This is a genomic window from Peribacillus sp. Aquil_B1 (assembly GCF_022603275.1).
In the GTDB taxonomy this organism is placed as follows: Bacteria; Bacillota; Bacilli; order Bacillales; family DSM-1321; genus Peribacillus.
Genome location: NZ_JAKXEE010000006.1, coordinates 1 through 115,343 on the forward strand (window position 1 = coordinate 1; position 115,343 = coordinate 115,343).

A 115,343-nucleotide genomic window follows, 5' to 3' on the forward strand; every position below is an offset into this window, starting at 1 on the left:
AGTTTACAGTCTTTACCGTCAATGAAAATAACTAAAGCCGAATTTCCCTTAGCGTAGGGAAATTCGGCTTTTATGTTCCAAATATTGTCTTAGCGTATGTTTTCGTTAAAATGTTGGCAGTACCCCTAAATAACCTTCCCCTAACTTTAGAATAATCACTCTTTTGAGTGTAATCTATTGATTAGAGGATGAAAACAATACTTTGCGGTCTAGAGCAGCTACCCTGTCACTAGGCCTATGAAAGAGGATCATTGGGAAACTCTACTCCGTGCCAGAGCCATTGAAAATACTGTGTTCGTTTGTGCTTCTAACCAAGCCGGCAATATCTTTTCTGGACGGAGTATGATTGTCGATCCAATGGGAGTTATAGCAACTAGTGGAGGCGAAGAAGAAACTTTGATTATGTCTGATATTGACCTTGATCGTGTACATCGTGTGAGAGAAAAACTCCCTAGTGTAGTTAACCGTAAACCTGAATTTTATGTTACAACTTGATATTCCTAGAGTAGTTCTTTACTGACATCTTGCAATTAATCTTCCCAACTTGAACATTTTGAAATTCAGTAGACAATGAGTTTATAATAGGTGTATCAAATAGTCCTGTTGCGTCAGGGCTAAAAATTTAACTTAGTGGTCGCACACTAGGTTATAGAAGAAGTCATTTCCGTTAGTGCCTGAGAAACACTAACATATGGAAATGGCTTTTTTGTTTATCCGTTCGTTTTTAAGTTACTGATAATTTTAACTCTATCAAACTGGTAAAGCAACCATAATTAACAAGGTTCTGATAGTTTCCGCCATACCGTAAAAAGTAAAAAAGCCCAGCCCATTACAGGCTAAGCAGGTTTCCGTTTTGATGTCTGTACCCCAATTTCAGCTTAGAGTGGTGGGACTGGTGGGGGTGGTGGGATTGGAAGCTGTGGAGGACGCTGATTGTAGCTTTTGTTATACCATCCCATATATACAACACTCCTTTTTAATGGGGTGAAAAAATACATGCTTGTCCAAATTACCTAAGTTCAGTGCTTTTATCTTATCGAGTCTTCTATTGAAAAAATCCCTCTCAAAAATTCGTTCCAATAGAGTACACCCTATTGAGAAGGTAGCGATTTATTGATTTTCAAGGCTTTAAAGCGTCTCAAATACACTTATCAAAATTGTTTTAATGGTATTTACTCCCATAGTGGCCCCTCACTCTTCGAATCATTTCCGTACCCCTATTGGGGCAGCGTCAGGAAAATGCGGATATACAACGTTAAGGGGTACCACCAACAATTTTAAATCAAAAAATCGATTTCCTGTACATTAAGAAATAGATTTTTTATTTGTCTTAATAAACTAACGGGTGCGTTCGTATTATAAGGTTAGCCAGTTTTTACTGGTTGACCTTTTTTAATAGAATCTATTATATCAGTAGCCAGGGTAGGACGTACGGGTGCGTGGGACTTGATCCCGTGAACTAAACTGTCCGCCCCCTACTTGTAGAAACATGTTTGAGGCTGGTTGGGACACAGATCTCGTATAACAAGCGAAGCTATGACACTACATGGAGGGCTAGGGGTACTGGTTAGTAAGTAGAGGAGGAAAAACAACGAATCCAGTTGTCGGTCTGGATGTGGCAAAAGGAGAGAGCCAAGTTCAGGCATTCTTAGATCAATCTAAACCGTATGGGAAGAGCTTTTCAATGAAGCATATCAAAGAGGAGTTAGATCATTTTTTAGAATTTCTAAAAGAAATTGAAGAGGTGACAAGGCAGATGCCTATGGTCATTTTAGAATCTACAGGGCATTACCATTCTCCTGTTATTCAATACCTGGAGGATCAAGGGATTCTATATATCTTACTAAATCCGATTATTTCTTATCAGGCAAAGAAGTCCAGTTTACGGAAAGTAAAAACAGACGCTATCGATGCGTACCAGTTGTGTGTGCTGTATTACAAAGAGGATTTAGAACTTCATAAAATTAGAGGAATTCAGCTATTAGACCTTCGGAATTTGTCCAGACAACAGGAAATCGTAACGAATATGTATGTGGAAGCTAAACTTCAGTTTCACACCATTTTAGATCAAGTGTTTCCTGAATACCGGAAGGTTTTTGGGGATCTATATTCGAAGGTTTCTTTATTGATGTTAAAGGAATATCCTACTTCAGAGGCGGTATTAAAAGCCGGAGAAAGTAAACTAGCAGAGAGTGTAATGGAGTTCTGCCCTAGCCGATCTGGTCAATGGGCATGGGGAAAAGCCAAAAAAATAATGGACTCCCATCTCGAAAACCATTTCAGAAAAACGGGTTCTGGTGCAAAATTAATGCAATAGAAACATAGAATGGTAATATCCTGTTAACTTTGAGATTAAGCAGCTACTCCGAACAACTTATGAATGAATTCAACCTCATTTTGGGCAGACTATGCCCGTTGATGAGGGTGATCTTTTTTAACCATATGCATAGCTTCGATACCACTCAAAATATAGGTGGCTGTTCGAAACGATTTCAATCCCAACATGGAACGGACCCGTTTTTTTATAAAACGATGATCTTGTTCCACAATGTTGTTCAGGTACCGTATTTGTCGTACTCGTATGCCTTCTGGCATACTTTTTTCTTCTTTTAACTCTTGAATCGCTACAGGATAAACTGGGTTCTTATCAACCGTAATCACACGTGGAGTTGTAGAAAGGCAAGTAGCCAAGGCTTTCTTAAAAAAGCTCTTGGCTCCCTTGTTTATCTCTTAATTCACTTAGATAGAAATCAATCGTATTCCCTTCTGAATCGACTGCACGATACAAATACATCCATTGTCCTTTTACTTTTATGTATGTTTCATCTACTCTCCACGAGTCATTGGTCTGCTTAAGATGACGACGAATTCTCTTATCTAAATCAGGGCCATATTGATGTACCCAACGCATAATTGTTGTATGAGCCATTGATAGACCACGTTCCTCCATCATTTCTACAAGATTACGAAAACTAAGGTTGTACCGTAGGTACCATCTGACAGTGAGAAGAATAATTTCTGGTTGATAATGTTTCTATTTAAATAAATTTTCCTTAGACATACTGATCACACACCTTTTTTAGAGTAATAGTATCAGTATGTCCAAGATTTAGAGATTAATTTCAATTGTCTTGAAGTTTTTGCACCAGAACCTTTGATTGGAAATCTAACATTATTGCCAGGAGGTCTAAAGTGTTTTCCTTCTTTACGTTAAATCACAAAAAGTGATGTGAATCATTATTTTATCACCATCCAATAAAAGAACATTCTCAATCTTCGCATTGATAGGAAGTTTAGATTTAGAATATCCTTCAGTGTATCCTCAAATTCTACTACTTCAAAATTTCCTTAAAAGAGTGACCAAAAGAAAGGCTGGCCCTTCAAAAGTCACTTTTCAGTGACATTTTGGGACAGCCTCTTTTGAGTTCGAATAAAAAATGAAGGTTTGTTAAAGTCTGAAACGCTATATTTAAAACTTCTACTTTTCAACTTTTTGCAGTAGTCGTGCTGGAGCAAATGAATGAACAGGAAAGCTTATCTCTTGGTTGAGAGCAATCTCACCTGCTATTTTCCCAACTACAGGTCCCATTTTAAATCCATGTCCAGAGAATCCACCTGCAACTGTTATAAACTCAGATCCAGGGAGCTTGCCGATAACGGAATGATCATCAGATGAATAGGCATCCATATAAGCAGCAACTCGGATGGGATCTGGATGAAGCCCTTGAAGATACGTTCGGACAATTTCCAAGGTATCCTTTAATTCCTCAATTTCAACCGTACGGTTTAGCAGGTTTGGATCTGGTACTTCGCATACTGGAAGGCTGGTGCCGACTTTTACCATACTGTGGTCTATAGAAGGTGTTCCAAAAAATTTGTGCGTATTGTTCCTTCTTGTAAAGACTGGGAAACAATCTGGTTCAAACTTGCCAATGTCTTCTGCTGCAAACCATGAGAGAATAATCTTTTTTGCCTTCACTTCACGCTTAAATTGCGGCAATAAATCTGTCAGCCATGGGCCTGCAGTAACAATCAACTGACCTACTTTGAATGTTCCATTTTCGGTTCGAATCTCTACTCCGTCTGAAACTTCTTTAATATCTAGCACTTTAGTATATGAATGAACGGACGAACCAAGCGCTTCAGCTCTTTTCGCTGCAGCCAGGACCGCGTGTTCTGGCTTTAGGACGCCTGCTTCTTTATCAAATATTATTATTTCATCTTCCAATAAAATATGTTGAGGATATTTCTCAGTTGCAGTTTTATGATCAAGAATCTCATGATCTATGTCAAAATCGTTGACACTTTTTAATACATTTTGCATAAATTCTGCATCAGGGTGCCCAATTGTTAATCCTCCATTAAGTAAAAGCAGCTGTTTGTTTGTTTCTTTTTCCAGTTCTATCCATAATTTTTTTGATTCCTTAAGCATTGGCACGTATTGTGGTCCTTCCTTGTATGCAGTGCGAAACAAGCGGGACTCCCCACCTGCCGCAGAACGATCGTGTCCGATTCCATACTGTTCAAATCCAACAACCGACACACCTTGACGGGCTAGCTGCCATAAAGTCATGCTTCCTATAACTCCCAGTCCAATTACGCCTACTTCATAATTCAAGGGTATTCCTCCTCAATATCATTTTAATTGTTCTAAATTTATTTCATTTCTTTCTCTGATGTATTTCCAATTTCAGGGATTTTTCTATTAGATAAAGGTTGAACAGTCCATTTGTTTAATCGGGCAATGCCGTACACTATTAGTCCAAATCCTAGTGTGGCTAATATGTATGCCCATGAATAGCCTGAAACAATAATTAGTGGAGTAAATGTAACTATCGCGATTTCAATTGGAGCGATGGGAATGTATGCCAGCCCGAAATCATCGAGCGTCTTAGTTTCCATTTCTGGATCAGCTATGCGAAGGAGGGCAATCCCTGTTGCAACGCTTCCAGTCAGCCAACCCCAAGTGAACAACCCTTTTTCAAACCAATTTTCCTTAAAATAGTGGCGAGATAAGTATGTGCAGCAAAGATACGAATAAACAATGCCGAATATCATTAAAATGATGAGCGGCACAAGATAATTCGCAACAACAGATATGCTAATTGATGAAATCCCAAATACCACAAGCAAGTCAGTTGCACTTCCACTTATCTTTGAAATTAATTCCTTACTTACATATTCATCACTTTTCGTAGATTCTAGCAGTTTTTTTACAAAATTCCCTAAAATAAAGGCCAAAGAAAAGGCTGGCAATGCCACCATTGGAAGTAAAGCAGCTCCCCATTGGCTCAAATAGTAACCGCCCATACCAATAAGAATTACAATGGCTACATGAAAAATCAACGGATCTATAGAGATACTTGAAACAGTATCAATAACGACGTTTTTTCTTGATTTAGCGGGAATTAAGCCTTTTACCAAAGAAGTAGAAAGGTTCATATTGGTCAGTGGAGTGAAAAAGCCTTTACGTGAAGCTACTTTTATAAAAATCATTCCACCAATGATTCCACTTAAAATGCCAATCGTGGCTGATGTCATGCCAATTGATGTAGCGTCAGCCCACCCATGTGACTCAAATGAAGCTCCAATTGCAGCAGCTGTTCCGTGTCCTCCAGCAAAACCAGCTGCTAAAAGAACACCGAATCCTTGATGCAAATCTCCCCAAAAATTGTTGAGAAGTAAGAGAGAAAAGAGCAAGCCTCCTCCCCACAGGCAGATCATGACAACTTGGGAAAATGACCACAATCCTCCGATTCTTTTTGCAACTTCTTTCCATTTTACTTTTTCAGAAGAAAGAGGAAGTGCACCAAAAATAACAGCAATTAGGATGGCTGGATAAACACCAATTTGATTGGAGAAAGGGAGAATATTTAATCCATTAGGTCCAAGCAGAAGTCCAATCATACCTGCAGTAATGCTTGCAGGCAAGAACAATTTTTGAAACAAGGAAACTTTAGCTCTTAGGATCATTCCTATTAGCAAGAGAAGTGAAGCAAAACCTATATCTATAAACATACTCCATGCTGTGATCTCCATATCTGACCTCTTTTCTGAAATTTGTATTTTAATCTAAATGAGGGTGGATATTTTGCCTCACTTACAATCGCTAGCCAAAATATTCAGGTAATACTTATCGTACAGTTACTATCAAAACAAACCACATATCAGGGAGAAAGTAACCAAATGAATGATCAATTGCGTGTCATATTGGTCCACCATGCATCAGTTACAAAACACTTCCACCGGAAATCTTAATGGATTCCCCAATGATATTTCCCGTAGCATCCGTTAATAAAAACGCGATTGTATTGGCCACTTCAATCGTTGTAGATATTTTTCCAGACGGAATGCTGGCTTCAATTTCAGCTATTTTACTTTCAATTAATATCCCCGATTGTTTTGCTTTTTTTTCGATAAGATCTCTTGCCATATTCGTATCAACATACCCAGGACAAACAGCGTTCACTCGTATATTTGCTTGTATCGCTTCCAATGCCAAGGACTGGGTAAAGCCTATTAAAGCAAATTTGCTAGAACAATAAGCTGAGTTGCTAAAGGTTCCTCTTAATCCTGAAAGAGAAGAAACGTTAACAATCGCTCCTTCCCGTTTTTTGAGCATCTTTTGATAAACCAGTTGTGTTAGCATAATGGTTGAGGTGTGATTAATGTTCATCATATTGTTCAAATAATCTTCTGTAAGGTTGTCAACTGTTAAATTTCCTGCAATAGCTGCAGCATTGACCAAACCTGTAATCGTGCCAAGCTTTTTTTCGCACTCTTTCACAAGCTGTACTCGATCTTCAGTCTGAGTGATGTCAGCAATCGTTACAGAAAGATTTGATTCTTCTGTCACGTTAGTCAGTTCCGTGTATAGCTGTGTAAGCTTTTCCTGATTTCTTCCTGTTATCGAAACGGAGGCACCCATTCCCGCCACTATTTTGGCCGTTTCATAACCAATTCCTCCAGTTGCACCTGTAATTAAAATGTGTTTGCCCTTTAAAGCCTCTTCAGAAAAAATGCTCAAGCAATTCCCTCCTTCTATTTACTTTTCTTTCACATGATGATTGCCGTCATGGTAGTTATGGTCATCATAGAGGCATCTCTTTGCCCTCACCCATAATCGTTACTACTCCATGTCTTCCATCCCCCTATATCCGAGTGTCTCTCAATCATTCCTAAACTTTTGACTTGCTCAATCCTCTTACCCTAGGTAGGGAACAGAATGAGGGAAGGGAAGCTAAACTAAACCTCCTCCCCTTGTATTCAATTAATTGCAAGATGTGTGCCAACTTTTTCCCTTTAAATTCCCCTGTTTTTTTGGAAAAATGGAGTTTATATTCTCATATTGAGAAAAATGATTCTCATAATAAGAAAAATTCTCATTTTTAATATTTATATTTGATATTTTTTAATCTTCCTATAGAGGGTTGCAACACTAATATTTAGCTTTTGTGCTATAAGTCTTTTTGATTTTGTAGACCAACCATAGTTCCTTAAATAACTGCGAATCATTTCATTTTCCATATCTTCTAGACTCATACTTGTACTTTCTGTAATCATAGAGACCGACCGGTCTTCAGAAACAGCTTTGTAAAAATAGGCAGGGAAATTTTCGGAGCTAATGGTTATATTATTGGGAGGGACATCATTCATAGCATATTCAATAATGTTTTCAAGCTCTCTTACATTACCAGGCCATGGATAGGAATCCAGTAATTTTTCAGCCTCCGTCGTCAAATGAGTGCCACTTTTGCAAAGAGACTTTTTGAATTTCTTGATAAATCCTCTGGCTAATAGTAAGATGTCTTCTTTTCTTTCTCTTAAAGGTGGTAAATGGAGCGGAATAACATGAAGACGATAGTAAAGATCTTTTCTGAAAGTCCCCTGATTCACCAATTCTTGTAAACTTTCATTTGTGGCTGCAATGATTCTAATATCAATTTTTCTTGATTCTTTTCCTCCTATGCGGTCAACTTGCCTATTCTGTATGACTCTTAACAGCTTTGCTTGCAGATACAGAGGCATTGTGCCAATTTCATCGAGAAATATTGTTCCTTTGTTTGCTAATTCAAATTTTCCGATTTTCCCCATGTTGTTTGCCCCTGTAAAAGCCCCTTTTTCATATCCAAAAAGCTCACTTTCTATCAAATTTTCCGGGATTGCAGCACAATTTATCGCTATGAACGGTTCGGAGTTTCTGGAGCTTTCGTTGTGAATGGCTTGTGCAAATAAATCTTTTCCCGTTCCATTCTCTCCTGTTAAAAGAATTGTAGAAGAATGTTTGGCAAACTTTAAAGCTTGAAGCTTAATTTCTTGAAAAGCCTTACTACTACCTTGAATATCATTCATTTGAATCTTATCTTCAGGTAGGCTTAGTGTATTGTAATGACTAAGATATTGAAAGGAAAACATCACACCTGTTACCCTATGGTCGTTCATGATTTGTTTATATTCACCTAGAATCATGGTGCCACTTACTTTCAGTTTAAGGGAAATTTCCCCTTGCTGTAGTTGATTTCCTATTAAGTAAATCTCTTCAGGAAAGTTTTGGAACAAGTCAAAAATATTTTTTCCGTATATTTCATGTTGGTCTTCCTCCAGCAATGAAAAGGAAAGGTTATTGCCATATTTAATAACACCTATATTATCAGTCATTAATAAACCATTGGGATTAAAATTAGCAACTTCCTCAATTTCTTTCAAGAGTTCTAACTTTTTTTGTATGAATTCTTTTTCCATAATTTTCGATTCAATAAGTTCTGCCATCTTTTCAATAAAATCGAGAATTCCTTGTCTGGCATCATAAATGTTTTCCATATTTACTTCTTCATAAGCGACAATATTAATAGTGCCTATGACTTTCCCTCTTAAATAAACTGGAGTAACGATTCCTCCTACATATGTACATTTGCCTAACCCTGGACAGATTTTACAAATCTTGTGTTGCGTAGCATGGCGAATTATAATAGGTCGTCCTTTTGCTAAAACTTCCCGGCAAGCAGTCCCAAAAAGCATATTTTGACCTACCTTTTTCCGGGCAAATCCGGTTGCAGCAACCCTCTTCAGTTGATGATCTATAATCTCAACATCTATGTTAAAAGCTGCTCTAATCGCTTCTGCAATGTCTTGTGTAAGTTTTTGTATCATTTGTAAACTCATTGAGTCTCCTCCTTAATCTTTTTATTAGTCATATTATATCTGAAATTTCAGATAATACTATATTCAGCTTGACGAAGTATAGACTCTGATTGGGACTTTACTAACAAAAAGCATATCAAGATATAGTTATGTTAAGAGAAACTGTTTTGTAAGTGAAACGAAAGACTTGACTTAATTTTCCGAATATTATGATTTTTATATTGTGTAAATCACTGACTACTGGTATTATATTTACAATAGAGAGTGAACGTTCACTTCTATGTGTTAAGAAATGATAATTGAGAAAAAAGGGTAATTCGTAAGAACGTAGGAAACTACTGCCAGAATGAGAGGAGTCAAAGGAAGGATTTCACTTGATTATGCCTGAATCAGCCAAAAGAGTTTATGTTAAACCAACTGTATAAAGGGGGAGTAGTCCCGTCGATGACTATGAATGTTTTCCAAATCATGTTGTGAGAAGGTGTAGTAAGTAGCAAGTTCTCTTTCACCATTGGGAGGTACCATCCATTCTAAACGTTGGTCTGTTGTAAGAAGTTCTTTTCCTCGCAAGGGAGTTGCCCCTTTCTTTGATCTTCATACTCTTTTACACGTCGATAAAAGGTATTTGGCTTTAAATCAAGACGCTTCATTCCTTCTGTCGCAGTAATTAATCCAGATTTCCACTCATCATATACCCCAATGAAATCAGAATTGATCTCGTACTTACGACGCCCGAATTTCACTCCCTTATTCTTTGCTACTTCAATTCCTTCAGCCTGCCGTTGTCTATTCTTTTTACGTTCTTGCTCAGCTACATAAGAAAGCAAACTTAAAAATTGGTCCTCCATTAACTTCCCAATATCACCCATTCCTCGGAATTTCCGGCTATCAAAAAGCGTCTCATTCTCTAATACAACAATATCTGCGTTTAGCTGCCGTGTAATATACTTCCATTCTCGAATAATCCCATCATAATCCCGACCTAATCGGTCTAATGCATCCAGGTAAATCAAATCCCCTTCTCGAATGATTAGGAGCAACGCCTGATACTGTGGACGATTAAAATCTTTTCCACTTTGTTTATCAATGAAGATATAACGTTCTTCAATTTTAAGTTCACGAAATTTCTTAAGCTGTCGTTCTGGATTTTGATCCTTAGCTGAAACACGAACGTACCCCAATTTCAAAAATAGCAACTCCCTCCAAAAACTATTAATCTATGTCAAAAAGTATATCAACAATTTGAAATGTTTCAAAATGAAAAAAAACACTTAATGACACGTGGAATAATACCTGTTTCCAACGTGTCATTAAGTATGCTTTTTGACAGTAACCACAACATGAACAGTACCTAATATTTCTGTTATTAAATGACAATAAAGATGTTTAATCTGGTAAACAAATTCATTTTTTACTGTTGTTTAATAAAGTTAATCATGTTTTTCAAAGGGCGGGATTGTTAAAGATCAGGGATTTTTTGTGGTGAATTCCAATTAGAAAGTATACTAGTTTATTCAGGTAACTGGTAAATTAGTGAAAGTGAAACTTTTGGAAGAAAAGATGTGATCACTACTGCACCTGTTTATTACTTTTGGGTCATCAAATCATAAAGCATTTTAAGAAGACGACCTAACTTATTTTCTTTAATTCAAACAGTAAATTACATATATTATATGATAGTTGATAAAGCACCTCCATCGATTTTCCAATTCAATCCATTCAAACTATTGTTGCTTGAATAAATAAACATTATAGTATCTAATACAGTTTCTAATGGTATGAGAGAATCGTATGTTGAATATGGGAAATTTTTTTGCAAGAAGTTACTTGTAAATTCTCTAACATCTACATTAAGATTATCTGCAGCTTTCTGATACTCATTTAAATAATACGGAGTCGCTAAAGAACTAAATAAAATTGAATTAGAAGTTATATTATGACCTCTTAGAGCTTGTGCTATAGCTCTATTAAGACTTAATAATGCCACTTTACTACTTGAATACGAAGCTAATCCTTCTCTTACTTGTAGAGAAGATTCAGTATTTATCATAATGATTCTCCCGAAATCATCCTTTTTCATCTCTTGAATTATTTGAGATGTGAATAATAAGGGAGAGAAAGTATTTACATTAAAGTGATCAAGCAAATGGTTATAGTTTATCGATAAAGTGCCTTCAGATTCAAGATGACATGCATTATTAATTAACAAATCAACCCCATTGTAAACATTGATTGTACGATCAACTAAATCACTTATATTATTAGGATCTCTTAAATCATATTTAATATATTCAATCTTATCTTTAATGCAATATAAAGGTGTCTCAGAAATATCTCTTTTACCAATAGCAACAATTTTCGCATCGTGTGTATTGATAAATTCTTTAGTTAAATAAAGTCCAAGACCATCTGTAGCACCCGTAATTACAATTCTTATCCCACTTATATCTATCATTACACAACTCTCCTTAAAAACTACTTTTTTAATCCTTTAAAAATGCTAAGTAAATATTCTTCTCTATTTAGTGGACTTATTCTTACAAATTTTTTTCTTGGATATACATTCGGTGCTAATACTCTAAATGAGTGTGGTTCTGTAATGAAAATCCCTTCTCCTTCAGTCCAATCCTTCAATTTATGCCTAAATAAATCTATTTCTGTTACCTTTATAAATCCACTAATAAAACATGTATCCTCTTTTGTTATTTGATTATTCACTTCAGCTCCAGATTGTAATAAATTTGAAATAGATTTTTTAAGAAATCTGGATGGTATATGAAGATTAAAAACATTTATTGGTTCAAATACTCTTACTCCAGATATTTTTATAGCTTCCATTAATACTAATGGTGTAAGATTTCTAAAGTCACTAGCAGTACTTATTGGACTTTTATAAGCAGCATGAGTAATTGTGACTCTAATACCATCAATTTCCCAACCATATATACCTTGTTTTAGTGTGTTCCTAACTGTTTCTTCTATTGCTTTATAAAAGGCGTGCGGTAGAGCACCCCATTCGGAATTCACAACATATTCGAGACCACTACCAGTATTATTTGGTTCCACGGTTATTCCAACTGTAGCACAGAACGGGTTATTACTATCACCTATTTCATATAAAGCAAAGCCTTTACTTAAAGGTTTCTCAATGTAAATAACGCTCGTTTCAGAAAACTTTACTGAAAGGTTATATTTCTGTTGGAGTATCGCTTTTATGACTTCTTTTTGTACCTCACCAAAAAATCGGACGTTAATGTTATTACTTATTTCATCCTTTGTTATTTGTACTAATGGGTCCTCTTCACTTATTTGCAAAAGGGCATTATATAACTTGAATATGTCTTTCTCGTTTACTGGAATAATAGACGTTTCTATATTAGGGGAAGTATATTTAAGGTGTTTAATCAACTCTGATTTATAACCAAGTACGTCTCCAATCTGAGGAATAGAATCATAAATAACACCAATATCTCCTGTTTGAATAAACTGACTCTGAATTATTTTCCCTGAGTCTAACTTGCATAGTTTTTTTACTTTGATAGAGTTTTCATCATTATATTTATTAATGATATTAATGGAATCTCTTACTTTAATAGTTCCAGAAAAAACTCTAAAAAAACACTTTTTAGATCCTGTGTCACTTATCTCTACTTTAAAAACCAATGCACATAATTTATCTTCATTTATACAGTTATTATGTGAAGCAAACATAACAATAAATTTAAGCAGATCTGTTACTCCCTTACCTTGAATTGCCGAGCCCAGAAAAACTGGATGAGTTAGGCCAGCTCTAATCTGTCTAATGAGATCATTTTGAATCTCAGAATCGTTAATTTTATTGTTAATAAACATTTCTACAATCCTGTCATTTTCTAGCGAAAGAATGTCAAGAATATTTGTTTTATTCATTTCGAAAGATACACTACAATTTTTCTTACCTTCATTTTGAATAGTGCAAAGTTTCAATAACCTTTTTTCAGTTAGAACTTTGAAATCATAAAGTACTTTTTCATAATCTGCGCCAGATCTGTCAACTTTATTTATGAAAATAAATGTGGGTATATTAAGTTTGGTTAACTCGTTAAAAATAAATTTTGTTTGTGCTTGTATGCCTTCAACCGCAGAAATTACTAGAATTGCACAATCTAGAACTGATAGAGATCTTTCTACTTCAGAAATAAAATCAGAATGCCCTGGTGTATCAATAATATTAATTTTTATGTTTTTATAATGAAATGATATTGGAGTTGATTTTATAGTGATGCCTCTTGCTTTTTCCAACTCGTGAGAATCAGTAGATGTATTACCTTTATCAACATAACCAAGTTCTTTTTTTATTCCAGTTTCGTAGAGTAAGTATTCAGTTAAAGATGTTTTGCCTGCGTCTACATGTGCAAGTATTCCAATATTAATAATACTCAATATTATCAACCTCTTACTTTGTATTATTATTTAACAAGTATAAAAATTATTTCTTCTAAATAATTTACCATTTATTCATTTTATTTCAACTAAATTACATTTTATCACAAAAAATCCCAAAAACCGATTTGACTTTCCAGAAAATTCAATATATTATTTAAGAGGAAGTTCCTAAATTATCCATAAGAGGTGAAAATATGAAAAAGAAAATGAGAAGTATTAATGTAGAGTTACCAAAGCCATCATTATTTCCATCACCAACTACTTAATAGCTTGATATTTAAAAAGATAATAAGTGAACACGTTAAATATGTACGGATTCACTTATAAAAAACTCCCTAGGGAGGTGAGAATATGAAAAAGAAAATGAAAAGCATTAACATAGAATTACCGAAACCATCATTATTCCCATCACCAACTACTTAATAGTTATCATTTAAACTAAGAATAGAATGAGTAATAGACTCATTCTATTCTTAGTTTATTTATAGCAGTATTATAGCTAAAATTATATGTACTACGTCTATAGGAGACTCCAAATTATGATTGACTTTATTATTTTTGATGACAAAGTGAATAAACTTGAATTAGATTATAGATCTATAGGTTGTATGATAACTAATAAGAACAATTTATATACTATAGTTGAATACCCCGGTTCAACTAATAAAGTAATTATCAGTAGCATAGGCCTAGAAGAACTAAGAAAGTTGCACAACATTAGTAATGAACATTTCGTAATTAAAAATTTAAATCAAACGATTTACTTCAATATAAATGAAAAGTCCCCTAATTTAATTAATTCTAAGTTTCGTAATGTGGTTGATAATGAATTAATTAGAAAAGATGAGTATATAAACTCTTTCGGATATAATCATCAAATAATTGAAAGAAAAATTATCTCAAATCAAGATTTATACCAAATATATGTAGAGTCATATGATAGAGTTAAAAACCTTCTAAATTTAAACTATGAAGTAAATATTCATACTAGAGAATACATTGCTGAATGGTTAAACCATCTACTAGAATTTGAAATGAACTCAATAAGCAGTATGAAGACGTGTATTGCTGAGAACGGAAAGAAATTAAAGTTAAACATACATGATGCGGATGTCTGGAAAGAGAAATTGGAATATTCAAAAATGTCAATACCATTGAGTATTAAATTATTTTTAACAATGCGGGAATATAATTCGCATTTTTTAGAAATAGATAAGTTTAATAATCATTATTTTGCCGGAGATAAAAAGGTTTATTTAAGAGACATAATTTTAAATGTGACGAGTCATACATTAGAGCATATTACAGACTTAGAAAATAAACTGGAGGAACTTACATGATATTTTCATTAAAATCAGATTTTCTTTCTACCGTTATGCATTTACAACATGATTTAAATAATGTTACGAATTGGTCGAAAAGTGTTGTAAGGACATTTGAAACACATAGTTTTGACGATGTACCGTATTATCAAAGCCAGTTAATTGATGAAACTGTGAATTTTGAGATAGCACGATCTATGAATCTTAACTTGGAAGACGTAAGGAATTTAAATTACGAAAGTCAATCACCAAATTTAAAGATTATCAAGTGGTTAATAAGTAATTTATCATATGTAACGCCCGTACAAAAATTAAACCTTAGTTTTGTATTATCTTCGATGGGAAAATACCATCTAGCTGACAACATTTTAAAGAATGTGGAATTTAGTAAACTCTTGCCAAAAGAACAAGCTTACTATTATCTTCAATCATTCCTATTAGGAAACAGACTTGGAACAAGAAACTTCTTTGACGAAGAGTTTTCTAAAATTAAGAACATATTAGAAAATAACAAATTGAGTCCTAGTGCTGAAATGGTGTTTGTAACGCAGGTAATAGCATGGTATGTAAAGAACAAATCCTTCTCAGTAGATATTTATAAATGGTTTCTAGATAGAGGCAAATTAAATGAAAAGAAAATTAAAAACAGTAAAGACTTTCATAACTTATTAGCAGCTTCTAATTATTATAGAGCGTCGGCTATGGTATTTATGAGTTTTAACAACAAAGAAGATATGAGAAAAACAATGGAACTGTCTTATAAAACAGCAGATTTATTGGAAGCTAGTTCTGAATTGGGCTTCATTAAAAAGACAGAAGCTTTAAAAACCTATTATGAATCTTCATCTAAAGAATTCGCATACTATCATAAAGATTTAGAAACTAGTATAAAGTATTTAGATTCCATGGAAGAAATAGATTCGAATTGGAATATTACATATCAGGAAAAAGGAGATATATACTCTCATTTCGAGCATAAAGAAATGGCCATACAAGAATATACTAAAGCATTAAATCTAGATGGACCAAACTATATATATACACTATTCAAAAGAAGTCTACTACATGAAGAACTTCGGAATTATGAAAAGGCTTTAGAAGGTTATAAAGAAATTATGTTGCTAGATGATTTAAACTTAAGTTCAGCTATTAATGGATTCAATATAAGTATTAAATTAGGTAAAGATGAAAAGGAATATTTTGAAAGTATAATTGATGAGTTCATAATCAAAGGACTTATAAATGAGAGTATAAAGGAGGAAGTTATACAGCATGATTAAGGAAAGTATTATAGAAGTAGATTTAATAGATCATATCCAATTGGATGTTGCAAATTTGGAAGAAAGTATTAGTTTCTATTCTAAAGTATTTGGGTTTGAACTGATTGAGATTGGAGTTCGTGCTACTACTAGATGGGCAATAGTGGGAAATAAGGCAAATATATTCTTATGTATGCATGAGTTTGCAGAAGGGAGAGATATAGAGAACCAAGGATTAGAAATTACACATTTCGGATTAATAGTTAGAGATTTTGATAATACATTAGAAAAATTGAAATCTCATAATGTTGAGTTATTTTATGATCATCTAATTGAATACCATTCTTCAAGATCCATATACTTTCGAGATCCTAATGGATATAAACTAGAGATTTCAGAACGAATAGGAGGAGGAATTCAGTGACTTTTCACTGTAGAAAGTAACTATGATTAAGAATTCTACTATTTCTTTTAAAGAATTTGTACTTATAGGTTTTCCTATTTTTCTTTACAATATAATAAGTTTTCTTTTTACAATTGTTGATAGTATCATGATTGCCCCCCTAGGTGAGAAATATTTAGGGGCAATTGGTCAAGCTGGTATCTTTTTTACAGTGTCTCTTATGTTTTTTCAAGGGGTGCTTTCAATGTTTATACCCTTGGTCTCAAAATTTAATACTGAAAATGATAATTTGATATTAAGAGGGTATTTTTTTAACACATTAATCCTCTCTTTATTTATGACAATCCCTATTATTATAATAAATGCATACGCAGGATATTTTTTTACTATGTTTAATCAACCAGTAGAGGTTGTATTTTTAATTGAAAAATACCTTTCTGTGTTAAAGTGGTCAGCTTTATGGGCACTAGTTTATACGTGTTTTGTTCATTTGTTAAATATCACTAATATGTCTAAGTATATAGTTTGGACAGTAATATTTAGTAATGTTGTTAATATAATCTTTAACTGGATATTTATTTACGGTAATCTTGGTGCCCCTGCTATGGGGATTGAAGGAAGTGCTCTAGCAACTAATATAGCAAGAATATCCGTAATTCTATTTTTTTTGGTTATATCAAATAAAATATTTCCATTTAAAATTTTTTCGAAAGAGAAAATCGTCTTTCATAGTGATTTCTTAAAAGAATTTTTAGTTAAGGGAGTACCAAAAGGAATATCGTACGTTAATGAATGGTTCTCATCTTTTGTTTTAGTTTTGTTTGTAGGACTTGGCGGTATAATTAATATAGCGAGTAATCAAATCGGTGATTTAATTTCAAGTCTAATGTATATGATTCCTCAAGCAGTTTCAACCGTAGTGGTCATTGTTCTATCAAAAGTGATAAAAAATAAGAATAATTTATTTAGAAGTACCATAAAAAAATTATTCTTATATGGAATGTCCATAAATATTTTAATAGCTCTAATAACATGTGTTAGTCTTCCCAACCTAATACCATTATTCTCAATTGAAATTGGTTCAGATACATATGAGTTAGCTAAAAATATACTAATTGTACATATAATTTTCTTTCCATTTTATTGTCTACAATACATGAATCTATCAATATTAGATTCTCTACTAGATACAAAATGGCCTAGTATTATGTCGCTTTTGACAACATATATATTTGTACTACCAATATCTTTTTTAGTAGCTTATTATACTAAAAATCCAATCTATATTTGGATAATCGATGGCATAGGAAATGTTATTTTAGCAACTGCCTATTATATAAGATATTTACGTATAACAAAAAAGTCTATTACGTATGGAGGCTATAATGAACAGGTATTGGAGTAAAAATTCGGTTGAATTCGAATATGATAATCACATTGTTGATAATTTCCATAAGGTTCCTACTCTTGAAAATTTCATAGAAGTAAACGATAGAGTCTGGAGTAAGCCATTAGTTTATTCAACAAATTCAGTTATTGTAGGATTGTGGAATGGTGATATCTTATCAATATCATTTGATAAGACAAAAAACGACATTAATTGGAAAATAGGCACAGAAGGACCCAATTACAGCTCTCCAATAAAAGTTGACGATAATTATTTTATATTTGCCAATGATGCTGGAGTAATGAGAAAAATATCATTAGACGGTGAAGTAGTCTGGGTTTGTAGAGTAAACGGTGCTTTTCATGCTAACCCTATTTTATTTAATGGTTATGTATATGCTGCTTCATACGATCATAACTTATATGTGATTGATAAAGATACAGGGGAAATAATTAATAAAAGAACATTTAACCCAGATATTTCTGAAGATATATATAGCAGCCCATGTGTACTTCCTAGTAGCGAAATTATTTTTGGTACAGGTAATGATTTAGTTTGTATTAATAATTCTAATCTTGGTGAAATTTGGAGGTTAACTACAGGAGGAATTATTGATGCAACTGTAGCTGTTGATAATCAGGAAAATAGAGCTTATGTTGGTTCTGAAGATAATTTCTTCTATTGTATTGATATTTTAACATCTGAAATAGTTTGGAAAGTTGAAGCAAATAATAAAATAAATTCTAGTGCAGCTTTAAACGATAATTTCGTTTTCTTTGGAACAATTGATGGCGTGATACATTGTATTAATAAATTTACTGGCGAAAAAGTTTGGACTGAAAAATTCTCTAAAAACTTATACTATACATCTCTAACTCTAATTACTGGAAATGTTTTATGCTTTGTTACAAACCAAAATATTTTTGCAGTTTCAACAAAAGACGCTTCAATATTATGGACTTTAGATGGAGAAGGATATGGTTTGCACTCGCCATTTACTTTATTTGATAAGAAGAATTTATATATAGGTTCTGATAAAGGTGTTGTGTTTAAATATACTTTTAACCAAGATAATTTTGATATACAAGAATCCTCTTAATATATCCACCTAAAATTAAGAAGAACTCTACTTAAAAAGAGAAGCTGATCTCTTAACGTTTACTGTACTGGACTACAATTTAATAAAAGAGACCCTATGTAACTAATAAATAACCTCTGCACAACAAAATACCGGGGTCACTTTATTAAATGCAAGGTTCGAATGACTTGTGATTCAATCGTCTTTAAATTGGCAAAAAAATCAAGTCTAATGCATTGTCTCAATAGTTTCCCTTTCTAGCGTTAAAGCCGATGTGTAATACACAATATAGGTTATATAAGAATCCCAATTAAAATAGTAGCATAGGTTTGAGAGGAGATATGGTCCTATTTTAATTGGGGTCTTTTTTGGAATATCTATGCAACGTGGAAACTCCACGGCAATCTTCAATTAAAGAGCGCAATTGTTGAATAATTAAATCCCAATTTCTCATTTATATCACTGAGAGATTGGGATTTTTCAATACTAGAATACCCTTAACGTTGTAAATCCGCGTTTTGCTGGCGGTACCCCTATATTAAGAAAGGCAAAAGAATGATAAAAAACTGAAGAATTATATGGTTTTGTTATAAATCCATATTTATCAAATCTAATTATCTTTACTGGATCGGTATTAACATTTCTTATATTTATCTCCATTTATTCTTCCATCAAATCAGCTAACAAATTTTCTAATCTAGTTACCGAATTATTCATTTGCTCCATAGCTTCGATGTTTTTTGAAATAATCATTTCGAGACGGGCTTCTTTTTCATCTATATCTTTTTCGTATGCGTTTTTTTCTAATAATGATTTTAAAAATTCTTGTCTTGAAATTGATTTTTTCTTTGCCATTTCATCAAATTTTTTTACTACAATAGGGTCTATATTTCTTAAGAATATATCCATGATTTATCTCTCCTTTTTAATTAAACTATAATCAAGCTTTCCACTGTTTAAAAAGAAAAGAGCATAAGGAAAAACTGATATCACCAAGGGTGATATCCTAGGCAAAGCCTAGTGTTTTATATGATATCATTGATTTCTTCCAGGTGGGCTGACATGGGTCTACTGATTGGTATAGGTGGGCTGACGTGGGATACATGAACTTTATCAGGTGGGCTGATGTGGGTCTTAAATGATAATTTAAAAACAGTTATTTAGTGATATCACTAAAATTTAATCAATGTCCCTTTTATGTCCCCCTATTTTCGACCAATGTCCCCTTTGTGTCCCCTTCAGAAAACTACAATGTCCCCTTCACGTCCCCCTATTTTATTTATTGTTATTAAAAAAAGAGAAGGAAACCTTCTCTTTAATTTCACTTTTTATTGGCCTTTTCGACGAAACTTAGCGATGTTTTCCCTTAAAGATTCGCCTGTATTTTGTCCAATTTGGTACGTTCGTTTTACTGTTTTTACAGATTGACTGTTCCGCACATTATCTGAAATTATGCTTCCAATATGACGAGTTTCTCGATCAGTTCTTTTTTCTTGTAGTGGCATTATGTTATTAGATTCTTGTTGCATTTCAGATGAAACCGACGAATTATTTGACTGCGAAAATGAAACTGGTGAATTACTTGCTTCGTTAAATCCACTTGAGATTTCCTCACTTCTTTGGAAATCACCATTGTTCACTTGTGATGGTAATTCGGAAGAAACCGAATTTGAATCTAGTTGCATTTCTTCCGAAATCGATGGATAATTTGATTGTGCAGGCGACGAACTACTAAGAGGGTGGATGTCACCTGTCTCATTTTTTTGAAGATCGCTATTTCCTACTTTGGTTAGCGATCCAGACGAAATGGAGTGTGGACTGTTGTTGGCAGCTGCACTCCGTTTTTTATTACTGGAAACACTATTCAAATCCATTTGATGATGCAACCCTACCACTTTTCCTTTTCCTGTTTGTCCTTCTTGTTGCTGTTGTTGTGCCATTTCTTGTTCAATTGAGGAAGCAACTTCTTGTGTTCCAGTTTCAATTTCCCCAGAACCCTCCGAACCATTTAGACTTTGCTTTTCTTGATTTTGATCTTGTACCTTGAAATCTGCAGAATGACCATTTTCCGAACCATTCGAAGTCTCTTCTTTGGATTGGTCCTGTCCTTTTGCTCTAAGACCTTGCGCTATTCCTGCAACTCCTGCGATACCACTTACACCCTTCAATGCCGCGGATTTACCTTCACTTGATAATCCTTTCAGAGTGTTTGCCGTACCTTTTGTTGCACCGGCTGCGCCTTTTGCAAGAGCATAACCACCTGCTATTGCCCCCCAACCTGACTTCAATCCTGCATCAATGCCGAATAACCGTTCAACAATGTTAGGACCATCTATGACCGCAAGAGAAAAAGCGAATAGAGCAATGAGATATGCGACACCGTCTAATTTAGCATCTATAAAGTCCGTACCGAGAATGTAAATTTTCATGCTTAAGAACACCATAATTGTTACAAGAAAGGTATTTAAAATGCTTTGAATCACTTGTTTTGTTTTTTGGCCTGAATGAATGTCAGCTGGGGCTATGATTGTTGCTAAAACATAGTTAAAGGTCATTTCAAAGAATAATTTTGCAAGTTTAATGGCGATTGTCAGCAGTGTGAACCCCGTTATTGCTAAAGTGACAATGACTGTAACCCAACTCACATGGTATTGATAATATTTTTCGTCATATTTGAACCATCCACCATCTAGTTCTGCTATTTTTGGATTCCCTGTATCCCCATAAGCTATCTTACTGCCTAGAACTTCTTTTCCTTCATCGGATAATTCTTTCCCACTATCAAATTTAAAATCTTTATCAATCGATTGTGTGATATCAATCTTTAAAATACTACTAGTTGGTATCCGATTCGGATGTTCGGGCTCAGTTGTTTTCCATCCTGTTCCATCAAATTGAGCCACATCCGTTATATTATCTTTAACAATCTTTTCAGCCGTGGAGCCGTCTGATTGTTCTTCCAATACACTTACAGCATCATCCGTAAATTGATTTGCTTTGTCCATGCCTTCGCCAAGTAAAGCCAGAACAACAAATACCATGAACATATTGACAATAATTCCTTCACGATCCACTTTCTTTTGAAAAATAATTTGATATCCTGTATACAGGAAGGACAGACCCATTAAAGTTCCGCAGAGAGGCAACAACATATCGACAAGTCCCTCAACATCTGTGTAATTATAAAAATCTTTTATTAGAAGAATACTGTCTGTTACATTTTCAAGACTATCAACAAGCCATGCCAATCCTTTTATAATTACCCAACCAATCCAACGCAGCATGTAAGAGATCGGATTGGTTATTTCGAGAAAATCAGAAAATTTCTCAAGTATATGCGTTGCTATTTCATCCATAGTATCTACTCCTAATTATCGATGTAATCGGACTTAACCTTTTGGACAAACTTCTCAATTTTGCTATAAAGTTCTTCCTCATCAGTATACATAAAGTCCATTTCCTCCATCATTTCACCATCTTCATAGTAGGCTAATGTTCCGTTCTTCTGATCGAGTATCTTTACCGGTTCTTTACCTTCTTCCCATTTTTCTGCAGTTAATTGGGGAAAGTCCTTACCATTAGCAACATAGAAATCAATTTCCTCAGCTTCAGCAACACGTTTTATTTCTTTAAATTGATTTTTATCGTCCTCTTCCTCAGATTCAAGTGAATCTCTTACGTAAACGAATCCTGTTTCTTTATTAGGTTGAAACTCCTTAGCTTCATCGAGAGTAAGTTCTGTGACTTTACCACTTCCACCACTAACACCACTCCCACAAGCTGATACAACCCATACAAGCAATAAAACAAGACCTCCACTAAAAACCTTTTTTAAATTCATTTACAAAACCCCTTTGTATTTATTGATCTATATAAAAACCGCACCTTTCACAGTTTTATTCGGAGACACAAATGTGTATAAAATCATGCCTGGGTCACCATCGAACGTGAAAGCTTCAGTTAAAGCACCATCATTTTCTTCATGCTATGTACGTGTTTCTTTAAAAACTCCATTTGTAATTGATTTAAAGGCTTTTTCATGATAATCTCTCCATGAAATTCAGTTTTTAAAAATTGGGCGAAAAGCCCACAACAAAGGTGTATTCTGTGCCAGCAGAATGCGCCTTTTTCTATTGCTGTTACTAATAGTTCTTTTTATAAAGCTCTCTTTCTAAAAGACTCATAATAAATTCCTTTTTACTCACTCCTTCATCAATACATTTTTTAGCAAAGTCTTTATATAGCCTTTCTGGTATATCAGCGCTAAGACGCTTATGCCCTTCGGGTGCTTTAGACAACTAGCCACCTCCTAGTCGTGTGTTTGTGTGTCCGTGTGTATAAAATAACAAAATACCGCATTGGAAAACAATGGTCCTTCCTCACTAAATTTGGGAGCCTTCATAGCGATACAAAAAAGACCGTATCATTTTGATACGATCTATAATCTTTATAATAAATCACATTCCACATTCTAAGGGCACCTGAAGATATGCCATGTAAACCAATACCTGTGGTGTATTCTCGCCAACCCATTTCGCTGTTCTTACCTTCCACTGTTTGCTATTGATGGATAGTGGGAGGGAGATAAATTATATATTCTAACGAGGTTTATTTTAAAATAAATCAAATATTTATTGTGGTTTTAACGACAACATATCGGGTAACTTCAATTTTTTACTTAAATGGATAAATCTTTTTAAAATCAATTTTTTTAGTCATATAATATGTTAATATGCTCTCATCCTAATGGTCAAAAATAATAATAACCCCTTATCATGAATGAAAAACCAAAATTAGATTAATTAAAATGAACACGATCATAGATTGGTTCGCTTCAAAAAAAAGCAAACACATATTAGCCATGACTAATATGAGTTTGCTTTTTTACATCGATTTTAGGTGAATAATTCTTGAGAAGAATATACAGCTCTCCTTGAAACTTTTATTCTCTTTGTCTTTTAATATCTTCTGGTTTTCAGAACGTTCTATGGTGCGATAGCCAAAAAATGTGACTAAATGAAGCAGTTTTAGGGTTAACCTTACAGGTAGTGGTTATCAATCGATATTAATGCCTAGGCACACGTACTTTTGCTTTAAAAAGGGGATTCCTTCTTGCTATTCAATATCTAGGCATGTCTTTACTTTACTCTGTTTCGGGTAGGACATGCCCCCTCTTACCTTCTTAATCTAACGGCGTAGTAGTAAAACAAACAGACAAATTTTCTTTTTTTTAAACTATCCCTCTTTATTGGAAGTTCCATGGATTCAAATAACAAAATAAACTAAATCACCACAAACTAGTCTAACTTAGATTAGACTAGTTTGTTTTTTTTAAAAATCCAGACCAGACTAATCTAGCTTAATTATTCCTTGATCAACCTCAGAATTTTTGCACTAAACCATAATTGACCAAATGGCATTTTAACCAGCAGACGTCCATATACTATTTAAAAAGGAGGAAGGAAAATGGTGTATAGACCTACCGTAAGATACCCGGACGTTTATAAAAATTATATAGAGAATGTGTATAAAGCGACCAATCTAGACCGTAATCAAATCATCCGTTTGGCCTTATTTGTTGCCGCACATTCAAACGAGTATAAAAGTATCCTTCAAAAACATAAAATTGCTGACGTCCCTCTCCCCTGCCCAGATTGGGGGCGGGATGAAGATGGTTACTGGACGGGTCAAAACTATATTACAAAACAGAATCAAGCCCCATACAAACTCACTGAACAGGGTGGAATCAAGATTATATTAGGCTAATTATTTCTTTTTAGATTCATTTGTGCTCTTTACGTAATGTAGTGTGGATGCCTTATTAGCAAGCTTTTCAGCCAGTTCTTTTGAAATATCTTTACTCATTTCGTATCACCTCACTTAAAAAAAGCATTGCCACAATCCCTAGTAAATATACCTCCCTCCACTCTTGGCAGAGCGTAACGATGTAACCAACCGACCAACCAACCCAAAGAAAAAGACGATTCTGAAAGGGGAAAACCAAATGGGAAAGGTTAAACATTTAAATCCGGTTCTCTCTTCTTCTAATAAAAAAACGATTGAACCACAAAAAAGAAAAGTTCGTTCTGATAAGCTTCATGACATAAAAATCCCCGTGGACGAACCCATGGACATGATTTTAAGGCGGGAATCCCGACGATACTGGAATGGCTCCAAAACAGCATTTGGCACGGAAATACTGTTGTTTGGTCTTGAACATGTGCTCGTATACCCTGACGTCACCTATACAGACCAGCCTTACACGGTTCATTGCAAAGTAGATCATGAAACGTATCAAAAGATAGGTGATTATGCGGCCGGTTGGAAATGCAGCGTTCGAAAAGCAGCTCATCGGATATTTATAGAAGCATACAAAAAAAGGCAACTAGGGGGCGTAACAGATGGGGAAATATAGCCAAGCCAATCTTATAGATGAAGAACTATCTTTAATTGGATCAACAAACTTTATCGGAAAGCTACTCCATAAAGTAAATAAATCTTCAACCATCTTACTGAGTATAGACGTCCCCTTAAATCTATTTCTAAGAGCAGAAGTTTTCTGTGAAGATATTCAAGACCTATCAGACCTGCATTTCGAACAAAACGACTTAATGAATCTTTTATATAATGACTTTTTACTGTTTGCGAAAAAGAATCCAGACTCAAATGCCATATTCCGATTGCTCACCTCATTGGATAAGTATGCTGGTAAAGATTCAAGGCTTGAAAAGTATGGGGAATCTGCTTTTAAATTAATCCATAAAGAAAAGAACCAAGAAATAAAAACGTTGGATTTACGCATGAGAAGGAAATATGCTTTACGTGGAGAAATTTTGCTTGCCGATATGGAGGAAGTACAGCCAGAACATGGTTACACACTAGAAAGGGTATTTGAGCTTCTTTATATAGATTTTATTGATAAATTTCGAAAAGGTGATCATGCGGGTGTCATAGAAAATATCCTGCGCCTTCTTGATGATGAAAACGAATAGAATATACGAAAGGCTAAGGAACATATTTGAAGGGGAAAGTCCATAAATCCTCAGACTAAATTTCAAAATATGAACCTATGCATTCACAATGCAATTTTCATAGGTAATGAACTTGTATAAGTTTCTCCAAGCTCATTACCTATACTTTTCGGTGTTCAGCACAAGCCCCCTTCGTTAACCAATAACTTCTCTCCTATTTCATATCAACGGACTATGATCCAACAATATTTGCATCAATACTCACCCCAAATTTATCGGATATTGAATTGGCTTACTGGCTTACACAGGGAGACAAGTCCAATCTATTGTTAGTATTTGTAGCAACATATGACTGGCCGATGGATAGTTACTTTTTCGTCTTAAACTTTTCACAGTTTGTTGCTGATATGTAACATTAGCCCTTTGAGGGAATAGTATATTTCGAGCAAGGCAACTTAGTCACCAATAGCACTTTCACCAGCGATCCTTGCTCTCTGCTTCAATCACAAAAAATTATAATGGCCTCAATCTTTATTACTTGTTCAATAAATAATAAACGTTCTTTTGTTTGTTGTATAAAAGCATTTAAAATCTCATGGAACACACATTCCAACACCAACATTTTTTACCACTCTGTTCCATGCGAAAAATAACTAATCGATCATACCCCCTTCATGATTTATGTCGGTGCAAATTAAGATGATTTATCTTTATTTATTGAGATGATGCTCCGATGATATGTTAGAAAAATCTTCAAAAAAATAAGCACCGTTTAGATGCTTATTTTGCATTTAACCACTCTTTCATCTTTTCTAAGCTGACTGTATACGGGCGTTTAATTAGATTCCTTTCATACCTGGACAAAGTACTATGGGAGATTCCCATTTCCTTAGCTGCCTCTAAAATGCTTAATCCCCGATCCGTTCTTTCCTTATTTATCGTCTCAGGAGAAACCTGCTTTTCTTCAACCATCTCCTTGGTTGCACCATCCTCCCTGTCCGTCATCCCCTTCAACATCGTTAGAAAATTCTCTGTGTCATAGTCCTGATCCTCAATCAATAATAAGTCCTGGTCATCTCCCATTCCCGTGATTTCTGTAGGTGGGATGATTTGGACACGTGCCTTCAACCAGGTGTTTGCGAACCAATTTCTCTCCTGCTCAATTTGCTTCTCAAGGGTTGTTTCCTTATAACTCCACCCTTTAATGATCCCATCCTGCTGCAGGGTGTCCAATATTTCCTCAAATTGTTCCCTGATTCTTGAACCATATCGCGGATTCACGTCCAAATCCATGACTTTTAAAAGCCCTTTGTCTCCCCCAATATGATAAGCCCTGAGATAGTCTGCACTCTTCTGGCGAATCCTCCACTGCCAGGACAGATACCTGGATAACCGTTTATGGTACTTTTGCTTAATTGGATGGTATTCTAGAGTCTTTAATGCAAGCAGCCCACTGCTCCTTTGGGAACCGTATAAGAAGTTTGCGAGCAATTCCCCTGGACGAATACTGCATTCATAAATACCAATAGGGTTATCCCCCCGATAGGCTACCGTCACGCTATCCACCAAAAACAAGGGATTAAACTGGACTTGTCCAATTTCCTCAAAATCTCCCTGATCCTCATTGATGAACCTCAAATTCTCTTTTTCAATTCTTATCCATATCGTTGTGAGAGCGGCCAACCTTTTCATGATATCATCACGTTCTTTTTTTCGATAAGACATTTGATAGCCGTCTAAATCTTCTTTCCGACCTTGCAATCTCCTAAGATTCAAAGCATCATCCGTATGGAAATGAATCATTTGGTCCTTATGAGTAGCCTGTTGCATCCAAAGAATCGAGACAATATCAAAAATATCTGCGGTTAAGTCATCCATCGACGTGATGGCTTGAGAGGTGAGATTTTTCCATTGTTCGATGGCTACATTGGATTTCATCATCAGATAATCATTTTCTGCCCTCACTTGAGCCGTCGCTTCTAAAGCCCTCTCTGCAATCCTTGCAGTAGGAATCTCGGTCGCAATGTCGAATTCATTTTTACTGATGGTCTCCCTTAATTTATGAAATAATAAGGCCGAACCGGACTCGGCAAAATTTTGATTCAACAAGGCATTTATCACTTCCCTGTTGTTAGACTTTGGGGAAGGTGCTGAATTCTCTTCTCCTATAATCTGTATGTATGGAAGGACAAAATTTCTAATTTCTTCTATGTAATCATCAACCCATTGTTCCATATCCTCGAATTTCAATTCATAATCTTTCACCAAGCTATCCAAAATCACAAAAAATGCTTTTAATGTTTGGCTAGGCTGGTAATCATCTTGACCTGACATAAGATGGTTGATATCCATATTCCAATCGACAAAGAGTTGAGGATAATCTGGAAAAATCGTTTTCATGACATTCAAAAATTTCGTTTGCAGGGGTTGTAACATTATTCTTTAACCCGCCCTTCTTTTGTCGACTCTATGTCCTCAAATGAGTACTGTTGGATGTAATCTTGAAAAACAACGGTTTCCAAAATACCCAAATCGTGCAGAAAGCTAACGGACTCAAAAGAAAGGAACTGAACGATCGGATTTTTTTCTAAGATGGCATCTTTCAACTGTTGTATGTCCTTTTCCTGATAGAGGATATAATTTCCTTTCTGTTCTTTGATGTCGTTAGGAGAATAGATAGTATCTTTGAGAGGTTGATTATGCATACATTCATAAACCATCTCATCTTTTATATAATAAGTCCTGACACCAAAATCTTTCCCAACCTTATAAAATTCGATTTGTTTTCGAAACCATATGGGACCACTGTATAATTGGACCACAGGTTTAGGAAGCACCCCACGCAGCTGATAGGTGGAAACCTTTCTCCGATCCCATCCGAGAATTTCCCCCACCTCTTTAACTCCTACTAAAAAATCCATATGTGTTCCCCTTCTAATCTAGTAATATGGTAATTATGAATGAGTATTGTTGCTTTTGTCAACACACATTTTAACGTGCAACTTTTTTTATTTTGACGTTTGCTTTCACAATGTGCACATAACACTTCTTCTCTGTTCACTTGCGATATTTTCCCTTTTAACTCACGAAGCGCACCTTTTCCACATAGGGGCATGATTTCTTCTCCCCTTTTGCAAGTTCGGTACCCCTTTGACTTATTGGCTGCCTCCTTGGCTTCCTGCAGAATTGGAGGTTAGAAGGCTTGCGCTGTCTTACGCTTAGGGAGGCAAATGGGGAAAATAAATCAAAAAAGCAGCCGGATGGCTACTCTCCATAAAATTGCAACTTATCTTGTATTTGACGCTTCCACTCACAATGTGCACAAGCCTTTTAATAATCTTCCTTTAAAATATAGGTTCTTTACCAAAATCCTTTCATAAAGTCATCTCCTTCTGGTCAAATAAAATGGGAAATGACGTTTACTTGCACACGTATTGTGCAACTTTTACGCTTTTAGTTCGATTATAAACGGGTTTTTTCATTAGAACGTTGATATACCAGTGGTTGTCTCAACTCTCTTAATGATTAAAGGATGACCGTTCCTTTCACAACATGCACACCATTATATGGGATTGCAACTATTCCTTCATTGGACGTTTGCTCTCACAATGTGCACAAAGAAAAGGGTATGCAAGTTTATCTTCCATTAACAACATCCCATAAGCTCGACGCCTTCTTGTACATCTCACTCATAAGCTGTGCAACTTTTTCTTGTTTGACGTTTGCTTTCACAATGTGCACAATTCCCTGTTTTTACTCTGTGATTTTTTAAAACATTTTATCAACCAATCTTTTACACCTCTACATCACCAGCAAAAATTAGAATTCCACACAAAACAGTGCCTAAATTTATCTCTTTTTGTTCTAAAATGAAGAAAAATGACGTTTGCTCTCACACAAACTTGCACACATTTCTGTGCAAGTTTTTTTATTCTAGCCCATTTATGGATGGACTATTTTATGAAAACATTGATATATCAACCTTTATCCTAATTTGCTTATCCATCAATTCATGACGGTTCCTTTCACAATATGCACAAACCGTGTGAAAAGATGACGTTTCCTTTCACACAAAAATTTTTAGAGTTTTTTTCAATCCCTTGCCCCCCAAGGGATGAGCACACGTTGTGCAACTTTGAAAATCCCTTAATAAAGGACACCATTTCCTGTTTTTCCATTCTGCTATAATTCAAACTAGAAAAATAGACGAGAGGAGGGCCCAAAAATGAAAGAATCCAGAATAAGAATCGATGGTTTTAGAATGCATCACGCCATCTTAAAAGAATTCCATTTTCTTCGTGATCAGTCATTTGAGCGCCCTCCTGCCTCTTCCTATGTCGTATATATGACCATGTTAAACCAATTACAAGTAGAACAAAACCAACGTGGCATGCTTAAGGAATATAATCTTTCTTACTGGGCAAAGAAACTTGGAATCTCTTATTCTACCCTTTGGGGAGGAAAAAAGTTTTTAGAAGATCATCATTTTGTAAAAGAGGAAATCCACGAAGGGTTACCTGTTATCAGGTTAAAAGATGTTGATAAGTATAATACACCTGAAATTAAAGGTGTATCTCTTAACTACCTAATCATACCGCACGCCCTTTTTGAAACGAATATTTTAGCAGAATTCGTACGTACCTCGAACCCAGAAGGGATCGAACTTCTCTTATCCTTACTTAACCAGTTCCGGACTGGTCTGTCTTTTAGCAAGACAGGTGAAATGGAGAAAATAAAACAAGAACGGACAATGAAGACACTTAAACTTCAACTAAACAAAAATGCAAAAGGGGTTCGTAAAACTTTAAGCGTTTTAGAAGCTCTTTTTTCCATCGAATTCACAGGGATAGAGATTCGTGGCAAGCAAATATGGATAAAGAAAGCCTCCTTTTCCTTGAAGCCGGAATGTGTCGAAGAAAACACGGATGAATTCAATGTCAACTCACTCATGGCGAAACTATCAAAAGAGCTCACCTACTTCTTTGATGGACATCAAATTAAATTTAAGCCAAGAGACCAAATCGATGTCATGATTTCCTTTAAGCAGGAAGTAATGAATAAACTGAACTATCTTATGGATGAGGACTATGAAAGCTTCACCATACGTGATCGATTCATGAAAACCTTCTTTTTACAAACAATGGATCAGATAGGAATTCATATACATACAGAAAAACAACGAAAAGGTTCTTTCCATTTCTACTCGATCGGCGCCTTTTTCAGAATGGCCTTTAGAAAGTATCTCCCTGGGGCCTTAAAAAAGATTCCTTATGAATTAATCCATGAAGCCAAAATTAGAGAGTACACCAAAACCGGCCAAGCACCAGAGCTACATGGTGTAATTTAATAGCTTAACCCAGCCTTGTGAAAAAATAAGACATTCACAGGGCTATTCGAATATACGCAAAAAAAATATAGAAGTATTCCCTTAAAACAAAAGTCTTTCCTTCCCTCTTCTGTCACGAATTTTGGCAGAATTCTCGAGAAGGATTATTTTTTTACGCTTAACTTATTCCGAATGTAGCCTTGTGAAATAGTGGATATTTAAAATTCCCTTCTGTGAATATGTAAATAGTTAAAAAAAGGCCCTGTGTATATGTGACTTCATTTACATTTTATATGTGGGAAAGTGGAAACTCTGTTAAAACGACTCTTAGAAATGGCTAAAACCCTTGCCCCTCAAGGGATATACCTAACAATAGATAAATGCCTATTAATTCTGTTTCTTTTATTAAATCTGTTTTCTCTTATTAAATCTGCCTTTTTATTAAATTTGTTTATTTACGAAATAAATTAAACATAATTTAAATATTAGATGCTTAAGAAAATTTACTCGCCGTAAAACAATGTGCCTTTCAAAATTCACCTATTGAAAAACTAATGAGAAAGCTAATGAGAAAGCTAATAGGTCATTTATTATAAATTTTAAACAATTAAAAGAAGAAACCTCCAATTAGTTGGGTAAGCATAAAACGACAACTATGATATTCAGCACAAATAAATGAGCAGCATCCTATAACACCTTTCAGGAAATCACTTTTAGCCAAAAATTCCGCAAGTAATACCTTAAAAAAAGAAAATACTTTGTAAAAAAATTAGGCCACCCAAGACGGTGGCCTAAACTTATATCTTTTTCCTGCATTCAACGTATTTAATTAAGGGGCAAGGCCCCTTTCCCCTTCTACTTGCATTAAGGCGCTAGATAGCTCATAAAGAAACTATAGACCTTCATTGATCTTCATAAAGCCAAAGGACACTCTAATTCCAATTTGAATATACAAAATGAAACGTTAACTACCCATCTTCTAGAAAATGAACTACATATAAAAATTTGGGAAGTTCTAATTTCCCGCCTTATCCCATAGACCAAAAACAAACGAAAAGAACCATTAATCTTCCATAGTTTGTTCTAATACTTCCCTTTCATTTGTTAGAAGTGCTGTTTCAGATTTTAACCTTTTATCTAAAGCAAGTGATTCTTCTTCCATTTGACTAATCTTCTGCCTTATTGCATTAATTTCTTCAATGAGTTCCACTTCTATATGATCAGCTTTGATATCCCTTTCATCCACTAGTATGTCAGATTCTATATTCAGAGTATCTTCTGTACTTTTTTTTGTAAAGAAAGAGAAAAAGCCTGTATTTTTCTTTTGCTCCAAACTTTTTCGTAACACATTGGCTGCTTGTCGATCCATTTTTCGATTTAACCGATGATTTTTAATCTTTTCTTCTATAACTTCAATTTGTCTCTGTCTATCAGCTATTCCCGTTCTCCTTCTTAGCAACTCCACTTCAATTAGATTGATTGTGTTTTGTAGCGTGAAGGTTCTCATCATTACATTCTGCCTTCTATCAAATTCCGAGAATAATTGATCTAAGGTATCCTCATTATATTTACTCCCTTTTGCTTTTCCGCCATTTTGTTGAGGTATCGATTTTAGCGATAATTTAACTTGAATATCGGAAATCGTTTCTCCCCTCTCAATTGCCAGTAAAGTCATATGGATTTTAAATACAGTGAGAAATGGCAAACGTTTCTTTCTACCTTCTACATAAATCTCTAAGTATCCCTCTAGCATCCTAACGTAATACCTTAGCGTTGAATTAGCGATATTAAAAATCTTATCGGAACAATCGGTAGTTGAATACATGGCATTCGGATCCAACTCTAGTATATTTTCTTTGAATAGTTTGGCACTGTATTCCTTATCAAGCACCAACGAAGTGAATAAAGCATCGTCACGAAGTGCTTCTATAATGAACTCCTTATTAGCCTGGACTCTATTTGTCACGATAACCCTCCTCTTAACGCTAGTTTAACTATAGCTTATTTTTATCTACCTATCGCTAAGCGTCAATTTATCATTATCTATAGTTTACCTACTAGATAAAGACTAATCAACTAAGTTTGTTTGCTTTAATAGAAATAATGAATGAATTTGTTCCATTATAATCTAGTCTAGATCAATCTTTAAGTACAGTAGTAACTAAACTAATCTAATCTAGTTTAAGTTTTCAAGGGGTTCTTTCTACATTAGGTGCATTAAATGACCGATAACATTAATTTAGCGGTAGAATGCAACAATATGGAATCATTAGCGTTAATTTTGGGATGATTTTCTCATTACTAAACTAATCTAATCTAGTTTAACATGTATTATGTAAAGTGGATTATCTTACAACCACCAATGTTAAATGACCGATAACGTTAATCTGGCGATAAGCAGCCAGGACGCTGGGTGGATTAGCGGTAAATTGCGATTGAATCACTTGTGATTAATGGCGTTAAACGACCGATAACGCCAAATTATCGTCAAATATATAGTTAAAACGGTCCAACTAATCACAAAAGTGTTTGTTAAGCGGTGAGATATCGTTAATTTACCGATTTTAAATCAGCGCTAAAATGTCGTTAACGTCAATTTAGCGCTAGTTTCCCATTGACTTTAACGGAGATTCTCTATATATTGGATAGTAATTAGACTAAACTAGATTAGTCCGAAGGAGGAAGACCATGACAAAACTTGATTTTTTATTTAAAGAGGATTATTTAATTGCAGGAGTGGATAGTGGGAACATTTCTAATAAAATTACATATATCGATCAAAAAGGAAATGTTGTTTCATTAAATATCGCAAGTATTATCGGGGAAAATGCGGAAACGACTGCCGAAGATATGCCAGATGAAAGCGCAGATAAATCTTTTCCTGATGATATGATCCTTCATTTACATATTAAAAGCAAAGCCTTACCAAAGAATCGGACAAATGCTTATTATACAGTAGGGGAATATGCTCAAATTTCAACGAATGACAAAAATAATTTAAGAGAAACCAGCAGTGATGCTAGAGATAAATTGGGGAATGAAATCCATGTTGTCACAACTTTAGCGGGATTAGCCTTAGCTGCTTGGAAATCGGGTAAGAACAATAAGGTAGACGTTCCATTGAGTTTTGGGCTTCCAATAGAAGAGGCCAAACAGGCGTCTTCGGAAAAAATCAACTTGTATATGGGTGAGCATGAAATTACAGCAATAAAAGGTCCTTATAAAGGCAAAACCATAACCATTAACATTACGGATGTTCAGCTTAATGTGGAAGGCGTAACGAGCTACTTAGCATTGGCCTTTGATTTAGTGGATGGGGAAGTGGTGGAAACTGAATTTTCAACACAAATCCATGATGAGTTTGCCATAGCTGATCTGGGAGCTGGAACATTGGATTTGGCTCTTTATGATGAAAATGGTTTAAACTCAACTAAATCTACAAACCATCTGATAGGTACAAATAAATATATTGATTTAATCATGAAAGAGGCAGCTGAACTAAAGGAATTCGACAGCATAAGGGCTCGTTTTGAAAGGGTGAATAAAACTCCTAAGATCTCGTTTACACGTGAAGAATTCATGAGGAAGTTCATCAAGCCGGAAATCGATAAAATGGTTAAAAAACCTAAATATTCTCCTGTCTTTAAAGCGACATGGCAGTCCAAAACAGCAGATATCACCAAGATTGTAGAAAAATATACAAAACAATATGCCGAAGAAGTGAAAGATAAAGTAATCCGGTATTTTGTTGATACAAACGTTGGGCAAATGATTATCGTCGGGGGAGGGCTTCTCTTCGCTTATCAATACCTAGCGGAACTTAAAGATGAAGATTGCTTATTTCCTCCGAATATCGATCAAGCGAGTTTCTTTACAAGTAAGGCATATCTCTTGAAAAATATTATAGCTGAAATTGAGAAGCAATCAATTGAAGCATAAAAATTCAAGAGTAGGAGCAGCATCTTCTTTTAGTTGTGATACAAGGTGGTGTTAACGTTGTCCAATAGAAAAATCACTCCAGGTAGGGGAATTCAATATACCCCAAAAACCTCCATAAAATGGGCTAATGAATTTAATGAGTTGGTAGACAGCTTTAAAAGCAGAAATGAACTTATTAGCGCGCTTATTGAAGATGGATTAAAGGTTCGGAATGGATCTTATAAAGAACAAGGTATTTACCTTCCACTAGACACCTTTGCGAATGATCAATTAGCACTTTTGAAAACGGAGGAAGGGCAAAGGATTCTTTATAATATCGTTTCTTTAATTGTAGGGAATCCAGAAGGGGCAGCGCTTGCCCAGCAAATGGTGCAGCCAGTATCCCAGAAAAGTAAGCCAGCTTCCTCATCAATCGTTCCATCTGAAGCACCTGTGAATCATGAAGAATATGCTAAGGAAGGAAAGGGTCAATCAAACGAAGCCCTTTCTAAACTTTTGAAGTTAGGGAAGATGACTAATTTAAAGGGATAAAACTAGAGTTCAGATATTTGTAAGAGGCTGATTCAAAAAGGTCGTTGAATAGCGACTAATTTAAATCAGTCTCTTTTTTGTTAATTTTACACCCAAATCAAATGGAAAGAGCCCTTTTTAACTGGAAATTTTATATATAGGGGGTTCCATCGAGCGGCTGGATCTTTATACAAAGTTCTCAAAGCAGGACGTACATTTTATATTCAAAGATTTTGTAAAAATTTGTATTTAAGTAATATTGGTAAGTGTAAGCGTTTTCTTTTATAATAAAAACAGGCGATGTTATCTTGGTGTAGGCAGGGCCAATACAACATTTATAAAAATGATGATTCATTTAAAAATTATTATTTCTAAACAGAAAATGTAATGAATTTCAAATTGGTGTGCTTAAGGTTCTGAATGATATTAAGGATAAAGTAAAGGGGAGGAAAAGATGGAAGAAGAAAATAAAACCCCATTTGTCAATTTTATTCAGGAAGATCGATTTGAACTTAACTCCTACCTTAATTATTTATTTAACCAATTTAATGATTATGTTCCAAAGCATATGGAAGACGCTAAAATAATGAAACAATAACGATAATATAACAACAAAAATACGCGGCTGCATTATTCCTTGAGAATAATACAGCCGCGTATTTTTGTTTTCTTTCTTCTTAAAAGAAGGTTTTTACCGTTATGGACTTAAAAAACTTAATTGAAATCAGAATCTAGCGGTTGATCTAGCCAGAAAAGATCAAGGATAAGTAAAAAGAATAATAACAAGACTAAAGTCTCTAGAATACTAACCAGAAAAGTTAGGGTTATATGACTACGAATCCCATCAACAGGTTCATTTTTTGTATTTTTTTGGCTGATTTAATCAATAAAAGGAATATCACTGGTAAAATACAAGCAAGAGAGACGTCAAAGGTAATGCAATAGCATCCTTTTTAGTGGAGAGGGAAAATTGGTTTGTGTATGAGATACAGATGAACTCTAAGTTGTTTCATTCTGTAAAATCATTTCGATTCAGTAAGGAGATGATCTTGTTATGAGAAATGATTCGATTGAAAGATCGGTCAACGATTCCATGCTTACGATTGCTGAGTCTATTCTACAAATAATTGAACAGTCTAAACAAAAAAGTTTAGATAAGACAAGTCTCATGAATAAGGAAAAGAACGTTGGAAACAAGATTCCACTTCTTGGTCAAGCGAAGAGAAGACAGAGGCTGAGTATGAGCTATATTACGCCATGATAAAGGAACGTCACCCTCAGTTATTCGAAATAAAAGGGAATTATATTGAAGCATTCCCAGTCGATAAGGAAAAAAGTGTTTTTTTCATCCTGAAAGATAAAGATGCGTACTTCGGGGTGTATAAACAAGAATCTAAGGAAGCGCACATCGTCACACCAGTATTTCCAACCAAAGAGGCTTTGCTTCAAAAAACACTCGGAACCTCCCATTTTGAAAAGTTTAGAATGCACTCATTCTTCATTGAAGATGATGGAAAAGCATTCTCCCTCCATGACAATAAACAACTTCGGCTAAATTTAGCAAAATCTTATAAAATCCTAACAACTTATGAAAATATCGAACAAGCACGCACCTTTGTTGTAAAAGAGGAATTGAAAAATGATCCTAAACTTAGAAAACAATCTCTTCGTAGGGCTTTAGAAGAGCATTTTATTCCTTCAGATCTTTTAGGAAAGACCGTTACAATCCAAAATATTTCAAATAATGGTCAAGGGACAAGGCTATCACTAGAACCGTCCAATTCAGAAGGCATGAACAGCTATTACAATGACTCTATTAAAAATAAAGAGGCTGAACTATTAAAAACAAGAGATCCAGCCACCCGCATCAGGTTGCAATCCGAACTGGAAAGCGCAAAATTTCAACTAAATCAGGTACTATCCAATCGTTCTACCTTTATGTATCTGTATACATACATCTTCATTCAAGCTACATCCTTAGAAGAGCTGAAGACCTTTGAAGACGATGTCCAGAGGATTTTAACGAAACTAAGAATGAAAGCTCTAAACCCTCATTACGCAACACCGATGGCATAATTCTGGTCGGCTATGCCTTTAGGGGATGATCAATTAAAGGATTATACCTATCAGATGTGCAACAGTGAAGCGGCATCTTCTTTCTTTCCGTTCGATGATTAAGAGATTTGCTGTTTATCCCCGACGGCTCAGGTGGAAGGGATTAATAAGACAACCAATTCGTTGGTGGCGATAGATTATTTGGATACACAACGTACATTAAATCAAAATATGGTTGTCATTGGGACATCAGGTGTTGGAAAATCTACCTTTATGGTTCAAAAGATTCTTCGCTGCTACGCCATGGGGATCAAGATATATATCATTGACCCAGAAAATGAGTACTCGCATATAGTGAAAACCCTTGGAGGTGAGGTTGTTCATCTCAGTAGTAACAGTTCAACGAAAATCAACCATTTGGAGATATTCTCCACAGAAGTTACGGACACCGAAGACTTTAATGATGATGCAGAATTCATTAGGGACCTTGTGAAACAGAAGGTTCAACGTCTAAAGGCCTTTTTCAAAGTTTTGAAAGCTGACTTATCCCAAGTTGAATCTAGTATTTTAGATAGACACTGATCAACCTTCATAATCGTTTCTCCATTAAGATGTGAATCAATTTGTTTGATTTTAAAGAAAAGATTGTAGAAGCTATTCAGGGGATGCTAGAGGAATTTATTGAATGGGCACTTTTAATGTGTAATGATCTTTTACTAAAGCAAAATGCTGAAGTAGAGTTCTTTTCATCCGTCAATAATCTCTTGCTTGCCCTAACCTCAACGATATCTGTAACGAACATTTAATATAAGATTATAGAGGTTATGTCAAGAAACGCAGCAGGAGATGCCATTGCATACGGACCTGTGATTGTAAATACGTTAAAAAGCGCCCGACTGATTCCAGCGATGCCTTTTGTTCAGAAAATCTTATTAGAAGAAGTTGCTTATAATATGGGAAACTGGATTATTGGAGAAGGAAGTAGGGTTAGTAAGGAAAAAATAGCAGTTATGTTAGAACCCAGCCACTTTGAAACACTTCATTTCCAAGTGGCTGCTCTTCTTATATTGTTAGCTGTCTTTGCAATAGCGTTTATAGCATTCTTATTTTCAGTAGCCATTTTCCACGCGGACGTGATGTTCCTATATTTATTAAGCCCTTTGGCTTGTGTGTCGGTTATTGCGGATGATATTGAATATTTAGGAGTTTGGTGGCGTGAATTACTAAGTCTGATCGTTACGATTCTTTCCAAAATCTTTTTATTTGTAATAGCTTTAAGTATATTAATCAATGAAAACCTTACATTTCTTAATTTCCCATTACTCATGGGATGCTGTATTCTTCTGATAAAGAGAGTCCTTCGGTTCTTAGAAACTTGTGGTATTCATCTGGTTCTGGAAGGGGAATGATGGGTGCTATGGGAGGTACAACAAAACTAGCAGCTAGAAGATTTTTATTAAAAAGATAGAGAAAAGGCGACTTAATTGTCGTTTTTATTTTGCACTCAGAATAAAGGTGTTGAAGTACATATTCTCTTATTCAACATTGCATCGTCCTAGTTCTGGAATACATAAGTAAGTTGAACCAAAAAACTACTCGATAGGAGCGTTAAAAAGAACAATCATCATAGATTCCAGGAGAAAAAATTATCTTGTTGATCTCGTGAGGTTTGCTTATGAATTATTTTAGTAATAACCTCGATAGAATATATATTTCGATCTAATATGCAAGTATACAAGGTAATCCAAAATAAATGTTTCAAAGTGATTGGATTATGTTTCGAATTGTATACAGGATGAATTGAAGGAAGTATGGTGATGAATACAGAATAAGTCAATAAGATGATTTAGGAGGGAATTGCATGACATACTTGGAACAATTTGCACGTAATCGGAGAAGAAGAGAAAAGACCGAGGTATTAACCGCACGCATTCCAGAAAGCTTGTACGGTGATTTCAAAGGTTACTGTGACGAACTGAATTTGTCTATCAGTGAAGCGGTTTGTCTCCTGGTAGAACGTGAAATGGCAGGGAATGAAAGGGTTTTTGGAGAACTAGCATTCACGGACGAATACAAAATGAATGATGATGTAGTCAATGTGAATACAGAGGTGGTCAATAAGGTTGCGAAAAGAAGTCATTCAAATACAAATAGATTCGTGACGACACAATGGCAAGTAGACGCACAGCTTCCATGTCCATATTGTGGTCAGTGGTTGGCAGCGACTAACTTCGCCAGACATGCCAAGCGACACCTAACAACCACACAGGATATTTTTACGAATGAGAAATTTAGAGAGAAAATCAAAGAAATGATCCAGGCGAAAAAAGCTGAAAAATGAACTAAATGAAGAGGTGATTTTGGATTAACAATAGTATATAAGAGTGAAGAGAGTTTATTCCTTGAAAGAGCAATCAAATAATAAAACACAGCTTCTATAAGTGAAAACAGCATAGGCTGGTGGAAAGCAATTATAGAGTCAATCAATGACGGTGTTCTAATGATTGATCATAGTGGGTATGAACGAATGATCAATATTGAATATACACGTATTACTGGTTTACCAACAGATATTATAGGGAAGCCACTGGAAAAATATCGGCCCGAGCGTAACCTGAACTTTCCGCAGATTCATTGAGACCATTAAAACTTTCTAAACGTTGTAAATCCACATTTGATTATGCTACCCCAATTATGTTTTTACTTTCTAAAAAATCTTTCAATCTACACTATTTTATTGGATGATCTTATTAGGAGGTGATTTATGGTGAACGAAAAATGTTCCCTTTACGATAAATTACCGATAGATTTATTAGCTGGGTTTTATTTTGAAATAAATAAGAACATTGAAAAGGGAATCTTGTCTGATGCCATGTATCATGAAATTAGATTAATGGAACAATCAGCATTAAGAAGGGGGATCTCACTTGAATACATACATGATAAGGGTCCCCGTATAATTGAAGCTGAGAAACTACTAAGAGGAACAACCAAGTAAAACTAAAGCGTAGAGTAAGAATTCTAAAATGTTTTCTAGTAGTCATTAGAAATGTAAGCGTTTCCTATTATAATAAAAATGGGTTGGATGGCATGTGTGGCTGTCATAGTATCTGGCGTAGGCGGGGCCGATACCGGAAGAGGACTTAGAGAACATATCCTTTTTTAGCTGAATAAAATCATACATAAACAATAAAAGTGAAAAACGATAGACCCTTTGGCTCCCAAAGGGTCTATTTTGGTGTAACTTCCTCTAATGGAGATGTGATTTTTAATTTAATCGATTAGAGAGAACTGCTCCTAGAGCGTTTGGCATCTCTTTTTTGTATGAAAACACATTAGTGAAAGACCATACTAAAATAAGCCCATCATAATTCTAGTTTTTTGAAGGACTAAGTGTACTATGTCGATATTTTGATTGGTTATGCAGTTTGTTGTTCAGATGGAGCGATTGTATAGCCTTTCTTTTTTAGGTATTCGATCATTTTTAATTCTTTGTTAATTTGTTTTTCTTCAAGGTAATTTGAGCCTAGTTCATGATAAGGTTCTCCTGTTTTTAAGATGTTGTAAGCAATTGTTACTAGTAAATGGGCAGAAGCGATTCGTCCTTTCATTTTTCCTTGCCGTTTGGTCATCCTTTTTCGATGTGAAGCTATTCGATTATTTTGCCTTGATGTCGCTAATACACATTCTACGGCCATCGTTTTTAAAGCTTTATTTCCTTGTGTGGTTTTACTCGTTTTTTTTTACCGGCACTTTCGTAATTTCCAGGACTCACACCAGCCCAAGAGGCAAGATGTTTAGCTGACTTAAATACGGACATATTTACACCCATCTCCGCAATAAAAGTAGCAGCGGCAGCTTTATTCACACCAGGTATACCATCCAATAATTCTACTTCCTTACGATAAGGGGACAGGAGTTGATCGATTTATTTTTCCAATTCTTCTATGGTTTGATCTAAATAACCCATATGCGGTTTTGGTGCAAAGATTGCATTTATTGAAAGAGGTATAGATTCCTAATGGAATCTGTTCTTATACAGTAATTCCAAATAGTTGATGAATGAACTTCACTTGATTTTGGACAGACTTGTCCCGTAAAGCAAGTTGTCCTTTTTTAATGATATGCATCGCTTCTATTCCCGAAAGAATAGATTTAGCTGTACGAAAAGATTTCAATCCTAACATCGAACGAACTCTCTTTTTAATAAAACGATGATCTTGTTCAACGATGTTATTAAGATATTTTATCTGCCTTATTTGGATGCCTACGGGCATCTTTTTCTCTTTCTTCAATTCTTCAATCGCAATAGGATAGGCTGGGTTCTTGTCTACTATGATAACACGGGGCTTTGAAACATAAAAAGACCGCAAAGCTTTCTTGAAAAAGCGCTTTGCAGCCTTATGATCTCTTGTTTTGCTTAAATAAAAATCAATCGTATTTCCTTCTGAATCAACGGCACGATATAGGTACATCCATTGACCTTTGACTTTCACATACGTCTCATCGACTCGCCAAGAATCATTGGTTGGCTTAAGATGACGCCGTACTTGCTCATCTAATTCAGGACCATACTGGTGAACCCAGCACATGATGGTTGTTTGAGCAATAGATAGTCCGCGTTCTTCCATCATTTCAACTAAATCACGAAAACTGAGGTTGTACCGTAGGTACCATCTTACGGTTAATAAAATAATATCAGGTTGATAATGTTTCCACTTGAATAGATTTTGCTTTTCCATACTGATCACGTCCTTTTTTTTAGAGTACTAGTATCAGTATGTCCAAGTTTGGGAGATTACTTGCAGATATTTTGAAGTTTTTGCACCAGAACCCTTTTTAGTACCAACATTAGAAATGGATTTTGTACATACACGTTTATCACTAATGAAAAAACTGCAAAATGATTAAAGTTCAGCAGTTTTTTTGTGTTATTATTGCATCACTATTGTAAAAATGCATCAAAAAATAGATAAGAAAGTGTTTTAATAGTGTTTTATCAATAGAAAAAAGTTGGCACGGATTTTGCATTATGTATAATTTAGAAAACGAATGAAGAGGAGGGTGAAAATGAATAAAGGTAAGATAGTTGGATTTATTCATAGTGGTATCACTGTAAAAAACTTAGAAAATGCTCTTGATTTTTATGTGGACACATTAGGCTTGGAACTTTTATCAACTCAAGTTGCGAATAGTGACTATATATTTGATATTGTTGAAACTCCTGGATTAAAAGAGATCAAGATTGCTTTCGTTAAAATTCCCGGAGGCCAGGTCATAGAAATTTTAGAATATGTGGGCATCGATACTTATTCAGGCAGTGCACGACCGTGTGATTATGGAACAGGGCATATTTGTTTACGTGTTGAAAATTTGGAAGAGATGTTTGAAGAATTGAAAGCTATAGGGGTTAAATTCAAATCTAAAAAGGTGGCTACGATTACAGCCGGTGCAAATAAAGGCTCAAAGGCTGTTTATATGTTTGATCCAGATGGCTATATCATTGAGTTAATGGAAAAATGCAACTGAGATGTTAGTTCTTATTTGTAAGCGAATACATAAGGGAGGCGAAAGCAATGAAAGGGTTGAACAATAGAAAGGCCATTGTAACGGGCGCAGCACAAGGTTTAGGTTTAGCGATAGCTGAAGGGCTATGTGAATATGGAGTAAAAGTATGTATTTTAGATATTTCACCGAATTTGAATCAAGTGGTAGAAGAGTTGAGACAGAAGGGCTATCAAGTAGAAGGGTTACATGTGGATTTATCTCAGCAAAATCAAATTCTTGATGTATTTAATAAGGCTATTGAAAGGTTAGATGGTGAATTAGATATTTTAGTCAATAATGCCGGTATTCATAAACCAATGCCAGCAGTCGATTTATTGGTTGAAGATTTTCAGCGGGTGATGGACGTCAACGTAACGTCTGTCTTCCAACTATGCAAACTTTCAGGTCAGATCATGAAAAAGAAAGGAAAAGGGAAAATCATCAATATAGCATCTGTACTAGCAACACAAGGAGGTTTTAATGCATCTGCTTATTCCACTAGTAAAGGAGCGGTCGCACAATTGACTAAATCCTTATCAAATGAGTGGGCAAAAGAGGGGATTAATGTGAATGCCATTGCACCGGGCTATTACAATACAGAATTAAATAAGTTCATTCTTGAAGATGAAGAAAGACTTGCATCATTAGTAAGTCGTATTCCCGCAGGCCGATTTGGCAACCCAGAAGAACTTGCCGGAACCGTACAATTTCTAGCTTCAAGTAAATCAGATTATATTAACGGTGTTATCATTCCGGTTGATGGTGGATTTTTAGGTAGATAAAGGAGGTAGTTGTGATGAATTTGAAGGTGAAATCAATCTTTCTATCGTTGGTTGCCATTATTTTGATTCTTTCAGGATGTAACGCCCAGGCAGTAGATGGGACAGTCGGTTCTGACGGCGAAAAAGTAGTGATCAGAATGGCGAATTTAGTAGCAGCCGAAAATTTTTTGAATATTGGCTATGAAAAATTTAAAGAGGTTGCTGAATCAGAAAGTAATGGGCAAATTGAAGTTCAAATTTATAACAGTGGCACTTTAACGACTTCAGAAGATATTGAATATGAAATGCTTCAAACGGGTGTATTGGATATTGTAACAAATGCAGCGTTCGTAGTAGCAAGCAATGCACAAATACCTGCCTATAATATTTTTGATGTACCGTTCTTATTTTCTAATGAAGATGAAATGTATACGTTAGTAGATGGTAAGTATGGGGATATTTTAAAAAACAGTTTGGAAGAGAATTCAAATGCTTATTATCTGGGTGCTTTTAGTATCGGTTCATTTGCTATCGCAAATGACAACCATAAGGTTCGTAAACCTTCAGATTTAAAGGGATTAAAAATCAGAAGTACAACAACACCGCTTCAATCAGGAACAATAGCGGCAATGGGAGCGAACCCTACACCCATTTCTTATGGTGAAATCTTCACTTCTTTGCAGCAAGGAACGATTGATGGTGTGCAGACTACCACACCTTTAATTTACGGTGATAAGTTTTATGAAGTGGCGAATCATTTGACTCTAACAAGACATTTCCCATTGCCACATATCATGATGATGAATAAGAAGTTTTACGATGGCTTAACTGATGAAATGAAGGCGGTTATCAATAAAGCGGCAGAAGAGCAAATTAAATATGCGAGAGAACTGGCTGTGGAAGCTGAAAAGAAAGCGATTATCGGGATGCAAGAAGACGGTGTTGAAGTCGTGGAGTTGACACCAAAAGAGCTGGAAGCATTCAAAGAAGCTGTTCAGCCAGCTATCGATAATAATATTGATAAAGTCGGGATTGAAAACTATGAAATGGCTCGAAATATTTTGGAAAAAAATTAGTTATCTACTATTAGTAGAACTCAATAATAGAAATTTGAGGTGAGATTATGAATGAAGAGAAAGTGGATTATTCGTTAGAGGGATTATTTTGCGTGTTATTACTGGTCATTATGACGGTACTTATGTTTACTGAAGTTGTGGCAAGATACATTTTTGGTTCATCATTTATCTGGATAGAAGAATTAACGAGATATTTATTTATTTGGCTAACATTTATTAGTGCAGCCTATGTAACGGCTACCCAATCTCATATTAAGGTTGAGGTGGCATTATCCATATTTCCTAAAAAGGCACAACCAACGATTAAAAAAATCGGATTACTTATTTGGTTAATATTCTCGATTGTGATTACCTATGTTGGTTTTAACTATTCCTTCACGATGTTGGATGTTGGCGGAAATTCACCTTCATTGGGATTGGCGAAAGGCATTGTCTATTTAGGTATTCCAATAGGATATTTACTCATGAGTCTAAGGTTAATAATTCAATTATTTAAAGAGATTACTAATCCAGAGGTTCAAGATATTGAACAGTAGAAAGGGGTGAGTTCGATGGGTACAGTAACATTAATGCTATTTGGCATATTGGTTATTCTTGTTTTATTTAATGTGCCAATTGCGATCGCATTAGCAGCTGCAAGTCTATTGGTCGTATTAATTGAAGGGTCTGTTCCATTATCATTATTTATTCAGACTTCGTTTAGTTCCATGGATTCATTTCCGTTAATCGCCATCCCATTTTTCATTCTAGCGGGTGATATTATGAGCAGGGGAGGCATGGCAAGAAGGTTAGTAGACTTCATTCAAAGTATTGTTGGATCATTAACGGGGAGCTTAGGCATTATTACAATAATCGCTAGTTTTATATTTGCGGCTATTTCTGGATCAGGAGCGGCTACTGTAGCAAGTATCGGTGCCATTCTTATACCTTATATGTTAAAAAGCGGATACGCACCTGGTTATGCAGCTTCTATTTCTGCTAGTGCAGGCGCATTGGGTCCAATTGTGCCACCTAGTATTGTCTTCATTCTCTATGCAGTCATGTCGAATACTTCAATAAGCGATCTATTTATTTCAGGTATTATTCCTGGTATTTTAGTTGCGATTGCATTATTAATAGTTAACTATTTTATTTGTAAAAAAGAAGGTTTCGGTTCTTTAAAAGTTGCTTTAGAGGAAAAAGAAAAGGTAGGATTTTGGAAAGCATTGAATGAAGCGAAGTGGGCCCTGCTAGCACCTATTTTAATATTGGGTGGCATTTACGGGGGGATTGTAACGCCTACTGAAGCAGCGGTTGTGGCCGTTGTCTATAGTTTGATTATCTGTATTTTCTTCTATAAAGAAATAAATTTCAATGATTTTATAGGGATATTTTTGAAATCAGCTCATACATCGGGTTCCGTTTTAATCTTTGTAAGTGCAGCATCATTTTTTGGCCAAATATTATCGATTGAGAGAATACCGCAATTTTTAGCTGATACATTAGCAAGTTGGACGACAAATCCATTAATCATTTTACTATTGATTAATATTTTCTTACTTATTGTTGGTATGTTTATGGAAACAGTAGCAGCGGTATTAATTTTTGTGCCATTATTACTTCCAATTGTCATTCCTTTAGGTATTGATCCGATTCATTTTGGTATGATTGTTTGTTTGAATTTAAGTTTAGGATTAATTACACCGCCATTAGGAATTAATTTGTTCATAGGAAGTAATATCGCTAATGTTCCATTTGAAAGAACGTTTAAATATGTAGCACCCATTTTTGGGGCCTTACTCATTGTCTTGCTAATCATTACTTACGTACCTTCCATTACGTTATTTCTTCCGAATTTATTAGGAGGCTAAAAAAAACGAGAATCGTCTTAATGACGGTTCTCGTTTTTTTAAGTGATCAATGAAGAGGGAAGCAAACTATTCGGTTTTATCAATCTTATATTTTTGCATTTTTCTTACTAGCGTTGATTGGTCAACTTTTAATGCGGTTGCGGCTTTTCGGATACTTGGGAAACGGTCGATGGCGTTTCTGATAATCTCTGTTTCATATGATTCTACGCGATTCTTTAATGAATCCAGATCTTGGCTGTCAGAAGACGAATCGGAAGACGATGTATTCACGTTGAATTGGAAACCATCATTAAATTGTAATTCCTTTTGTAAATCATCAATATTTATTTCGGGATTTAAACTCATTAAGGCAATTCTCTCGATTAAATTTTGTAATTCACGTACATTTCCTGGCCAGTCATAATTTATGAATGCATTTAAAGTATCGTTTGAGAATTTGCGATTAATGCCATACTTATGATTAATGGTATTTAAGAAATGATAAATTAGTGGGATAATATCTGCTTTTCTTTCTTTCAAAGAAGGTATTTTAATAGGGATGACGTTTAACCGATAATATAAATCTTCTCTAAATTGGCCATTAGTTATCATTTTGGATAGATCACGATGTGTTGCCGCAATAATTCGAATATCTACAGGGATTGGTTTTGTTCCGCCCACGCGTGTAATTTCATGTTCTTGTAAAACTCGTAATAATTTCACCTGTAATAGGAGCGGCATTTCACCTATCTCATCCAAAAAGATCGTGCCGTGATTAGCTGCTTCAAATAATCCCGCTTTTCCTTTTTGATTGGCACCTGTGAAAGAACCAGATTCATAGCCGAACAACTCCGACTCTAATAATGCTTCTGGTATCGCTCCACAATTAATTTTGATTAGAGGATAATCTTTTCTAAAACTATGGCGGTGGATTAATTCAACGACCTTCTCCTTACCTACCCCTGAAGCTCCTTGAATTAGGACCCCGGAATCGATATGAGCAACTCTTAATGCTCGATCTAATACGTCTTTCATGATATCTGATTGAGCAATAATAGAAAGTTTCGGATCATTTTGTTCTTTTAATAGCTCTAATTCTTCGTGAATTTGCTGGTTTTGTTGTTCTAATTGCTGAATTTCAGATTCAAGTGCATTTAAATGGGTTAGGTCTCTTACATTATTGACGACTTTTTCGATTTCACCTTTATTATTTCGAATCGGCGCCGCCGACACCAGAACGGTAGCTCCTGTGCTTATTTTCTGAATAATGGTGACCTCTTTATTATCTCTTAAAGCTTTTAAAGAAGCAGAAACATCTATGATTCCTTCATCTTCAAGTTCTTTTAAACTTCTGCCAATACAATTTTTTGCAGATAAACCTGTAATTTGTTCGTAAGATGGATTTTGATGAATGATGATCCCGTCTTTATCGCAAATGACTATCCCGTCAAAAGAGGAATTAATAACCTCGTTTAATTCCTTTCTTAAAGCTTGTAAGGATTCTTTTTCTTTTTTTAATCTCACTAACTCATTCATGGGATTAATTAAAACAACAAGTTGTTTGTTGTTTATAAAAGTTGTAATTTCCGCTGGGTAATTAATCAAGCTGAAAGATTCAGCACCTTTCAAAGTTGACTCGACAATCGTATCGAAATAGTAGTTGTATTTTTTGGCTATTGAATTTGAAAATAATACTTCGCCTTGTTTATTTAATATAAGGACACCAATGATGTTGACTTTAGACAGGATGTTCTCCATAAACTTACCTCCTTGCATCGTTTGCAACTAAAATGATGACATATTGCATCAATTTAATCGATTATACATCATTTTATAATAGAAAAATAGAAATAATATGAAAAAGAAAGCGTTTTAAAGTTGGCACGTAACTTGCATTAAAAATAGTGAGAGTACTTTCTTAAAAATCTAGGAGGTAAGTATATGTCTAAATTAATAGAGAAAACTTCTTTTTCATCCGTTCAGTTACAAACGATGTTATACGACATGATGGTAATAAGAAGTTTTGAAGAAACCGTTGAAAAATTATTTCAACAAGGGGAAATTCATGGAACGATGCATTTATGTATTGGACAAGAAGCGACAGCGGTGGGTGCATGTGTACCGTTGACAGACGAAGATAAAATTACAAGTACTCACCGTGGTCATGGGCATAGCATTGCAAAAGGAACAAAAGTCAAAGGGATGATGGCTGAATTACTTGGAAAAGAAACAGGCTATTGTAAAGGGAAGGGAGGGTCCATGCACATTGCAGATTTAGATGTGGGTAATTTAGGTGCGAATGGTATTGTTGCAGCGGGTTTACCTTTAGCAACAGGTGCAGCCTTAACCTCAAAAATGAAAGATTTAGGATATGTGGTGGTGTGTTTCTTTGGAGATGGTTCGACCAATGAAGGAGCGTTCCATGAATCACTTAACTTAGCATCCATTTGGAACTTGCCTGTTATTTTTTTCTGTGAAAATAATTTATACGGTATGTCAGGATCGATTAAAGAAATGACGAATATTGATAATATTGCAGACAGAGGGACAGCATACGGTATTCCAAGCGAGACGATTAATGGAAACGATGTATTAGAAGTTGTGAAAGCAACAGAAAAAGCAGTTGAAAGAGCAAGAAAGGGCGAAGGTCCGACGTTAATTGAGGCCCACACTTATAGATGGAGAGGACATTCACGAAGTGATGCAAGGAAATATAGAACAAGGGAAGAAGAAAAAGAATGGAAAAAAATGAGAGATCCCATCGCATTATTTAAAAAGCAATTAATTGACGAAAACGTAATAACAGAAGAAGAATTTATGGAGTTGGATAAAAAAGTTCAAGCTGAAATAGATGAAGCGGTTGAATTTGCTGAGAATAGTAAGTCGCCAGGCTTAGATACGTTAGAAACTGACATTTATGCATAATAGAAAGGTGATGAATAGTGTGAGAGAAATTACTTATTTAGAAGCGATTCGAGAATCAATGAGTCAAGAAATGCGCAAAAATGATGATGTTTTCATTATGGGAGAAGATATCGGGATTTATGGAGGAGCTTTCGGATTAACTAATGGGATGATTGAAGAATTTGGTCCGGAGCGTGTAAGAAATACCCCAATTTCTGAGGCAGCTATAAGTGGATGTGCAGTTGGTGCAGCCATGACGGGTATGAGACCTATTTTAGAACTTCAGTTTTCAGATTTCATTATGATAGCTACCGATAATATTGTTAACCAGGCTGCAAAGACGCGATATATGTTTGGGGGAAAAGCCAAAGTTCCTGTAGTTATTAGGCTCCCAGGGGGATCGGGTGCAGGATTTGCTGCACAGCATTCACAAAGTTTAGAAGCTTGGATGACACATGTACCAGGCCTGAAGGTTGTTCAGCCTTCAAATGCTTTTGATGCAAAAGGTTTAATGAAGGCAGCGATTAAAGATGATAATCCCGTTTTATTTTATGAGCATAAACTTCTTTACAATACTAAAGGAGACGTGCCAGAAGAAGATTATGAAATTCCATTGGGTCAGGCGGATATCAAAAAAGAAGGTGCGGATATCACAATCGTAGCGACAGCAATCATGGTTAATCGAGCACTCGAAGCAGCAGAAGAACTTGAAAAAGAGGGGATTAACATAGAAGTGATTGATCCTCGTACTTTAGTGCCGTTAGATATAGAAACTATTATAAATTCCGTAAAGAAAACAAGTCGCGTCTTAGTTGTATATGAAGCGGTAAAAAGAGGAGGATACGGTGCGGAAATCGCGAGTATGATTGCGGAAAGTGATGCATTTGATTTCTTAGATGCTCCAATTAGACGCTTAGGTGGAGTTGCGACACCAATACCCTATAATCCAGAATTAGAAAAAGCAGCAGTTCCACAGGTAAATGACATTGTTCAAGAGTGCAGAAAATTAATGAATAAGTAAGGAGGTGTCATGATGGTATCAGAAGTAGTCATGCCTAAACTGGGCGCAACAATGGAAGAAGGAACAATAGTCTCTTGGTTAGTCCAAATTGGTGAAATGATCGAAGAAGGAGATCCCATTGCTGAGATTCAAACGGATAAAATAGTGATGGAGATTGAAGCAGAGACGACGGGTGTTTTATTGAAAATTTTATACGATGCTGGCTCTGTCGTAAAAGTACATGAAATCATTTCATATATAGGTGAAGAAGGCGAAAGTGTAGAAGGATTAGAAAAACAATCGCCACACGCTTCTCATGAACCTATAGAAGAGAAGCAAACCCCGCCTGAAAAAGAAATGAGTAAAGTAGGACAGCCAAACCATGATAACAAAATCAGAAGAACACCTGCTGCAAGAAAGCTTGCTATAGATAATCAAATAAATTTAAAGGAAATTGTTGGATCAGGTCAGCTTGGGCGTATTCATAAAATGGACGTTGAAAGATTCTTAGAGGAGCATCCTAAGAAAATCACACCATTAGCGAAGAAAATCGCTCATGATCATGGGATTAATTATACCGATATGACTGGATCAGGTTTACATGGGAAAATTCTCAAAAATGATCTTGTTTCTTCAAATGGGGCAAGTGCAAAAGTTGAGAATTCAAATACAAATCAAGTCGATAAACGAGTGCCATTTAAAGGCATGCGTAAAGTCATAGCGGATAGAATTTCTGAAAGTGCCTATACAAATCCACATGTAACCCTCTTATCAGAAATTGATATGAGTAATAGTGTATCACTTCGTCAAGACTTATTGCCAGTTATTGAAAAAGCGGAAGGTTTAAGAATATCTTTCAATGAAATTTTGATTAAAGCAACAGCATTTGCTCTAAAACAAAACCCAAGTATCAATATTTCCTTAGAGGAAAAAGAGATTGTCTACCATTCACGTATAAATATCGGCATGGCTGTTGCAGTTTCGGATGGTTTAGTAGTTCCCGTTCTAAGAGATGTTGATAAAAAAGGATTGGCCACTCTTACAAAAGAAGCTAAAAGTATTGGTAAGCAAGCCCGGGAGGGACAACTTTCTCTTGATGATATGCAGGGAAGCACTTTTACCATCAGTAATTTAGGTATGTATGCCGTTGATGGATTCACACCGATCATTAATAGTCCCAATGCAGCTATTCTAGGCGTAGGGCGCATTCAGAAAAAGCCGGTCATCGTGAATGAGGAAATAGCCATTCGATCAATGATGAGCCTAAGCTTATCTTTTGACCACCGAATTATTGATGGCGCTCCTGCAGCAGCATTCTTGACAGATTTAAAAGATGTACTAGAAAATCCATTCAAATTAATGATATAAGGTGGTGTCAGAATGACTTCTTACGATGTAGTAATTGTTGGCGGTGGTCCAGGCGGATACGTTGCCGCAATTAGAGCTGCCAAAAAAGGTAAGCGGACAGCACTTGTGGAAGCAGGTCATTTAGGTGGTACGTGTTTGAATAGAGGCTGTATTCCTTCAAAAACTTTATTAAAACATGCACAAATTATAGAAGAAATTGAAAAAGCAAAAAACTGGGGAATTAAAACGGAAAATGTAAGCTTTTCATTGAAAGAAATGTTTGCGCGTAAAGATCAGGTTATTACAAAACTGCGAAGTGGAATCGAACATTTATTAAGTATGGGGAAAATCGATGTCTATAACGGATATGGAACCATTCACGCTGAAAAAAAAGTAACGATTCAAACAGAAAATGAAACGAAACAAATTACTGGTGAAAAAATCATCATTGCGACAGGAAGCCACCCTTTCGTACCGCCAATTGATGGCCTTCATTCAGTTGATTTTCAAACAACCGATACTATTTTTGATATCACGGAGATCCCCCAATCCATTGTGATTGTGGGCGGAGGCGTCATAGGGGTTGAGTTTGCTAATATATTTGCTAGTTTGAAAGCGAAGGTCACGATTGTTGAACTAGGTGAAAGAATCATATCAACAGAAGATGAAGATGCTGCGAAAACTTTACATAAAAGTTTAAAGAAGAAAGGCATTAAAGTTTTAACGAAATATCAAGTGACATCCATAAAAGAAAGTAATAATCAAAAGACAATATCCATTGCCTCGCAACAAGGTAAAACAGAGACCCTCATAGCAGATGAAATACTTCTGGCAGTTGGCCGAAAACCTAATCTCTCTAGTGTTTCTGAACTGAATCTTACTATGAATGGTGGACATATAGCAGTCAATGATTATCTGGAAACGAGCAAAAAAGGTTATTTTGCTGTAGGTGATGTTATTGGGGGACTGCAATTAGCGCATGTTGCGAGTGCAGAAGGGATAGTAGCTGTCGAAAATTTAGATGAAGAAAAAGAAAAGATGAATGATAAAGTGATGCCTCGTTGTATCTATACAAACCCACAAGTCGCTAGTGTTGGGATGAGTGAAGTGGAACTTAAAGAAAAAAATATCCCGTATAAGATAAATAAATATTCCTTTTCGGGAAATGGGAAAGCTCTGGCATTGGGTGAAACAGAAGGGTTTTCTAAAGTGATGATTGATGAGAAATATGGGGAAATATTAGGCGTCGTTATGGTAGGTGCTAATGTCACTGAATTGATTAGCCAATCATCGGCTTTTATGTATCTTGAAGGAACGGTGGATGAACTTGCACAAATGGTACAACCTCATCCCTCTCTCTCTGAGGTATTAATGGAATCTGCAAATATACTAATTGGAAAGGGAATTCATTCTTAATGGGAGGTAAGGATATGTTTGATTTAAAAGGTAAAAAGGCCATTATAACTGGTGGAGCTCAGGGATTAGGATATTCAATGGTAGAAGCATTTCACAATGCGGGTGTAGAAATTGCAGTGATAGATATTTCGGATGAGCTATCTCTTATTTCTAGCAAATTAGAAGCCACTGAAGGTCAAATCCATGCTATTAAAGGGAATTTATTAGATGTGGAAAGTTTAAGAGAGTCGTTTAACGAAGCTTTAGAGAAATTGGGCGGAACTGTTGATATTTTAATTAACAGTGCGGGGTTAATTGAAAGAAAACCAGCTCTTGAGTTTTCGCTCGAAAGTTGGAATAGAATTTTAGGACTGAATGTAACGGCCGTTTTTGAATTATCTAGATTAGCTGCAGTAGAAATGCAGAAGCAGGGGGCGGGAAAAATCATTAATATGGGATCCATACTATCTGTATTAGGTGGTTTTAATGCGGCTGCATATTCTACTAGCAAGGGTGCCGTTTTACAATTAACAAAGTCTTTGTCTAACGAGTGGGCTGAGTATGGTATTCAAGTGAATGCCATCGCACCAGGCTATATGTTAACTACGATGAATACGGATCTAATGAATGATCCAGTGAGAGGGGCACAAGTAGAGGCTAGAATTCCTGCTAAAAGATGGGGAACACCTGAGGATGTTGCAGGTGTCGCTTTGTTTTTAGCTGCTCCAGCTTCAGATTATGTGACAGGCACATTAATTCCTGTAGACGGTGGCGTATTAGGAAGGTAACTGAAAAATAGAAGGAGTGTGAGATGGGATTGAAAAAAAAACTATTTATCAATGGTGAATGGATCGAATCTGAACAATATGCTGATTTAATATCCCCTTATTCAGAAGAGAAAATTGCCGAGATTCCTCAAGCATCAGAAAAAGAAGTGGATGCAGCTATCGATGCTGCCTATAATAATCGAGCAGTGATGGCAAAGTTAACAGCTTATGAAAAAGCTGACATATTAGAAAAATTAGTTGGCTTGCTAAATGAAAATAGATTAAAGGCTGCTCAAATCATTTCCTTGGAATCTTCAAAACCATTAAAATTCTCTTTAGGAGAAGTAGACAGAACGATTGAAACGTATAAATTCGCAGCTGAAGAAGCCAAACGCATTCATGGTGAAATGATTCCTTTGGATGCTGCTAGAAATGGTGCAAACCGACTGGGATATACATTAAGAGAGCCTATCGGTGTCGTGGCGGCTATTACACCATTTAATTTTCCGATGAATTTGGTTGCTCATAAGGTGGGCCCAGCCATTGCAGCTGGTAATACCATTGTATTAAAACCAGCATCTCAAACTCCTTTGTCGGCTTATTTTCTTGCCGAGCTATTGGAAGAAGCCGGATTACCAAAAGGTGCATTAAATGTGGTGAGCGGAAGTGGAAGTTTGGTTGGAGAGAGATTAGTAACAAGTGATAAGGTCAATATGGTTACTTTTACTGGAAGTCCTGAAGTAGGGATTGGTATCAGAATGAAGGCTGGTTTAAAGAAAGTGGCATTAGAACTGGGCTCTAATGCCGGTCTTATAATAGATGATGGAGTAAATCTGGATAAAATAATTCCAAAGTGCGTAATAGGTGCTTTTTCTAACCAAGGACAAATTTGCATTTCTCTTCAAAGGATCTATATTCATGAAAATTCATTTGAGGCATTCACGGAAAAATTTAAATTGGCGACAGAGCAACTTGTATTGGGAGATCCGTTAGATGAAAACACAGATTTATCATCACTCATTTCTAGAAAAGAACAAGAAAGAGCAAAAGCTTGGATTGATGAAGCGGTTAGCGATGGTGGACAGATCATTTCGGGTGGTCGGATTGAAAATAATATTTTGTTACCGACTGCCCTTGTGGATGTAGGATCCGATTCAAAAATATCCTGCCAAGAAGTTTTTGCACCGATTGTGACGATTAATCCAATTAAAAATGTAGATGAAGCAATCGACTACATCAATGATTCAAGATTTGGGCTACAGGCGGGGATTTTTACAAAGGATATCCATACAGCAATGCATGCTTCTAAGCGACTTGAAGTAGGTGGCGTTATGATTAATGATATTCCAACATATCGAGTAGATCAAATGCCATATGGGGGAGTTAAAGAAAGCGGTAATGCGCGTGAAGGGTTAAAATATACCATTGAAGAAATGACAGAAATGAAATTAGTTGTTTGGAATCAAGAAGAATTTTAACGATTATTTTGTTTAGCGAGGGATATAGATGAAAGAATTATTTGGCATAATAGGAAACCCGATAGGGCACTCCTTGTCACCCTTAATTCAAAATGAATCTTATGAATTACATGAAATAAATGCGCATTTTCAAGCTTTTCATGTGGAGCATGAAGATTTAGAGTCAGCTATTAAAGGCATGAAAGCGATTGGTATAAAAGGGTTTATGGTAACGGTTCCCTTTAAAGCGGAAGTGATCCCTTTTCTAGATGAAGTAGACCCGATAGCCGAGAAAAAGAAGGCAGTCAATGTTGTACAACTGATTGATGGAAAATATGTTGGGTTTAACTTTGATGGAGAAGGCTGTCTTAAAGCATTATTAGAAGACATGAACAGACAAAGCCTACAGAATGAAAATATTCTTATTTTAGGTGCTGGGGGAGCGGCACAATCCATTTTTTATACGCTATCTCACTTTGATGATGTACATATAGATCTTGCTAATAGGACGATTGAGAAAGCTGAAGCATTAAAAGAGTTAGGTGGAAATCACAGACATACAAGTGTAATTTCCCTTGAAGAAGCAGAAATCAAGCAGAATGAGTACGATATAATTATTCAGACAACATCTATTGGGATGTGGCCGGATATAGATCAATCACCTATTAACATAACTAATCTAAAAAAAGGTGCATTTGTTTCGGATATAATCTATAATCCTGCAGAAACGAAAATATTAAAACAAGCTCGTGAAAATGGAGCGAATACACAAAATGGTATAAAAATGCTTGCATTTCAAAATGCACTTTCGATTGAAAAATGGACGGGACAGAAAGTAAATTATCAAAAGATGATAGATTCACTTACAAAAGCTTTAAGATAAGCGTTCCCTATTTAACAGTGGATAACTATAAAGGCAAAGGGCTGTCCAATTTATGGCACCCTTTGCCTTTTATTAGGTTATTCCTTTTTTATATTTGATCAGGGAAGGATAAATCCCTGGGTTTTTTGAAGGAGGTATTGAAGTTATCAAACTTTGTAAAGATGAGCCAAGTGTTTTGGAAAGGGATGTGTAGTGATGGAAATACTTTTTGATAGGCAAAATGAACGAGATGCGGAAGAGTTATTTACATTTGAATGCAATAATAGAAGGTTTTTTGAACAAACGGTCCCAAGTCGTGGAGATGATTATTATATCTTCGAAACGTTCAAAAATAGACATAGGGAATTATTATCTTGAGTTCCTTAATTTCGTAGATAAATTAATAAATTAAAGCAAAAAAACGCTTGGAATCATAAAATCATCCAAGCGTTTTACGCTTATTTCAATATATTTCATTTGTTAATTACATTTCCCTATGAAAATTCGACTTATCTCCACGTAATGAAATTATTTAGTTATTGATTACTTGGAAAAGAAAATTCCACTTTATTTTCGTTGTCTTTGGATTCAGGCCATCTTTCTGAAACCGTTTTGGTTTTTGTGAAAAAGCGAATGGTGTCTGGACCAAACATGTGGCCTTCCCCGAATTTCGAACGCTTCCACCCTCCAAAGTTGTAGTATCCGACTGGTATCGGAATCGGTACGTTCACACCGACCATTCCCACTTCAATTTGTTCTGAGAACTTTCTTGCAGCAGGTCCATTTTCTGTAAAAATCGTAACGCCATTACCATATTCGTGATTATTAATTAATTCAATCGCTTCGTTTAAGCTATTCACGCGTACCACAATACGTGCCGGTCCGAACACCTCATCACGATAAATATTCATATCAGGAGTAACATGATCTAAAATCGTTGGTCCTAAATAAAAACCTTTTTCCGTTTCACATATTTTTGGATTCCGGCCATCCACATATAATTGTGCACCTTCTTCAAGACTTTCATTAATGTACTTGATAACGGTATCCTTTGATTCCTGTGTAATTACAGCTCCGAAGTCTGCATTCTTGTCATTATATGCCCCTACTTTTAATTCTAGTACACGAGTTTTTAATTTTGCTACAAATGCATCAGCTGTTGCTTTACCAACTGGAACAGCTGCTGAAATCGCCATACAGCGTTGGGATGCAGAACCAAACGCTGCACCTAGGAATGCAGTAACAACTTGATCTAAGTCAGCATCCGGCATAATAATCATATGATTCTTTCCTCCACCAAAAGAAGCTACTCTCTTATTATTACGGCTTCCTTCGTGATAAACATATTCAGCTACCCTAGTAGAACCTACAAAAGATATGGCACATACTTTTGGATTTTTAAGTAATGCATCAACTGCCTCTTTGTCACCGTTAATGATACTCCAAATCCCATCTGGTAGGCCCGCTTTTTTCCATAGATCCGAGATAAATAAAGCTGAGTTCGGAACACGTTCAGAGGGTTTTAAAATTACTGCATTTCCACAAGCAACTGCCATAGAAGTCATTGCGAGCGGTACCATTACTGGAAAATTGAATGGAGAAATTGCTGCAACTACACCTAGAGGTTGTTTCATTGAAAAAGAGTTGATATTTCCACCAACATTGACAGAGTATTCACCTTTTAACATATGTGGAGCATTTATCGCTAAATCAACCGATTCAATTCCTCTACTAATTTCACCTTTTGCATCAGAAATTGTTTTGCCGCTTTCAAGACCTATTATATTTGCCAGTCGTTCTGTTTCCTCTATTAGAAGGCTTCTAAAGCGATGAATAACTTCCACTCTTTTTGCTACAGACGTATTTTTCCAAGCTGAAAAAGACGAATGTGCCACTTCAATTGTTTCATTTACTTCCTCTACAGAAGCATATGGACAAAAAGCCGTTACTTCACCCGTTGAAGGATTATATACCTTTCCAAAGCGTTCACTTCTGCCAGGTTTCATTTCTCCACCAATAAAATGAGTTAATATTTTCGTATTAAATTCACTTTTAATCATAGTCATATTATTTATTCCTCCAAATTTATTATTATTTTTTTTGTATTGTTTTTTCAGCTAGCTTCTTAGTCATTAAGTAAACTGCAGACATATCATTCTCTCCATAACCTTCATTTGCCGCCTGCGTATACCAATCTACCAAGTGGTCTCCAATTGGCAGTTTAATTTCACATTCCTCAGCCATTTGCTTAGCTATTTTTAAATCTTTTAACAACAGATTTGTTGTAAAGCCAGGTTCAAAGTTATTTTCGGCGATATACTCCTTATAATTTCTTTCATATATTCTGCTTTGGCCATAACTTACATTTAGGATTTCAAACATACGCTCGTGATCTAATCCCATATTTTTACCAAGAGTTAGCGCTTCCCCAACTGCTTGGGTATAGAAGCCGATCATCAAATTATTGATTAACTTAATCACAGTGCCACTATCTGGATTTTCTCCAACATGAAACAGATTTTTTCCTAGAATATTTAGCAGTGGCTGCACTTCATCAAAGTATACTTTAGGTCCGCCAACCATAAATGTTAGGGTTGCATTAACGGCACCAATAACACCGCCACTTACTGGAGAACCTAAGTATCTTAAGTTGTTTTTCTGGCAAGCAGTAAAAACTTTACGGTTTAATTCTGGTGTTACTGTACTTGTATCAATAATCATTAAATTATCAGCACCATACTTAATAATACCTTCTTCGAAAAATGTCATCTCAACAATAGCTGGTGAAGGTAAACTAATAAATATCACATCTGCATGTTGGAGAACTTCTTTAATACTTTGACATACATGTCCACCATTTTCTTGAAATTTGACAAGGGCTGTTGGATTAATGTCAAAACCGTATACTATATATTCGTGACTAATCAAATTCTCTGCCATAGGTAAACCCATATTTCCTATTCCGATAAACCCTATCCTTTGTTTTAAACTCATCTCTCTTTCTCTCCTTCAGGTATCATCTAGTAAAAAACCATATATAAGATAACGGCTAAAGCTAAAGCTGCTGTAGGTACGACCACACTGAGAACAAATACTGGCTTATATGCTCGTTGATGTGTCTCTTTACATACCGCTCTGATAGTAGTAACGACGTATCCGTTGTGTGGTAAAGAATCTAGTCCACCAGAAGCAATGGATGAAATTCGATGCATAGCTCCTGGATCTAAACCTTGTGCTTGGTAAATAGGTGCAAGTATAGGTAAGGCGATTCCTAAACCGCCAGAGGCTGATCCCGTAATAGCGGCTATAGTCGTAACAGCCATAGCAAGACCCGCATATTCTAGCCCAGGCATATTAGTAAGCGTATCAACAATAGCAGTAAATGCTGGTACTTTTGCTGCAACTGCACCAAATCCTACCACAGCACATGTATTAGCAATGGCATTAAGTGAATTTTCTGCCCCTATAGTAAGAGATTTCCAATGAGTGCCAATAGCATTTTTATACATAAGCGCCCATCCCACAACAATTCCCGCAAATAAAGCAACCAATACCGCTTGGTCCGTCGGCATATACTTGGCAACAATATTTAAGACTGCTACTACAGAGATCAAAGGAATAATTGAAATAATTATATTAGGCAAGCCCTTTTCAGATACTCCTCGATTCGGTTCATCATCTGTTTCCAGCCGAGTTGCAGCAACCTCATTCGATGCACTTTCAGCAATGTGGTCCATAGAAAAAGTTTCGCCTCTATCTATAGCTTTTTGAACCATCCTTCCTAAGGTAATTCCACCTCCAACCATAATTAATAGAGCAATAACCACACCTACCCAACCTCCAGCAGTTGGAGTTGTCCCAAAATGTTCAGTGGGAATTAAATTTTGTATTTCTGGTGACCCTGGCGACGTCATAGTGAAAGAGATGGATCCAAAGACAAGTGCACCAGGTATAAAACGATGAGGTAAATTAGCACTTTTAAACAAAGAAACTGCAATAGGATAAACAGAAAAGGCAACGATGAATACGCTTACACCACCATACGTCATAAGCGCACACGCGGTTACAACGGCAAATACTGCACGCTTAGCTCCGAATCTACGCTGAACCCAATCTGCAATTGAATTTGCAGATTTTGTATCTTCCATGACTTTCCCAAAAATTGCACCTAGTAAAAATGTTAAAAACCAGGAAGCGAAGAAACCAGTGAAGCCCCCCATGTAGTCTGTTGTTAACGCTTCCATTATATTAAGCTTGCCCGTGATACTTACAACTACAGAACACAACACAGCTGCAATAATGATGTTTATCCCTTTAATGGTCATATACATGAGTAGTCCAAGACCTATTATTAAACCTAAAAAACTAATTGCCATAATAACCAATCCCCCCCTTTCCAAATTCAATATTATTTTTTGGATAGTTTCATAGTTGAATAGTCATTAGTAAAGGAGACCCGATATAGATCAATAATTTCCTCTTTGCTAGGTACTCGGGGGTGATTTCCTGGACTTCCGCTTGCTAATGCGTCAGTTGCCATTTTCTCTAAAGATTGTTCAAAATCTTCTTCATTAATTCCCCATGCTTTAAGATTAGGAATATTTAAATCAAGACATAGTTTTTTTATGAATAATACAGTTTCTTTTGACACGACCACATCACTTTTCTGCTCCATGCCCTCCATAATTGTCCGACCTACTTGAGCTAGTTTCTCAACGCAGCTGCCTTCACTAAATTCCAACACAGTTGATAGAAGCATTGCATTCGAAATCCCATGTGGTACTTTATACAAAGCACCAATTGGCCGAGACATCCCATGAACAAGGCATACGGATGAATTAGAAAAAGCAATGCCTGCTTGCATTGAAGCTAAAGCCATCTGTGTTCTTGCTTCTAAATCATTTCCATCTTCATAAACACGTTGAATGTTATCTATAATTAATTTGATAGATGATAAAGCAAGCGTATTAGTTAAAGGATGAGACTTACGTGAGATATAAGCTTCTAAAGCGTGACATAATGCATCAATCCCTGTGGCAACTGTTAACATTTTTGGTGATGAAAGCGTTAGACTTGGGTCAACAATAGCTACCTGTGGCATTATTTTAGGTTGTTTAATCATCATTTTTATATCTTTAATTGTATCAGTCACAACTAAGGCATCCGTCACCTCAGAGCCTGTTCCAGCTGTTGTTGGAATAGCTATTACTGAAACGGGATCATTTATAATCTCATTATCCACACCCACGTATTCAATTAAAGCGCTTTCATTTCTAGCTAATAGAGCTACCGCCTTAGCAGCATCAATGCAACTTCCTCCGCCTAGACCAACAATTAAATCACATTCCTTCTCTTTAAAGAGAGTTAAAGCCTCTTCAACATGAGTATCTTTTGTTTCTGAGTCCACTCCCAAATATGTAATCGAGTGAACACCCTCACTTTGAAAATATTCAATAACCCTAGCCACATAACCTAAATCCTTCATAGGCTTGTCACTGATTAACAATGCTTTGGAGCCTAAATCACTTGCCACTTTGCCTAGTTTAGAAAGGCTTCGATTTCCATAATATACAATATTAGGCGTACGTAATTCTCCGATGAAATTCATACTGCACCCCCTTATAAAATATTGACTTTCAGTTATAAACTAATGCAAGAGTTGTGCCAATTCGTTATTAAGCTAAAACTTCTGTAATTGCCCATCTGTTTCTTAAATATCTGTTTTCGAAAAGCAACACTCATTCGATAATTATGTAGACAAACAAGAACAACTTCGTTGACAAATGACAACAATTTCCTTTAAAATTATTTTGAATATTGATATTATTCAAAATTAACATTCAATTTAAAATTATATATAAGATAGGTGATTCTTGATGAATGTTTTAAATAATAAAAGCGTCTCCTATAATATTTTTAAGGACGAAATCGTTGAAGATTGGATGGAAGAAGAGTCTTATTTATTACAAATTCACGACTCTATTTATAAAGCTGGTAATATCATGTCGAAATACGAAATAGATAACATAGCAGTGGTTAACGAAGATTTAATAGTAAAGGGGATTGTCACTTTCTCAATAATAATGAGAGCATTTTTGAATGGCATACCTTTAGAGCAAGAAATTCAAAATATCATGATTAAGAAATTCCCTGCTTGCTATGCTGACGATCCTATAAACGAACTTTCCTTTCAGTTTGGAACGCGTATTCCAGTATTAGATAGAAATGGACGTCTTATTGGTCGTTTCCCTTCAACAAGAAGGTTGTTAAACCAATTCTTTGTATTGAACGAAAAAGTACAATCATTAGATCAAATAGTAAAAATGTACGATCTTTGTTTTGATACAGCCTATGAAGGTATAACTGTAGTAGATCAAAACGGTATAATCCAACTTTTTAATAATTCCTACAGCCGTTTTGTACAAAAGAGGAAGGAAGAAGTTATAGGTAAGCATTGTACTGAAGTAATTGACAATACCCGGTTGCCAGTTGTTCTTGAAACGGGAATTCCTGAACGTAATAATGCTGTTATTTTGCAGGGACAAGAAATGATTGCTAGCGTAATTCCGATATGGAGAGATGATAAAGTGATTGGTGCGATAGGAATGCTTGTTTTCGAAGGAGTTTCAGAGCTCTCTAAAGTCTTTGATAGGATGCAGACTCTTAAGGATAAATCGAGTCATAAACAGGTTACGCTTGAATATCCCAAGAAAGATGAAGAAACGATTACATTTGATAAAATCATCGGTGAAAGTAGCTCTATAGGTGAAGTTAAAAAAATAGCCCGTCGAGCAGCAAAGACAATGGCTACGATTTTAATTATCGGTGAAAGCGGTGTTGGAAAAGAGTTGTTTACCAAAGCTATTCATAATTTAAGTCCAGTAAAAAATGGTCCATTAATATCCATTAACTGTGCGGCTATTCCTGATGAGTTGCTTGAATCTGAGCTTTTTGGGTATAACCATGGGGCTTTTACAGGAGCAAGCAAGGGAGGAAAACCAGGGAAATTTGAATTGGCTCACAACGGAACGCTTTTTTTGGATGAAATTGGAGACATGTCCCTTCACCTACAAGCTAAACTGCTCCGCATCTTGCAGGAACAAAAATTTGAAAGGATTGGGGGCATTAATGAAATTCATGTGAACGTACGTATTATTGCCGCAACGAACCAGCCATTAGAGCAGTTGGTTGAAAAGGGAACCTTTCGAAAAGATTTATTCTATCGTCTAAATATCATTCGTTTGCACATCCCTCCCCTTAAAAATAGAAAAACAGATATTCCTATTTTAGTATCGAAATTATTAGAAGATTGTTACAACAAATACCAAATCCCCCCCGTTAAATTAAGTCGAGAAGTTTTGGAAAGCTTCATTCAATATGATTGGCCTGGAAATGTTCGGGAAATGGCAAACCTTTTAGAAAGCTTAGTTGTTCTTTCAGATCAAGCACGAATTCAACTAGAAGATCTGCCACCACATCTTACAGACTGTCTTATAAGGACTAAAAATAAATATAGTAAATATCCTAGTGAAAAAACAGGACAGATCTCCACTCATACTATTAATCCTCATATAACTACTGATCTAGAATTAGATCAGCAATTAAGTTCTCCTCACCAAGGAAATAGTTCAACAAAATCTAATTTGCTGGTTAATGAAAAAGTGGCGAACGAAGAACGTGAACGTGAACTTATTTTAAACATCTTAGAGAAAGTAGACGGAAACAAATCGAAGGCAGCTAAAATTCTCGGCATCCACCGAACTACTTTATATAAAAAAATGGTCAAACATCACCTAAGATAAACTTGATAGGGGTAGCGTCACATGCCCATCAAGCAAAGTTAAAACGGATACCTTCAAAAATGAAAAAACGCTATGGTTATCGTAAGAAGTTTACGAGAAAGGGTGGTGTTTTTTTATAATCCTATCATCTCTAGTAAACTAACACTTTTCGTACAAGAATTACAACGCTTACTTCAACCAGGGGTTGCTTCGGCAGCCCTTTTCTTAAGGGGCAGGATGGTTGGAGAAGAATTTAAATCGAAAAATTTATAAATACCTTTGACCTGGAGTCACTCCATTGAAAATTAGGCTTTTCAATTAATACCCCTGAAATTAGTATTCCTAATCGTGTGAGTAAACATCAAAAATAAAACCATAATGCTTCTTCCTGAAAATTTAAATTTACTAAGATAAACTAAAATTCCTACTAATCATTATTTGTACTATTTCGTTAGAACTCTATCTACCTTAAAGTTTATGATGACTAACACTGTGAAAGGATGACAAAAATGCTTAAGGAAGATATTTTGAATTTATTAGCACAACATACACCTTCTTTTTCATGGGATCAACCTAGCAGTTTTTTTACCGCGAAAAAAATTTCTGAACAATTTTCCGTGAAAAGAAATACAGTTAGTCACTATTTAAATAAATTGGTTGAAGAAAACAAGATCATAAAAATAAATACAAGACCTGTGTTTTTTCTTAATAAGGAAGTATTTGAGTCTGAATTTTTTCAGGTTTCAAGAGTGAAATTTAATAGTTTCAGTGAATTATTGGAAGATGAGCATAGTGAAGAGGAAGCTAAGCAACAACAATATTTTAGTAGCTTGATAGGAGCAGAGGGCAGTTTAAAAAAAGTAATTGAACAAATAAAATCAACGGTATTTTATCCGGGCAGGGGACTTCCGATCCTACTCCATGGACCAACTGGGACAGGGAAAAGTATGTTAGCAAAAATGGTTTGGGAATATTCAATTAAAAACGGAGTGTTAGAGAAGGATGCAGTTTTTTTGTCGTTCAATTGTGCTCAATATGCTAATAATCCTGAACTATTATCAAGTAATTTATTTGGTCATGAAAAGGGAGCTTTTACTGGGGCAGATAAGACACACGTTGGAATGCTAGAAAAAGCCAATGGGGGGATACTCTTTTTAGATGAGGTTCATCGACTGAATCCCGAGAGTCAAGAAAAGCTTTTTACCTTTATGGATAACGGCTTATTTCGCAGAATGGGAGAAAGTGATAAAGATCGCTTCTCAAATGTAAGGTTAATATTTGCAACAACTGAAGAGCCAGATAAACATTTCCTAAATACTTTCTTACGAAGGATCCCCGTTAAGGCATGGATACCACCACTTTACGAGCGGGGGCATAAGGAAAGAATGCAATTTTTATACTTCTTTTTTCTTGAAGAAAGCAGAATCATACAGAAAAAGATATCCATTTCGTCAAAAGTGATAAATATAATAGCTAATCAAAATAATAAAGGAAATATAGGGGGAATCAAAAGTTTAATTAAATCTTTGACAGCTTCCCTCTTTGCTAATAAACAAGATGAGGACGAGTTAGTTCTACGATTACGTGATATACCCTCAGCTATTTTTGATGAAATGTCTTTAAATAGTGAAAAGAAGATGATTCAAAACACACTCATTACGATTCACCCAAATGATAACCTAGAACAATTATATCAATCTGCAATAAGAGAAAGAGTAATCATTAAAAATGTCTTTAAACAAATATTTGGCTTTTTCGAAGATTTGCTAAATAAAAAATTTGATGCGGATCAATTTGAAACCAATGTCTCAAATAAAATCAATGTTTTATTAGATAAATTAATATTCGAAGGTGTTTCAGACCAGGATAGTTTAATTCTGAAGTATATTATATCCAGTATCCAAGAGGTTTCTAAATATTTAGAAGCGAGTTACCAAATTCAATTTAATGGTAACAATCTATATGCGATTGCATACTATCTTTACTTTAGGAACCAGCAACATTTCAACTGGGACAATCATGAATATGATATCCTTGAAAATCTCTATGAACATGTTCTTTCCAACGCTATTGGAGCAAACCAAATTACTAGGAGAATGGTAAAACTAATCGAAATGAAACTTGACACTAATTTAGAAAAAGAAGACGAAATTTTTCTCACTCTTTACCTTAATGGGCTACATCTAAATAACAAAAAGGTAAGAACAAAAGGAATTATTTTAGCCCATGGATATGCAACGGCCAGCAGTATCGCAAATGTAACCAATAGGTTATTGAAAAGTAACGTATTTGAAGCATTTGACATGCCGTTGGATACAAACGTCGAAGAAATGGCAACGAAGGTTAAAGAATATATTGGAGATAATGATACTTCAAAAGGTCTTGTAATTTTAGTCGATATGGGATCATTAAAAGACATTTATTCTAGGATTCAAAATGTAATAGGTTCCCCCATCCTAATCATTAATAATGTCTCTACACTAATGGCAATCCAAGTGGGAGAGTTAATACAAAAAGATGTGTATCCAGATGAATTGGTTGAAAAAGTAAAAAAATCCTATAATACAAAGTTTAAACTTATTTATCCGGAAAAAGAAAAACAACGAGTGATCGTTACAACTTGTTTTACTGGGATGGGAACAGCCTTACAATTAAAAAGCCTATTGGAGGATAGTATTCCTAAGTCGATTGATATTAAAGTGATCGCTCATGATCACGAACGGTTAAAGACCCAAGGAACGAGAGAAGCACTCTTTCAACTTTATAACGTTTTAACTATTGTAGGAACAGCAAATCCAAATGTTCAAAGAACCCCTTTTATTTCCATTGAAGATTTAGTAAGTGGAAAAGGGGAAGAGAGAATACGAAAAATTTTTAGTGGTCTTACGAATGAAAATATGATCAAAACTATTAATGATAACATTGTTCGTAATTTCTCATTAAAAAGAGTATTAGATTCACTAACCATTCTTGACACTGATAAGATTCTTGAACATATTGAAAGCAGCTTTCAATCTTTAGAGATATTAACGAAAAAACGGATTCCAAATGATAAAAAAATCAGTTTGTATATCCATATTAGTTGTATGACGGAAAGATTAATTCGCCAAGTCCCCATGGAATACTATAGAGATGTAGAAAAATTTGTGAAGAGTCAAAAAGAATCCATAGAAATCATTAGATCGGCATTTAGTGTCATAGAAAATGTCTATAATGTCAAAATTCCTATTGAAGAAATAGGATACATATATGATATTTTGAATTATTGATATTTTTAAAAAAATATTATTATATTAACTTTTGAAGTGATTTTAGCCTATATCAAGGGTGAAACACTTCTTTTTTTACACTTTTAATGTAAAAGTTCATTTTAAAAATAGGCTTTGACACTAAATTGGCGCGTCTCTTGCATTAATAAATAGTAAATAAGTAAATAAAGAGGGCTGGGGGTGATTTTATTATAACATTCACCAAAATTTGAGATGATAAAGGCATTTTCAAAGTAGCATACTAGGAGAAGGAAATGAGGTTAAAAATGTTATGAAAAAGCTCCTTTTAGCGAGTCATGGATACCTGGCTCAAGGTATTTTAAACTCTGTCCACATCATCATGGGTGATGTGGAGCATGTAGATACACTATGTGCTTATGTGGATAAGAATAACGACATTGATGAATTAGTGGATCAAAAGTTAAAACAAATGAAAGAAGATTCCAATAGTGAATGGATTGTGATAACAGATATATTTGGCGGAAGTGTAAATAATACTTTTATGAGTAAATTAGATGAACACAATTTTTATCTAATTTCAGGTCTAAATTTAGCCTTATTGATCGATTTGCTTAGCAATATCAATATTAACAAGTCTACAAAAGAATTAATTGAACATTCTTTGGAGCTTTCAAGGGGCACTATTAAATATTGTAATGAATTGAGAAACTCTAAAATTGCTGAAGAGGATTTTTGAAGGGAGAAGGAAAAATGATTAGATTACTAAGAGTTGATCACCGATTACTTCATGGACAAGTTGCTGTTTCATGGTCTCAAAATTTGGATATTGATGCCATATTAATTGCGAATGATGATGTTCCAATGGATGAACTAAGGAAAACAACGATAAAATTAGCAAAGCCTCAAGGAATTAAACTAGTCGTTAAGACAATAGACGATGCGATTGCATCTATCCGGAGTGGTGCAACTGATTCCTATAAGCTTTTTATTGTAGTTGAAAAGATTGAGGACGCTTACAAGTTAGCTAAGAATTGTCCTGAAATTAATCATATTAATCTCGGAGGGACCAAACGAAAAGAAGGTACCAGAAGCATTTCAAACACTGTAAATGTCAGTAATCCCCAAGAAAAAATGTTAAAAGAACTCATAGACGATGATGTTGAGGTTGAGATTCGAATTGTACCAGGTGACAAAAAGGTACCAGCATCAAAAGTACTAAAATAATAAATAGGAAAGTGGTGATATCAAATGGCTCAAGCAATCATTCTAGCTTTGTTAGCGATAGTTTGTGCGCTTATTGACGAATTCGGCGGTCGTAATATGTTTAATAGACCGATTATAACAGGGGTATTAACCGGTTTAATACTTGGTGATCTTCATACTGGTATAATCATTGGCGCTACCTTAGAGTTAGCTTTCATTGGAATGTTTGCAGTAGGAGCAGCAATCCCACCAGAAATATTAACAGGAGGGATTTTAGGGACCGCATTTGCCATCATTTCCGGTAATGGACCTGAGACAGCCTTATTATTAGCCTTCCCAATTGCTTCACTTGTACTAATATTAAAGAATCTATACTATATCATTGTTGCTCCTCTTTGTCTTCATAAGGCCGATAAATATGCAGAGGAAGGGAATTATAAAGGAATTGAATTAATGCATATTGCTTCAGGCCTCGGACTGGTTTTAATGTATGGGCTTGTGGTAGGTATATCATTCTATGCAGGAAGTGAACAAATATCAAAATTGTTAGATTTTATTCCTGAATTTGTCCAAATAGGATTAAAAGTAGCAGCTGGAGTATTACCAGCATTGGGTTTTGCTCTACTTGGAAGGATGTTGATTAACAAAAAGGTTGTTCCTTATTTCTTTTTAGGTTTTGCAGCAATAGCCTATCTCAAATTGCCGGTAATAGCTATTGCAGTAATTGGCACATTAATAGCCCTAATTATCGTAAATATTGATAGTAATCAAAGTAATCCATCTATTGCAAATCAAGGAGGTTCGATGATTGACGATGACGAAGACTTCTAAAACCCTTACAAAAAGTGATATTAGAAAATCAGTACTTCGTGCGTTAAGCTTGGAATTTTCATTTAACTATGAACGTCAGCAAAGTTTAGGATTTGCATTTGCGATGATTCCGATTCTTAAGAAACTTTATTCTAAAAAAGAGGATATGGAAAAGGCATTAAAACGGCATTTAGAATTTTTTAATACAACCCCATATGTATCACCTCTAATTCTAGGAATTATGGGTGCCATGGAGGAACAAAACGCAAAAGACAAACAATTTGATGAATCATCCATTAATAGCGTAAAAGCAAGTTTGATGGGACCCTTGGCTGGTATTGGTGACTCTCTTTATTGGGGTACTTTAAGGCTAATTGCAACTGGGATTGGGACATCCTTAGCCCTTAATGGAAACTTATTAGGACCCATTTTATTCTTTTTAATATTCAACATTCCGATGCTGGCATTATTTTTCTCCTATATGACTATGGGGCATAAACTAGGAACAGGGTTTATATCAAAACTTCAAAAAACAGGTGCAATGGGTAAACTAACTTACGGTGCTTCCATTTTAGGATTATTAGTCATTGGTGGGATGAGTGCATCGATGATTAATATCTATGTGCCATGGGAGATCGGTTCTGGAGATAGTGCCACTAGTATCCAAAGTGTTCTGGACTCAATCATGCCGGGACTATTACCACTTTGGGCCTTCTGGATTATTTATTGGTTGTTGGGTAGAAATGTAAAAACGACTACTATTTTACTAGGAATCTTTGTGTTGGGAATAGTTGCAGCAGGTTTAAATATACTTTCGATCGCACAATAAAATCAAGCCTGAAAGGGGCAATTTAAAATGAATACAATGATGACATATATTGATCAGCAATACGAAATACTTATGGATATTACTTCGAAATATAATGAAAGATTATCAAGATTTGCTAGTGTTATCCGTGAAAAGAAGGCTAAAAAATGGTTAGTATTAGCTACAGGATCTTCATATAATTCAACACTATCAGCAAAAATGTATATTGAAAGAATTGCAGGAGTGAAAATCGAAATTCAAGAACCTTTTAATTTTTACGAGTATGAAAAAATATCAAGTGACACGGATTTAATACTTGCCGTTTCCCAAAGAGGTACGAGTTACTCGACTATAGAGGCTATTAAAAAGTGTGCAAAAGAAGCAGAAGTACCACAAATTGTCATTACTTCTATAATGGATAGCCCAATTGTTAAATACGCACACGAAGTAATCGATATGGGATGCGCTATAGAAACTGTTGGATATTCAACCAAAGGTGTTAGTGCTACTATCCTTACTCTTATGTTAATGGGTGTTGTAGCAGGTAAGGAACTAGGAAAACTTTCTGATGAAGATGTTGAGAGTGAACTAGATAAAATAAAGCAATTAATAGAATTGATTCCAAAAACTATTGAAAAATCTATTGAATTTTATAATCAAAATAAAAAAGAATTAGACCAAGCGCAGCGCTTTACCCCAATTGGATATGGCCCAAATGTAGGTACAGTAAAAGAGGCCGAAACAAAGTTTACAGAGACCATACGAGTGCCAACTCAAGGATTTGAAATGGAAGCTTATATGCATGGACCCATTTTTGAACTTCAAGAAGACTATTTTGTCATTTTTACTGAAGTAGTTCCATCAACTGTATTTGAAAGATCGAACAAACTGAATCATTATTTATCCAAACACTGCCGTAATGTCTATTCCATATCAAATTTACCACAGAGTGAAAATAAAAAACATTTAGGCTTAGATACTGAATTAGATGAATATTTATCACCTCTTATGTTAGTAGTACCTTATCAAGTATTGTCCTATTATATTAGTCTGGCAAAGGGAATAGATTTATCCAACCCAGTTTATTCTGATTTTGGAGAAGTTATGAAAAGTAAAGTAGAGTAAGAGTGGGTGTGCTTAATTCTTGATTCTATCTAGCTACATTAAATTGTTTTTTTAGATAAAGGGGTTATTTTGATGATTTCACACGTAATTTGGGACTTAGGTGAGACGATTAACACTTTGCCACCAGAAGGTATGGATTTAAAACCTCTTGACCAATACAAGGAGATAGAGTTACGTCCAGGTGTTCAGGAAACGCTGAATACCATTGAACAGCTTGGGTATACACAAGCTGTTCTGAGTAACACAGCAAGCAGTGACAGTGCTACTACTATAAGGATGATGGAAAACCTCGGAATAAATAAATACTTCACATATGTATACGCTACTCAATCCGAGTTAGATCACCAAAAACCAGAAAAACCAAACCGGGCTGTGTTTGATATCGTTCTTAATGCTCTTAAAATTGAAGCAAGACAAGCAGTAATGGTAGGTAACACCTGGGATACAGATATAATAGGGGCTAACCTTTGTGGAATGCATGCCATATGGCTTCAAAATCCTATTGTTTTATCTAGGAAGGATAAAGGAACAAAGGTTCAATCTCCGCCTTGGATTATTCCTGTATGGGATGTCTCTGATGTACCAATGGCTCTTACTTTACTTTCTTCTTGTGAAAGACAGCTTGAGTCAACTCAAAATTAGTGTTTATTAATTTGTTATATATTATAGAAGCAATGAGTAAACAGAGATAAGGACATCCGTTATCGTTTCTCTTATCTCTTTTTGAAATGGTACACAATGACTGCTAAGGAACTTATCCAATACATTAGCAATGAATTTAACGGAGGAGATAATTTCTAATATGTTTATTCAGGAGGAATCAAAATGCTTAATAAAATTTATTCAATAACCGATAGTGCAGGACTTCATGCACGTCCTTCATCTTTATTAGTCAAAACCGTTACTCCGTTTGAATCAGATGTGATATTGGAGTATGCTGGAAGACAAATTAATTTAAAATCGATTATAGCCGTTATGTCACTTGGGATTCCCAAAGAAGCTACTATTAAAATAATAGCTAACGGCAGTGATGCAGAGAAAGTTATCGCCCATATTGATGGAGTGATGGAAAATGAAAACCTTGGTATATGGAGGCAGACGCAAATAAGCAAGTGATAGGCTGGACTTACTTTAAGGTAAAGTTATTCTCCATACACTTGATAAGAATAAAATTTGGATTTATTTTTGTATTCTATACAAAGTCAATCATATAATTTAAGTCCAAATAGGGTTGAACGAAATGTCTAGGTTAGTTCGTTGCTTCAACATATATTTTCCTATTATTAAAGGCATGATCCTAAAAAAGGGAGCAGGCCATTTTTTTATCACTTATTTCATCCACTCGGGTTTTCCGAATCCGTCACTGTATACTCCGAACGTAAAAGTACACTTTTACGTTCGGTATTTTTGCTAAAGTTTGGTATACCAAAAGTTGAAGTTACAGAAGTAATAAAGAAGTGTATAAGACGAAAAAGTAAAAAAGGAGTAAAGAAACAATCGTCTTTTTAACTCCTAAACCTCCCCTAGCTTTAACAGCTGTCATTTCCCCTGCTTTCCATCGATCAAGGTTGTTCGAATGATTGTAAGCTAAAAATAACCGATTTAGATAAAAGTAGTATAAACCATAAAGACTAATGTTATAATAGTAATAACAATTATAACTTTCTTTTGAAGGAGGAATGAATAATGGCCATTAGGAAATTAACTAAAGTCGGAAATAGCTTGGGTATTACGTTTCCAGTTGAAATGTTGAAAACTGCAAATTTAGCTTTTGGAGACGAATTAGAGGTTGAGTTCAAAGGTGAAGAAATCATTTTAAGGAAAAATAAAAATGTGAAATTACCTAAAGGTGTAGATGCGGAATTTATGGAAATGTTATCAGATGTTATTAAAGAACATGACGAAGCATTCAAGGGTTTGGTGGATAGATAATATGACGTTGGATATTATCTATCTTTCCACTAATCAAATTATTGCTATCAATGCCATTCAAATAAAAGTTTATTCTCCTACTGAACAAATCGGGGTGAAAGATCCCGGCCTCCTTGATTCTGCAGTGAACAGACCCAGACAAACTGTTTTCGAGAATGATGCTTACCCATCTATTCATGAAAAGGCTGCAGCCTTATTCGAATCCATTTCTAAAAATCATGCGTTCCACAACGCAAACAAGAGGACAGCACTCGCTTCCCTTATTATGTTTCTGAAGATCAATCATTATCAATGGCTAATGGGTATAGAAGAAGAACAGGATTTTGTTGTAGATGTAGTCAACCATAAGTATGATTTTAAAGCTATCGCAAGAATCATCAAAGAGAACATAAAGGCCTTATAGAAGGGTTCGAGATGGATTCATGGAGGATTTAAGTTATTTGGTATTATTTACCAAAATTCAGATAAGGGCATTAAAAAATATAATGATGGAAATATGCAGCAAATTCATACTGGCTTAAACTATAAGAAAAAGTTTCATTGGAAAAACAAATATAAAAAGCTACTTCGTCATGGCTAAACCGTACCCTATAGAGTAGACACCAAAGTCTCCTATGGGGTACTTTTTTGTATAATTAAGAAACATAACGAGAAAACACAACATGGGAATGGAGAAGGTTATGAGTAAAAAGCTTTTTACAGAGAAAGAAATCAAACTACTATCATCTAATAATTATGTTAAATCTGTAAGTTCAAAAGGAATTACTTATACTGATGAATTTTAGCATATATTTATAGCGGAAAAACAAAAAGGCAAGTTCGCAAGGCAAATATTTAAAAAATTTGGGTTTGATGTATGTTGATCTTGTTTGCTATCGTCTTGGTTGATCTAATAGAGGAACAACTTCTATTAGTGACGAGAAGGAAGGGGACTTTTTGTAATATTGATATTTTATGGAGTGTGGAATCTGATTGTCCTCCCATTAGCATTTATGATAGGTGCCAAATTTCTGGGTATATTCTATACTCAAGATTAAAACTAGTAAAACACCATTTGGTTTATTCTAACTGTGTTTTTGCTTTGGGTTAAAGCTATCTGCATACATGTCGTAAACTTTTTACGTTTTACCATCGAGCTTGGCACTTTTATCAAACGTATATAACCCCAGCTATTATAAAATTAATGTAAGTGGTAATCTTGAGTAAGGAAAATAGGATAAAAAAATTCACAAATGCAATCAAAAAAAATGTAATGATTTTGGACATTGCCATTAATGAAGATTTATATCGCCAATGAAAGCATTAAATCCAAATTATATCTTTATCTTTTAAGCGCGCCACTCAAGTGGAGTCTAGAATTAGCAATAACTTCTCTAATTATGACGAGTTTCTTCTATTATATATACTCCCCAAACACATCTGATTTCCATAAATGAATCGCATGTCGTTCTTTTTCAAAAACCTTCTCCAAATAAATCTCTGTAGTAGAGAGCTGCTCATGGCCCAGACTCTTCATAATCTGATAGACATCCACTCCATTTAAGTGAGAAATGATGGCAAAAGCATGCCTAAAGGTGTGAGGACCAATGGATGAAGAACGAAACTTCAAAAAAGGCAATCCACTCTCCTTAATGGCTTTTGTTAGGTATTGAGACAAATAAGAGGGAGAGTAGGAACGACCGGTATTGGTCGTAAAGAGCGGGTCATCTCCTTCTGCTACATCTATATCGTCGAGCCCTCTAGCTGAACGGAACATGCGAATACTATTCATCCCTTTTTCTTTCAATGGAATTTGCCTTCTTTTATTTCCTTTACCAAGGACCTCTAAAAAATACGTGCTGGTAATGGAATCATATTGAAGATCCTTGATTCGGAGTCTTGTAAACTCTTCATTACGCATGCCTGTCATCGTCAGGATATGAATGATTGAAAAAACGATGGGGTGGTTGATTTCCCTGAAGTAATCAAGTAGCTGAATGACTTCCTTTGGTCCCAAATCACGGTTCGGCCGATTATCTTTACGAATATTGACCTTATAGAACCCTTCATGAATGGGATCCGTGATATAGCCTGATTCGAACAGGAATTTCATAAAGTTTTTAATGATGGTTGTCTTTCTGGATAATGTGGCAACGGAATACGCTCCTTTTGTTACGACATAGGGGCTTTTTTCCGATAACCATTCCTGATATCTTCGAATGTGGCGGGTGGATAGAGATTTAAAGAGTGAACCCTCCACCACTTTTTCCAAGTCTATATTGATTTCCACCGAATAAGTGATTAATTGCTCAATAAATTGAAGAAGTTCTCGCTCATAGGCTTGGACGGTACGGGTGGACTTTTCATGTTGCTGTTTTAAATGCTCTCGCCGTTGAAGAAACCACTGTAACATGTCTAGATCGCTAAAATCGGAAAACGGTTTTTGCCCATTCTTTTCTGTCGTATCTAAACGTTCCTGTAACGTATGAATCGAAATGTCTGAAAGTCTCTTTTTCCATGCAAGGCTCTGAATCTCTTTCGTGTTTACCATCAGTTCATGCATACCTGTATCCCTCACTTTTATAATCCATCTATTAATAAGAAAAAGTATATAAAAAATATTTTCATTACTTGTGGTTATACATTACATTATATCAAAATACAAGAATTAATTAATTATGGAAAACCTAAATAAATTCTATATTTATTTAGGTCAAACATAATTAGTATATAAATAGATTCTAAAATTAGAATAATATTGTTGGATTCTTATATTATATCTATAATGTTTATATAAAAGGAATTTATTATTATACTTATTTAAATCTATATTATATATTATGATAGATATAAGAAATTAATAGATAATCTGGAGAATGAAAGAGATATAATAATAAAAGATAAAAGGTGAAGAGACAAATCATGAATAAACTAAACCATGAAAAAAACACGCAGACTGCCTCTTATGAAATGGGGGAAACGGTTTATGTTCTCCCAACATGTACGGAAGAAGAAGACCCAGAGAGCTTTTACTACTTTAAACAATTTGAAAAAAAAGAAGGCGTGATTTTGGAAGTGATCGAACACCCACGTCTCCAATATCGTGTGAAATTTGGCCAGGCGGAAGCAGTCTTGTATCATGAGGAATTGACGAATGGGAACCAACGGGATGTTCCCATAACAGGAACGGATCATCAAGAAGGATGGGAGGGGGATAAAGTGGAATGGTATACACAAAAAGAAGTAGCTGATTTATTAGGCGTATCCAAGGCAACGGTCTACCATTATGGAAAGCAGAAGAAAATCATTAAAATTTTGGATCCCCATCGATTACATAAAGAGGCCCGTTATCAAAAGACGGAAGTGGATCGATTAGTATCTGAAAAACACTCTTTCCCTACTGGTATGAGTCCCAATGATGTGGCAAAGAAATTGGGTTTATCTGTACAAAGTGTTTATAAATATATACAAGATGGTTCAATAAAAGCTAAGGCTGTCCCTTATGGTGATGAGAGGACGATCTATGTCATATCTGAAACAGCATATGAGGAAGCCGCGGAATTACTGAAGCCATCTGCATCCCAACGCCCAAAACGATTTGAGTATTATCAATCTAGTCAGGATATCGTCTTATTTCAGAAATTCCATTCAAGCAAGGTTCCTGAAGCACGTGTTATACGGAATAAAGACAATGAATGGGGTTTTTATTTACCCAATATTCAAAAATGGTTACCATTTGAAGAAGGGTTAAGGGATTATCAGTTAAAACCGGTCTATCCCATTCATCAATCTACTTTGGAGAATAAAGGCTATATCCAGCTAGAAATTCCGAAGGATGCTGTTGTCCTTTACCCATTCCTGGACTATTTATATGAAATATGGGGAATGGAAAACATACGATTGAGGGAACAGGATGACACGATCCTACTCTTCATTCGGGCAGGGGAAAGGCCATTAAGGACAAAGGGTTTCTTTGTGGCTGATATCCTGCCATTTTTAATAAAAGGATACATCAACCATGAAGAAGGACACCTGATTTTTAGAAGTTCTTACCGAAAAACTAGTTTTGAATTACCTGTTGATCTACTAGAAAGCATGACAGAATTAGCTGAACAAGAAGGAATCAGTATAAGTAAGTGGGTAGAGCAAAGATTATTATCACTGCTAAAGTGATTTTGTTTGGAGGAAATAAGATATTGTCTTAATTCAAATAACTATACGGAAAAGTCCCAAACTGTGAAGGCATAAGTAATAGTTAGCTAAACGCACGGGTGTCCGTGGTGACGCCGAGTCTGAAAACAGCGGGCGGCAAAACTCCTGTCTGAGGAACACAAACATCATAGAAGGCTATGTACGATTGGGTGAGTTTGCCAAACAAAATAAAGCTCTTTCTGCCGAAGATCGTACCCAAGGGGTCAAAAGTTTGTTATCACGTTAGAAACCTTACGTTATCTTTCTTAATTGAACCGCCGTATACTGAACGGTACGAACGGTGGTGTGCAAAGTCGGGAGTTAATCCCTACCTCCAACTCGATTATCCTACGTATTGAATACCCCTATATAGTAGGGGTATAATGATTTTAAAAAGTACTAAACAGACAATAGGGTGGAATTCAATGAAGATAATTGAAGAAAATAAATCTGGAAAAATTCAGAAGGACTGTATTTTGGTTAACCGTACACCGGTTTATACATATATTGATGTGAAGAATATACGTAAAAGAATGAGTATGACACAAAAACAATTTTCAGAAGCCTTTGGTGTTTCAGTGAAGACTATAGAAGCTTGGGAGAATGGACGGAATCGACCTAATGGTGTCGCGATGCGATTATTGGAAATTTGTGAAAAGAATCCTGATTTGTTTGTGGAGTTAAACATAATCAATTTAAAGTGAAATGAGGGTGAAAAAATGGCGACAGCTGATCAAATAAAAATGCTAATAAAATCTCATTATGCCGAGAATAATGAACATTTCAATACTGCCGTTCTACAATTAGCAGCACATGAAGCGAGAAGTGGGCATGTAGCATTAGCGAGAGAAATCCAGGATATTGTCAATAAAGAGCGAAGTAAAAGAAACAATATATTGCATTTAAACAAATATAATGAATTTATTGATTACCAAGAAACAGATCAAAGATTATCTGAAATGATTATTAGTGAAGAATTAAAAGAACGCATTCATCGAATTAAAAATGAGTTCAGAAGACAAGACGAATTAAAAAAATATAATTTAAAAAATAGAAGAAAGATATTACTTGTTGGTCCACCGGGAACTGGAAAAACGATGACAGCCTCCGTATTATCGACGGAATTGGGTATGCCATTAGGAACTGTTATGATGGACAAAATGGTTACAAAATATATGGGAGAAACGAGCACAAAGTTAAGAACTATATTTGAAGCCATTAGCGAATTACAAGGCGTCTATTTGTTTGATGAGTTCGACGCAATTGGGTCTAAACGGGAGCAGGATAATGATGTTGGCGAAATGAGAAGAGTTGTTAACACTTTTTTACAGCTTTTAGAACAAGATACTTCAAACAGTTTAATTATTGCAGCTACTAATAATATTAGCTTGTTAGATGAAGCTTTATTTAGAAGGTTTGATGATATCATTTTTTATGGAAATCCAGATAAACGACAAATTAAATCATTGATTGAAAACAAATTAGCCATACTTGAAAAAAACTTAGATTTAACGATAATTATTGAATCAGCTTTAGGTTTAAGTCATGCCGAAATTTCTAGAGCTTGTGTAGATAGCATTAAGGAAGTTATTTTAAGTGACAAAGAATTAGTGGTTGAAGATTTAGTGTTAGCAATGATTCAGGAAAGAAAAGATATCTACACGAAGGGATGATTGATTGAAGATGGCGGAACACATTTTTATATCTGGAAAACCCGAAAGTCACCGTTACACTGCCTTTGGAGCACCTATAAAAGACAATGTACCGGTCAGAGAGCGAAGAACTCATGCGAAATTTTTACAAAATAAATTAAATGATATTTGGAAGGTAGTTAATGAAAATGATAGCGCTAGGCTGGCAGTCTCATTGCCTGTTCGTAATGGGACGTACTTGGAGTTTATGGGGAGTCCAGATGAGTTATTGAATATCCAAAGCTTAGAGAATAAACCTTCTGGTATTAGATTATTGAATTCCCGAATTGTAGATGCTGACAATCATCGAGTTATTAAAGCAACGGTATATGTTCCGAAAGGGAAAGAAGGATTTTTTTTGAAAAGGATAGAGGAGTATGGAGAAGATACCAAAGGAACTCCCAAACATGAAAAATTAGTTGCCACAATCAATGATATTAGGGGAGCGGTGCTAGAATCATTTTGGATTGGTAAAAAAGAGTGGATGCCTGGTGAAAATCCTATCTGGTGTGAGATTTGGATTCGAGATGAAGCGAAAGATGGGAATGCACTAAGCTTTGTTAAGAAGTCGATTATAGAACTTGGTATTGTCATGAAAAGAGAAGAAATTAGTTTTCCAGAGCGTAAAGTAATATTAATAAAAGCAGACAGAAAACAGTTAACCGAATTAATTGCACGAAATGAATTTATTGCAGAAATAAAAAGAGCAACTGAAGCCAATAGTTTCTTTTTAGATATAGAAAACAAGGAACAAGTTGATTGGGCTAGGGATTTACTTGAAAGGTTGGAGCAAGAAGAAAGCAATGTTGCTGTGAGCATATTAGATACGGGTATAAACAACGGGAATATATTATTAGCTAAAATAGTCGCAGATGAAGATATACATAGCTATTTTAACGACTCAGGAAATGATTTGGAAGGGCATGGGACAGCAATGGGTGGTATATCAGCTTACGGTGATTTAAAAGAAGCATTGTTGTCTGAAGAAAAGATGATTTTGTCACATTCTTTAGAATCTATGAAGATTTTTCCAGATGGACAAAAGAACGCCCCAGAACTTTTTGGTGCTATTACAGCTCAATCTGTTAGTACTCTCTATATTAAAAAACCGGAAAGAGAAAGAATTATTTGTATGGCAGTAACCGCTGAAGATTATATGTATTTGGACGGACGTCCTTCCTCTTGGTCAGCAGCAATCGATGATCTTATTCACGGTACGATGGACGAAGTTCAAAAAGTTTTCATTGTTTCGGCAGGTAATATTCGTGGTCCGCAGAAAGTCTATAATTATCCCGATAGTAGTTTACTAGAAGCCATTGAAGACCCAGGTCAATCATGGAATGCAATTACTGTAGGTGCTTATACGAATTTGGATGCTCCGGAGGATTCATCGTATGAAGTTGTTGCACAAAGTGGAGGACTTTCTCCTTATTCAAGGTCGTCCGTACTATTTGATAAAATATGGCCGATTAAGCCGGAAATTGTGCTTGAAGGTGGTAACGCAGTAAAGTCGGGCGATGGAGCTTATGAGGACGCAGAACTTTCTGTCCTAACAACTCATCATAGCCCAGTTAAGGGGATTTTCACTACTGTAAATGCAACAAGTGCAGCTACAGCTTCTGCAAGCTGGCTAGCAGCGAAAATTCAGACTGAATATCCCGAAGCATGGCCTGAAACAGTAAGAGCCCTATTAATCCATTCGGCAGAATGGACAAATGAAATGAAAAAACAATTTTTGAAGGGAACCAAAAAGGGCGATTATCAACAGCTATTAAGAACATGTGGCTATGGTGTACCGAGTTTTGAACGGGCAATAGAAACCGCAAATAATAGAGTGAACCTGATCATTCAATCAGAGTTACAACCTTTTGACAAGTTAGATGGCAGCTACAAAACAAATGAAATGCATATCCATGAATTGCCTTGGCCTAAAGAAGAATTACTAAACATGCTTGATGCAGAAGTTGAAATGAAAGTTACTTTATCCTACTATATTGAACCAGGACCTGGTGAAAAAGGCTGGAAAGATAAATACAGATATGCCTCTAGTGGATTGCGTTTTGATTTAAATGGGACGAGTGATAAAGAGTCCTTTTTGAAGCGAATTAACAAAGCAGCTGTAGCTGAAGATGAAAAAGGCGGCGGTTCCTCGAGTATTGGCTGGAAGCTAGGACCAGGTAATAGAGATGTTGGTTCTATCCATTCAGATACATGGATTGGTCCTGCGGCTAATCTTGCAACTAGTAACTATATTGGTATATACCCTGTAATTGGCTGGTGGAGAGAGCGCCCTCACTTAGGGAAATGGGACCATAAAATAAGGTATTCTTTAGTTGTTTCTCTGTCAACTCCCGAAACGCAAGTTGATTTATTAACTCCAATTCAAAATCAAATCGCTGCTCAAATAGCTACTGAAGTTAAGCCGGAAATTAAGATTTAGCTGTGTTTAAGAAGGCGGGAAAGGTAGTGGACAATATAGAAGTCCCACCTCCTATGACTTTTCCTGCTGAATGTGAAACTTGGTTAAGAAAAGTATACAATGGGCTATAAGAAATTTATAAACTAGATTAATTGCAGATAAGCGGCAGGTTGGCAGAAATAAGGCAAAGTTAATTTGATAATCCTTATATAACTAACTTGCCCCTTTAGCTCCATAAGAAAAAGAGCTACGGAAACAAATCCCATAGAAGTAAAGCATCTGTATGTTGAATAAGAACATTTATTAATGAAGGTGCGCAGCGCAAAGGAAACCGACAAAACTACATTTATATATCCATATCTTTAGCTTCAAGGTCTTCCTCGATTTCCTCTATTCTCAATGCTAAGTAAGCTTCAATTTCTACAAGAAGATCTGATATCTCTTTGATGATGGAATGTACTAATAAAATATTCCCTTGTAAAAGTCCAGTATTTCTTTTTGTACTCTCAAGAGAAGTCTGCTTTTCACTTCGAAAACCCTTTTAGGAAATAGATATTTAACAATGCTGTTTTCTAAATCACCTATTAAATCAGGAGAATATAATTCTTCATCTCAAGGGTATGGCAGAGGAGACCCTTTTAGACACACCAATTGGTATGGTAAAACTGCTAGTATGGCTTCGGATAGGGACAATAATTCTTTGTGTTTACCGCCCATTTCATATCGGAGTTACTCGAAGAAGTCAGGAAATATCTTATTTGATAAAACTGTTTTTACATATTTCTACATCGAAGTTTACTAAAAAAGTCCATTCCATCTACCCTTAATGGGGAGATTTTACATGTATACGACATTAGGAAGTTTTTTGATTTTCCAATGAATAAAGCTCCACCAAATGATACGCTAATATTAAGTTTACACAACCCTTCTCAGGAGGAATCTCAATGCAGGCAAGGGTCCATTTAGAGAAAAATATTTCAGATTCAACTCAGGGTATAATATCTAAAAAACTATAATACAGACAATTAAAACTAGTTTTCTAGTTGTGAATAAAGTACTATTAAATTAGGAAACATTAGGTTAAAACAAACATATAGAATGGGGATATTTATGCATGAGTATACTGTAATTGACCATCCTAAACACAAGATCTTATTTGGGGTTGCAATAGCATCTATAGGTTTATCTAGCCTGATTTCAAATCGTATCCAACCTTGGGTCCAAGAAGCCCTTAATGCCCCCATTGTCGCTACTATCTCTCTAAGTGGTGTGACTATATTTTACGCACTCTATCTATTGTTTAATCTCTTAGTCTGGAAAGTCCCTCTGTTCCGGAAAATTTTCAACTTTCCGAATTTAGATGGGGTATGGGAATGTTCCGGGCTATCAAATAACATTAGATTGAACGAACAATTTAAGTGGGATGGAACTATAACTATAAGGCAAACATGGGACAAAATCTTAATCACTTTAAAAACTAAAAATTCCAATTCTAATTCATTAAGTACTACGGGTGGAATTAAGTACTATGCGGGGATGGGGTATAAGTTATCCTATCATTATGAAAATAATCCAAGTGCTAACTCAGATAAGGATCTAAGAAAACATGATGGATATTGCATTTTAACCTTTAGCGAGGATGGAAAAACAGCAGAAGGTTGCTATTTTAATAACATGAAAGATAGACAATCTTATGGCGATATGATGTTGAGAAGGAGGAAAGAAAAAAAATGGCGAATTTTGACTACTCTAAAAGGCTGGATAACCTTAAAAAAAGAAGGCAAGAAGATGGCGAGTTAATTAAGAAGTCGCATTTTGGTGAGTATGAAGTAATAAAGGAATCCTATGAAGAACTAAAAGAGTCTTCCACTATTAAGTACGCAATCGGTGCAATGAATCCAGTTGATTTAAAGTATACCCATAATACAATTTTAGAGGGTGAAAGAGTAAAAAATCAACTTTCAAAACTTAAAGACAGTGGTTTTAATGTTGAATTTCAATATCAGGGATCAGTCACCAATAATACACATATCAAGGCTCACAGCGATATTGATGTATTAACTTTGCATTCGGGTTTCTATACACTAGAAATCCCTCAAAAACCTACATATCCGTATGCAGGAGATCCTGTGAAGGATTTATGTGAACTGAGAGAGGATTGTTATTCTATTCTATCAAGTGCTTTTCCTGCAGCAGAAATTGATAACTCAGGAGCAAAATCAATCGGGTTACAAGGAGGTTCCTTGAGAAGAAAAGTCGATGTAGTACCATCAAACTGGTATAACACAATTTTGTATAGTCAAACCGGAGAAGAATACCATCGAGGGGTCATGGTCCTGGATTATCATAATAAAACACGATTAGCAAACACACCTTTTTACCATAATAAGCTTCTGAATGATAAAGATCTTCAAACTGCAACAAATTATAAAAAGGTTGTAAGATTATTAAAGACATTAAAGGCTGACAGTGATGCAAAAATTAATCTCAGTAGTTATGATATTGCTGCGCTTATGTATCACCAGGATAATTCTTCGTACTTAGTTGGCCATTCACCGTTGAGGATTATTACAAACTCCCTTTCATTTTTGAAAAATGTTTATCACAATAAATCATATAGAACTAATTTGTTAGTCCCTGACAAATCAAGAGCTATATTCGAAAGGGCAACTGTAAATGATTTAGAATTAATGATATTTGAATTAGATAAAATGGCCCAAGATATCATAAATGACCTTTCAGCATCAGGTAGTACCATACATAAAGAAATTGTTGCGTAATAAAGTAAAGAACGGTCTTTTTTTTTCTTACTTGTAAAAACATAAAGATTTGTATCTCACTGGATTAAATTATACTTTTCTTGACGAAGACTACCCTAGTGCCTGTATGCATCATCTTTTATCGAGGTAAGGCTGGTTATCTCAAAAAGCTTAGTGTTTCTTCAAGAATGTCAAAGGTGTTTTATAATGTTTGTTATTCTTATCAAACATTATAAAATAATTATTAAAATTGAGTGATTACACACATACAAAAAGAGAAGACTGAAGGTCTTCTCTTTTTCATTTAATCCTTTTCACGATAATTGGTTCTTCTCTCCCCCAGCTGTTCCGCAGCCTTTTTAGCCTTCTCCTGTTCAGGATTTGTATAGAGGGCGGCCGTTGTGGTTGAAGTATGACCCAGTTGAGTCATCAGTAAATGTATATCTCCGGACTGCTCCATTAAATTCGTCCCATAAGTATGCCTCAGTTTGTGAGGGGACATGGATTTATTGGACTTAAAGGCCTTCGTGTATTTCTTTACTAAAGCCTCAATGGCGCGGTTGGAAAGGGGGGTGGCTCCATCATTCACCCTAGTCAAGAATACATAGGCCGTATCATCGTTTGATCCCCTATAACGTTCCGATCGCACAGCTAGGTAATCTTTTATATCCTGCATGGACGGAGGAGAGACTGCCACTATATCTTTTTTTCCACCTTTACGTAATACATGTATTTGTTTTTCCTCGAAATCCAAGTCTCGTAGCCTTAAGTTGGATAATTCATTCACCCGGATGCCGCTTCCTAAGAAGAGGGATAAAATCGCAAAATCACGTTCCTTGTCCCTTTTAAAATATATGAGTTTTCTGGACTTTTCAGGTAGCTCCTTTTCATAGTCATGTTTCACGAATTCAAGAAATCGCGCATCCTCATCGTTGTGGAAAATCTTTGTTGATATCCTGGAAGCACGCGCTCCCAGTGTTTCTTTCACTTTATTCACTTCAATTTTCAACATGACATTTCGGTAGAAGTAAGGTTCGCCATCATCATTTTCTGTCTGTGTCGTTAAATATTTGAAAAGGGAACGTAATGCTGAAATTTTTCGATTAACGGATACTTTTTCCGCTTTTTTTGTTTCCTTCTTGTTGATGGGGATATTTCTCCGTTCCAAAAATTTTATAAAGGATTGAGCCTCAATCAACTTCAACTTTTCCAGCACGGATAGGGGGATATCTTTAATATGCTCCTGCTCAGCAATGCCTTCGGCTATTAGCCACTCCAAAAATAATTTATAATCAAGAACGTAATTCAATAGGGTGGAAGGAGATCGAATATCCAATTTATTGTCAACATATTCAACGATATAAAAAGGCATGGACTTAACCAGCTTTTCCAATTTCTGCTCATGGACTTGATGTTGTCTGGTATTGGCCATTGATTTACTCCTTTTTTAACTTTAATTTATGCGTAAAATTCAATTTTTACGAATAGTTGTTTACATAATAATATTATTTATTTTACATTGTTTTTCGTTACAGCCCATCCAGGGAATAGGACTGCAGTAATCAATTTTTCACTGGAACTTTCACATACTCATATTTATCTGGATATTGAAGTTTATGATTTTCGATAGTTGCTTCAGCTGCATTTTTATCTTCAAAAACCTCATCTAACTTGATTGTTTCTTTATTTGTATGGGGATCATAAACTCGGATTATGTATTTCATCTTAAAACCCCTTTATTAGAATTTAAGGATTTGTTTTGTATAGTCGGTAAAATCTCCAAGATGGTTTTCAATAATTTGCTTCAAAATGTCTATATTAACCGTCTGGTAGTCATGAACTGCTATGTTTCTAAAACCCACCATGGCCTTTAATCGTTTGACGGTATTTTCGTCGATAATTAAAGCCCCATGAAGCATATCAAAAGCATCTCTGCTGGTTTGAGGCAATCCTAATTTCTGTTCAGCTACAATATGCATAGCCAAGTCGATTGACGCTTCGCAGGCCCTTTGTATATTGAGGATTATGGAGTCTTGTTTGGTATAGTCCATTAGGTTTTCTGGATTATTTTCGTATACGACCTTAACCCGGTTTATGCAACGTTCTATAACACTGATTTTGTTCAATATCACATCATTCTTCATAAATGGTCCCACTTTCTCCTATTTTTTTTAAGATATTTTCGCGTTCTTCGTTTAATTTAGCGTACATGCTTAATGCGGTCATTTGGAGGTTTTTAAGAAGAGTGTCGTTCGCTGAATATATAATTGTACCAGTAGTATATATCTGGGCTTTAAATACCGTGGATGCTGCTCGGATATTGACCAAATCCACCTCAATTTTCAGAATATCTGCTAATTCTTGTGCCAGCTGAAAAACTTCATATGTAGTAAGGGATTGATCTTCGCTGTAGAAAGCAATATCGATATCACTTTCTTTATGTGTAGAGTTTTTTGCATAAGAACCAAAGATAATAATGAAAACGGGATCAATTTTTTTTATGAGAGTATCTTGAATGGTTTGAAACATCTCTGTATACATAAGACACGCTCCCTAAATTATTATATGAAGATTATACCAAACATTCATTCTCATGTCCATTTGTTCGTAAAACTGAAATTTTACGCATAAATAAAGATCTTCGATCTCGAATACAGTCTTTAGATTGGGCCACCTCCATCCAGTTGCATTGCTTTTGTCCATTGTTAGGTTTTCTGGCAGACTATGAAAGCCAATACCTAGTTCATTTAAGCTATACTCAATTTGAATCAAATCTTGCATGTTATGGCCTAGTTGGTCACGTTTGTATCACCTTCACATGCAAACTGATGTGCTTCCTCTAAATCATGACGTTGTTTTTTTGTCTCACTCACTTTATCGTGAAAAATTTTTGTACAACCATGTTGCGTTAACGCATCTGTTTGTACACGTGCCTATCCAATTAACACCAACTATCACTCTCTCTCATTGTTGCTCTGATTTTTTTTAAGATAATATAAAAATAAATCAATCTTTGAAAATAGAATAATGAACAGGGTTTTATTACATTTAAGTCAATAAAAAATGCCTCTTTCAAATTAAAAAGAAGCGTGTTCAGAAAAGGACGTGTTTTGGAACAAATAATAACTTATTGATAATATCGTGCTTTATCGATAAAAATCATAAACGCCAATCCCTTATAGATATGGGATTGGCGTTTTGGCGTACTTCTTAAAGTTACAAATATGTTAAGTTCATTTTATAAACAACATTTTAAGAAATGTTTTTCAATTCCTCTGTTAATCGTAGGAATTCTTCTTTGTTTTGATCCTGTAATGACTGGTCAATCTCTTTTCGGATTTGCTCTTTTCGGAAATTAAGAAGGGCTTTATTTAACACCATTTCAGCAAATTCAGAATCCTTAATGTTTATTTCAGGTTGTGGTGGTGTATTAGCCAAATTCTTTTCCATAGGAAACCAACTCCTTGACCTTTTTTCTATTATACCACCATTTTTCAGAACATTCAATTATTTAGCTAAGTAGTTCCAATAATATAATATATCCATTAGTCAGATAATTGTTTTATATGTTTTCAATAACAAAACTAATTATATATTTCGTAAGTACTTCCTTAAATAATCTTATATCTCTAATTTGAATCGAATAGGTAATTATAAATCAAAAGTTAGTTAATTTATTTGTAGAGCGTTTCTCAGCATTAAATTTTTTAAAAAAGCAGTGTTTTTGACTTAAAAAGTTATGTTTTTACTTTCAGGTAGGTTTACGTTTAGCTGTTCAGTGATTGCTGGATCTAGTTTACACTAAACGAACTTATAGGAAGAAAACCCCTGAAATTTTTGATTGCAGGGGTTTTCTTCCTTTTTTCTATTTTTGATTATGTAAAAGCTTATTTTTCATAAATAATAGGGACTAGTTCCATCCCCACCTTTTGGGCTGCAATATAGCGTCTGTAACCGTCCCTAAGGACCTTTGTATCCCTATCTATCATAATGGGTTCATCTAAGCAGCCTGTCCGTTTAACATGATTTAAAACTTGTTGTGTTTTTTCAACACTCGGATTGGAATTTAAAAACTCTTCCGTTACAACAATCTGATTTAGTAAAATAAACTCTTCTGTTTCATCTGGTTTCATTTTTATTTTCACCCCTATCTGAAGTCTAATTATATTCTTTATTCACCTGTTATAAGACCGATTTAATCAGCTATTCTCACTTTTCTCATCCTAAGGCCACCATTTGGCAACCTTCTTATGGCACAAACTCACCCTTTAGTGTAAGTACATTTGTTCACATGTTAGTTCAGATAGAAGATAAATTAAAAAAGAGCAGATAATTTTTAGTTATCTTCCCTTCCTTTTTAACAGTTGGAATGACTATTGATTGCCTAGCCTAGAACATTATCATTACGACAAAACGTCCAACATTATATCCCGCTAAGACTATTGAAAATCCACCAAATATATAGAAACTCGCTTTAATAAAATTATTTTGTTCATTAATTTAATAAAGTTTTTAAATTGATTTTCAAGTTATATCCCCTCTTGCATAGTCGTGCTAATTAAATTATTTTTAAGGGGAAAGTCTCCATTAAAAATGGTAAAGGAACCCGGTATGACTGCATACCGATAGGGGACTGTTCCTATTTCTCAAATTAAAAAACCGGGCGGCATCAGCCGTCCGGCCCATTCTGTATTCACTATTGTTTGCGCGGTTCAAAGGTTTTACAAGCCGTTTCCTCAACATTGTCAGCATCATTGTTTTCAAGCCCCACGACATAAATGGAGTCGGCAACACATTGATTCCCCTCGGCCCAGTACGTACAATTCTCTACGTTACACAAAACTTCGAGTTTCATAAAATGTCTCCTCCTCTTTATCGTTTAGTAACATATCCCCGTTTTTGGATATGGATAAACTCACATAAGCTTCTTCCTTCTTCTATGGAACTACCCAAATGTCTGTAAAACCAAGCTCCCACTAGCCTTCTTTGATTAATTTTGAATACGAATTTCTTCATTTATTAAATCAAAGTTTTCTAGTCCGCTATTCATGCGTAAAATAGATATTTTACGCAAATATAAATTAAGCAAGAAAGAAATCTTCCCCTCTCCTGCCAATGAAGGCTCGATGCCTGCTCTAAATCGAGAAAAAAGGATGTTTTTTTCTCCATGCGTGCGCACCAGCTGACATCCAGCCGGTGTGCCTCCTGGTAATTCAACTCTTTCTTGTGTTTCATTGCAAAAAATCTACTTTACATCACAAAATTATTGAATGTATTGATTCTTTTCTTTCTTGACAAAAGAGATTTCTGCTGAAATTGCGTAGGTGTGATTCCTTCGTATTTTTTGAACACCCTAGCAAAATAATTGGAATCGGTAAATCCGCATTTCTCGCTTATTTCCATTACAGTTTCCCTACTATAGCTAAGATGCTGTTTCGCTTTTTCCAGCCGACGGGACGTTATATAGTGAGTGATTGTGCAGCCCGTTTCTTGTTTAAACAGTCTGCTGAGGTACTGACCGTTAAGGTAAACTAACCTAGATAATGTGTCTAAGTTTAAATCTAAATGAAGATGGTTCTCTATATATTCTATAAGGGTTACAACATCGTCATGCGTGCAGGATGCTTTTAAAGAGGGTTTAGCCGGGCTTTTTACCACCGGTATATATTTAATTAATATTTGTCTGATCTCATTCTGATGAGCTGGTTTTAATAAATAATCATCTGCTTCCAATTTACTCGTTCGGTTGACTAAGTCACACTCATCATACGCTGTAAGGAAAATGATGCGACAGTCTGGAACATCGTTTTTGATTATTTCCGCTGCTGCCAAGCCATCCATAATAGGCATTTGAATATCCATTAGAACGATATCCATACGATTTTGCTTCGCCAGGTATACAGCATCCGCTCCATTTTTAGCTTCAAATAAGTGGCTTATTGCGAGGTTTTCTCTATTAATCATCATCGTTAATACTTCCCGTTCTAATGATTCATCATCCACTATCATCACATTCAATACAAAACTCCTCCTGAATTTGGAAGGACGAGCCGCACCGTTGTACCAACTTCTGATTTACTTTCAATGGCTGTAATCCCGTACTCTTCTCCAAAATAATATTGAATTCGTTTTTGTACGTTATTCATCCCAATTCCTGTGGTATGACTGTTTTTTCCCACTCCTGAATGTGAAAAAATAGAGGCTACTTTTTCTTCCGTCATCCCCACTCCTGTATCAGAAATTTCTAACACCACGTGGTTATCTACTAAAAATCCGTGAATATTAATAACCACTCTACTATCCTGTGGCTCAAATCCATGGATGATAGCGTTTTCAATTATAGGCTGGATAGAAAGAATGGGCATTTTTATAGCTTCTGTATCAAAGTCTATTATCTCTTCGTAATGAATTTGATTACGGAAACGAGATTGTTGAATATTCAAGTAATTTCTTGTGTAATCCAGTTCTTCCCTTAATGAAACAAGCTGGTCTATATTTCGCAGGCTGTATCTCATGATTTTAGCTAGCGAGTACGTCACATTTTGTGTCTGTTCCGCATTCTCTAAATAGGCAAGTCGTGAAATGGTGTTCAAAGTGTTAAATAAAAAGTGCGGATTAATCTGTGATTGCAATACCTTTAATTGTGTTTCCTGAAGGAGTTTCTCCAGTCTGGAACGAACCTTTATCTCTTCCATTAGTTTTTGATTCTTCTCATTTAGCTCTTCTTGTACAAGGTTATTAGCGCCCAATTTGACGATATGATTGGCAACAAGCTGCAGCATTTCTGTTGATGCTTCGATCTTTTTTTGACTTGTAAATTCAATCTTCTCAAAATAAAGTTGGAGGAGTTCTTGATCAATTGGCAAGTGTTTTGTTTTCTCTCGAATCTTGTCCAACTGCTTTTCATCTTGATCTTCTAGTAGCACCTGGCCACACAGAACAGATCCAAGGTGTTTATCGTTAAGAACAATAGGAGCAGCTATATCAACTAGACCAGAATGGCAATAATGGATGCTTGGCTTTGCTTGTTTAGCCGCAATCAGTCCCACCTTTTTATCAGACCATACACAGCATCGCATTCCTTCCTGTGAGGAACGCATGTGTTTGCAAAAATTTGTGAAATTAGTTGGACTGGTGACAGGCACTCCTTGATCATCTGCAATGATGACTCCCAAACCAGTCACATCGGAAAATCGCTCCTGGATTTCCTGAAGAGTCTCAACATTCACAATGCTCCGTAATGTAAATGCATTCACTATGTACCTCCTTGTCAATTTACTTTATATTATTAAATTTACACTTTTTGGAACATTTATACCTATCATTATAGCTTATTCCTCTCTAGCTAAAAAGTATATTGTCTCCTTCGATAAAGTGATGGTAATGCACATAATTGGCCAATACAACGAAAGAGCTAATCCAATCATGGAATTAGCTTCACCACGCGTTCTTTAGGCTTCTACAGAATTAGATGCCTTTTTACATCAAATTTCCATATACAAGGATATTATTTCAACTTTATCACCGGATTTTGTGTAAAGCTTCATTTTTTGCAATCTCTTTATTTTGTCTTTCATTTCAAACATACTAACCAATTTAACTTTCACCAAACAGATGATATCCTTGGAACCAAACAGATTGAATCGTTGGTTCCCAGGATATTAACATGGTATTAACTGGATGGCAAGTAGACCTCCAATGAATACCATACGGACCCCTATCTGATGAGACTAGAAGTTACTTCTATATCATCCAGCACATTAACAGCCGCTTGGGCTACTCGTATATCCTCCTCGACTGAGCCGCCGCTTACGCCAATTGCCCCAATAATTCGGCCTTTATTACGTAAAGGAATGCCTCCGCCGAACACGACAACCCGTCCATTATTGGTTGTATTAATACCGTAAAGTTCATTTCCCATTCCGGCTGCCTGAGCTAAGTCTGCTGTGGGCATTTTCATTGCTACTGAAGTCCAGGCTTTGTTTTGGGCAATATCCACACTGACCAATAAAGCATCATCCATTCGATGGCAGGCTATGAAGTTCCCTCCTTCATCCACAATGCTAATGACCATAGGGACTTCGATTTCGTTTGCTACCTTTTCAGCACCCTCAATTAGCTTTTTTGCTAATTCTAAATTAATCTGCTCCATATTTTTCATCCTTTCCTATTAAAAAGATTAAGGGTAAGCCTTTGATTAGACGAGCCGCGTTCTTTCCTAATCTGCGCCCGTTTTGAAGGCTGTCCTGTAAATAGGGTTCTTCTGGTTTCAATTTTTCGTGATGTAAACATAAATCGCCATTTTGTTCAATGCCTATACCAACTTGCAAAGGGGATATAGATGCTGCTTCCCACCCTAATTCTATAAAACTACTAGCTTTGTTCCCCTCTTGAAGTAAGAATGGAACCCCTTCTTCTTCCAAGCCCGCACACACTTCTTGAATTTGTCTAGTGGAAAGTGCGCTGTTATATAAAATTGTAATGTATACGTCTCGTTTATTCATTTGAATACCTCATGCCTGATAGAGGATAAGACCAAACCGGTTGCCACCGCATTTCTTGGGCCTTCTGTACCGCGAATATTGGCAAAACCGGCAACGATACCATACTTACCTAGTTCTTCTGTCAACATTTGTGGAATTTCAAAGTCAAGTGCCGATCCCCCCACCATGACAACAAAGGACAAGTGTTTTAAATTGCCTGTTGGGATTACTCGCTTAAGCGCACGCAGAGCATTCGTTAAAAATACTCTTCGCTTGGCGCTGCGGCGTATTTCCCTGACCTTTTCCATGGATACCTTGGTTGATAATGGCGTTAGATCTTTTTCTTCCCGAATGACTACTTTTCCGAAGGTGTACGGAGGAAAAGGCTCTTCAGAAAATAACATTGTCCCGTCTTCTAGTTGCATATGGAACAAGCTCAACACTTTTCCTAAAGGGAATTTTTTTATTTTTTCAGCTAGTTCCTTGTCTCTCAATGCGAGTTCAGAATTAATCAGCATCGTTACCATGTCTCCTGCACCAGCCAAGTGGCTTGAGATGATGTTGCCGGATTCATTCATCATGGCAGCATCGGTTGAGCCACCGCCCATATCGAGAATGACAATTGGTTTTCTCGTGCCGGGAGTCGTTAAGGCCCCGCGGATGGCCATTTCCGCTTCAACTCCTCCCACTTCAACCTCGATGCCCATTTCATTTTCCAATAAAGAAGCCACTTTTTGGACCGGCACTTTATCGGTTTTGACCATGGAGGCTAATGCGACGCCACTTTCCATGGAAAGCTCACCTGCCATGGAACCGCTAATGGAGGTCGGGATTACCGCATCAACCGCTAGAAGATCTGAGATGGTAATTTCAAGGGGTAATTGTCCGGTGAGTTGAGCTAAATCATGACGGAGCCCGTTAAACATCCCTCCGACATTAGTTCCTGTTTCTCCCTTGACGTCTATTAGCGTTTCCAGTTTTGCATACTTTTTCATAATGGATTCTGCCCCATCGTTAATGGATACTTCTAGCTGCCGGTTGTTTGTCCCTATTAACATGAATCGTCCCGCTTCTATTTTCCGTTCAACGACTTCCCCCTGCGGTGTCCGGATTACTACGGCCGAACGGTTGCCAACTAATGCTTTAGCGACTAAAGCAATTTGTTTCGTCTGGTCCGAATCCAACTGAAAGACAGTAGAGAGCCCGTATGGATTACTTAATGTTCGAATGACATGACCTGGTAAAGCAACTTCAATCGCGGCCAACTTTAAAAGAGGAACTTTTTCAATCAACGCAACCTCATCGACGATAGGAATTTTTTTGTACAGTCGATTGTGTATTAACACCCCATCATCCTTTTGTACAATTGCCCCTGTAACAGAAATCCCTACGCTGTTTGCCTGATTTAGACGGTGAGCCACCCATTCATAATCAAATAAATTAGGGATCACAGCGATATAATCCTGCTCTTTTTCTTCGACGTTCAACAATTGATCGATTAAAACCGTTGTCCCAACACCTAAACCGGCTCCGCCTGGGGTATCCGGATTATGGCCAATCATGGACGATTCCGTGATAATCGTTTCGCTAATAAGATCCATCGCCAAATCGCCAATGACTGGCACAGCATCATTCAATCTGATAAGATCAATATCCTTCAACTCAATATCTGCATTTTTGACCGCTTCCTGCAAAGCAAGACGGATGCCCTTCACATTATCAGTCGTTCCTTTAATACCCGTAGTTTTGACTAAATGTTGGGAAAGAAAATAAGCATGGTCTTCCTCCACACACGCGATTGCCACTTCAGTGGATGAATTGCCGATATCTACACCGGCTAAAATTTTTTTGACCACTCCTTTAGTCCTCATTCTTCTTTAATCTTCCGCGTCTTTCGTACACATTTGCCGCTTCACGGATTAATTCTGCGTTTTCTGTCGCTTCGTATTCTTCTTCTAATTCATCGGCAATCGCTAAAAGCTCTTCTTTCGTAGAACGGTTCGGGCGCAAAGCATTATAGATTTCTAGTATACGGGCATCAGATATTTTGATCATTTCAGCTGCTCGGCGAAAATTTTTCGCGAGTTGTGTTCTTCCTAAACTTTCACTAATGTTTGCATGCATTTCAAGCGTTTTGGGGCTGATACGTAAATCGGCACCCGTTATCTCTCCTTTTAAAGCAGCATCCAATGTTAAATCGTTGTAAGCCTGTTCTTTAGGTGTAAACAATAAATCCGGCCTTTTTGAACCTAGTGGATAGTCTTCTTTTGTTAGAAATTCTATTTTTTCTTTCATTTTATTTTCCATGTTCATCCCCCTATTCTTTTATGAAAAATTCGGCTTTCAGTTCAACTGGCTTCTGTTCTGGAACCAGTGACTGACACTCTTTTAAATAAAGCAAGGCAGCTGCCGCCTGATATTTAGGACGTGTCATTTCGTCATTTACTACCAGTACTGGATTAGGGCTTTCCCCTAACGCATACTTGGCAGCATTCCGTCCAATCTCCCGGTACATGTCTAACGTAATGACTGGAGATTGAGGGAATAATTCAAGGTTACTTAGCGGATCCAAATCGCGCTGGTGGATTACAATCGTTCCCCTCGACTGCAAGCCAATGCTGATACCTGAACCACTTATTTGGGCTGCTCCATGCGCCATAAAAGCTAAGTCAGCCGTTCGCAAGCTACGAATCACCCGAGGAACGGCTCCCTGCTCTTCAATTCCAGATAGGATTTCACGCAGAACCAAAGCGTGATCAACTTTCACGATTGTTTTATTCATCTCTTTTCCAAAAGCTGGGCCTATGGCTACTATCACTTCTCTTGCATTCGTTCCTTTCGCTGGCGTCTCAATTTCTGTTAATTTCATTTCAATAGAAAACGTTGGTACCGTCATGTTGCTCCCTCCTTTAATCAAAGTCTTTCGGACTGATAGCTTGACGAATGTTTTTGATTTCTTCCCACCTTTCCGGACTAAGGCGATAGCCCGTTCCAGGTCCTTTATAGTCATTTTCATCATTGACCGCACTTATCACCACATTATCCTTATTGATAATGGCTGATGTATGCAAATAGTCACCAGCTACCCTTTGTTTTAACATATCGAAAATCCGCTCAGCTGTTTGTCGATATCCGCGTTTCGCTAAAATAAGCGCGATGTCAAATCCTGAAATCCCATCCTGTAAAATCTGCTCAGCCGACTTTAAGTCCTCTACCACGTTTCTTGTCGGCATATCTTCGCTACTGTTGGCATAAGTGGCGGCTTCCACTTCTTCATCTGTAATGACCGGGAATCCTAGTTCATCAAAAATAGCTTGCAACGCTTTCGCCGCTTGATAACGGACATTGATTACCTCTTCTTCACTTACTGGTTTTAAACCGCCGTCCACCATCATGTCGCGCTGAAGAATCAAGTAATCATCCAGATCGCTGGAATCCATATTTGATCCTGCAAACATATCCTCGTTGTTCGGTACAGCACTAAATCCAGCAAAGATAAAATCTGTACCAGGTAGCATTTGGCACAGCATTTTAGCGCTACGTCGGATTTCAGAATGGGAAAACGTTTGGTCGTTTCCTGATGCTACTTCCATATCAAACAAGGTAGTCGCCAAATTTTCTGCTAAGACGGCGCGGATTCCGCTCGGTACAGAGGCTGGTATACCAATACAACTAATGGAACCATTTTGTAGCCCTTGCACGCCTGCTCCCTTGGCCATCATCACGCAGCGAATTTATAAATAGAGCATGGATTTTCCTTCTGCTCCGGCCATTTGCACTTCTGAACCTGTACCTGATGTAAAGCGCATTTTAGCACCGCGTGAAGCATATGCAGAGGCTAAAAATGATTTAGACCATGGGGTATCATCTCCATCCATGAACACAGACTCTGTGCCATAAATTGAAATGGTTTCAGCGTAAGACGTTAATCCAAGCATGGCTAAACGAAGTTCTGTCGCTTCTTCTAATGAATCCTGTGTTAAGATTCCTCCTCTTGCGGTTTGGGAACCGACGAGTAATGCTAACGCATTGAAGGGGGCATAACGAACAACTCCAACAGTTGTTTCCTGTTCATCAAATCCGTAAACTCCCGCTTCTGCAGCATCCGCCGCCATGAGGACAGGATTATCACGCACGTTCGTGACATGACATTGGTTGGACGGCGTTTTTCTTGCCCTCATCTTTTGTAAAGCCATCATCATTTCCACGACATTCATATGATTGAGTACTTCCAACACTTTTGCTGGCGTGAGTCCTTTTGACAGCTCTACGATTTCTGAACGAGGAACATTAATATCCACAAGTTTTCGAGCAATTTCCAAGCTGTCAAGAGCCATGATTTTTTCCGTTACGCTTGCATCAATCGTATAATCGGCAATAAACTGGTCGAGCATATCGAAGTCTTCTCGTCTTTTTTCATCCAATTCTACAATCGTGCCATTTTCTACTTTGATAGAAGGCTTTGGATCATTAGGACCTGTCATTGCAACAAATCCCATTTCTGGCCATTCTTTGACAAATCCATCTTTATTCACGGGTCTTTCTTCTAAAATCTCAAATCGTTTTGAACGCAGCATAAGAAATATCCCTCTTTCTATCATTATTTGGTTACATAATTTTTTAAGATGAATTTGTTTCCATAGAAGCAGCAATTTCTTCCTGAGTGCTTACTATTTTCAGAGAGACAGTGTCTTTAGAAGGTAGATAGTTTCCAATGAGAGAGTGATACAGTCCTCCCCCTATAATCGCCCCGACCATAGGTGCGATTATAGGTATCCAAAAATGGCTAAACCCCAAATCGTGTATTGGGCGTCATTTAAGACAAGAGCAGCGACACAGCCAGCAGCAAAGAAAATCAGAATAAAGCAGCCAATAAACTCGGCGATTGATTCCCCTTTTAATGCTTTTATGGGACACACCTTCTTTCCATTTTTTAAAAGTCACCTCCATGAAGCGATGGGGCGTATCCTTGTTTCCTTCCATTGGAAGTTTGTTGCTCAACTAGCTGGCAAGGAGCCTACGTACTGCTAACGTAATAGGTGGAATATTTTCTTTTGACTATAACCTCCTCTTTTTTACTTCGATAAACTTATTATAATTTTCTGAATTTTAAATGTCCCTAGACATAACTTACATGTCCTAGCACTTTTTCTACTTTTTAAATCAAGGAATTTTATTAGTCCCTAACTAGACATGTGTATATGGACCACTTTAAAAAAGAAGGTGTCTCCCTTATGCCATTTGGTTAAATATTAGAGGTTAAAGTGGTTTGTTAGTCTGCGACAAAAAAAGACGTGTATAAACGTTGTCACACGTTCCATACACGTCTCACCTCTTAATAAAATGATTTTATATAAAATGGAAGAGTTGAAGGACTTAGTCCATGTTCACACAGGCACTCTTCACTTCTGTATAGTTAACTAATAGGTAACTTCCCATTTCACGATCAATACCAGATTGCTTGTAGCCGCCAAATGGACTTGCTGCATCCAGAAATAGAGGTTGAAATCAAAAGTAAAGCGTATATAAGGAGACCAGGAATGTCTACTTCACCGCAAGGAGTACCGAAAAAAGAGGTGATAGGAAATTGAGGTGGGCATTTGTGTTCGGTATAACCGTAGTTGCTATTCTCATGACGCTATATGAATGGCAAAAAATGAATAAGAATCAGAAGAAGGAAAAAAGGGTCTTTGTGACATTGACCATGGCAGGATGGCTGCTAGCCGTCCTTCTCGTTTTCTTTCCGGATATGCCAGGACCTAGAGTTGACCCAAACTGTGTAGCGAAAAGGAAGTGCAAAAAGGCTGAAAGAAAAGGAAGTAGTATAGCCGACTACTTCCTAAGAAAATTAACCATTACAGATCATAAGTACATTACCATCTGGGTCTTGAAAGTTAAAGTAAGCAAAATCTCCAATACGCTCAATTTCTTTGACAATGCCTATGTTATTACTCTTGATGAATTGGTAAGCTTCGTCTATATCTTTTGTGTAGAAGTTAAATAAGACGTTATTGGATGGCTTAAATATAAAATTCGGATCAAACGAATGGTCATCTAAGGTTAATCCAGTTTCACTTGTTACAGGGATATTGTAAACAGGTGATTCTACAAAGTCATTATTCTGAGGGATACCAAGGAGACTGCAATACCATTCAACTGATTTTTTTAAATCTTTAACATGGATAAAAACATTGTTTATTTTACTATTAATAGGAGAACTGGCTATCTTCATTTTTTTCCACCTTTCATTGAATCTTATCTAAAGAAATTCAACAAATTTCAAAAAATTCCTTTAGAGGTTCATCATAGTTTGAAAAAGAAATGAGTGATCTTTTGAAGATAGCCTTTGGAGCTATTTCATTTACAGTTGATCTTTTTGTAGAAGGAGAAACATTTATGGCAAGTAATTCTGCAGAGTGCACTCTTGTTAAGATTACTTGTGAGGAGTGTCATATAAGATTCCAACCAGGAACATTACCGACCTTTATTAATAATTGTCCTTCGTCAAATAGTTTTAAAAGAAAACTATGAGCAACTTGCATTATTTTAAAACACGTCCAAAGAACTGAGATACTGTACTACACATATCCATACAGTCATATTATGAAAGCAAAGGTCATTCACTGTGTGTTCAAACTAAGCTTTTTCAACTAAACTACCTCTCTAGTCCCATAAGAAAAAGGCTGCCTCAGCAACCTCCCTTATTGAAGTAAAGCACCCGTTAGTTTAAGTACAATATTTCTCAAACCTCACTTACTGCGTAACAGTATTAGCTTTGGAACTCTTCAATTCTATCCAACCATTCATTTAATCGAGTGCTAAAAAGTTGTGTTGTTCAATTTGTAAATTGTGACCTGCTAGATTCAATACAGCAAAAGTTCCTCACGGATACTTGTTTACTAAGTCAAGAGCATCTTTATATCCAACCGAAGAGTCTTGTCTTCCTAACAGGAATACACTGGGTTTAATAAAACAAGACTGGTCAATCTTAAAAGAAAACCCAAATTTATTCTTAACCTTATTTAGAAACTCTTCATCTCCAATCTTACAACCACTTAGAATTTCTTTGTTGTACCTTAACCATGTGTACTCATCAAGTACAATATTGTTATTTCTAAAATCTTCTAATTCAACCTTTGATAAATTTCCAATAAACTTTTCATCCGTTCTCATTATTTTATGTTTCTCAACTGTTCTATTTTCTGGAAGAGGAATAATAAGAGGACATATAAATGCTGCACCGAGTATTTGTTCTTGATGCTTTTCAATAATGCCCCTAGCTATATAGCCACCGTAAGATTCCCCAGCAATTACGTACTCTTGGTTAGGAATTACAGCTTGAATAAAGTCTAAAACAGCATTCAACATTTCATCAGAACTACTTATTTCGTTAGATTCTTTTGTTAATCCCATCCTAGGTAGGTCGATATAAATACGTCGCCACCCCTCCCTCTTAGTAAATATTGGTTCCATACAACCACTCATTAATCGATGGTCCGGAGAATAACCGTGTATCATTAAAATTGGTTTACCTTCCCCTAAATCTTCATAATAAATCTCAGCTTGGCGAACTTTACAATATGCCATATTAATCTTCTTTCTATAAAAATCATTTTAAAACAATACCAATTCTCTTTTTGTTTCTTCAATTCCTTCTTCCACTAACCTGCCCCGTCAGACCATTAAAGGTAGTTTTTCTTTGAATATGAAAGTATGATAATGCTAAAAATCGTATTACAAAAGGGCGCCAATTGGCAGCTTTTTAGAATTTAAACTAACTTTAAGATTTCTTTGAAATTATTCACTACAAAATCTGCTTGTTTTAATTCATCTTCTTGAGCAAAGTCAAAGTTCACACCAACCGCAATAAGTTCATTATCCTTAGCAGCAGTTATATCTGAAGAACGATCTCCGACAACGTAACCTTTTCCAATTTGATTTTTATTTTTCACCATTTGCACTAAATCAGATTTATGCCCAGATTTAATCAGTTGGATACTATATGTATTTTGAATAAATCTATCCAAATTATAAGTTTCTACAATTGCTTGTAAATATTCTATCTGTCCATTGCTGGCAATAAATAAGGGATACTTTTTACTTAACTCATTTAATGTTCTCTCCACATCAGCATATAATGCACCTTTTTGTGCTTGGATTAGTTCAATAAGCTTTTTATGAAAAATCTCATTGCTCTTTACTCGTATTTCTAGTGAGTGGTTTGGGCAAAGTGTTTCCCATACAACTGGTAGAGGGACACCCATAATTCCCCTATATTGTTCAATCGGTGTTTTTGTATCCCATAAATTTTCTTTTCGTAGTACATCAAATGTTTCTTCTAGGGCAGGTTCTAAAATTAAATTTGTTTGAAATAAGGTTCCATCCATATCAAAAATAATTGCTTTACTCATTGAAAATTCCCCCCTCTTTCTATCTCTCAGTAAAACATAATATAATTTTTAAGCGCAAATATAATTAAAAATCTCATTATCCAAGGCAATTTAGGAGGAGGGAAAAACGCAATAATGCCAACGATTAGAAAAAGAACACCCACAACAAAACTAAATAAAACTTCCAAACAATTCACTTTCCCATTTAATCTTACATATTATATACGATTTACCAATAAAAGGTCTTCTTGATACTGAGCCTGAGTGGGTTACTCCATTCTGTAAAAACAGCTCCAATATCTTCTTCGCCCTTTCTTCCTCAATAGGACGAAGACATGGGATCATTGCTTCTCTTTCACTGTCCTACCAAATGGGGTACATACTTTCCATTTACCTACATAGTATGTATTGTCCAGGTGAATATGCATATACGCAAGGCATCTATGGTGGTACCATTCCACCATATACATAATGAAGCAAAGGACAAATACCACTACCTTTCACCGTTATTTCAGCTTCTTTTGGTGGCTCTTACTGCTCTAGATTTTTCCCCTTTTTTCAATTATTAGCTATTCGATGGCGCTGCCCATTGAATGGCTTTCTTTCTGGTTGAACGACTGGTTCCGGGCAAATTACATATATTCTAGCGAGGTTAATATATTTAGAGATAACCTTTTAGTCTTTATTTTTATTCTTATAACGGATTTAATCCATAAAAAAATGGATAGTAGAAAACTATCCAGATTCATTAAAAATAATCCTCAAAGTTCAATAAAATGGCCTTCATAGCTTGGCTTGAGTTTCCCTTTTCTTTAATCCTTTTCAGAAAGTCCATGAACAAAATTACCAGTAAATCCTCGACCTTCAACTCCTCATCCATCAAGTATGGGGAAATGTCATGCAGAAATACCTCACCCCTGTATATCTCCGACTCCTTTATTCGAAGCGTGATCTCTGCTCGTTTTTCTTCTGAGGTCACCTCGATTTCTTCTTCCCTTTGCTCGAAAGAGAAAAGGTTGGTCGTCACCTGCTTTAATACCCTCTTTTCAATCATCGGTCGCTCCAGGAATTTTTTTTTGGAAGAAATCAAAAAAGGACAGAGCTGTTCATATTTGGCCCCCTTTTTCACTTGTTCCAGAAAATCGAAATATAAGAGGGCAATAAGGTGATACAAACTTAGGTTTTGCGGAGCCTCTTCAAACAAATCCTTCATGTCTTCGACGAATACCTCCCCCCTTAAAAATTCATAATAGGGGACCTCGATTTGCAGATATCGATATTTTGGCAAAAAGTAATCAAAAAAACTCTTTTTTTCCTTGGTCCCATAAAACAGCTTGTTCGATAAAAGGTTAAATTGACTATAGGATTTCTTCAATGATACCCCCTCTTTCTAACCAGGCAACGGTATGTTGGATCATGCAATAGGCAACCCTCCGATCGGACAGGTCCTTCAAGATGGCGACTTCATGCAATCCTCCCCTTCCGCCGTATTCCGTTTCCAGCAAGTAGGTATGCATATATTCCTTCGTGTCCGTATAGTCCATTGCATAATTCACATCCTTCCATCTATTCAAACCGAACCTTAGCAATAAGGTATTGCAGGCCGTTTGGGTCAAAGATTTTCCCGTTTTTTGCTTATATATCGGATTTAACGTTTTACAAAGCGTCCGGAGCTTGACCTTCATGACATAATCGACTGGGAACTTTATGTCATGCTGCTTGTCTTTCCGGACTTTTCTCACCGACGTTATTTGGTGCGAAGCTCCTCCGGAAGATGTTTTTTGAATAGCTTTTGGTTTTGGATCCTTTTTCTTCATTTCCTCGAAAAAAGGGTTCAATGATGACATCCCTTCCCTCCTCTCCCCTCTCATTCTTTAAAAATGGAAACATATCTTAGGGTCACTTTGCCAGTTTTCCACTTTACTAACAATATAGTGGGGAAGGGGTCACTTTAGAACAGGGGAATGTATAAGCTTCCTTTACCAGGGCGATACTATTTAGCAAGAATATTAAATTGTGAGGGATATATATGCTGAAAAAGAACAAAAAGGATACGGAGATAAAGAAACAGTTTGCAAAACTAATGGAACAGACGGGTAAAAAAGCTGGAGGGAAAATTGTAAAGGTAAAGATAAAGTAAGAAAAAAGCGAAGGTATGACATTCAGACTTTTATTACGAGCTAGAGTATTTGCTCCGCAAATTGTTCCTTATACCCGAAGAGGCTACTGTAAATTTAGATAGTACATCAAGCACCGTCAAGCAGGCTCGATGCCTACTCTGAATCGAGAAAAAACGGATGTTTTTTCATTTTTTATTTGTTGCCCCTTTTTTTCTCTGGTGGGTTTTTCTTTCCTATTTTCATTTGACTTGCGAAGCGAATTAGTTCCCCAAAGGGGGATTATTTTTCCCCTTTAACATGTAGAACGAAAATCATGCATAGGCTATCGGTCAAGGGATTAAGCACAAAAAGTTTTTGATGTGCGATAGCGCCCCTAATCAAAAACTTTTTTGCCCCTTGACCGATTGATTGGCCTTCTTAGCTTCCTGCCGGAAAGGTTCGGGTGTCCTACCGGCTGGAAGGTTAGTCGGCCTGTGATGTTTTACGATTCGGAAGGCAAAGGAAAAAAATAATAAAAAAGCAGTCGTCCGGCTGCTATCCTTGTGACCTTTTATTCTATTAATCCTTTAATCCCTTATTTCTTACGGTTTCCGTTCGGTATGGCGGCAGTTAGCCATAAATGGTACAGGAACTACCGAATGTAGGCGAAGCATGAGTCGTATAGTTCATCGTTATCGAATATTTAATGCCGAAGCGACATGTACAGAATGTTGTAGAAACGCTCCATTTATTTGAAATGGTCAACAAACAAACCCATCAATCAAGTCGTAATTTATGAAAATATTTTATTCCATCATTTTTCTCATATTCTGTATCTCTAGATTAATCTTCCGTATTTGCTTGTCAATTTCATCAATTTGAAGCTCAGTGGATCCTTGTTTTCTTTTTTCCAACAGCTCTTCTCGTAATCTTTTTAAAAATACCACCCTACCTAACAACCCCATCTTAAACCCACCTTTGTTTATCATTTTCTTTAACCAAAGAGGACTATTTTTTAAATATTAAACTTTCTGGATCATTGGCTCCTCAAATAAATGTTTATTTCCCCATTTATTTTTCATTTTTCAAACTAAACACTTCAATAAAATTACTCTCTTTTCTTGGATTTAGACAGACTTAAGTGAAGGTATTTGCAGCTCTTTTTCTTATGGAAGATCCTCCCACCCCTTAGATCTAAAGGGAAATTTTCCTTTTTACTATACACCAAGTTACAATTTCATTTTACCTACTTTTTTGTTTAAACACCTTAGTATCAATAATCTGCGATATCCCATTGACTTATATATCATTAAACGATATATTATATTTAATGATATATCATTTAATGATATATAAAGGGGGAATATCATGGGGAGAAATGTCTCATTAGAAATAGGTGAACTGACGGACACAGCTTACTATATTTTATTGTCTTTAGTTAATGCGAAGCATGGTTACTTCATTATGCAAACTATTGAAGAAATGACTAATCAGCGATTTTCAATTGGACCTGCCTCTATGTATACAACAATCAAGAAACTATTAGCTGCTGAATTAATTCAACTGTTTGATGATCATGATCCGAAAAGAAAAACCTATATTGCAACAGAAAAGGGCATTGAACTTTTGAAAAAAGAAGTAAAGCGAAGACGGGAAATGGTATTACATGCAGAAGAAGTATTTAAAAGAAAAGGGGAGCAGTTATCATGAAAAAAGTTAAATATATTCCTAGTGGTGGTTTAGCTTTTTTTGAAGAAAAAGAGATGAAAAAGCTTGCCGAATATGCAAAAGAGGGATGGGTTTTAGAAAAATTTGCAGGGCTAGGGTACAAGCTAAGAAAAGGGGAACGTAAGAACATTGAGTATTCATTGGATTATCAAAAAGAAGTAGATGATGAATATTTAGCCTTCTTTGAAGTTGCTGGATGGTCACATGTATGTTCTGTAGGTAATGAAATTCATATATTTAGTGCCCCTACAGGAACCAAGCCAATCTATACAGACAGACCCACTACTGTTGAAAAATATGAACGAGAAAAGAAGCATATGGGGAAAGCTTCTCTTCCATTCTTCATTTCTACCATAATATTTTGGATGCTCAGTGTCTTTAGTAATTGGGGATGGGTACCTGAAAGTATTGGGAACTTTTTTCAAGTATTAGGGATAATTTCCCTTATCATTCTTATCTTCCCCGGCCTGCCATACCTTTCTTATCAATTTAAATTATTGAAATTACGAAAGGAGTAAATATCAAAAAAGTTCGAATACAAGAAAAATTTTCACGAACGGGTAGCAAAAGGCGATTTCTAAACTGTATATCGCCTTTTTTATGTTCGAGACTTCCTTATCGTTGTAAATCCGCATTTTCCTAACGTTTCCTCTTATAGAACTATCCTGCCCCATTAGCACAATAAGAAAAAGCCGTCTCATGACGGCTCTGACTCCAGAGAACGAACCTGTAATGAAGATAGATAACAATATATCACGGAATATAGTTATATCCTATTCAAGCACTTACGATGCTATCCTTTAACACCAATTCACGTACTGCCTGCTGTAAAGTTCCAAATATCTGTATTAGGGATAAATCGGCTCCGATCTGAACAACACTTTTGGCAATTTCGGGTCTTATTCCCGTTACAATAGAACGAACACCAAGCAAACCAAGTACGGCACTAGTTTCAAACAGACATTGGATTACCATTGCATCAAGTTCATAGATGCCTGAAAAAGCGCTAATCAAAGTATGGACACTCTGTTCCTGTATTTTTAAAGGCACATGTTCTAAAATATAATTCGCTCTTTCAGAATTGATAGAACCTACCAGGGGTAACACAGCGACCCCTTCCAATATAGGGACGACTGGAGCTGATAGTGTGTTAATTTCTTTGGACACTTTTTCGAGTGATCTTTCGATTTCTTTACGCTTTGTTATATCTCTGACGACAGATTGAATCGCTTTTTTATCCTCATACAAAACAGGAGTACAGTTTGTTTCTACATCAACTAGTGAACCATCAAACCGTCTTAATTGTTTTTCGATAGTTCCAGTTGGTTTATTTTCATCAAGGATCGATTTTGTATGCCTTACTATCAGCTCTCTATACTCCTCGGGTACGATATCGAATACAGATTTACCTATAACTTCCTCACTGGAAGCTGCCCGTAAAAAGTCTACTCCTGAAGGGTTTATATACTTAAATTTCCCATCTTGTTGAATAATAATTGCCTCCGTGGTCGATTCCACGATTTGACGATACAATTTTTCATCCGTATTATTTCCCATGAAAGTCCACTACTCCTTACCAAAAGTTATAAGTTTTCAACTAAAAACATTATACAATAAGTGAATAATTATTGTATTTTACGCCCCATATCTGTGCTTATTAGTTTAAAAATCCTTCTTCAACTCCCTCAGTTTAATGCGAATATCTCTCGAAGGAAATAAAAGAATTAGCCATTACCTAGCATAACTAAGTCATATAAGTAATTGACAACCTTACCCATTCTCCAAGCTATTATTGCTGAACTAATTGCAATTACAGCTAAACTCACAACTTTTATTAACTCTAATTTGCCTTTATCCACCTATATTTCTCCTCAACTTGTACTATTTATGAGTATATATTCTTCAACGATAATAAATAATCCTTGTGCAACTAACCTGCCCCGATAGTTCCATAAAGAAAAAGCTGCCTTAAAGACAGCTCTGATCATAAGAAAACGCCCCCGTTCGTGGAAAGTAAAACTAAGGCATAGAATTAGTTGTAAAGAAGATAGCAATTGTAACTATAACTAAAAAAACCATAAAGTAACTTGATGTCATTATCAATTTCTTTACAATGTCTGTTTCTTTCATTTTCTTATAAGCAACAAACCCAAGGACAATGGACGCAATCCATATAATTACACCCCATAAAGTGAATAAATATTCTGAATTTGCAACCCAAAATATCAAAATTATTAAGTGAAAAAGCAACAAAAACCAAGCTATTTGTTTCATATTTCTCTCCAATCCGCACCCAGAAAATATGCGAATATTGTAAAGTCTAAAATAAGAATTACCTAATAATCATACCATAATAAACCAATTTCTTAATGAACTAACCTGCCCCGTTAGCCATCCATGAAGCGCAAAAATCAGCGCTTCACCACAGAGAATGAAAATGGTTCAAAACAGTCAATACTGATTCTACGGCTGGGAGAGGAAGGTCGATGAACTATGGTGCGTTAGAGCCCATCCGTTAGTCTGACTCCAACGACCAAGGTGCACCACTGACTGTCGCTCCCTTACGGGAAGCACACATGGTAGATTAATCCTATTCTGGTTTTTGCACCAGCCTCCAATTATATTGAGAGCCGTAGAAAGGATGTTTTCAATGGAAGTAGTCATTGAAAGAGCGCATGTGGTATGGATCTCCATAAGGACAATATTACTGCATGTATTATGACACCAGAAGGAAAGGAGATTCAAACGTTTGATTGGATTAAAAAGAATAACTGTACTCATGTTGCCATGGAGAGTACCAGTGTATATTGGAAACCTATTGTTAATTTATTAGAAGCTGAAGAGATTGAGTTTTTAGTTGTGAATGCTCAACATATGAAAGCAGTGCCAGGGCGTAAAACAGATGTTAAAGATGCAGAATGGATTGCCAAACTTCTTCGACATGGACTTCTAAAAGCTAGTTACATTCCAGATCGAAATCAACGGGAACTACGTGAACTAGTTCGGTACCGTAGAAGTATCATTGAAGAACGTGCTAGACAACATAATCGCATCCAAAAAGTGTTAGAGGGCGCAAATATTAAGCTAGGCTCTGTGGTTTCAGACGTTATGGGTGTTTCGGCTCGAGACATGCTTAACGCAATTGCCGAAGGTGAAGAAGACCCTGAAAAACTAGCAAACTTTGCTCGACGCACAATGAAAAAGAAGAAAGATGAACTAGAACTCGCCCTTAAAGGTTATATCAATTCGCATCAACGCCTCATGTTAAAAACCATTTTAAAGCATATTGATTTTTTAACAGAGCAAATCGAGATGCTCGACCAAGAGGTCGAGGAAAGAGTAAGCTCCTATCAAGAAGATGTGGAACGATTAGACTCTATTCCTGGTATAGCTACAAGAATGGCTGAGCAAATTTTATCTGAAATTGGGACTGATATTAAGAAACAGTTTCCAAGTGCAGCTCATATGTGTTCTTGGGCAGGACTAGTTCCTGGGCATAACGAAAGTGCGGGAAAAAGAAAATCGGCTAAAACAAAAAAAGGAAACAAGTATTTGAGATCAGCATTAACAGAAGCAGCTCATTCTGTAAGAGGATCTAAAAACTATCTCGGAGCACTGTATAGGCGTACAGCATCACGAAAAGGTAAGAAACGAGCAGGAATAGTAGTCGCTCATGCCATGTTACGTATCTCCTATTATCTCTTAACTCGAAAAGAAATGTATGTAGACTTAGGCGAAGACTACTTTGATAAGCAGAGACAACAATCAATTTTTCGGCATTCACTTAGAAGACTTGAAAGTTTAGGTTACACAGTTACATTACAAGAACCTGAAGCATCTTAATCCAATCCACTTACCTACAATAAATCAGTAAATTAGGCGCTCTCCCCTTTTTAAAAAAACAATGAGCTGCGTCTTCTTAAGTATTGCCTTTTCCCCTAAATTCCAGAAGTCTATTTTCATGGTAGTTCTTTAAGGATTATTGTAGAGTTGCCCCAAACTGTGTGGTAATTTATTTTATGGAATTTGCGATTTCTACCAATATTTCCGATGTTACTTTATTAGAAATTCTCTTATCAACACTTAACATATATTGCCATCCACCTTTTTCAAAAATTAAAAGATTAACCACTCCAGAAGCCTTGCTACTATATATGGCATTATTACCATCACTTAATTTAAAAGTTTGGTCAATATTACCTTTTTTAAATTTAATTTTATTTTCAACCGGTCTAACCCGAATCGCATAGTGGTTTTCAGATAGGTCTTTATTAAAGTATTCTGCCTCAAAGCCATCATTGATATTACCTTCAAGGTTATTAAACCTGCCGTAATTATGAGTGAACGGTACTGGAGGTAATTGAATAGGCAAAGAAATAGTATGATTAAAATGCTTATTGCTATCTTGTAAAGCTTGATGTACTGAAGTGTAACCAATTTCAGAAAGCGACTTTTCAAACTCTTTACTGTCATTACTTGCGTAAGTTGTTCCAGTGAATGTGAAGTAAAAAGGAATACATAGGATAAATAATTTTAATAATCTCATAACAATACCGCCCTTTCTTATTATTAAATAAGATGCCCTGAAGCATTGAAGATATGAGTATTAAGTAGTGTTTATCTTAATTACCGCACAGTACGAGTACACGATGCTTGATGAAATATCCTGCCCCTTTAGTTCATTAAGAAAAAGCTGTCTTAAAGACAGCTCCGATCTTCAGCTAACAACCCGTTAGCTGAAGTACATTTATTCACACACTTCTTTCAGTTTGCTATTTAAGTCATCATAATCTTCTATATTAAAAGATACAGTTACTCTAGCCAGTCTTTCCGAATTTGGATAGAGGTACATTTGTTGATTGAACCTTATCCCTAAAGGTCCAATTATTTGGTAAATCAGATTTAAAATATTAAAACAATCTATGTCTACTCCATCTTTTAAATGGTTCTTTATATTAATAACCATTAGGTTATCGATAACTTCAAATTTAAGTTTCTGGGGGGGCGGATATTTTTAATTTTACAAAGTCTCTTTACTACTTGTTTAAAAGTATCTGAATTCCCGATATTTCCCGCCAAAAAAACACCCCTTATTTTTTAATTTTTTACTTATATTCTATCTTAATGCAAATATAACCTTATGCAACTAACCTGCCCCGATAGTTCCATAAAGAAAGAGCTGCCTTAAAGACAGCTCTGATCTTCAGCTAACGCACCCGTTAGTTTAAGTATATTCCTTCACAAACTTTGTTTATTTTACATAATTAATCTTTTTCATCTCTTGTATCGGGTAGTTCGCATTGTATGTTCCGGCTACTCATAACAATATCTTTATCCCAAACTTGTCAACAAAACCATAATTCCATTAGTTAAACCGTGAATAATAACTGATGGCCAGATCGAATTAGTTCGTTCATACGCTAAAGCAAAAATGATACCACTAAAGAAATTTACTGGCATTACATTATATGTTGGAATATGAATAATTGTAAAGATTGTTGAGCTAAGTAAAATTGCTCCAATAAATCCTATGCGTGTACGTAACCAGCGATATAAAAAACCGCGATAAAAAATTTCTTCGTATATTGGTGAGATAACTGCGGCAGAGATAAAGGCAATTAGAACCGTAACGAAAGTTACGTTTTGCTGTATTGCCTCTGTTTTGCTGTTCTCCCACGAATTCCCTATAAAACTAGTAAGCACTACAATTATCACGGCACCAACCATTAAGATAACAGAAAATACAACAATTATTTTCCAATCCTTCACAGTGAACTTTTTTATCCCTACTTCACTCCAAAAAAGTTTTTTCGGGCGGAGAGCAATAAAATAAACACCTAAAATTAGAATAATTGCTATTGTCAACCCCATTAATGTTCCAGCATATAGAACATTACCGAACCAGTGAGAATAAATTGGGTGAACAACGAATTTAATACACCCAATTACAAATACAAATTCAAGTAACATTAAAAATATAAATTCTTTCAAACCCCAACGGTCTTCTTCCTTCCAGTTCATTTCAGTTGTTTTCAACCGGCATCACTCTTCCTTTATATGGTATAATCCAACTATATTAGATGACGTTACGTCACCTGCAAGCTTTAATTTTAGGAGGGAATGAAATGAAACGATGGACTACAGGACAGGTATCAAAACAGCGAAATCTCTCCGTTCGCACACTTCGTTATTATGATCAGATTAATCTCCTCACACCAAGTTTTAAGGATGATAATGGACGACGATATTATTCAGAAGAGGATTTGTTTAAATTAGAAAAAATCATCATTCTAAAATCACTTTCACTTCCACTCGAAAATATTCGCGATTTATTAGATAGACTATCCTATAAACAAATTCTAATTTCGCATCATAATTATCTACAAGATGGACTTTCCAAACTTCAAACAAGCATTTCTAATACAAATTCTTTAATTAATATGATCGACTTGGAAGAATCTTTGTCTTGGGAACGTGTCTCTCAACTTATTCAAATTTCACAAAATAGCTCTAAAAAATGGATTGACTATTTTGAAGTTGATGAAAAGGTACTCTTGCAAGAGACAATTCCAAATCTCGGTAACAATGATTGGACAACACATCAGTATATTTCTTTGCTACGACGAATTGAGTGGTGTATAAAACACGATATTAAACCTGAATCAGACGAAGGTCATCAAATTGCTTGCGAGTTAATAGAAATATCAAATGATACTTTTCAAGGAGATACGAAGTTGATGGATAAGTTCTGGGAAGTCAGAAAACTGCCCTCTGAGGAAACGGGCCTATACCCGATTTCGGAAGAAGTACTGGAGTATGTGGAGCGTTGTATTGCTAATGTAACAGGTTAGGAATAATTATATAAATGGTCGGGGTAATTAGCATAATATAATAAATACAACTGGCTTAATCAACTAACCTGCCCCTTTCGTATTATTAGGTCAGCCAGATATTTCTGGTTGACCAATTTTTATATAGTTTTATTATAACGGTAGCCGGGGTAGAACGTACCTGCCCGTGGGGCTTAAGATCCCGTCAACTAAACAGTTCGCCCCCTACTTGCTTAAACATGATTTGGCTGGTTGGGACCAAGATCTCGTATAACAAGCGAAGCTATGATACTGCAAGAAGGATTAGGGGTTACCGGCAAATATTATGTTTTTGGAGGAGATAAAAAATGAATCCAGTGGTTGGTCTGGATGTAGCTAAAGGTGAAAGTCAGGTTCAAGCATTCTTGGAAAAGAAGAAGCCTTATCAAGGCAGTTTCAAAGTTACACATACCATTGAAGGATTAGAAACGCTATTTCAGTTTCTGAGAAAAATAGAAAATAAAACAGGAATCAAACCTCCGATTGTATTGGAATCCACGGGGCATTATCATACGCCAGTTGTACAGTATTTTGAGGAGAGAGGCTACTTATTAATTGTCGTTAACCCACTCATTTCTTATCGTGCGAAGAGCTCAAGTTTACGCAAAGTAAAGACAGATATAATCGATGCACGTCACCTCTGCGAGCTGTACTATAAAGAGGATTTAGAGCCTTATAAAAAACGAGGGATACAACTCTTAAATCTTCGTAATCTTTCAAGACAACACGAAAATATAACAGGTATCTATGTACAAACAAAACTACAGTTCCAGGCTGTTCTTGATCAAGTATTTCCTGAATATAGAGGGGTTTTTGGAGATTTGTATTCGGTTGTTTCTTTGCTTACTCTATTAGAATTCCCTACTTCTGAAGACATATTAGCAGTCGGTGAAGAAACTGTAGCAAATAGGATTAATGAACTTTGTCCAAGTCGTTCTAAAAAGTGGGCGAATACACAGGCAGAGAAACTTACGGCTGCCTCAGCTCGAAACCCTTTTCAGAGAACCTTATATCAGAGTCACATTTTAAGCCTTGAAATGTATATAAAAATGCTTCTAGAATACCAAAAGCACCTATCCAAATTTGAAGACGAGATAGATGCTTTGGCAAAAGAAATTGAAGAATATAAGATTATCCAATCCATCCCTGGAATCGGTGAAAAAATCGCTGCAACGATTATTTCTGAAATTGGAGAGATTGAACGGTTTAATCACCCTAAAAAACTAGTGGCATTTGCCGGAATTGATCCAAGTATCTTTGAATCAGGTAAATTTAAAGGCACAGTAAATCGGATTACCAAAAGAGGTTCTGGCAGACTAAGACACGCCTTGTATATGGCTGTTAAATGTGCCATTCGTGATTGTCGCAAGAAGAAAACGACAGATGAAATCATCCCTCGTAACAAGCGATTACGAGAGTTTTATGATAAGAAACGTGAAGAAGGAAAGCCCTTTAAAGTAGCTGTGATAGCATGTGCCAATAAACTCTTACATTGGATTTATGCACTTTTAAAAAGCAACTCACCTTTCCAAGATAGCCTAGTTTGAAAGTATAACTAAACCACCCAGAACTTTCCAAACACAGAAACTTGGAAGGTTATTTGGTATGCACAAATTTAGTATAGCATGAAATATTTTAAGGTTTTATTGAAAAATATTGACAAACTATTGGCTGGTTTAGTTGCATAAAGAAAGAGCTGCCTTTAAAGACACAGCTCTGTTCTTAAGCTAAAGCACCGGTTAATTGAATAATTCTTCATCTTTGTATGCGTGAGACCAATGATATGGCTGGACTTCTTCTAAGGTTTTAAAGATTAATTGTTGCTCATCGTTAGTTACTGCGACCTTTACATCTCTTCCCCAGTAAAATAATCTTTCTTGACAGACCCCACAAGGAGTTAATACTTTAAATTCTTGGTTTTCATCATTTCTTACAACGCAAATTGATTGAGTGATTTTTGTCTTAAATTTATGTGCTTCCAAAATCGCACCTGTTTCTATACATAACTCTGTTGAAGCATTTATGACCTCTGGTGATACACTTGTCAATATTTCACCATTGATAGTGTATATTGCTGCTGCTCCACCCCAGCCAGTAGGGTATCTTTTTTCTATAAGTTCTTTCGCTGCTTGAAATAACTTTTGTTCAATAGTCACTCTTTTCCCCCTACTTTTATTCTCAATTCAAATATCCAACTTAATTGTAACATCTTAGATAGTTCTTCAACCAAACTGCCCCGATAGTTCCATAAAGAAAGAACTGCCTTAAAGACAGCTCTGATCTTTAGCTAACGCACCCGTTAGTTTATTAAGGCCTTGTATGTACTCTATGTTTCAAAAAAGAACTTATAAGTTCAAATTTTGAATCATTTCTACCCTATTACCAAATGGGTCTCTAAATTCAAATCGTTCAAAATTTGGAATTGGAACACCATCAAGTATTTGTATATTCTCTTTTGTTAATCTATTTTTCCAATATGAGATGTCTTCTACTTCGTAAGCAATATGTGCTTTAGTTTTCAATCTATCAAAATCATCTTCTGTTCCTATATGTACATCTTTATCACCGACTTTTAACCAAAATCCTCCTCGTCCTTTAAGGGATTTGGGTTTTTCGATTTCTTGTAAACCTAAAATACCACAATAGAAATTTTTAGCCTTTTCTTCAGTCTCCTTTGGAATAGTTATCTGAACGTGATGTAATCCTTTAATCATATTAGCACCCCCGATGAATTCAAAATTTTACCAAAATTCTCCTTTAATACAAGGATACTAAACTTCTAACGTAAATAAAATTTTATATTTTTTATAAAAACACATAAGAATCTCTTATGGTTAATGTTTTATATTTATAGTTACATCTTCCACTAACCTGCCCCGTTAGTGCCATAAGAAAAAAGGCTGCCGCAGCAATCCTTGTTATTGAAGTAAGCACCCATTAGTTCTATAAGAATTCTATTTATTCGAGTTTATTCCAAGTTACAATCTCCACATCATTAATTTCAACCTCTCCAAGACTTAATAAATGTGGTATGTATGGAAAAAGACCAAATTTGTTACCCTTTTCATTTTCAATTTTGTAATAT

At 35.8% G+C, this 115,343-nt stretch carries 105 protein-coding genes and 10 pseudogenes (1 of these 115 running past the window's edge); 59 read left to right on the top strand and 56 right to left on the bottom strand.

Features of this window, described 5'->3' with window-relative positions; translation table 11 throughout:
• Positions 1-234: 234 nt before the first annotated feature.
• Positions 235-495, top strand: a pseudogene (locus tag MPH60_RS24815) (nitrilase-related carbon-nitrogen hydrolase); the annotation flags it as partial.
• Between the two features lie 1,114 nt (positions 496-1,609).
• Positions 1,610-2,290, top strand: a pseudogene (locus MPH60_RS24820) (IS110 family transposase); the annotation flags it as partial.
• A gap of 116 nt (positions 2,291-2,406) precedes the next feature.
• Here MPH60_RS24820 and MPH60_RS24825 read toward each other — a convergent pair.
• The 9 genes and pseudogenes from MPH60_RS24825 to MPH60_RS24860 form a co-directional block, all read right to left on the bottom strand.
• A pseudogene (locus tag MPH60_RS24825) lies at positions 2,407-3,016 on the bottom strand (IS6 family transposase).
• A gap of 462 nt (positions 3,017-3,478) precedes the next feature.
• Positions 3,479-4,618, bottom strand: a complete 1,140-nt coding sequence (gene solA / locus MPH60_RS24830; protein ID WP_241594559.1) for an N-methyl-L-tryptophan oxidase — start codon at positions 4,616-4,618, stop codon at positions 3,479-3,481.
• A gap of 38 nt (positions 4,619-4,656) precedes the next feature.
• On the bottom strand, positions 4,657-6,039 hold the full coding sequence (locus tag MPH60_RS24835; RefSeq protein WP_241594560.1) for a sodium/glutamate symporter: 1,383 nt from the start codon (positions 6,037-6,039) through the stop codon (positions 4,657-4,659).
• A gap of 190 nt (positions 6,040-6,229) precedes the next feature.
• The gene (locus MPH60_RS24840; protein WP_241594562.1) at positions 6,230-7,027 is read right to left on the bottom strand and encodes an SDR family NAD(P)-dependent oxidoreductase; all 798 of its coding nucleotides are present in this window, start codon (positions 7,025-7,027) and stop codon (positions 6,230-6,232) included.
• 368 nt (positions 7,028-7,395) lie between these two features.
• Positions 7,396-9,162: a sigma-54-dependent Fis family transcriptional regulator gene (locus MPH60_RS24845; RefSeq protein ID WP_241594563.1), complete on the bottom strand. Its 1,767-nt coding sequence runs from the start codon at positions 9,160-9,162 to the stop codon at positions 7,396-7,398.
• A 387-nt stretch (positions 9,163-9,549) separates the two neighbouring features.
• On the bottom strand, positions 9,550-9,666 hold the full coding sequence (locus tag MPH60_RS28050; protein WP_442957029.1) for a hypothetical protein: 117 nt from the start codon (positions 9,664-9,666) through the stop codon (positions 9,550-9,552).
• Positions 9,667-9,671: 5 nt separating this feature from the next.
• Positions 9,672-10,328: a recombinase family protein gene (locus tag MPH60_RS24850; protein WP_241594564.1), complete on the bottom strand. Its 657-nt coding sequence runs from the start codon at positions 10,326-10,328 to the stop codon at positions 9,672-9,674.
• Positions 10,329-10,810: 482 nt separating this feature from the next.
• Positions 10,811-11,596 (bottom strand): SDR family NAD(P)-dependent oxidoreductase, encoded by a 786-nt coding sequence (locus MPH60_RS24855; protein WP_241594566.1) that lies wholly within the window; start codon positions 11,594-11,596, stop codon positions 10,811-10,813.
• 20 nt (positions 11,597-11,616) lie between these two features.
• Complete coding sequence (locus tag MPH60_RS24860; protein ID WP_241594567.1) at positions 11,617-13,563, bottom strand: elongation factor G; 1,947 nt, start codon at positions 13,561-13,563, stop codon at positions 11,617-11,619.
• A gap of 542 nt (positions 13,564-14,105) precedes the next feature.
• Here MPH60_RS24860 and MPH60_RS24865 point away from each other — a divergent pair.
• From MPH60_RS24865 to MPH60_RS24885, 5 genes are read left to right on the top strand one after another with little or no spacing between them, the layout of a single operon-like run.
• Positions 14,106-14,906 carry a hypothetical protein gene (locus MPH60_RS24865; RefSeq protein WP_241594568.1) on the top strand — a complete coding sequence of 267 codons (801 nt, stop codon included), beginning with the start codon at positions 14,106-14,108 and terminating at the stop codon, positions 14,904-14,906.
• Positions 14,903-16,168: a tetratricopeptide repeat protein gene (locus tag MPH60_RS24870; protein WP_241594569.1), complete on the top strand. Its 1,266-nt coding sequence runs from the start codon at positions 14,903-14,905 to the stop codon at positions 16,166-16,168. The genes MPH60_RS24865 and MPH60_RS24870 overlap by 4 nt, the downstream gene beginning before the upstream one ends.
• Positions 16,161-16,571: a VOC family protein gene (locus tag MPH60_RS24875; protein WP_241594570.1), complete on the top strand. Its 411-nt coding sequence runs from the start codon at positions 16,161-16,163 to the stop codon at positions 16,569-16,571. The genes MPH60_RS24870 and MPH60_RS24875 overlap by 8 nt, the downstream gene beginning before the upstream one ends.
• A 22-nt stretch (positions 16,572-16,593) precedes the next feature.
• A complete protein-coding gene (locus MPH60_RS24880) occupies positions 16,594-17,955 on the top strand; it encodes an MATE family efflux transporter (RefSeq protein WP_241594571.1) in 1,362 nt (453 codons plus the stop codon).
• Entirely contained in the window at positions 17,936-19,036 is a 1,101-nt protein-coding gene (locus MPH60_RS24885) for an outer membrane protein assembly factor BamB family protein (protein WP_241594572.1), read from the top strand. The genes MPH60_RS24880 and MPH60_RS24885 overlap by 20 nt, the downstream gene beginning before the upstream one ends.
• 639 nt (positions 19,037-19,675) lie before the next feature.
• Here the strand turns inward: MPH60_RS24885 and MPH60_RS24890 are convergent.
• From MPH60_RS24890 to MPH60_RS24905, 4 genes are all read right to left on the bottom strand, one after another.
• Positions 19,676-19,924, bottom strand: a complete 249-nt coding sequence (locus tag MPH60_RS24890) for a hypothetical protein (protein ID WP_241594575.1) — start codon at positions 19,922-19,924, stop codon at positions 19,676-19,678.
• Positions 19,925-20,343: 419 nt separating this feature from the next.
• Positions 20,344-22,371: a pLS20_p028 family conjugation system transmembrane protein gene (locus MPH60_RS24895; protein ID WP_241594576.1), complete on the bottom strand. Its 2,028-nt coding sequence runs from the start codon at positions 22,369-22,371 to the stop codon at positions 20,344-20,346.
• A gap of 11 nt (positions 22,372-22,382) precedes the next feature.
• Complete coding sequence (locus MPH60_RS24900; protein WP_241594578.1) at positions 22,383-22,856, bottom strand: hypothetical protein; 474 nt, start codon at positions 22,854-22,856, stop codon at positions 22,383-22,385.
• Between the two features lie 301 nt (positions 22,857-23,157).
• Positions 23,158-23,313: a hypothetical protein gene (locus tag MPH60_RS24905; RefSeq protein WP_241594579.1), complete on the bottom strand. Its 156-nt coding sequence runs from the start codon at positions 23,311-23,313 to the stop codon at positions 23,158-23,160.
• A 1,168-nt stretch (positions 23,314-24,481) separates the two neighbouring features.
• On the opposite strand from MPH60_RS24905, the gene MPH60_RS24910 reads away from it, so the two are divergent.
• From MPH60_RS24910 to MPH60_RS24920, 3 genes are all read left to right on the top strand, one after another.
• Positions 24,482-24,781: a hypothetical protein gene (locus MPH60_RS24910; protein WP_241594580.1), complete on the top strand. Its 300-nt coding sequence runs from the start codon at positions 24,482-24,484 to the stop codon at positions 24,779-24,781.
• Between the two features lie 238 nt (positions 24,782-25,019).
• Positions 25,020-25,430, top strand: coding sequence for a hypothetical protein (locus MPH60_RS24915; protein WP_241594581.1), 411 nt, complete (start codon positions 25,020-25,022; stop codon positions 25,428-25,430).
• Positions 25,417-26,007, top strand: coding sequence for a hypothetical protein (locus MPH60_RS24920; RefSeq protein ID WP_241594582.1), 591 nt, complete (start codon positions 25,417-25,419; stop codon positions 26,005-26,007). Before MPH60_RS24915 ends, MPH60_RS24920 begins: the two co-directional genes overlap by 14 nt.
• A gap of 759 nt (positions 26,008-26,766) precedes the next feature.
• On the opposite strand, the gene MPH60_RS24925 is transcribed toward MPH60_RS24920, so the two are convergent.
• Both MPH60_RS24925 and MPH60_RS24930 read right to left on the bottom strand, forming a co-directional pair.
• Positions 26,767-28,422: a helix-turn-helix domain-containing protein gene (locus MPH60_RS24925; RefSeq protein WP_241594583.1), complete on the bottom strand. Its 1,656-nt coding sequence runs from the start codon at positions 28,420-28,422 to the stop codon at positions 26,767-26,769.
• Positions 28,422-28,907: a hypothetical protein gene (locus MPH60_RS24930; protein ID WP_241594584.1), complete on the bottom strand. Its 486-nt coding sequence runs from the start codon at positions 28,905-28,907 to the stop codon at positions 28,422-28,424. Before MPH60_RS24930 ends, MPH60_RS24925 begins: the two co-directional genes overlap by 1 nt.
• 1,304 nt (positions 28,908-30,211) lie before the next feature.
• Here MPH60_RS24930 and MPH60_RS24935 point away from each other — a divergent pair.
• Positions 30,212-31,333, top strand: coding sequence for a hypothetical protein (locus MPH60_RS24935; RefSeq protein WP_241594585.1), 1,122 nt, complete (start codon positions 30,212-30,214; stop codon positions 31,331-31,333).
• Between the two features lie 1,042 nt (positions 31,334-32,375).
• Here the strand turns inward: MPH60_RS24935 and MPH60_RS24940 are convergent.
• A complete protein-coding gene (locus MPH60_RS24940) occupies positions 32,376-33,278 on the bottom strand; it encodes a hypothetical protein (protein WP_241594586.1) in 903 nt (300 codons plus the stop codon).
• 722 nt (positions 33,279-34,000) lie between these two features.
• Between MPH60_RS24940 and MPH60_RS24945 the strand changes: the two genes are divergently transcribed.
• The 11 genes from MPH60_RS24945 to MPH60_RS24990 all read left to right on the top strand — a co-directional run bounded on the left by MPH60_RS24945 (position 34,001) and on the right by MPH60_RS24990 (position 40,814).
• Complete coding sequence (locus MPH60_RS24945; protein ID WP_241594587.1) at positions 34,001-35,251, top strand: ParM/StbA family protein; 1,251 nt, start codon at positions 34,001-34,003, stop codon at positions 35,249-35,251.
• A gap of 57 nt (positions 35,252-35,308) precedes the next feature.
• Entirely contained in the window at positions 35,309-35,782 is a 474-nt protein-coding gene (locus tag MPH60_RS24950) for a hypothetical protein (protein WP_241594593.1), read from the top strand.
• 433 nt (positions 35,783-36,215) lie between these two features.
• Entirely contained in the window at positions 36,216-36,359 is a 144-nt protein-coding gene (locus MPH60_RS24955) for a hypothetical protein (RefSeq protein ID WP_241594595.1), read from the top strand.
• Positions 36,360-36,815: 456 nt separating this feature from the next.
• Positions 36,816-37,022: a hypothetical protein gene (locus MPH60_RS24960; protein ID WP_241594597.1), complete on the top strand. Its 207-nt coding sequence runs from the start codon at positions 36,816-36,818 to the stop codon at positions 37,020-37,022.
• The gene (locus MPH60_RS24965; RefSeq protein WP_241594599.1) at positions 37,019-37,837 is read left to right on the top strand and encodes a hypothetical protein; all 819 of its coding nucleotides are present in this window, start codon (positions 37,019-37,021) and stop codon (positions 37,835-37,837) included. The genes MPH60_RS24960 and MPH60_RS24965 overlap by 4 nt, the downstream gene beginning before the upstream one ends.
• A 180-nt stretch (positions 37,838-38,017) precedes the next feature.
• Positions 38,018-38,398: a helicase HerA domain-containing protein gene (locus MPH60_RS24970; RefSeq protein WP_241594601.1), complete on the top strand. Its 381-nt coding sequence runs from the start codon at positions 38,018-38,020 to the stop codon at positions 38,396-38,398.
• A 41-nt stretch (positions 38,399-38,439) separates the two neighbouring features.
• Positions 38,440-38,622: a hypothetical protein gene (locus MPH60_RS24975; RefSeq protein ID WP_241594603.1), complete on the top strand. Its 183-nt coding sequence runs from the start codon at positions 38,440-38,442 to the stop codon at positions 38,620-38,622.
• Positions 38,623-38,640: 18 nt separating this feature from the next.
• On the top strand, positions 38,641-39,225 hold the full coding sequence (locus MPH60_RS24980) for a conjugal transfer protein TrbL family protein (RefSeq protein WP_241594605.1): 585 nt from the start codon (positions 38,641-38,643) through the stop codon (positions 39,223-39,225).
• 452 nt (positions 39,226-39,677) lie between these two features.
• Positions 39,678-40,157, top strand: coding sequence for a hypothetical protein (locus MPH60_RS24985; RefSeq protein ID WP_241594612.1), 480 nt, complete (start codon positions 39,678-39,680; stop codon positions 40,155-40,157).
• 129 nt (positions 40,158-40,286) lie between these two features.
• Positions 40,287-40,454, top strand: coding sequence for a PAS domain-containing protein (locus MPH60_RS28055; protein ID WP_442957030.1), 168 nt, complete (start codon positions 40,287-40,289; stop codon positions 40,452-40,454).
• Between the two features lie 126 nt (positions 40,455-40,580).
• Positions 40,581-40,814 carry a hypothetical protein gene (locus MPH60_RS24990; protein ID WP_241594613.1) on the top strand — a complete coding sequence of 78 codons (234 nt, stop codon included), beginning with the start codon at positions 40,581-40,583 and terminating at the stop codon, positions 40,812-40,814.
• A 421-nt stretch (positions 40,815-41,235) separates the two neighbouring features.
• Here MPH60_RS24990 and MPH60_RS24995 read toward each other — a convergent pair whose 3' ends face one another.
• The 3 genes from MPH60_RS24995 to MPH60_RS25005 form a co-directional block, all read right to left on the bottom strand.
• On the bottom strand, positions 41,236-41,514 hold the full coding sequence (locus MPH60_RS24995; RefSeq protein ID WP_241594615.1) for a hypothetical protein: 279 nt from the start codon (positions 41,512-41,514) through the stop codon (positions 41,236-41,238).
• 5 nt (positions 41,515-41,519) lie between these two features.
• A complete protein-coding gene (locus tag MPH60_RS25000; RefSeq protein WP_241594617.1) occupies positions 41,520-41,702 on the bottom strand; it encodes an IS110 family transposase in 183 nt (60 codons plus the stop codon).
• A 148-nt stretch (positions 41,703-41,850) separates the two neighbouring features.
• Positions 41,851-42,558: an IS6 family transposase gene (locus tag MPH60_RS25005; RefSeq protein WP_241594619.1), complete on the bottom strand. Its 708-nt coding sequence runs from the start codon at positions 42,556-42,558 to the stop codon at positions 41,851-41,853.
• Positions 42,559-42,886: 328 nt separating this feature from the next.
• On the opposite strand from MPH60_RS25005, the gene MPH60_RS25010 reads away from it, so the two are divergent.
• From MPH60_RS25010 to MPH60_RS25030, 5 genes are read left to right on the top strand one after another with little or no spacing between them, the layout of a single operon-like run.
• Positions 42,887-43,345, top strand: coding sequence for a VOC family protein (locus MPH60_RS25010; RefSeq protein ID WP_241594620.1), 459 nt, complete (start codon positions 42,887-42,889; stop codon positions 43,343-43,345).
• Between the two features lie 47 nt (positions 43,346-43,392).
• Positions 43,393-44,145, top strand: a complete 753-nt coding sequence (locus MPH60_RS25015; RefSeq protein WP_241594621.1) for an SDR family NAD(P)-dependent oxidoreductase — start codon at positions 43,393-43,395, stop codon at positions 44,143-44,145.
• 14 nt (positions 44,146-44,159) lie between these two features.
• Entirely contained in the window at positions 44,160-45,200 is a 1,041-nt protein-coding gene (locus MPH60_RS25020) for a TRAP transporter substrate-binding protein (RefSeq protein ID WP_241594623.1), read from the top strand.
• 47 nt (positions 45,201-45,247) lie between these two features.
• Entirely contained in the window at positions 45,248-45,736 is a 489-nt protein-coding gene (locus tag MPH60_RS25025; RefSeq protein WP_241594625.1) for a TRAP transporter small permease, read from the top strand.
• 15 nt (positions 45,737-45,751) lie between these two features.
• Positions 45,752-47,050: a TRAP transporter large permease gene (locus MPH60_RS25030; protein WP_241594626.1), complete on the top strand. Its 1,299-nt coding sequence runs from the start codon at positions 45,752-45,754 to the stop codon at positions 47,048-47,050.
• Between the two features lie 66 nt (positions 47,051-47,116).
• Here MPH60_RS25030 and MPH60_RS25035 read toward each other — a convergent pair whose 3' ends face one another.
• Positions 47,117-48,787 (bottom strand): sigma-54 interaction domain-containing protein, encoded by a 1,671-nt coding sequence (locus tag MPH60_RS25035; RefSeq protein WP_241594628.1) that lies wholly within the window; start codon positions 48,785-48,787, stop codon positions 47,117-47,119.
• A 183-nt stretch (positions 48,788-48,970) separates the two neighbouring features.
• Here MPH60_RS25035 and MPH60_RS25040 point away from each other — a divergent pair, with 183 nt between their 5' ends.
• The 8 genes and pseudogenes from MPH60_RS25040 to MPH60_RS28060 all read left to right on the top strand — a co-directional run.
• Complete coding sequence (locus MPH60_RS25040) at positions 48,971-49,954, top strand: thiamine pyrophosphate-dependent dehydrogenase E1 component subunit alpha (protein WP_442957028.1); 984 nt, start codon at positions 48,971-48,973, stop codon at positions 49,952-49,954.
• Between the two features lie 19 nt (positions 49,955-49,973).
• The gene (locus tag MPH60_RS25045) at positions 49,974-50,954 is read left to right on the top strand and encodes an alpha-ketoacid dehydrogenase subunit beta (RefSeq protein ID WP_241594629.1); all 981 of its coding nucleotides are present in this window, start codon (positions 49,974-49,976) and stop codon (positions 50,952-50,954) included.
• Between the two features lie 12 nt (positions 50,955-50,966).
• Entirely contained in the window at positions 50,967-52,301 is a 1,335-nt protein-coding gene (locus tag MPH60_RS25050) for a dihydrolipoamide acetyltransferase family protein (protein WP_241594630.1), read from the top strand.
• Positions 52,302-52,313: 12 nt separating this feature from the next.
• Positions 52,314-53,696 carry a dihydrolipoyl dehydrogenase gene (gene lpdA / locus MPH60_RS25055; RefSeq protein WP_241594631.1) on the top strand — a complete coding sequence of 461 codons (1,383 nt, stop codon included), beginning with the start codon at positions 52,314-52,316 and terminating at the stop codon, positions 53,694-53,696.
• A 14-nt stretch (positions 53,697-53,710) separates the two neighbouring features.
• Positions 53,711-54,463, top strand: coding sequence for an SDR family NAD(P)-dependent oxidoreductase (locus tag MPH60_RS25060; RefSeq protein WP_241594632.1), 753 nt, complete (start codon positions 53,711-53,713; stop codon positions 54,461-54,463).
• Between the two features lie 23 nt (positions 54,464-54,486).
• A complete protein-coding gene (locus MPH60_RS25065) occupies positions 54,487-55,920 on the top strand; it encodes an aldehyde dehydrogenase family protein (protein ID WP_241594633.1) in 1,434 nt (477 codons plus the stop codon).
• A gap of 28 nt (positions 55,921-55,948) precedes the next feature.
• On the top strand, positions 55,949-56,782 hold the full coding sequence (gene aroE / locus MPH60_RS25070; protein WP_241594634.1) for a shikimate dehydrogenase: 834 nt from the start codon (positions 55,949-55,951) through the stop codon (positions 56,780-56,782).
• Positions 56,783-56,977: 195 nt separating this feature from the next.
• Positions 56,978-57,133: pseudogene (locus tag MPH60_RS28060) on the top strand (GNAT family N-acetyltransferase); the annotation flags it as partial.
• A 164-nt stretch (positions 57,134-57,297) separates the two neighbouring features.
• Here MPH60_RS28060 and MPH60_RS25075 read toward each other — a convergent pair.
• Genes MPH60_RS25075 through MPH60_RS25090 form a run of 4 tightly spaced genes read right to left on the bottom strand, consistent with a single transcriptional unit; the run spans position 57,298 to position 62,369 of the window.
• Positions 57,298-58,821 carry a CoA-acylating methylmalonate-semialdehyde dehydrogenase gene (locus MPH60_RS25075; protein ID WP_442957031.1) on the bottom strand — a complete coding sequence of 508 codons (1,524 nt, stop codon included), beginning with the start codon at positions 58,819-58,821 and terminating at the stop codon, positions 57,298-57,300.
• Positions 58,822-58,852: 31 nt separating this feature from the next.
• On the bottom strand, positions 58,853-59,755 hold the full coding sequence (locus tag MPH60_RS25080; RefSeq protein WP_241594636.1) for an NAD(P)-dependent oxidoreductase: 903 nt from the start codon (positions 59,753-59,755) through the stop codon (positions 58,853-58,855).
• Between the two features lie 26 nt (positions 59,756-59,781).
• The gene (locus MPH60_RS25085) at positions 59,782-61,137 is read right to left on the bottom strand and encodes a GntP family permease (protein ID WP_241594637.1); all 1,356 of its coding nucleotides are present in this window, start codon (positions 61,135-61,137) and stop codon (positions 59,782-59,784) included.
• Positions 61,138-61,169: 32 nt separating this feature from the next.
• On the bottom strand, positions 61,170-62,369 hold the full coding sequence (locus tag MPH60_RS25090) for an iron-containing alcohol dehydrogenase (RefSeq protein WP_241594638.1): 1,200 nt from the start codon (positions 62,367-62,369) through the stop codon (positions 61,170-61,172).
• A gap of 268 nt (positions 62,370-62,637) precedes the next feature.
• Here MPH60_RS25090 and MPH60_RS25095 point away from each other — a divergent pair, with 268 nt between their 5' ends.
• The 12 genes and pseudogenes from MPH60_RS25095 to MPH60_RS25150 all read left to right on the top strand — a co-directional run.
• Complete coding sequence (locus MPH60_RS25095; protein ID WP_241615875.1) at positions 62,638-64,563, top strand: sigma 54-interacting transcriptional regulator; 1,926 nt, start codon at positions 62,638-62,640, stop codon at positions 64,561-64,563.
• Between the two features lie 488 nt (positions 64,564-65,051).
• Complete coding sequence (locus MPH60_RS25100; protein ID WP_241594705.1) at positions 65,052-67,811, top strand: sigma 54-interacting transcriptional regulator; 2,760 nt, start codon at positions 65,052-65,054, stop codon at positions 67,809-67,811.
• Between the two features lie 271 nt (positions 67,812-68,082).
• A complete protein-coding gene (locus MPH60_RS25105) occupies positions 68,083-68,508 on the top strand; it encodes a PTS sugar transporter subunit IIA (RefSeq protein ID WP_241594706.1) in 426 nt (141 codons plus the stop codon).
• Positions 68,509-68,522: 14 nt separating this feature from the next.
• On the top strand, positions 68,523-68,996 hold the full coding sequence (locus MPH60_RS25110) for a PTS sugar transporter subunit IIB (RefSeq protein WP_241594707.1): 474 nt from the start codon (positions 68,523-68,525) through the stop codon (positions 68,994-68,996).
• 24 nt (positions 68,997-69,020) lie between these two features.
• A complete protein-coding gene (locus MPH60_RS25115) occupies positions 69,021-69,806 on the top strand; it encodes a PTS mannose/fructose/sorbose/N-acetylgalactosamine transporter subunit IIC (RefSeq protein ID WP_241594708.1) in 786 nt (261 codons plus the stop codon).
• Positions 69,790-70,614, top strand: coding sequence for a PTS system mannose/fructose/sorbose family transporter subunit IID (locus MPH60_RS25120; RefSeq protein WP_241594723.1), 825 nt, complete (start codon positions 69,790-69,792; stop codon positions 70,612-70,614). The genes MPH60_RS25115 and MPH60_RS25120 overlap by 17 nt, the downstream gene beginning before the upstream one ends.
• A 27-nt stretch (positions 70,615-70,641) precedes the next feature.
• Positions 70,642-71,718: an SIS domain-containing protein gene (locus MPH60_RS25125; RefSeq protein ID WP_241594709.1), complete on the top strand. Its 1,077-nt coding sequence runs from the start codon at positions 70,642-70,644 to the stop codon at positions 71,716-71,718.
• A gap of 72 nt (positions 71,719-71,790) precedes the next feature.
• Positions 71,791-72,360 (top strand): HAD family hydrolase, encoded by a 570-nt coding sequence (locus tag MPH60_RS25130; RefSeq protein ID WP_241594710.1) that lies wholly within the window; start codon positions 71,791-71,793, stop codon positions 72,358-72,360.
• 183 nt (positions 72,361-72,543) lie between these two features.
• Positions 72,544-72,834 (top strand): HPr family phosphocarrier protein, encoded by a 291-nt coding sequence (locus MPH60_RS25135; protein WP_241594711.1) that lies wholly within the window; start codon positions 72,544-72,546, stop codon positions 72,832-72,834.
• Between the two features lie 570 nt (positions 72,835-73,404).
• The gene (locus MPH60_RS25140) at positions 73,405-73,650 is read left to right on the top strand and encodes an AbrB/MazE/SpoVT family DNA-binding domain-containing protein (protein ID WP_048689328.1); all 246 of its coding nucleotides are present in this window, start codon (positions 73,405-73,407) and stop codon (positions 73,648-73,650) included.
• Position 73,651: 1 nt separating this feature from the next.
• On the top strand, positions 73,652-74,053 hold the full coding sequence (locus MPH60_RS25145) for a type II toxin-antitoxin system death-on-curing family toxin (protein ID WP_241594712.1): 402 nt from the start codon (positions 73,652-73,654) through the stop codon (positions 74,051-74,053).
• 277 nt (positions 74,054-74,330) lie between these two features.
• Positions 74,331-74,507, top strand: a pseudogene (locus tag MPH60_RS25150) (HTH domain-containing protein); the annotation flags it as partial.
• 539 nt (positions 74,508-75,046) lie between these two features.
• Here the strand turns inward: MPH60_RS25150 and MPH60_RS25155 are convergent.
• On the bottom strand, positions 75,047-76,192 hold the full coding sequence (locus MPH60_RS25155) for a tyrosine-type recombinase/integrase (protein WP_241594713.1): 1,146 nt from the start codon (positions 76,190-76,192) through the stop codon (positions 75,047-75,049).
• Between the two features lie 359 nt (positions 76,193-76,551).
• Here MPH60_RS25155 and MPH60_RS25160 point away from each other — a divergent pair, with 359 nt between their 5' ends.
• From MPH60_RS25160 to MPH60_RS25185, 6 genes are all read left to right on the top strand, one after another.
• The gene (locus tag MPH60_RS25160; protein WP_241594714.1) at positions 76,552-77,802 is read left to right on the top strand and encodes a helix-turn-helix domain-containing protein; all 1,251 of its coding nucleotides are present in this window, start codon (positions 76,552-76,554) and stop codon (positions 77,800-77,802) included.
• Between the two features lie 443 nt (positions 77,803-78,245).
• Complete coding sequence (locus MPH60_RS25165) at positions 78,246-78,524, top strand: helix-turn-helix domain-containing protein (RefSeq protein WP_241594715.1); 279 nt, start codon at positions 78,246-78,248, stop codon at positions 78,522-78,524.
• Positions 78,525-78,539: 15 nt separating this feature from the next.
• Complete coding sequence (locus MPH60_RS25170; RefSeq protein WP_241594716.1) at positions 78,540-79,493, top strand: AAA family ATPase; 954 nt, start codon at positions 78,540-78,542, stop codon at positions 79,491-79,493.
• 10 nt (positions 79,494-79,503) lie between these two features.
• Positions 79,504-81,951, top strand: coding sequence for a S8 family peptidase (locus MPH60_RS25175; RefSeq protein ID WP_241594724.1), 2,448 nt, complete (start codon positions 79,504-79,506; stop codon positions 81,949-81,951).
• Positions 81,952-83,040: 1,089 nt separating this feature from the next.
• Positions 83,041-83,730: a hypothetical protein gene (locus MPH60_RS25180; protein ID WP_241594717.1), complete on the top strand. Its 690-nt coding sequence runs from the start codon at positions 83,041-83,043 to the stop codon at positions 83,728-83,730.
• Positions 83,661-84,710, top strand: coding sequence for a hypothetical protein (locus tag MPH60_RS25185; RefSeq protein WP_241594718.1), 1,050 nt, complete (start codon positions 83,661-83,663; stop codon positions 84,708-84,710). The genes MPH60_RS25180 and MPH60_RS25185 overlap by 70 nt, the downstream gene beginning before the upstream one ends.
• Positions 84,711-84,993: 283 nt before the next feature.
• Here the strand turns inward: MPH60_RS25185 and xerS are convergent, their stop codons facing one another.
• From xerS to MPH60_RS25265, 16 genes and pseudogenes are all read right to left on the bottom strand, one after another.
• On the bottom strand, positions 84,994-86,121 hold the full coding sequence (gene xerS / locus MPH60_RS25190; RefSeq protein ID WP_241594719.1) for a tyrosine recombinase XerS: 1,128 nt from the start codon (positions 86,119-86,121) through the stop codon (positions 84,994-84,996).
• Positions 86,122-86,251: 130 nt separating this feature from the next.
• Positions 86,252-86,413: a hypothetical protein gene (locus MPH60_RS25195; protein ID WP_241594720.1), complete on the bottom strand. Its 162-nt coding sequence runs from the start codon at positions 86,411-86,413 to the stop codon at positions 86,252-86,254.
• Positions 86,414-86,428: 15 nt separating this feature from the next.
• Complete coding sequence (gene hepT, locus MPH60_RS25200; RefSeq protein ID WP_241594721.1) at positions 86,429-86,833, bottom strand: type VII toxin-antitoxin system HepT family RNase toxin; 405 nt, start codon at positions 86,831-86,833, stop codon at positions 86,429-86,431.
• Entirely contained in the window at positions 86,823-87,230 is a 408-nt protein-coding gene (gene mntA, locus MPH60_RS25205; RefSeq protein WP_241594722.1) for a type VII toxin-antitoxin system MntA family adenylyltransferase antitoxin, read from the bottom strand. The genes hepT and mntA overlap by 11 nt, the downstream gene beginning before the upstream one ends.
• A gap of 138 nt (positions 87,231-87,368) precedes the next feature.
• Positions 87,369-87,616, bottom strand: a pseudogene (locus MPH60_RS25210) (recombinase family protein); the annotation flags it as partial.
• A gap of 325 nt (positions 87,617-87,941) precedes the next feature.
• Positions 87,942-88,139, bottom strand: coding sequence for an IDEAL domain-containing protein (locus tag MPH60_RS25215; RefSeq protein ID WP_161922913.1), 198 nt, complete (start codon positions 88,137-88,139; stop codon positions 87,942-87,944).
• Between the two features lie 437 nt (positions 88,140-88,576).
• Positions 88,577-88,822 (bottom strand): hypothetical protein, encoded by a 246-nt coding sequence (locus MPH60_RS25220; RefSeq protein ID WP_241594857.1) that lies wholly within the window; start codon positions 88,820-88,822, stop codon positions 88,577-88,579.
• 563 nt (positions 88,823-89,385) lie between these two features.
• Positions 89,386-89,544: a DUF1540 domain-containing protein gene (locus MPH60_RS25225; RefSeq protein ID WP_241594858.1), complete on the bottom strand. Its 159-nt coding sequence runs from the start codon at positions 89,542-89,544 to the stop codon at positions 89,386-89,388.
• 395 nt (positions 89,545-89,939) lie between these two features.
• Positions 89,940-90,698 carry a response regulator transcription factor gene (locus MPH60_RS25230; protein WP_241594860.1) on the bottom strand — a complete coding sequence of 253 codons (759 nt, stop codon included), beginning with the start codon at positions 90,696-90,698 and terminating at the stop codon, positions 89,940-89,942.
• 5 nt (positions 90,699-90,703) lie between these two features.
• Positions 90,704-91,945 (bottom strand): sensor histidine kinase, encoded by a 1,242-nt coding sequence (locus MPH60_RS25235; protein WP_241615876.1) that lies wholly within the window; start codon positions 91,943-91,945, stop codon positions 90,704-90,706.
• Positions 91,946-92,406: 461 nt separating this feature from the next.
• Positions 92,407-92,841, bottom strand: coding sequence for a GlcG/HbpS family heme-binding protein (locus tag MPH60_RS25240; protein WP_241594773.1), 435 nt, complete (start codon positions 92,839-92,841; stop codon positions 92,407-92,409).
• Positions 92,828-93,193: a glycerol dehydratase reactivase beta/small subunit family protein gene (locus MPH60_RS25245; protein WP_241594774.1), complete on the bottom strand. Its 366-nt coding sequence runs from the start codon at positions 93,191-93,193 to the stop codon at positions 92,828-92,830. The genes MPH60_RS25240 and MPH60_RS25245 overlap by 14 nt, the downstream gene beginning before the upstream one ends.
• Complete coding sequence (locus MPH60_RS25250) at positions 93,190-95,028, bottom strand: diol dehydratase reactivase subunit alpha (protein ID WP_241594775.1); 1,839 nt, start codon at positions 95,026-95,028, stop codon at positions 93,190-93,192. The genes MPH60_RS25245 and MPH60_RS25250 overlap by 4 nt, the downstream gene beginning before the upstream one ends.
• Before the next feature lie 4 nt (positions 95,029-95,032).
• A complete protein-coding gene (locus MPH60_RS25255; RefSeq protein ID WP_241594776.1) occupies positions 95,033-95,479 on the bottom strand; it encodes a diol dehydratase small subunit in 447 nt (148 codons plus the stop codon).
• Positions 95,480-95,489: 10 nt separating this feature from the next.
• Positions 95,490-96,068, bottom strand: a complete 579-nt coding sequence (locus tag MPH60_RS25260; RefSeq protein WP_272492872.1) for a propanediol/glycerol family dehydratase medium subunit — start codon at positions 96,066-96,068, stop codon at positions 95,490-95,492.
• Positions 96,069-96,081: 13 nt separating this feature from the next.
• Positions 96,082-97,746: pseudogene (locus tag MPH60_RS25265) on the bottom strand (propanediol/glycerol family dehydratase large subunit).
• A gap of 208 nt (positions 97,747-97,954) precedes the next feature.
• Here MPH60_RS25265 and MPH60_RS25270 point away from each other — a divergent pair.
• Positions 97,955-98,203: a hypothetical protein gene (locus MPH60_RS25270; protein WP_241594777.1), complete on the top strand. Its 249-nt coding sequence runs from the start codon at positions 97,955-97,957 to the stop codon at positions 98,201-98,203.
• Between the two features lie 345 nt (positions 98,204-98,548).
• Here the strand turns inward: MPH60_RS25270 and MPH60_RS25275 are convergent.
• From MPH60_RS25275 to MPH60_RS25305, 7 genes and pseudogenes are all read right to left on the bottom strand, one after another.
• A pseudogene (locus tag MPH60_RS25275) lies at positions 98,549-98,662 on the bottom strand (aldehyde dehydrogenase family protein); the annotation flags it as partial.
• Between the two features lie 358 nt (positions 98,663-99,020).
• Positions 99,021-99,404 (bottom strand): VOC family protein, encoded by a 384-nt coding sequence (locus tag MPH60_RS25280; protein ID WP_241594778.1) that lies wholly within the window; start codon positions 99,402-99,404, stop codon positions 99,021-99,023.
• Between the two features lie 537 nt (positions 99,405-99,941).
• Positions 99,942-100,759: pseudogene (locus MPH60_RS25285) on the bottom strand (alpha/beta fold hydrolase).
• Positions 100,760-100,941: 182 nt separating this feature from the next.
• Positions 100,942-101,583 carry an HAD hydrolase-like protein gene (locus MPH60_RS25290; protein ID WP_241594779.1) on the bottom strand — a complete coding sequence of 214 codons (642 nt, stop codon included), beginning with the start codon at positions 101,581-101,583 and terminating at the stop codon, positions 100,942-100,944.
• A 727-nt stretch (positions 101,584-102,310) separates the two neighbouring features.
• Positions 102,311-102,937 (bottom strand): hypothetical protein, encoded by a 627-nt coding sequence (locus MPH60_RS25295; RefSeq protein WP_241594780.1) that lies wholly within the window; start codon positions 102,935-102,937, stop codon positions 102,311-102,313.
• Positions 102,921-103,409, bottom strand: a complete 489-nt coding sequence (locus MPH60_RS25300) for a hypothetical protein (protein WP_241594781.1) — start codon at positions 103,407-103,409, stop codon at positions 102,921-102,923. The genes MPH60_RS25295 and MPH60_RS25300 overlap by 17 nt, the downstream gene beginning before the upstream one ends.
• 1,058 nt (positions 103,410-104,467) lie before the next feature.
• Positions 104,468-104,626 (bottom strand): hypothetical protein, encoded by a 159-nt coding sequence (locus MPH60_RS25305; protein WP_241594782.1) that lies wholly within the window; start codon positions 104,624-104,626, stop codon positions 104,468-104,470.
• Positions 104,627-105,029: 403 nt separating this feature from the next.
• Here MPH60_RS25305 and MPH60_RS25310 point away from each other — a divergent pair, with 403 nt between their 5' ends.
• Positions 105,030-105,371 (top strand): PadR family transcriptional regulator, encoded by a 342-nt coding sequence (locus MPH60_RS25310; protein ID WP_241594783.1) that lies wholly within the window; start codon positions 105,030-105,032, stop codon positions 105,369-105,371.
• Positions 105,368-105,907 carry a DUF2812 domain-containing protein gene (locus tag MPH60_RS25315; protein ID WP_241594784.1) on the top strand — a complete coding sequence of 180 codons (540 nt, stop codon included), beginning with the start codon at positions 105,368-105,370 and terminating at the stop codon, positions 105,905-105,907. The genes MPH60_RS25310 and MPH60_RS25315 overlap by 4 nt, the downstream gene beginning before the upstream one ends.
• 259 nt (positions 105,908-106,166) lie before the next feature.
• Here the strand turns inward: MPH60_RS25315 and MPH60_RS25320 are convergent, their stop codons facing one another.
• The 3 genes from MPH60_RS25320 to MPH60_RS25325 all read right to left on the bottom strand — a co-directional run bounded on the left by MPH60_RS25320 (position 106,167) and on the right by MPH60_RS25325 (position 107,663).
• A complete protein-coding gene (locus MPH60_RS25320) occupies positions 106,167-106,946 on the bottom strand; it encodes a PAS domain S-box protein (protein ID WP_241594785.1) in 780 nt (259 codons plus the stop codon).
• A gap of 167 nt (positions 106,947-107,113) precedes the next feature.
• Positions 107,114-107,248, bottom strand: a complete 135-nt coding sequence (locus MPH60_RS27855) for a hypothetical protein (RefSeq protein WP_255256717.1) — start codon at positions 107,246-107,248, stop codon at positions 107,114-107,116.
• Between the two features lie 160 nt (positions 107,249-107,408).
• A complete protein-coding gene (locus MPH60_RS25325; protein WP_241594786.1) occupies positions 107,409-107,663 on the bottom strand; it encodes a hypothetical protein in 255 nt (84 codons plus the stop codon).
• A gap of 376 nt (positions 107,664-108,039) precedes the next feature.
• Here MPH60_RS25325 and MPH60_RS25330 point away from each other — a divergent pair.
• A pseudogene (locus tag MPH60_RS25330) lies at positions 108,040-109,232 on the top strand (IS110 family transposase).
• Between the two features lie 169 nt (positions 109,233-109,401).
• On the opposite strand, the gene MPH60_RS25335 reads toward MPH60_RS25330, so the two are convergent.
• Positions 109,402-109,935 carry a hypothetical protein gene (locus MPH60_RS25335; RefSeq protein ID WP_241594787.1) on the bottom strand — a complete coding sequence of 178 codons (534 nt, stop codon included), beginning with the start codon at positions 109,933-109,935 and terminating at the stop codon, positions 109,402-109,404.
• 785 nt (positions 109,936-110,720) lie between these two features.
• Positions 110,721-111,425, bottom strand: a complete 705-nt coding sequence (locus MPH60_RS25340) for a CPBP family intramembrane glutamic endopeptidase (protein WP_241594788.1) — start codon at positions 111,423-111,425, stop codon at positions 110,721-110,723.
• Positions 111,426-111,514: 89 nt separating this feature from the next.
• On the opposite strand from MPH60_RS25340, the gene MPH60_RS25345 reads away from it, so the two are divergent.
• Together MPH60_RS25345 and MPH60_RS25350 are read left to right on the top strand one after the other, a co-directional pair.
• A complete protein-coding gene (locus MPH60_RS25345) occupies positions 111,515-112,240 on the top strand; it encodes a MerR family transcriptional regulator (protein WP_241615877.1) in 726 nt (241 codons plus the stop codon).
• Positions 112,241-112,566: 326 nt separating this feature from the next.
• Positions 112,567-113,805: an IS110 family transposase gene (locus MPH60_RS25350; protein ID WP_241594839.1), complete on the top strand. Its 1,239-nt coding sequence runs from the start codon at positions 112,567-112,569 to the stop codon at positions 113,803-113,805.
• A 192-nt stretch (positions 113,806-113,997) separates the two neighbouring features.
• Here the strand turns inward: MPH60_RS25350 and MPH60_RS25355 are convergent, their stop codons facing one another.
• The 3 genes from MPH60_RS25355 to MPH60_RS25365 all read right to left on the bottom strand — a co-directional run.
• Positions 113,998-114,414, bottom strand: coding sequence for a cytidine deaminase (locus MPH60_RS25355; protein ID WP_241594840.1), 417 nt, complete (start codon positions 114,412-114,414; stop codon positions 113,998-114,000).
• Between the two features lie 189 nt (positions 114,415-114,603).
• A complete protein-coding gene (locus tag MPH60_RS25360; protein WP_241594841.1) occupies positions 114,604-114,972 on the bottom strand; it encodes a VOC family protein in 369 nt (122 codons plus the stop codon).
• Positions 114,973-115,216: 244 nt separating this feature from the next.
• Positions 115,217-115,343: the 3' portion of a group-specific protein gene (locus MPH60_RS25365; RefSeq protein WP_241594842.1), read on the bottom strand. The gene runs 437 nt beyond the window's last position; 127 of the gene's 564 nt are visible here — the last part of the coding sequence; its start codon lies off the right edge, out of view; the stop codon is at positions 115,217-115,219.

Coding starts and splice junctions, on each gene's coding strand:
- MPH60_RS24835 (WP_241594560.1), bottom strand. CDS start 6,039: ATGGAGATCACAGCATGGAGTATGTTTATAGATATAGGTTTTGCTTCA.
- MPH60_RS24845 (WP_241594563.1), bottom strand. CDS start 9,162: ATGAGTTTACAAATGATACAAAAACTTACACAAGACATTGCAGAAGCG.
- MPH60_RS28050 (WP_442957029.1), bottom strand. CDS start 9,666: ATGGTACCTCCCAATGGTGAAAGAGAACTTGCTACTTACTACACCTTC.
- MPH60_RS24855 (WP_241594566.1), bottom strand. CDS start 11,596: ATGATAGATATAAGTGGGATAAGAATTGTAATTACGGGTGCTACAGAT.
- MPH60_RS24865 (WP_241594568.1), top strand. CDS start 14,106: ATGATTGACTTTATTATTTTTGATGACAAAGTGAATAAACTTGAATTA.
- MPH60_RS24870 (WP_241594569.1), top strand. CDS start 14,903: ATGATATTTTCATTAAAATCAGATTTTCTTTCTACCGTTATGCATTTA.
- MPH60_RS24875 (WP_241594570.1), top strand. CDS start 16,161: ATGATTAAGGAAAGTATTATAGAAGTAGATTTAATAGATCATATCCAA.
- MPH60_RS24880 (WP_241594571.1), top strand. CDS start 16,594: ATGATTAAGAATTCTACTATTTCTTTTAAAGAATTTGTACTTATAGGT.
- MPH60_RS24885 (WP_241594572.1), top strand. CDS start 17,936: ATGAACAGGTATTGGAGTAAAAATTCGGTTGAATTCGAATATGATAAT.
- MPH60_RS24890 (WP_241594575.1), bottom strand. CDS start 19,924: ATGGATATATTCTTAAGAAATATAGACCCTATTGTAGTAAAAAAATTT.
- MPH60_RS24895 (WP_241594576.1), bottom strand. CDS start 22,371: ATGGATGAAATAGCAACGCATATACTTGAGAAATTTTCTGATTTTCTC.
- MPH60_RS24900 (WP_241594578.1), bottom strand. CDS start 22,856: ATGAATTTAAAAAAGGTTTTTAGTGGAGGTCTTGTTTTATTGCTTGTA.
- MPH60_RS24910 (WP_241594580.1), top strand. CDS start 24,482: ATGGTGTATAGACCTACCGTAAGATACCCGGACGTTTATAAAAATTAT.
- MPH60_RS24915 (WP_241594581.1), top strand. CDS start 25,020: ATGGGAAAGGTTAAACATTTAAATCCGGTTCTCTCTTCTTCTAATAAA.
- MPH60_RS24920 (WP_241594582.1), top strand. CDS start 25,417: ATGGGGAAATATAGCCAAGCCAATCTTATAGATGAAGAACTATCTTTA.
- MPH60_RS24925 (WP_241594583.1), bottom strand. CDS start 28,422: ATGTTACAACCCCTGCAAACGAAATTTTTGAATGTCATGAAAACGATT.
- MPH60_RS24930 (WP_241594584.1), bottom strand. CDS start 28,907: ATGGATTTTTTAGTAGGAGTTAAAGAGGTGGGGGAAATTCTCGGATGG.
- MPH60_RS24935 (WP_241594585.1), top strand. CDS start 30,212: ATGAAAGAATCCAGAATAAGAATCGATGGTTTTAGAATGCATCACGCC.
- MPH60_RS24945 (WP_241594587.1), top strand. CDS start 34,001: ATGACAAAACTTGATTTTTTATTTAAAGAGGATTATTTAATTGCAGGA.
- MPH60_RS24955 (WP_241594595.1), top strand. CDS start 36,216: ATGGAAGAAGAAAATAAAACCCCATTTGTCAATTTTATTCAGGAAGAT.
- MPH60_RS24960 (WP_241594597.1), top strand. CDS start 36,816: ATGAGAAATGATTCGATTGAAAGATCGGTCAACGATTCCATGCTTACG.
- MPH60_RS24965 (WP_241594599.1), top strand. CDS start 37,019: ATGATAAAGGAACGTCACCCTCAGTTATTCGAAATAAAAGGGAATTAT.
- MPH60_RS24980 (WP_241594605.1), top strand. CDS start 38,641: ATGTCAAGAAACGCAGCAGGAGATGCCATTGCATACGGACCTGTGATT.
- MPH60_RS24985 (WP_241594612.1), top strand. CDS start 39,678: ATGACATACTTGGAACAATTTGCACGTAATCGGAGAAGAAGAGAAAAG.
- MPH60_RS24990 (WP_241594613.1), top strand. CDS start 40,581: ATGGTGAACGAAAAATGTTCCCTTTACGATAAATTACCGATAGATTTA.
- MPH60_RS24995 (WP_241594615.1), bottom strand. CDS start 41,514: ATGGCCGTAGAATGTGTATTAGCGACATCAAGGCAAAATAATCGAATA.
- MPH60_RS25005 (WP_241594619.1), bottom strand. CDS start 42,558: ATGGAAAAGCAAAATCTATTCAAGTGGAAACATTATCAACCTGATATT.
- MPH60_RS25010 (WP_241594620.1), top strand. CDS start 42,887: ATGAATAAAGGTAAGATAGTTGGATTTATTCATAGTGGTATCACTGTA.
- MPH60_RS25015 (WP_241594621.1), top strand. CDS start 43,393: ATGAAAGGGTTGAACAATAGAAAGGCCATTGTAACGGGCGCAGCACAA.
- MPH60_RS25020 (WP_241594623.1), top strand. CDS start 44,160: ATGAATTTGAAGGTGAAATCAATCTTTCTATCGTTGGTTGCCATTATT.
- MPH60_RS25025 (WP_241594625.1), top strand. CDS start 45,248: ATGAATGAAGAGAAAGTGGATTATTCGTTAGAGGGATTATTTTGCGTG.
- MPH60_RS25030 (WP_241594626.1), top strand. CDS start 45,752: ATGGGTACAGTAACATTAATGCTATTTGGCATATTGGTTATTCTTGTT.
- MPH60_RS25035 (WP_241594628.1), bottom strand. CDS start 48,787: ATGGAGAACATCCTGTCTAAAGTCAACATCATTGGTGTCCTTATATTA.
- MPH60_RS25040 (WP_442957028.1), top strand. CDS start 48,971: ATGTCTAAATTAATAGAGAAAACTTCTTTTTCATCCGTTCAGTTACAA.
- MPH60_RS25050 (WP_241594630.1), top strand. CDS start 50,967: ATGGTATCAGAAGTAGTCATGCCTAAACTGGGCGCAACAATGGAAGAA.
- lpdA (WP_241594631.1), top strand. CDS start 52,314: ATGACTTCTTACGATGTAGTAATTGTTGGCGGTGGTCCAGGCGGATAC.
- MPH60_RS25060 (WP_241594632.1), top strand. CDS start 53,711: ATGTTTGATTTAAAAGGTAAAAAGGCCATTATAACTGGTGGAGCTCAG.
- MPH60_RS25065 (WP_241594633.1), top strand. CDS start 54,487: ATGGGATTGAAAAAAAAACTATTTATCAATGGTGAATGGATCGAATCT.
- aroE (WP_241594634.1), top strand. CDS start 55,949: ATGAAAGAATTATTTGGCATAATAGGAAACCCGATAGGGCACTCCTTG.
- MPH60_RS25075 (WP_442957031.1), bottom strand. CDS start 58,821: ATGATTAAAAGTGAATTTAATACGAAAATATTAACTCATTTTATTGGT.
- MPH60_RS25080 (WP_241594636.1), bottom strand. CDS start 59,755: ATGAGTTTAAAACAAAGGATAGGGTTTATCGGAATAGGAAATATGGGT.
- MPH60_RS25085 (WP_241594637.1), bottom strand. CDS start 61,137: ATGGCAATTAGTTTTTTAGGTTTAATAATAGGTCTTGGACTACTCATG.
- MPH60_RS25090 (WP_241594638.1), bottom strand. CDS start 62,369: ATGAATTTCATCGGAGAATTACGTACGCCTAATATTGTATATTATGGA.
- MPH60_RS25095 (WP_241615875.1), top strand. CDS start 62,638: ATGAATGTTTTAAATAATAAAAGCGTCTCCTATAATATTTTTAAGGAC.
- MPH60_RS25100 (WP_241594705.1), top strand. CDS start 65,052: ATGCTTAAGGAAGATATTTTGAATTTATTAGCACAACATACACCTTCT.
- MPH60_RS25105 (WP_241594706.1), top strand. CDS start 68,083: ATGAAAAAGCTCCTTTTAGCGAGTCATGGATACCTGGCTCAAGGTATT.
- MPH60_RS25110 (WP_241594707.1), top strand. CDS start 68,523: ATGATTAGATTACTAAGAGTTGATCACCGATTACTTCATGGACAAGTT.
- MPH60_RS25115 (WP_241594708.1), top strand. CDS start 69,021: ATGGCTCAAGCAATCATTCTAGCTTTGTTAGCGATAGTTTGTGCGCTT.
- MPH60_RS25120 (WP_241594723.1), top strand. CDS start 69,790: ATGACGAAGACTTCTAAAACCCTTACAAAAAGTGATATTAGAAAATCA.
- MPH60_RS25125 (WP_241594709.1), top strand. CDS start 70,642: ATGAATACAATGATGACATATATTGATCAGCAATACGAAATACTTATG.
- MPH60_RS25130 (WP_241594710.1), top strand. CDS start 71,791: ATGATTTCACACGTAATTTGGGACTTAGGTGAGACGATTAACACTTTG.
- MPH60_RS25135 (WP_241594711.1), top strand. CDS start 72,544: ATGCTTAATAAAATTTATTCAATAACCGATAGTGCAGGACTTCATGCA.
- MPH60_RS25140 (WP_048689328.1), top strand. CDS start 73,405: ATGGCCATTAGGAAATTAACTAAAGTCGGAAATAGCTTGGGTATTACG.
- MPH60_RS25145 (WP_241594712.1), top strand. CDS start 73,652: ATGACGTTGGATATTATCTATCTTTCCACTAATCAAATTATTGCTATC.
- MPH60_RS25155 (WP_241594713.1), bottom strand. CDS start 76,192: ATGCATGAACTGATGGTAAACACGAAAGAGATTCAGAGCCTTGCATGG.
- MPH60_RS25160 (WP_241594714.1), top strand. CDS start 76,552: ATGAATAAACTAAACCATGAAAAAAACACGCAGACTGCCTCTTATGAA.
- MPH60_RS25165 (WP_241594715.1), top strand. CDS start 78,246: ATGAAGATAATTGAAGAAAATAAATCTGGAAAAATTCAGAAGGACTGT.
- MPH60_RS25170 (WP_241594716.1), top strand. CDS start 78,540: ATGGCGACAGCTGATCAAATAAAAATGCTAATAAAATCTCATTATGCC.
- MPH60_RS25175 (WP_241594724.1), top strand. CDS start 79,504: ATGGCGGAACACATTTTTATATCTGGAAAACCCGAAAGTCACCGTTAC.
- MPH60_RS25180 (WP_241594717.1), top strand. CDS start 83,041: ATGCATGAGTATACTGTAATTGACCATCCTAAACACAAGATCTTATTT.
- MPH60_RS25185 (WP_241594718.1), top strand. CDS start 83,661: ATGGCGAATTTTGACTACTCTAAAAGGCTGGATAACCTTAAAAAAAGA.
- xerS (WP_241594719.1), bottom strand. CDS start 86,121: ATGGCCAATACCAGACAACATCAAGTCCATGAGCAGAAATTGGAAAAG.
- MPH60_RS25195 (WP_241594720.1), bottom strand. CDS start 86,413: ATGAAATACATAATCCGAGTTTATGATCCCCATACAAATAAAGAAACA.
- hepT (WP_241594721.1), bottom strand. CDS start 86,833: ATGAAGAATGATGTGATATTGAACAAAATCAGTGTTATAGAACGTTGC.
- mntA (WP_241594722.1), bottom strand. CDS start 87,230: ATGTATACAGAGATGTTTCAAACCATTCAAGATACTCTCATAAAAAAA.
- MPH60_RS25215 (WP_161922913.1), bottom strand. CDS start 88,139: ATGGAAAAGAATTTGGCTAATACACCACCACAACCTGAAATAAACATT.
- MPH60_RS25220 (WP_241594857.1), bottom strand. CDS start 88,822: ATGAAACCAGATGAAACAGAAGAGTTTATTTTACTAAATCAGATTGTT.
- MPH60_RS25225 (WP_241594858.1), bottom strand. CDS start 89,544: ATGAAACTCGAAGTTTTGTGTAACGTAGAGAATTGTACGTACTGGGCC.
- MPH60_RS25230 (WP_241594860.1), bottom strand. CDS start 90,698: ATGATAGTGGATGATGAATCATTAGAACGGGAAGTATTAACGATGATG.
- MPH60_RS25240 (WP_241594773.1), bottom strand. CDS start 92,841: ATGGAGCAGATTAATTTAGAATTAGCAAAAAAGCTAATTGAGGGTGCT.
- MPH60_RS25245 (WP_241594774.1), bottom strand. CDS start 93,193: ATGAATAAACGAGACGTATACATTACAATTTTATATAACAGCGCACTT.
- MPH60_RS25255 (WP_241594776.1), bottom strand. CDS start 95,479: ATGGAAAATAAAATGAAAGAAAAAATAGAATTTCTAACAAAAGAAGAC.
- MPH60_RS25260 (WP_272492872.1), bottom strand. CDS start 96,068: ATGACGGTACCAACGTTTTCTATTGAAATGAAATTAACAGAAATTGAG.
- MPH60_RS25270 (WP_241594777.1), top strand. CDS start 97,955: ATGGCTAAACCCCAAATCGTGTATTGGGCGTCATTTAAGACAAGAGCA.
- MPH60_RS25280 (WP_241594778.1), bottom strand. CDS start 99,404: ATGAAGATAGCCAGTTCTCCTATTAATAGTAAAATAAACAATGTTTTT.
- MPH60_RS25290 (WP_241594779.1), bottom strand. CDS start 101,583: ATGAGTAAAGCAATTATTTTTGATATGGATGGAACCTTATTTCAAACA.
- MPH60_RS25300 (WP_241594781.1), bottom strand. CDS start 103,409: ATGTCATCATTGAACCCTTTTTTCGAGGAAATGAAGAAAAAGGATCCA.
- MPH60_RS25305 (WP_241594782.1), bottom strand. CDS start 104,626: ATGGGGTTGTTAGGTAGGGTGGTATTTTTAAAAAGATTACGAGAAGAG.
- MPH60_RS25310 (WP_241594783.1), top strand. CDS start 105,030: ATGGGGAGAAATGTCTCATTAGAAATAGGTGAACTGACGGACACAGCT.
- MPH60_RS25315 (WP_241594784.1), top strand. CDS start 105,368: ATGAAAAAAGTTAAATATATTCCTAGTGGTGGTTTAGCTTTTTTTGAA.
- MPH60_RS25320 (WP_241594785.1), bottom strand. CDS start 106,946: ATGGGAAATAATACGGATGAAAAATTGTATCGTCAAATCGTGGAATCG.
- MPH60_RS25325 (WP_241594786.1), bottom strand. CDS start 107,663: ATGAAACAAATAGCTTGGTTTTTGTTGCTTTTTCACTTAATAATTTTG.
- MPH60_RS25335 (WP_241594787.1), bottom strand. CDS start 109,935: ATGAGATTATTAAAATTATTTATCCTATGTATTCCTTTTTACTTCACA.
- MPH60_RS25345 (WP_241615877.1), top strand. CDS start 111,515: ATGAAACGATGGACTACAGGACAGGTATCAAAACAGCGAAATCTCTCC.
- MPH60_RS25350 (WP_241594839.1), top strand. CDS start 112,567: ATGAATCCAGTGGTTGGTCTGGATGTAGCTAAAGGTGAAAGTCAGGTT.
- MPH60_RS25360 (WP_241594841.1), bottom strand. CDS start 114,972: ATGATTAAAGGATTACATCACGTTCAGATAACTATTCCAAAGGAGACT.